Origin of the sequence: Prauserella rugosa, from assembly GCF_000719975.1 — a bacterium.
Lineage (GTDB): Bacteria > Actinomycetota > Actinomycetes > Mycobacteriales > Pseudonocardiaceae > Prauserella > Prauserella rugosa.
The window spans coordinates 114647-199789 of the sequence record NZ_JOIJ01000008.1 but is presented as its reverse complement, the minus strand read 5'-3'; the positions used below and the strand labels follow the sequence as shown (position 1 = coordinate 199789).

At 70.2% G+C, this 85143-nt stretch carries 84 protein-coding genes and 1 tRNA gene (1 of these 85 running past the window's edge); 38 read left to right on the top strand and 47 right to left on the bottom strand.

All coding sequences use genetic code 11. The annotated features are described in order from the left end of the window. Positions 1-183, top strand: a 183-nt coding sequence (locus IF64_RS0114060) for a transposase (RefSeq protein WP_030532553.1), incomplete at its 5' end; no start/stop codon positions are given. A gap of 908 nt (positions 184-1091) precedes the next feature. Here the strand turns inward: IF64_RS0114060 and IF64_RS0114055 are convergent. Next, positions 1092-2291, bottom strand: coding sequence for a L,D-transpeptidase (locus IF64_RS0114055; RefSeq protein WP_030532552.1), 1200 nt, complete (start codon positions 2289-2291; stop codon positions 1092-1094). Between the two features lie 360 nt (positions 2292-2651). Here IF64_RS0114055 and IF64_RS0114050 point away from each other — a divergent pair. Further along, positions 2652-2724 (top strand) — tRNA-Lys (locus IF64_RS0114050). 35 nt (positions 2725-2759) lie between these two features. Here IF64_RS0114050 and IF64_RS25460 read toward each other — a convergent pair. From IF64_RS25460 to IF64_RS26605, 9 genes are all read right to left on the bottom strand, one after another. Further along, positions 2760-3953, bottom strand: coding sequence for a site-specific integrase (locus IF64_RS25460; protein ID WP_051757843.1), 1194 nt, complete (start codon positions 3951-3953; stop codon positions 2760-2762). An 11-nt stretch (positions 3954-3964) separates the two neighbouring features. Further along, positions 3965-4150 carry a helix-turn-helix transcriptional regulator gene (locus IF64_RS0114040; protein WP_030532550.1) on the bottom strand — a complete coding sequence of 62 codons (186 nt, stop codon included), beginning with the start codon at positions 4148-4150 and terminating at the stop codon, positions 3965-3967. 11 nt (positions 4151-4161) lie between these two features. After that, positions 4162-5733 carry a replication initiator gene (locus tag IF64_RS0114035; protein ID WP_030532549.1) on the bottom strand — a complete coding sequence of 524 codons (1572 nt, stop codon included), beginning with the start codon at positions 5731-5733 and terminating at the stop codon, positions 4162-4164. Beyond that, complete coding sequence (locus tag IF64_RS0114030; RefSeq protein ID WP_030532548.1) at positions 5730-6218, bottom strand: RRQRL motif-containing zinc-binding protein; 489 nt, start codon at positions 6216-6218, stop codon at positions 5730-5732. The genes IF64_RS0114035 and IF64_RS0114030 overlap by 4 nt, the downstream gene beginning before the upstream one ends. After that, complete coding sequence (locus tag IF64_RS0114025; protein WP_030532547.1) at positions 6218-6487, bottom strand: hypothetical protein; 270 nt, start codon at positions 6485-6487, stop codon at positions 6218-6220. The genes IF64_RS0114030 and IF64_RS0114025 overlap by 1 nt, the downstream gene beginning before the upstream one ends. Before the next feature lie 32 nt (positions 6488-6519). Then, positions 6520-6696: a hypothetical protein gene (locus IF64_RS27155; protein ID WP_157575514.1), complete on the bottom strand. Its 177-nt coding sequence runs from the start codon at positions 6694-6696 to the stop codon at positions 6520-6522. Positions 6697-6743: 47 nt separating this feature from the next. Continuing rightward, the gene (locus IF64_RS0114015; protein ID WP_030532546.1) at positions 6744-7571 is read right to left on the bottom strand and encodes an FtsK/SpoIIIE domain-containing protein; all 828 of its coding nucleotides are present in this window, start codon (positions 7569-7571) and stop codon (positions 6744-6746) included. A gap of 77 nt (positions 7572-7648) precedes the next feature. Beyond that, positions 7649-8410, bottom strand: coding sequence for a hypothetical protein (locus IF64_RS0114010; RefSeq protein WP_084705856.1), 762 nt, complete (start codon positions 8408-8410; stop codon positions 7649-7651). A gap of 249 nt (positions 8411-8659) precedes the next feature. Then, positions 8660-8995: a hypothetical protein gene (locus tag IF64_RS26605; RefSeq protein ID WP_084705855.1), complete on the bottom strand. Its 336-nt coding sequence runs from the start codon at positions 8993-8995 to the stop codon at positions 8660-8662. Positions 8996-9156: 161 nt separating this feature from the next. Here IF64_RS26605 and IF64_RS0114005 point away from each other — a divergent pair, with 161 nt between their 5' ends. Further along, positions 9157-9906, top strand: a complete 750-nt coding sequence (locus tag IF64_RS0114005; protein WP_030532544.1) for a helix-turn-helix domain-containing protein — start codon at positions 9157-9159, stop codon at positions 9904-9906. Positions 9907-9910: 4 nt separating this feature from the next. Further along, positions 9911-10381 (top strand): NUDIX domain-containing protein, encoded by a 471-nt coding sequence (locus IF64_RS0114000; RefSeq protein WP_030532543.1) that lies wholly within the window; start codon positions 9911-9913, stop codon positions 10379-10381. On the opposite strand, the gene IF64_RS26600 is transcribed toward IF64_RS0114000, so the two are convergent. Together IF64_RS26600 and IF64_RS26595 are read right to left on the bottom strand one after the other, a co-directional pair. Next, complete coding sequence (locus IF64_RS26600) at positions 10359-10928, bottom strand: HD domain-containing protein (protein ID WP_084705854.1); 570 nt, start codon at positions 10926-10928, stop codon at positions 10359-10361. The two genes, IF64_RS0114000 and IF64_RS26600, sit on opposite strands and share 23 nt — an antisense overlap. A gap of 81 nt (positions 10929-11009) precedes the next feature. Next, complete coding sequence (locus tag IF64_RS26595) at positions 11010-11240, bottom strand: DUF2283 domain-containing protein (protein WP_169741948.1); 231 nt, start codon at positions 11238-11240, stop codon at positions 11010-11012. Positions 11241-12127: 887 nt separating this feature from the next. On the opposite strand from IF64_RS26595, the gene IF64_RS0113990 reads away from it, so the two are divergent. Beyond that, positions 12128-13435: a wax ester/triacylglycerol synthase domain-containing protein gene (locus tag IF64_RS0113990; RefSeq protein WP_145600284.1), complete on the top strand. Its 1308-nt coding sequence runs from the start codon at positions 12128-12130 to the stop codon at positions 13433-13435. A gap of 221 nt (positions 13436-13656) precedes the next feature. Here IF64_RS0113990 and IF64_RS0113985 read toward each other — a convergent pair whose 3' ends face one another. After that, positions 13657-14997 carry a dicarboxylate/amino acid:cation symporter gene (locus tag IF64_RS0113985; RefSeq protein WP_030532540.1) on the bottom strand — a complete coding sequence of 447 codons (1341 nt, stop codon included), beginning with the start codon at positions 14995-14997 and terminating at the stop codon, positions 13657-13659. A gap of 109 nt (positions 14998-15106) precedes the next feature. Then, on the bottom strand, positions 15107-16783 hold the full coding sequence (locus tag IF64_RS0113980; RefSeq protein WP_036876590.1) for a PucR family transcriptional regulator: 1677 nt from the start codon (positions 16781-16783) through the stop codon (positions 15107-15109). Between the two features lie 163 nt (positions 16784-16946). Between IF64_RS0113980 and pruA the strand changes: the two genes are divergently transcribed. The 3 genes from pruA (at position 16947) to IF64_RS0113965 (ending at position 20665) form a co-directional block, all read left to right on the top strand. Next, entirely contained in the window at positions 16947-18584 is a 1638-nt protein-coding gene (gene pruA / locus IF64_RS0113975; RefSeq protein ID WP_030532538.1) for an L-glutamate gamma-semialdehyde dehydrogenase, read from the top strand. Continuing rightward, positions 18584-19543: a proline dehydrogenase family protein gene (locus IF64_RS0113970; protein ID WP_030532537.1), complete on the top strand. Its 960-nt coding sequence runs from the start codon at positions 18584-18586 to the stop codon at positions 19541-19543. The genes pruA and IF64_RS0113970 overlap by 1 nt, the downstream gene beginning before the upstream one ends. A 150-nt stretch (positions 19544-19693) precedes the next feature. Beyond that, positions 19694-20665 (top strand): NADPH:quinone oxidoreductase family protein, encoded by a 972-nt coding sequence (locus tag IF64_RS0113965; RefSeq protein WP_030532536.1) that lies wholly within the window; start codon positions 19694-19696, stop codon positions 20663-20665. Here IF64_RS0113965 and IF64_RS0113960 read toward each other — a convergent pair. From IF64_RS0113960 to IF64_RS0113920, 9 genes are all read right to left on the bottom strand, one after another. After that, positions 20578-21750: an MSMEG_0565 family glycosyltransferase gene (locus IF64_RS0113960; protein WP_048807761.1), complete on the bottom strand. Its 1173-nt coding sequence runs from the start codon at positions 21748-21750 to the stop codon at positions 20578-20580. The two genes, IF64_RS0113965 and IF64_RS0113960, sit on opposite strands and share 88 nt — an antisense overlap. Further along, entirely contained in the window at positions 21747-22586 is an 840-nt protein-coding gene (locus tag IF64_RS0113955) for a carbon-nitrogen hydrolase family protein (RefSeq protein WP_030532534.1), read from the bottom strand. The genes IF64_RS0113960 and IF64_RS0113955 overlap by 4 nt, the downstream gene beginning before the upstream one ends. Before the next feature lie 7 nt (positions 22587-22593). Next, a complete protein-coding gene (locus tag IF64_RS0113950; protein WP_048807760.1) occupies positions 22594-23487 on the bottom strand; it encodes a carbon-nitrogen hydrolase family protein in 894 nt (297 codons plus the stop codon). Continuing rightward, on the bottom strand, positions 23484-24869 hold the full coding sequence (locus tag IF64_RS0113945) for an MSMEG_0567/sll0787 family protein (protein WP_030532532.1): 1386 nt from the start codon (positions 24867-24869) through the stop codon (positions 23484-23486). The genes IF64_RS0113950 and IF64_RS0113945 overlap by 4 nt, the downstream gene beginning before the upstream one ends. A gap of 1 nt (position 24870) precedes the next feature. Continuing rightward, on the bottom strand, positions 24871-25956 hold the full coding sequence (locus tag IF64_RS0113940; protein ID WP_030532531.1) for an MSMEG_0568 family radical SAM protein: 1086 nt from the start codon (positions 25954-25956) through the stop codon (positions 24871-24873). A gap of 44 nt (positions 25957-26000) precedes the next feature. Beyond that, positions 26001-26513, bottom strand: coding sequence for an MSMEG_0572/Sll0783 family nitrogen starvation response protein (locus tag IF64_RS0113935; protein ID WP_030532530.1), 513 nt, complete (start codon positions 26511-26513; stop codon positions 26001-26003). An 89-nt stretch (positions 26514-26602) separates the two neighbouring features. Beyond that, a complete protein-coding gene (locus IF64_RS0113930) occupies positions 26603-27430 on the bottom strand; it encodes an amidohydrolase family protein (RefSeq protein WP_030532529.1) in 828 nt (275 codons plus the stop codon). A gap of 57 nt (positions 27431-27487) precedes the next feature. Beyond that, a complete protein-coding gene (locus IF64_RS0113925) occupies positions 27488-28846 on the bottom strand; it encodes an MSMEG_0569 family flavin-dependent oxidoreductase (RefSeq protein ID WP_036876588.1) in 1359 nt (452 codons plus the stop codon). Beyond that, complete coding sequence (locus IF64_RS0113920) at positions 28843-29124, bottom strand: MSMEG_0570 family nitrogen starvation response protein (protein ID WP_030532527.1); 282 nt, start codon at positions 29122-29124, stop codon at positions 28843-28845. Before IF64_RS0113920 ends, IF64_RS0113925 begins: the two co-directional genes overlap by 4 nt. A gap of 240 nt (positions 29125-29364) precedes the next feature. On the opposite strand from IF64_RS0113920, the gene IF64_RS26110 reads away from it, so the two are divergent. From IF64_RS26110 to IF64_RS0113900, 4 genes are all read left to right on the top strand, one after another. After that, the gene (locus IF64_RS26110) at positions 29365-30882 is read left to right on the top strand and encodes a methyltransferase domain-containing protein (RefSeq protein ID WP_051757842.1); all 1518 of its coding nucleotides are present in this window, start codon (positions 29365-29367) and stop codon (positions 30880-30882) included. 254 nt (positions 30883-31136) lie between these two features. Continuing rightward, positions 31137-32378 carry a sensor histidine kinase gene (locus IF64_RS26105; protein ID WP_051757841.1) on the top strand — a complete coding sequence of 414 codons (1242 nt, stop codon included), beginning with the start codon at positions 31137-31139 and terminating at the stop codon, positions 32376-32378. Then, complete coding sequence (locus tag IF64_RS26100; protein WP_051757840.1) at positions 32371-33579, top strand: hypothetical protein; 1209 nt, start codon at positions 32371-32373, stop codon at positions 33577-33579. The genes IF64_RS26105 and IF64_RS26100 overlap by 8 nt, the downstream gene beginning before the upstream one ends. Beyond that, complete coding sequence (locus tag IF64_RS0113900; protein ID WP_030532524.1) at positions 33558-34211, top strand: DNA-binding response regulator; 654 nt, start codon at positions 33558-33560, stop codon at positions 34209-34211. Before IF64_RS26100 ends, IF64_RS0113900 begins: the two co-directional genes overlap by 22 nt. Before the next feature lie 53 nt (positions 34212-34264). Here IF64_RS0113900 and IF64_RS0113895 read toward each other — a convergent pair whose 3' ends face one another. From IF64_RS0113895 to IF64_RS0113870, 6 genes are all read right to left on the bottom strand, one after another. After that, positions 34265-36112 (bottom strand): AfsR/SARP family transcriptional regulator, encoded by a 1848-nt coding sequence (locus tag IF64_RS0113895; protein ID WP_145600282.1) that lies wholly within the window; start codon positions 36110-36112, stop codon positions 34265-34267. Between the two features lie 113 nt (positions 36113-36225). Continuing rightward, complete coding sequence (locus tag IF64_RS0113890) at positions 36226-36858, bottom strand: YbaB/EbfC family nucleoid-associated protein (protein ID WP_084705852.1); 633 nt, start codon at positions 36856-36858, stop codon at positions 36226-36228. A gap of 75 nt (positions 36859-36933) precedes the next feature. Further along, the gene (locus IF64_RS0113885) at positions 36934-37641 is read right to left on the bottom strand and encodes a hypothetical protein (RefSeq protein WP_145600280.1); all 708 of its coding nucleotides are present in this window, start codon (positions 37639-37641) and stop codon (positions 36934-36936) included. Between the two features lie 5 nt (positions 37642-37646). Then, positions 37647-38894, bottom strand: a complete 1248-nt coding sequence (locus IF64_RS26095) for a putative T7SS-secreted protein (protein ID WP_051757838.1) — start codon at positions 38892-38894, stop codon at positions 37647-37649. Next, positions 38891-39286 (bottom strand): hypothetical protein, encoded by a 396-nt coding sequence (locus tag IF64_RS0113875; protein WP_030532519.1) that lies wholly within the window; start codon positions 39284-39286, stop codon positions 38891-38893. The genes IF64_RS26095 and IF64_RS0113875 overlap by 4 nt, the downstream gene beginning before the upstream one ends. Positions 39287-39420: 134 nt before the next feature. Then, the gene (locus IF64_RS0113870) at positions 39421-40434 is read right to left on the bottom strand and encodes a LacI family DNA-binding transcriptional regulator (RefSeq protein WP_030532518.1); all 1014 of its coding nucleotides are present in this window, start codon (positions 40432-40434) and stop codon (positions 39421-39423) included. Positions 40435-40628: 194 nt separating this feature from the next. On the opposite strand from IF64_RS0113870, the gene IF64_RS0113865 reads away from it, so the two are divergent. From IF64_RS0113865 to IF64_RS0113830, 8 genes are read left to right on the top strand one after another with little or no spacing between them, the layout of a single operon-like run. Next, a complete protein-coding gene (locus tag IF64_RS0113865) occupies positions 40629-41483 on the top strand; it encodes a BtpA/SgcQ family protein (protein ID WP_030532517.1) in 855 nt (284 codons plus the stop codon). Next, positions 41480-42388 (top strand): carbohydrate kinase family protein, encoded by a 909-nt coding sequence (locus IF64_RS0113860; protein WP_030532516.1) that lies wholly within the window; start codon positions 41480-41482, stop codon positions 42386-42388. The genes IF64_RS0113865 and IF64_RS0113860 overlap by 4 nt, the downstream gene beginning before the upstream one ends. Next, positions 42385-43395, top strand: a complete 1011-nt coding sequence (locus IF64_RS0113855) for a substrate-binding domain-containing protein (RefSeq protein ID WP_030532515.1) — start codon at positions 42385-42387, stop codon at positions 43393-43395. The genes IF64_RS0113860 and IF64_RS0113855 overlap by 4 nt, the downstream gene beginning before the upstream one ends. Further along, positions 43395-44240, top strand: a complete 846-nt coding sequence (locus IF64_RS0113850; RefSeq protein ID WP_084705851.1) for an ATP-binding cassette domain-containing protein — start codon at positions 43395-43397, stop codon at positions 44238-44240. Before IF64_RS0113855 ends, IF64_RS0113850 begins: the two co-directional genes overlap by 1 nt. Continuing rightward, positions 44237-45265 (top strand): ABC transporter permease, encoded by a 1029-nt coding sequence (locus IF64_RS0113845; RefSeq protein WP_030532513.1) that lies wholly within the window; start codon positions 44237-44239, stop codon positions 45263-45265. The genes IF64_RS0113850 and IF64_RS0113845 overlap by 4 nt, the downstream gene beginning before the upstream one ends. Further along, positions 45262-46341, top strand: coding sequence for a phosphotriesterase family protein (locus IF64_RS0113840; RefSeq protein WP_030532512.1), 1080 nt, complete (start codon positions 45262-45264; stop codon positions 46339-46341). The genes IF64_RS0113845 and IF64_RS0113840 overlap by 4 nt, the downstream gene beginning before the upstream one ends. Continuing rightward, a complete protein-coding gene (locus tag IF64_RS0113835) occupies positions 46326-47150 on the top strand; it encodes a glutamine amidotransferase (protein WP_030532511.1) in 825 nt (274 codons plus the stop codon). The genes IF64_RS0113840 and IF64_RS0113835 overlap by 16 nt, the downstream gene beginning before the upstream one ends. Continuing rightward, complete coding sequence (locus IF64_RS0113830) at positions 47147-47779, top strand: TenA family protein (protein WP_030532510.1); 633 nt, start codon at positions 47147-47149, stop codon at positions 47777-47779. Before IF64_RS0113835 ends, IF64_RS0113830 begins: the two co-directional genes overlap by 4 nt. Before the next feature lie 101 nt (positions 47780-47880). Here IF64_RS0113830 and IF64_RS0113825 read toward each other — a convergent pair whose 3' ends face one another. Further along, positions 47881-48345: a PPOX class F420-dependent oxidoreductase gene (locus IF64_RS0113825; RefSeq protein WP_030532509.1), complete on the bottom strand. Its 465-nt coding sequence runs from the start codon at positions 48343-48345 to the stop codon at positions 47881-47883. A 660-nt stretch (positions 48346-49005) separates the two neighbouring features. On the opposite strand from IF64_RS0113825, the gene IF64_RS27675 reads away from it, so the two are divergent. Further along, complete coding sequence (locus IF64_RS27675; protein ID WP_030532508.1) at positions 49006-49884, top strand: transglycosylase SLT domain-containing protein; 879 nt, start codon at positions 49006-49008, stop codon at positions 49882-49884. A gap of 181 nt (positions 49885-50065) precedes the next feature. Here the strand turns inward: IF64_RS27675 and IF64_RS0113815 are convergent, their stop codons facing one another. Together IF64_RS0113815 and IF64_RS0113810 are read right to left on the bottom strand one after the other, a co-directional pair. Further along, positions 50066-50914: an SAM-dependent methyltransferase gene (locus IF64_RS0113815; RefSeq protein ID WP_030532507.1), complete on the bottom strand. Its 849-nt coding sequence runs from the start codon at positions 50912-50914 to the stop codon at positions 50066-50068. A gap of 107 nt (positions 50915-51021) precedes the next feature. Beyond that, positions 51022-52701: a CHAD domain-containing protein gene (locus tag IF64_RS0113810; protein WP_030532506.1), complete on the bottom strand. Its 1680-nt coding sequence runs from the start codon at positions 52699-52701 to the stop codon at positions 51022-51024. Between the two features lie 234 nt (positions 52702-52935). On the opposite strand from IF64_RS0113810, the gene IF64_RS0113805 reads away from it, so the two are divergent. Then, the gene (locus tag IF64_RS0113805; protein ID WP_051757851.1) at positions 52936-53727 is read left to right on the top strand and encodes an aldo/keto reductase; all 792 of its coding nucleotides are present in this window, start codon (positions 52936-52938) and stop codon (positions 53725-53727) included. Here the strand turns inward: IF64_RS0113805 and IF64_RS0113800 are convergent. Genes IF64_RS0113800 through IF64_RS0113780 form a run of 5 tightly spaced genes read right to left on the bottom strand, consistent with a single transcriptional unit; the run spans position 53714 to position 59554 of the window. Then, a complete protein-coding gene (locus tag IF64_RS0113800) occupies positions 53714-54877 on the bottom strand; it encodes an acyl-CoA dehydrogenase family protein (protein ID WP_051757837.1) in 1164 nt (387 codons plus the stop codon). The two genes, IF64_RS0113805 and IF64_RS0113800, sit on opposite strands and share 14 nt — an antisense overlap. After that, the gene (locus IF64_RS0113795) at positions 54867-55916 is read right to left on the bottom strand and encodes an acyl-CoA dehydrogenase family protein (RefSeq protein WP_030532503.1); all 1050 of its coding nucleotides are present in this window, start codon (positions 55914-55916) and stop codon (positions 54867-54869) included. The genes IF64_RS0113800 and IF64_RS0113795 overlap by 11 nt, the downstream gene beginning before the upstream one ends. Next, complete coding sequence (locus tag IF64_RS0113790) at positions 55913-57049, bottom strand: acyl-CoA dehydrogenase family protein (RefSeq protein WP_030532502.1); 1137 nt, start codon at positions 57047-57049, stop codon at positions 55913-55915. The genes IF64_RS0113795 and IF64_RS0113790 overlap by 4 nt, the downstream gene beginning before the upstream one ends. 1 nt (position 57050) lies before the next feature. Next, on the bottom strand, positions 57051-57974 hold the full coding sequence (locus IF64_RS0113785; protein WP_084705848.1) for an enoyl-CoA hydratase: 924 nt from the start codon (positions 57972-57974) through the stop codon (positions 57051-57053). Then, positions 57971-59554: a FadD3 family acyl-CoA ligase gene (locus IF64_RS0113780; RefSeq protein ID WP_030532500.1), complete on the bottom strand. Its 1584-nt coding sequence runs from the start codon at positions 59552-59554 to the stop codon at positions 57971-57973. The genes IF64_RS0113785 and IF64_RS0113780 overlap by 4 nt, the downstream gene beginning before the upstream one ends. A gap of 72 nt (positions 59555-59626) precedes the next feature. On the opposite strand from IF64_RS0113780, the gene IF64_RS0113775 reads away from it, so the two are divergent. The 5 genes from IF64_RS0113775 (at position 59627) to IF64_RS0113755 (ending at position 65013) form a co-directional block, all read left to right on the top strand. Continuing rightward, positions 59627-60778, top strand: a complete 1152-nt coding sequence (locus IF64_RS0113775) for an acyl-CoA dehydrogenase family protein (RefSeq protein WP_030532499.1) — start codon at positions 59627-59629, stop codon at positions 60776-60778. Further along, the gene (locus IF64_RS0113770) at positions 60775-61548 is read left to right on the top strand and encodes an SDR family oxidoreductase (protein WP_030532498.1); all 774 of its coding nucleotides are present in this window, start codon (positions 60775-60777) and stop codon (positions 61546-61548) included. The genes IF64_RS0113775 and IF64_RS0113770 overlap by 4 nt, the downstream gene beginning before the upstream one ends. Positions 61549-61556: 8 nt before the next feature. Continuing rightward, positions 61557-62714, top strand: a complete 1158-nt coding sequence (locus tag IF64_RS0113765; RefSeq protein WP_030532497.1) for an acetyl-CoA C-acetyltransferase — start codon at positions 61557-61559, stop codon at positions 62712-62714. A gap of 212 nt (positions 62715-62926) precedes the next feature. Next, complete coding sequence (locus tag IF64_RS0113760) at positions 62927-63901, top strand: 2-hydroxyacid dehydrogenase (protein WP_030532496.1); 975 nt, start codon at positions 62927-62929, stop codon at positions 63899-63901. Continuing rightward, positions 63898-65013 carry a glycerate kinase gene (locus tag IF64_RS0113755; RefSeq protein WP_036876584.1) on the top strand — a complete coding sequence of 372 codons (1116 nt, stop codon included), beginning with the start codon at positions 63898-63900 and terminating at the stop codon, positions 65011-65013. Before IF64_RS0113760 ends, IF64_RS0113755 begins: the two co-directional genes overlap by 4 nt. Before the next feature lie 50 nt (positions 65014-65063). Here IF64_RS0113755 and IF64_RS26085 read toward each other — a convergent pair whose 3' ends face one another. The 3 genes from IF64_RS26085 to IF64_RS0113740 all read right to left on the bottom strand — a co-directional run bounded on the left by IF64_RS26085 (position 65064) and on the right by IF64_RS0113740 (position 70574). After that, the gene (locus tag IF64_RS26085; RefSeq protein ID WP_051757836.1) at positions 65064-68678 is read right to left on the bottom strand and encodes an NHL domain-containing protein; all 3615 of its coding nucleotides are present in this window, start codon (positions 68676-68678) and stop codon (positions 65064-65066) included. Positions 68679-68950: 272 nt separating this feature from the next. Continuing rightward, positions 68951-70135: a zinc-dependent alcohol dehydrogenase gene (locus tag IF64_RS0113745; protein WP_030532493.1), complete on the bottom strand. Its 1185-nt coding sequence runs from the start codon at positions 70133-70135 to the stop codon at positions 68951-68953. Between the two features lie 139 nt (positions 70136-70274). After that, positions 70275-70574, bottom strand: coding sequence for an iron-sulfur cluster biosynthesis protein (locus tag IF64_RS0113740; RefSeq protein ID WP_030532492.1), 300 nt, complete (start codon positions 70572-70574; stop codon positions 70275-70277). A gap of 585 nt (positions 70575-71159) precedes the next feature. Here IF64_RS0113740 and IF64_RS0113735 point away from each other — a divergent pair. From IF64_RS0113735 to IF64_RS0113720, 4 genes are all read left to right on the top strand, one after another. Then, complete coding sequence (locus tag IF64_RS0113735; RefSeq protein ID WP_246134675.1) at positions 71160-71573, top strand: anti-sigma factor antagonist; 414 nt, start codon at positions 71160-71162, stop codon at positions 71571-71573. 73 nt (positions 71574-71646) lie between these two features. Further along, a complete protein-coding gene (locus IF64_RS0113730) occupies positions 71647-72126 on the top strand; it encodes a GtrA family protein (RefSeq protein ID WP_048807747.1) in 480 nt (159 codons plus the stop codon). Further along, positions 72123-72509 (top strand): YidH family protein, encoded by a 387-nt coding sequence (locus IF64_RS0113725; RefSeq protein WP_048807746.1) that lies wholly within the window; start codon positions 72123-72125, stop codon positions 72507-72509. Before IF64_RS0113730 ends, IF64_RS0113725 begins: the two co-directional genes overlap by 4 nt. Then, entirely contained in the window at positions 72506-72796 is a 291-nt protein-coding gene (locus IF64_RS0113720) for a YidH family protein (protein ID WP_030532488.1), read from the top strand. The genes IF64_RS0113725 and IF64_RS0113720 overlap by 4 nt, the downstream gene beginning before the upstream one ends. 39 nt (positions 72797-72835) lie before the next feature. On the opposite strand, the gene IF64_RS0113715 is transcribed toward IF64_RS0113720, so the two are convergent. From IF64_RS0113715 to IF64_RS0113705, 3 genes are all read right to left on the bottom strand, one after another. After that, positions 72836-73816, bottom strand: a complete 981-nt coding sequence (locus IF64_RS0113715; RefSeq protein ID WP_030532487.1) for a TIGR03557 family F420-dependent LLM class oxidoreductase — start codon at positions 73814-73816, stop codon at positions 72836-72838. 83 nt (positions 73817-73899) lie between these two features. After that, the gene (locus IF64_RS0113710) at positions 73900-74214 is read right to left on the bottom strand and encodes a WhiB family transcriptional regulator (protein ID WP_030532486.1); all 315 of its coding nucleotides are present in this window, start codon (positions 74212-74214) and stop codon (positions 73900-73902) included. A 71-nt stretch (positions 74215-74285) separates the two neighbouring features. After that, positions 74286-74486, bottom strand: a complete 201-nt coding sequence (locus IF64_RS0113705; protein WP_030532485.1) for a hypothetical protein — start codon at positions 74484-74486, stop codon at positions 74286-74288. Between the two features lie 127 nt (positions 74487-74613). On the opposite strand from IF64_RS0113705, the gene IF64_RS0113700 reads away from it, so the two are divergent. Continuing rightward, a complete protein-coding gene (locus tag IF64_RS0113700) occupies positions 74614-75795 on the top strand; it encodes a saccharopine dehydrogenase family protein (protein ID WP_030532484.1) in 1182 nt (393 codons plus the stop codon). 7 nt (positions 75796-75802) lie between these two features. On the opposite strand, the gene hemW is transcribed toward IF64_RS0113700, so the two are convergent. After that, entirely contained in the window at positions 75803-76996 is a 1194-nt protein-coding gene (gene hemW, locus IF64_RS0113695; RefSeq protein ID WP_030532483.1) for a radical SAM family heme chaperone HemW, read from the bottom strand. A 129-nt stretch (positions 76997-77125) separates the two neighbouring features. Between hemW and IF64_RS0113690 the strand changes: the two genes are divergently transcribed. Next, positions 77126-78091: an arsenic resistance protein gene (locus IF64_RS0113690; protein ID WP_030532482.1), complete on the top strand. Its 966-nt coding sequence runs from the start codon at positions 77126-77128 to the stop codon at positions 78089-78091. Between the two features lie 50 nt (positions 78092-78141). Here the strand turns inward: IF64_RS0113690 and IF64_RS0113685 are convergent, their stop codons facing one another. From IF64_RS0113685 to IF64_RS0113675, 3 genes are read right to left on the bottom strand one after another with little or no spacing between them, the layout of a single operon-like run. After that, entirely contained in the window at positions 78142-79062 is a 921-nt protein-coding gene (locus IF64_RS0113685; protein ID WP_030532481.1) for an ArsA family ATPase, read from the bottom strand. After that, positions 79053-79331, bottom strand: coding sequence for a cory-CC-star protein (locus tag IF64_RS0113680; RefSeq protein ID WP_030532480.1), 279 nt, complete (start codon positions 79329-79331; stop codon positions 79053-79055). Before IF64_RS0113680 ends, IF64_RS0113685 begins: the two co-directional genes overlap by 10 nt. Further along, positions 79328-81046 carry a carbon starvation CstA family protein gene (locus IF64_RS0113675; protein ID WP_030532479.1) on the bottom strand — a complete coding sequence of 573 codons (1719 nt, stop codon included), beginning with the start codon at positions 81044-81046 and terminating at the stop codon, positions 79328-79330. The genes IF64_RS0113680 and IF64_RS0113675 overlap by 4 nt, the downstream gene beginning before the upstream one ends. A 126-nt stretch (positions 81047-81172) precedes the next feature. On the opposite strand from IF64_RS0113675, the gene IF64_RS0113670 reads away from it, so the two are divergent. From IF64_RS0113670 to cysD, 5 genes are all read left to right on the top strand, one after another. Beyond that, positions 81173-82000, top strand: a complete 828-nt coding sequence (locus IF64_RS0113670; protein ID WP_030532478.1) for a hypothetical protein — start codon at positions 81173-81175, stop codon at positions 81998-82000. A 562-nt stretch (positions 82001-82562) separates the two neighbouring features. Beyond that, positions 82563-84245 carry a nitrite/sulfite reductase gene (locus IF64_RS0113665; RefSeq protein WP_030532477.1) on the top strand — a complete coding sequence of 561 codons (1683 nt, stop codon included), beginning with the start codon at positions 82563-82565 and terminating at the stop codon, positions 84243-84245. Between the two features lie 29 nt (positions 84246-84274). Next, entirely contained in the window at positions 84275-84403 is a 129-nt protein-coding gene (locus IF64_RS27935) for an Insertion element protein (RefSeq protein ID WP_084705860.1), read from the top strand. Next, complete coding sequence (locus tag IF64_RS0113660; protein ID WP_030532476.1) at positions 84400-85104, top strand: phosphoadenylyl-sulfate reductase; 705 nt, start codon at positions 84400-84402, stop codon at positions 85102-85104. The genes IF64_RS27935 and IF64_RS0113660 overlap by 4 nt, the downstream gene beginning before the upstream one ends. Before the next feature lie 11 nt (positions 85105-85115). Next, on the top strand, positions 85116-85143 hold the 5' end (the start) of the coding sequence (gene cysD / locus IF64_RS0113655; RefSeq protein ID WP_030532475.1) for a sulfate adenylyltransferase subunit CysD. It continues 893 nt past the right edge of the window; only the first 28 of its 921 coding nucleotides appear in the window; its start codon is at positions 85116-85118; its stop codon lies off the right edge, out of view.

The following is an 85143-nucleotide window of genomic DNA, read 5'->3' as shown; positions in this document are numbered from 1 at the left end:
AAGGATATCGAGTCCAAGGAGCGCCTCGGCCGCCACCGGTGGGTCATCGAACGCTCCATGGCCTGGTTCACCGGCTACCGCCGCCTGACGCTGCGCTACCAACGCCGCGCCGACACCTTCACAGCCTTCCTCGCGCTGGCCGCCGCCCTCGTCTGCTTCAAACGACTCCAACAAACCAACTGAGACAAGCTCTTAGCGACGGTCCTGGTGCTGCCCTCCGGCGACCCGGAAAGCAACTGGATCGCCGCCCCGCCGCCTCCGGATGGTGAGGTCACAGCGCCACCACCGGAACGCACACGCTCCGACGTGCCCGAACCGCCGCCGTCACCCGCGGAGCCGAGCGCAGCGCCAGCCGCTTCGACGACCACCCCAACCGCTGGTCCCCAGGACGAAGTCCAGCAGCGCGTGTCTCCGGTCGCCGACACCGACCCAACCGCAACACGCGACGCTCCGAACGACACATCGGAACGCCACCGGCCTCCATCCGAGCCGCCTCGAGACGACGCCCCAGCCCCACCGACCACATCCCCACGGCCCAAGCCCTCGCCAACCCCCGACCCTCCCACCGAAGACCGGCCCGACGACCCTGCGCCGCGCGAGGACCGGTGCTTCGTGGAGATCCGACTCGGCCAGTTGCTGCACATCTGCATCGGCTAGAGACCGTGCCCCCTCAGGGGGCACGGTGCGCCCACTAGCCCCAATCTCAGCCAACGCCCACCCACGACAAACGCCGCTGACCAGCGTGAACAGACGCGCAACCCCTACTCCATTCGGGTATAAAACGGGTTCGAGCCCCGTCACTCACCCCACTACGGCGAGGTTCAGGTTCGCCCCGAGAGTTCACTCGGGTCAGGCCTGAGCCTCGCTTTTTATTTGAGCGGTTCAGGCCGAACCTCGCACGCCCCCTGCCCTCCTTACTGCTGCCGGCCGGGCAGGACGAGCTCGGCCGGCGCGCGGTAACGGCCGAGCGCATCGAACGCCAAGCCGCCCCGCGCGTGGAGTCCGCCGCCACGACACACGACGAGACGCGAGCCGGCGCGTGAGCCCGGTAGCGACGCCGGGGACGGCCCGCCGACCTCTGCCCCGTCGATCTACGCCTCCTCGGAGGTCCACTCGTCCCAAGACATCTGCCAGACGCTCCAGCCGTCGGTCGGCTCCAACGTCTGCTCACCGGCGTTGCGAACCTTGATCACGTCGCCCGGTTTCGACTTCTCCATCAGCCACGCCGCGTCCTCGGTCGAAAGGTTGATGCACCCGTGGCTGGTGTTGGTGTTGCCCTGATAGCCCACCGACCACGGCGCCGAGTGGTAGAAGATGCCGCTGTAGGACAACCTCGTCGCGTACTCGACCCACAGCCGATAGCCGTCGCCACTGTCGTTCGGGACGCCGTACGTGCTCGAGTCCATCGTGTAGCCGTTGTGCTCGCTCATCACGGTGTAGGTGCCGTTCGGCGTGGGCGTCGACGGCTTGCCCATGGAGATCGGCATCCGCCGGACCCGCTTGTCGCCGACGAACACCGACATGTGGTGCGATTCGCCGTCGGCGACGGCGGTGACCTTGCGCCCCACGGAGAACGAGGCGTGCTGATCCTGCGCTCCGTACATGCCGTCGCCGAGATGCTTGCCGTAGATCAGCGCGTCGACGTCGACCTTCGTACCCGGCTTCCAGTACTCACGGGGTCGCCAGGTCACCTCGGAGTCGCTGAGCCAGCGGAATGCGCCCTCCGCTTCGGGCTGTGTGCGCACGCGGAGCGCCTTCTCCGCAGCCTCGCGGTCGGGCACGGCGGCGCTGAAGGTGAACACGATCGGCATTCCGACGCCGACCTTCTGCCCGTCCTGCACGTTCATGTGCACCGTGGTCTGGCTCTGTGGGGCCGCTGTGGTGAAGGTCACCTTCTTGGTGACCGCCTCGCCGTCCTCACCTTCGGCCGTCGCCTCGAGCGTGTAGGTCTTGCCGAAACCGAGCGGTTCGGACGCCCGCCACGCGGTCTCCCGCATCGTCGTTCCGCCCTCGACGACCGTGCCGTCCTGTCCGGTCAGCGACGCGGCGGTGATGGTGCCGTGCTGCACCGTCGCCGTGATGCCCCCGCCCGGTTCGACACCGTCGGCGCCCTTGTCCACCGACAGTTCCAGTTCGGCCTGCCGCGCGGGCTCCGTCGCCCCTGCTTCACTGTCCCCCGAAGCCGTATCACTCGCCGAGGAGGTACACCCCGCGACGAGCATGCCCCCGACGACCAAGATCGTTGCCGTCCGCACCCACCTGCCCGGTGCGGACATCCCCCGACGCCCCATCGGCAACCTTCCGTTCGACCCGTTTGACATCGACCCGTTTGACGTTGTCTCGTTCCGGGCCTGTCCGTGCCCCAGTCGGCGCTCGCGCCGGCGGGCACCCGTCGAGCGCCCGCGAATCCTCGCCAGTCTGCCGGAGCACCGGATGTGGCGAGTGAGCCGTGACACGAGTGAGACGTGCGAGAGCACCACATCGTTGCCTCCTCGGCCCCGCACGCCACCCGACACCCGCCTCGACGTGCGGGAACGTCGCGAGCAGGATCGAAAGGAGGGGGGTCGTCGGAGGCCGCTACGGACCGTGCTAATCTTTTTCTCGTCGCAAGGGAGACCGGAACGCGACAAGCGAAGAGGTCTCAGCGTGACGCGCCGTTAGCTCAATTGGCAGAGCAGCTGACTCTTAATCAGCGGGTTCGGGGTTCGAGTCCCTGACGGCGCACTCCCACCCCAGGTCACAGGCTTGGGGTCTTTGTTTTATTGATCATCCTGCCGCTTTTCTGCCGTCTTTCCCAGTGCATTGAGAACCGCCGCAGCATGCCGTGACACCAGGTTCCGCCCGACATAGGTGTCGGTGGTCTGCGACACGCGCGAGTGGCCCAGGATGTCAGCTGCCTCGCGTGCGGGCAGCTCATCGGTCAGCACCGTTGCAACCGTGCGACGGAAGGTCCGTGGTGTGAACCAGTCGCCGATCTTGTGACGGTCCCGGAAGGCGCGCCAATCCCGGCGCATGTTGCTGTTCTCGCGAAGAGTGCCCGTCGTGCTCGGGAAGACCCAGCCGCACATCTCCTCGGGCTCAACACCGACCATCGCAGCGACCCGGGCGCGACGGTCCAGCAGCATCTCGACGAGCCAGTCAGCCATCGGGATACCGCGTTCGGCGTTGTTGGTCTTGCCGTCGTTGACGGTCCGACCAGTGAGTTTGCTTCGAATCGCGTTGCTCTCGACCCACGCGATCTTCTCGTCGAAGTCGATAGTCTCCCACCGGATCGCCAGGGTCTCGCCCGTACGAGTACCCGTGCCGGCGAAGTAGCGCATGATGTCCGGCAGGTCGTGGCGCCGTGCGACCTCATCGCCGTCGGCCGTCTCGAAGATCTTGATTGCCTCCTCGACAGTCAACGCGCGAGGCCGCTTCTTGCGCTTGCCGTTCTCAACGGGCCGAGCCTCTCGTACTGGGTTGACCGACAGCGCACCATGCCGCACGGCAAGGCCGCAGATACCCGACACCACCGCACGGCACGTCCGAGCAGTGCTGGCGGAGTATTCGCCGTCGATATCCTGGATGATCTTGTCCACTCGGCCGGTGGTGAGTTCCATGACCGACAGCCCGACTACACGCGGCTTGACCAGCGTGCGCCAGCGATGCTCATAGGTGTCGTAGCTGGTACCGCTGCGCTTACCTGCGTCCACCATGTCCCGGAACTCGCTCAACCACCGTTCGGCGACATCGACGACCTTCGACTCGGCCGACAGCTCCCCCATGCTGATCTTCCGGTCACGGAGACGTTCACGGAGCTTGTTGGCCGCCTTGCTCGGACTCTGCGCCCAGGCACGAACTTTGCGCACCTTGCCGTCAAGATCTCGGAACTGGCAGGACGCCATCCCACGAGAGCCGTCCCACTTCGTCTTGATCTCGCCGTAGGTACCGACCGGCAGCGGCGGACGTCCCACTTCTTCCTCCGTTAAGCAGCGTTGTCGTCGAGCGATTCGAACCAGTCGATGACGTCATGTGGTCTGTATCTGACGTACTTCCCCACACGCTTTCCTGGCGGGCCGTAGTCCTTAGTGCGCCAGTCGTAGATGGTGCTGACCGGCACGCCGAGGTACTCGGCAACGTCTTCGACTGTCCACAAGCGATCCGTAGTCATTCGTCTTTTCCTTATCTGGCTATGGTTTCCTCCACTTCTTCCTTGGCGACCTGTCGCCGCTCGCGGGCTTTCGCTGCTGCTGTGTTGGCCAGGGCGGCGTCACCGATGGTGAGCCAGCCGACGCCATCGAAGATCCAGTTCAGGGTCACGACGGCGTCCTCGGCGACGGGGTCGGTGTCGGCCGGAGGCTGGTCTGGGTCAGGTGGTGTTTCGCCGCGCTGGTATGCCCGTCGGACGGCACGCAGGGCGCCGAGGGTGGTCGAGTAGCGGCGGCTCTTGGTGGAGAAATGGCCGCCGAAGCCGAGCATGTGGGCCCACTTCTGGAGCTTGCCCCAGCCGGGCAGGTTGCTTCCGGGGCTGTCGTCCCACGCGTCGATGTCGTCGTCGGTGGTGCAGTTCAACGGCCGCTTGCCCAAGCGCCAGCAGGCCAGCAGTTGGCGGGTCTGGTGACTGTCGAGCTGGGCATACGCAGCAGCGTCGGCGGCCGTGAGGCGGCGGGAGACGACTCCGGTGACTTCAGTGGCCTTGGTGGCGTATTTGGCCAGGTATGCCGCGACCGCTTGCGTGGTCAGGGTACCGCGGTCGTCGCAGTCAGCGGGAGTCAGACGCACCTGCCGCACGTCGATCTGATCACCCCATTTGATGGCCCAGCCGATGGGGTTGTGCGGATGCGGTGCCGTGGTGAGGCCGGTGATCCGGGCGGCCTGCTCGATGTGGGATGCGACGAGCTCCGAGGTCAACGACTGGTCCGGCGGCAGCACGGCATCCGGGTCGTCGGGTTCGTAGCCGTCGAGACGGATAAGCGCGTGGTAGTGGACCACACCGCGCCGCTGGTATTCGGCGACCTTGGCGTAGGAGAGACGTATCTTGACCCCGCGCTGCTTGGCAACCTTGCCCAAGCGCCGGTTCAGGGTCATGGTGGTACGTCGCCACAGCTCCGAGGCGTGCAGATTCCACACAGCTTGATGGTCGTAGTCGTAGCAGTCCAGGCAGATCGCTTCACCTAGACACGGGTCGTCCTCGGAGTGTCGCTGGTAGCAGATGACTTGACGTCCGTGCTCACACACGGTGCCCGAGCGGCGGACCCGACAGGGCTTGACCTTGCCGTTGGTTCCGACCACGCGGGAGTGGACCGGGCCGAAGGCCGGCGCGGTGAGGGTGACGAAGAAGCACGGGTGACCAGCGACGGAATCCGGCACGCCCTTGCCGCCGAGGAGGCCGGCCTTGACCAGCTGGTAGGTGTCCTGTCGGTAGGTCTCAGCACACGCGGGGCACACGGAGGCGCGACGGTTCTTGCAGGCCACGTAGACGAGCCCGTCCGGCATGTCGTCGGTGACGCGTTCGACCTCACTGCCGCCGTTGCCGTTATGCCATGTGGCGTTCAGACGCAGCCGCACGGGGTTGGAGCAGGCAGCGGCGGACATGACATGGGTGAGCCACCACTGATAGCCAGGATCAGAGGCGCGAGCGAGGACGTCCGCATGGAGCTGACGACGCACACTCGGGTAGTGCTCGGCAACGGCACCCGCCCCCAGCACGGACGTGATGCTGGGGGTGAGTGTCGCGGTCGAGAACGTGCTCACGCAGCGGCCCCCAGTTCGCGGGGGTCGAGGGTGGGCGTGCCCTGCACGTAGTCGTGCAGGTAATCCCAGGGCTCGAGGAGGCCGAGGTGGAACCGGCACGGTTCGCAGACTCGGTTTTCCCTGGGCAGTTCGACAGCGCAGAGTTCGCCGCACTGACGGCAGGTGTGCCGGGCGGCCATGGCCTTGGCCAACGCGCGATGCTTGGCGAGGGTCATGGGCCGGACCGGCTTGGCCCGCTCGATCAGGAACAGCTCAGCGAACACGAGCTTCCCGGCAGCACGGCAGCGGAAGTACATCAGCGCTACCGGTTCTTGTCCGCCAGGACGAAGCCCCATGGTGCGCAACTGACGACGTGTGGCCAGCTTGTCGCGCGGGGCAATGCCGTAGGACAGCAGAGGCAGTCCGTCGTAGGTGCCACGGGTGAACTCCGGGACGTCCGACCACGGCACGGGACGCAGGTCCCAGGGGAATTTGCGGGACCCCATCAGCACTCACCACCAGGGGTGAACAGGGACGCGTGTGCATCGATGTCGGCGGTAGTGGCCCACCGGTACTCACCGAGCGGTTCGCCGGTCTCACGCAGCACGGGCAGCGCGGCCGAGGTGTTGAACACCTCCGTGGCCAATGCGAGGAACTCCGTGCAGTCCGGGCAGAACGCCAGCCGTCCAGCATCGACGCCGGACGTTTCGTCGGAGAGCAGGAACATCCACACCTCGTCGGGCGAGACCGCAACGGGTTCGGAGGAATAGAACATGATTGGCTCCCTTAAAGGCGCGATCGAATGAATCAGCCGAAGACACTTGTCACGAAACTTCCGACGCCCGCAGCGGCATCGTTGAGCCATTGCCAGACGTTGCCGACGGCGTTTCCGGTATTCGCCGGGTTCTTGATGACGGCCAGGGCAATGACCAGGACGAACAGAGCAAAGACGAACTTTCCGAAGGTGCGTTTTGTGCCGTTCATGAGACAGTCCTCTCCCCATGTAGGAATGGAGTACGATGAGAAAGTGGTTATGCGGCGCGGCCGGTGCTCATTTGCCGGGCGTAATCCACCAGCGAGTAGATGTCAGCGTCGGCGAGATAGGCCGACTTCATGCGACGTGGCACGCCACCTTCGGCCAGCAGCAGACCGACCCCACGTTCGGCGGGGGTGATGGTGGCGGCGTTGTAACCCTGCTGTGCCCAGCCGCGGCCGAGCACGATGTCCGAGGAGCTGTCGGTGGTGCAGCGGAAGGCCAGCCGGTAGCTGAACAGGTCCCGCAGCGACGTCGGGATGATGTCGGCGGAGGGACGCTGCGTGGCAGCCACGACGATGATTCCCGCAGCACGGCCACGAGCAACCAGGTCACGCAGGACACGGACGAACTGTTCCTGCTCCTCCTTGCTACCCATGGTCGCCGAGAACAGGGCCAACTCATCGATGACGAGCATGATCGCGTTCAGCGGATCATCCCGATTGATCTTGCGACGCCGCACCCGCGTGAGCTCCTCGTAGCGGCGGTTCATCTCGTTCTGCAGCGCATCCAGCGCCGCTAGAGCTTTGCCGATGGACGGGCCGACGAACACGTCCGACACTTCCCGCCACAGGCCCAGTTCGACCTCTTTACCGTCGAACAGCCACAGATCCACATCCGGCGCCAGCGCGCCGTGAGCCACGATGTTGTTCAGGCACACCGACTTACCCGCGCCAGGCTCACCACCCAGCAGGATGTTGCGGTAGATCAGCTCCAGGGCGGCCAGGTGGCCGTCATCGAAGATGCCAAGGTGCACCGGGTCGTAGATCGACAGTCCCGCGACCGGGAACGTGTCGTGCGAGATCTTCTTGCGCTTGCTCAACATGACAACGAGTCCTTCCACGGAATGTGGGCACGCGGTGGGCCACCAACGGCGGCCTCACCGTGGCCACAACAGATTGATCAGATGTAGTCCGAGAGGTCTTCGCCACCCACCACAGCTGTCGGCGTGGTCGTCGCCGCAGCGTTCGACGTGGTCTTGGCCTTGCTCGTGGCCTTGGCCGGCTTGTCAGCGGATGCCTGCCCCTCAGTGGCCGGCTTGTCCGTCACCGGAAGCGGGGTCACCGTGGCCCCCGTGATCGGTTCGGTGCCTTCACCAGGCTGCTTGGTACCGGGCAGCAACGCAGTGACCTTGGCCAGCGGCGATGTCACCGCAGCGGTCTTGTCCAGCGGATCACGCCGGATGATCTCCACGACGACGAGCGTGGACAGCGAACGCCGGGTGTGTAGACGCGCCTCACGAGCGAAACAGGCAGGCGCGAGCTTTTCCAGCACGTTCTCCAGGTCCTCAGCCGAGGAACCGGCACGAGTCCACATCCAGATGCGCTCACCCGTGCGCGAGGGACGAGCCCACACCATGAACGGATACGACCCATCCAGAGTCATCGTCCGATACTTCGCATTCCGCAGGCACGTACGAATACGGTGCCGATCCAGCACACACCAGAACCGTGAGACCACGAAACGACGCGTCCACGGCACCAACGCACCCAGCAGCACCACTCCGGCCAGGGTGAACCAGGCTCCCCACGTTCCGAGCCGGGAAGACAGCCACACCATGCCAATCACCAGCACAGCAACCAGCAGCAGCTCCACACGCCACCGCATCACGATTCCAACGATCTGAGCAGGCAGCGACTGCTTCGGTGCCTGCCACATCTCCATGACATCGCCACGTACCCCACGACGGGCACGACGAGTAGACTTAGCCATGACTCTTCGCCCTCCAAGGCAGAGTTGAAACAAGAAGTACGAGAGGCACGGAGCCGGAAACGGAACCGCCAAGAACCAGACCGGCCCCGTGCTCTCTCAGCAACTTTCAGCAACACTAAAAAGCGTCAAATGCATTAACGCTGTACATGTGCAATATGTATTGCGTCGTCACAGATCAGCAGTGTCGCTACAACCACGCGGTCACGAAGATGCCGAAGCGCTCGACTTCGAAGTAGAAACCAACTTTACGTCCGTAGCACGGTAAGCAACGCCATTCCGTCCGTTCTGCGCCCAAGGAATCGCCTGCAACTCAACCGGGACAACCGGCTGACCAACCGAGACCTTCGGCGGCTGCGGAGCCGCCACAGTCACGTTGATCACCTCAGCCCCGCCGTCATCCATGGCAACCAGCTGCACAGACCACATCGGAGCGGCGGTGTTCCGATCCACACGCTGAACACCGTTCTGATCCTTCTTCGGCTCCGGCTCACGACCAACCGTGAACGACACACCAGAGACGTCAATCAACAGACGCATAACCACTGCCCTCCAAGGCAATCTCTTCGGTTCAACGCCCCGCTTATCGGTGCGTACAGCTAGATTGCCGTCGCAACGGGGGACGAGATCACTACACGAAGGGACTTCTTGGGACGTCCTTCCGTGCTAAAGTCGTCCCTAGCCGTACCGCTGGAGGGGACATGCCGAACGAGCGCCTACGCGACGCACTGCACTCCCGGGGTAAGACGCCGGCCGAGCTGGCGGACCACCTTGGCGTCGATCCCAAGACGGTCGAGCGCTGGATCACGAAGAACCGGACGCCCTACGCGAAGAACCGGCATCAGATCGCCACGTTCCTCAGCGAACGCGAAGCCTACCTGTGGCCCCATGCCGTCGACGAGACGAAGACGGCCGAGGTCAGCGGCTCGGAGATCGTCAAGGTCTACCCGCACCGCAACTCGGTGCCGAACGATCTCTGGGACCGTCTGCTCGACGACGCGACAACGTACGTCGACATGCTTGTCTACGTCGGCATGTTCATGACCGAGAAGCCCGGCCTGCTGGACCTGCTACGGACGAAGGCCGAACAGGGCGCGCGAATCAGGCTGTTGTTCGGCGACCGGGACGCCCCGGCCGTCATCCAGCGCAGCACCGACGAAGGCATCGGCGAGAACACCATCTCGGCCAAGATCGACCACGCGCTGGCCTACTTCCGCCCGCTGGCGGAGGTACCAGGCATCGAGATTCGCACACATGGAACGGTGCTCTACAGCAGCATCTTCCGGTTCGACGACGAGATGATCGTCAACCCGCACGTCTACGGCAAGATCGCGGCACACGCTCCCGCGATGCACCTCCGTCGGCTCTCGGCCGGAGATCTCTTCACCACCTATGCAGACAGCTTCTCCGCCGTCTGGGATGGCGCAAAGCGCGGCGAGTGGGAAGGCTGACGACATGCCAAAGACCGACTACTACGACGACCCGAACGCGCCGGTAGCGAACAGCATCGTGCCAGCAGTGACAGCCATCGTGCGCAACGACGCTGGCGACGTGTTGTTGATCGAGCGCACCGACAACGGCTTGTGGGCTCTCCCTGGGGGTGCGCAGGATCTCGGTGAGTCAGCACCTGACGCCGTTCGTCGTGAGGTCCTCGAGGAAACCGGAATCACCGTCGAGGTGACCGGCATCAGCGGTATCTACTCCGACCCGAAACACGTGATCGCCTACGACGACGGTGAGGTCCGGCAGGAGTTCTCGCTGTGCTTCCACGCCCGTCCCACAGGCGGAACGTTGCGACCCAGCTCCGAATCACGCCGAGTCCACTGGGTAGCCCCCGACAGCATCGAGGGGCTCACGATGGACCGCGCGATGCGTCTTCGTGTCGAGCACGGCGTCAAGGAGCCTACGAAGGTCCACCTTGGATAGGTGAGCTCAACGCCTCAGCCCGGCGCCGAGTGCGCTCCACAGCAGCCAACAGCTCCGGAGCTGCACCGGTGATGAACGTCGTCACGAGGTGATCAGGACCGTAACGGGCCTTGATCTCGGCGATGCGATCTTCGGCAGCGACAGCCGCACCGTCGGGCGAGGTGGTGATGTCGCAGTACCAGAGCGCATCGCGGATGGAGCCCCGCTCGTCCTCAAAGCCCTCCAGCTCATCCTGAAGCCCTCGCAGCTCAGCCTCATACGTTGCGAACGAGTGGTGCGCCACGAGATGCACAAGTCGCTCAGGAGCGCCGATGCGCGCAAGGTACGTCGCACCGTCGATCGGATGGAAGCCGGTATCGACCAGATCTGGCGCATAACCGACGTCGTGCAGGATCGCAGCCGCTTCCAGCAGCTCAGCATCCGAACCCGCTACGGCACTCAGCGACCGTGCTTGCCGAGCGACACCCTGCACGTGTTGCCAGCGACGAGGCAAAGTGTCGGCCAACTTCGCCGCTGAAGTCTCGAACGCCCACGTTGCCAAGGACATTCGCCCACAGTATCGGCAGGCACCGACAGCCGTACACACCCGAGCTAGCGAACTGTCTAGCCCGTTGCCAGCATGTGGCGTCTACTGTCGGCCACCGGGTGGCGTGGCCTGCGCTATCAGGTCCGGATGCAGAGAAGCGGAGGCGCCGAGGACTTCGAAACCGGCGATCTTGCCGCCCTTCCAGTCCATGACGACCGTTGCAGGGCAGTCGGGTGGTGTTTCCAGCTCGATTGATTGCCGACCAGGCGGGAGTTGAGCGCCCGTGAGATAGACATAGGCAACGTCGGTCTCCGGGTCGTATTCGATGCGCACCTGCTCATGGTGACCCATCGGATGGAGCCGGTGAGAACTTTCTGTACGGTTTCAAGCCGCCCTGCCGGGCGGTCGCGCGGGCCGGACAGGCGCGCGGCTCATCCCGCCGCTGACGCTCTGGTCTGGCCGCGCCAACGCCGCCGGCCACGCGCGGAACACGGCAGGACGGCACAACCATGCACAAAGCACCCACAGCACGCCGCTTCCGGTGAAGCCTCCATCCCCGCGATGGCCGGATCGTCAAAGCCGGGCCGAGCACTGTCAACCCCGCTTCGCGCCGATCCCGGTCAGTACTCACCCTGCATACACGGCGTCGCGTCACGTGAGTGGTCACCGGTCCGGGATCGGTTCCAGGGTTGACAGCGCCCAACCCGGCTGTGGGCGGCTGAGGATCGCGGGGATGGAGGCGCGTGGTCGGCGTCCCGGCGCCGGCGGGCAGGGGCTGCCCTTTTACTGCCGTCAATCGCTCGGAACTGGCCACAAACGATCACCAACGAACGTCATTTGCATCCGCACAAAACCGAGGTGGGCGTGGACGTTCGGTACCAACCGGAGATACCCACAGAAGTTGATCTCTCATCAGCGGGTTCGGGGTTCGAGTCCCTGACGGCGCACTCCCACTCCTCGAGGAAAGCCCCAGACGATGCTCTGGGGCTTTTTCCGCGTCGGGGACCTGCCGCCCACTCGGCCGCTCGGCAAGGCCCCTCGTGGCGGTGGCCCGCTGCACCCCCGGTACTCGGCGGCACAGCGCGCTCGCCCCGGTCTCCCCTTGAGGTCCAGACCTTTACCCCGCGCCGCGGCCTTCCACATCGGACTTGTCGGCGGGGAACTCCGTTTGCCCGCCACGGATCGGGGCTGTTACAACCTGCGCGAGAGGGGTGAGCACGGTGCGCGCAGTGTTCCGGCCGACGATGAACCCGGCCGAGATGTCCTACCTCGCGGTCGATCGCCGGCACGAGGTCAACGTGTCCATGGTCTTCCTGCTGCACCTCGACCACACACCCTCCACCGACGACGTGCGCGCGGCGCTGGCGCGGCTCGCCGAAACCGTGCCACGGTTCCGCCAGCGCATCGTCCACGCCTCGCCGTGGCGCATCAACTGGTCGGCGGCCACCCCCACCCCGGTCGAACGGCACCTCACCGAACTCCCCGGAGACTCCGCCGATCTGCACACCGTCCTCGGCCGCCTCACCACGCTGCTGCAACGGCCGTTCGACCCGGCACGTCCCCCATGGCAGGCCTACCACGTCCGGCACACGGCGGGCGGGCGCAGTCTGCTCGTGCTGCGACTTCACCACAGTATGGGCGACGGCGAGACCTACGTCGCCGCACTCCAGCAGGCCTTCGCCGACACCGGACCAGGCCTCGTCGCCGTCGAACACCCGCGCTCCCCGAGCGATCTCCTTTCCAGGGTGCGCGGCACCCTCGGCGCGGCCGGACGCACCCTCGCCGCGTTGTGCACCGCCACCGGACGCTCGGCACTGCGGGCCGAGGTCGACATCTGGACCACGCCGCCTCCGCCGGGCAGGGTGGGCCGCTCCCGCCGCGGCCAGCGCATCGCCGTCTGGACGGCACCCCTGCAAGACTGGCGAGACGCCGCGCACGCCCTGGGCGGGCGACACAACAGCCTCTTCCTCCTGATCGCCGCACACGCCGAGGCCGACTACCACGGCTGGCCGGACACGGACTCCGTCACGATCATGCCCGTCAGCACCCGCAGCAGCGATCCGCACGCGGTGCAGGACGGTGCGATCAGCCTGGCCACCGGCGTCCTCGTGCTCGACCGCGACGCCGTCCGATCCGGCCACCTCGCCCCCGTCGAGCACGCAGCGCAGGAAGCCCGGCGACGCGCGACCACCGGCGGCACCCACCCGCCCGTTGCCGATGATCTGATGCGCCTGCTGCCCGAAAGTCTGCGCGCGGCACTGCACGTCCGCCTGTTCGCCCGGTCCGATGTGGTCGCCAGCAACGTGGGGCGCGGTCAACGGATGCGGGTGGGCGGAGCCGAGGTGACGACCTGCGCGGTGGTCTCCCCCGCCGTGGCGTGTCCGGTCGCCTTCACCACGTTCACCTACGACGACGAGGTGAGCCTCGTCGCCTCGATCGACCCCGGCATGGTGGCCCGGCCGGACGATGTCGAGGCCGCGATCACCGCGGCACTGCGTCGATTCGTCCCCGGCACCGCACGCCGGTGAGCCGGCGGGACAAGCGACACCGGGACAGCAGTCAGCCGAACAACAGACACCGGGACAGCAGACACAGGAACAACAGTCACCGGCCCAGCAGTCACCGGCCCAGCGCGCTCCCGCGACACCCGCGACCGGTACCGAGAAGAACGGCGCCGGGACGGGCGGCGAACCCGTCCCGGCGCCGAAGGGCCGGAGGAAGGCCGGACGTCCACGTCCGGCCACACCGGTCAGGCGGCGGCACCCGCCTTGGCGCCGGTGTCGGTCAGCAGCGGCGGCGCACTCGGCGTGTTCAGCACCTCGTCGTCGAGCAGGCCCTCGGTGCGCGCGACGACCGTCGGCACCGCGATCTGGCCCGCGACGTTCGTGGCCGTCCGCATCATGTCCATGATCGGGTTGACCGAGTAGATCAACGCGATACCCGTCGCGACCTGGGCCGGGTCGAGGCCGATCACCGTGCTGGTCAGCGTGAGCGCCGTGAGCCAGCCCGTGGTGCCCGCCGTGGCCAGCGCCCCGAACACCGCCACGACGACGATGCCGACGTACTGCCCGAAGCTCAGCGACACCCCGGAGATGTTGGCGATGAAGATGGCGCCGATCGCGGGGAACACCGCGGCGCAACCGTCCATTTTGGTCGCGCTCGCCAGCGGTGTCGCGAACGCCGCGTAGCCGGGGTCCACACCGAGGTTGACCGTCGTCTGCCGGGTGAGCGGCAGCGTCGCACCGGAGCTCTGCGACACGAACGCGAACTGGATCGCCGTCCACGCCTTACCGAAGAACCGTCCCGGCGAGACCCGGGCGACCACCTGCAACAGCACCGGGTAGACCACCAGCAACACCAGCAGCGAACCGACGTACACCGCCACCGTGATCGACAGCAACGGGCGGAACAGGGAATCGCCGTAGTTGGCGACGGCCCCGCCGATCAGGCCGAGGATGCCGATGGGCGCGAGCCGCACGATCCAGCCCAGGTAACGCTGGATGATCTCGAACACGCTCGAGACGACGTCGACGAAGGGCTTGGCGCGGTCGCCGAGGCTGTAGGCGGCGGCACCGATCACGAGCGCGAGGAACAGCACCTGGAGCGTCTGGCCCTCGGCGAACGCCGCGACGAAGTTGTCGGGCACGATGCCCTCGATGAACGCGGTCCACGAACCCCATTCGCCGACGCTGCCCGCGGCCTTCTCCGTGTTCTCCGCGGTGGCCCGTGCGCCTTCGAGTCCCCCGCTTCCGGGGTTGAACAGCAGGCCGATGCCGATACCGATGAGCACGGCGATCAGCGACGTGGTGGCGAACCAGCCGACCGTCTTGCCGCCGAGCCGGGCAGCGGTACGTCCCCCGCCGAGACCGCGCAGGCTGTTGATGCCCACGATGATCGCGGTGAACACCAGCGGCACCACCGCGATCTGCAGCAGCGTGGTGAACACCGATCCGATCTGGTCCAGCAGCTCGGTCAGCCACGTCGTCTCGGTGACTCTGGCGACGGCGCCGAGCAGGGCGCCCACCAGCAGTGAGCCGATCACGGCGGAGGCGAACACCGCTGGTTTGGTGTAGGTGCGCATGAAGGACACGAGGCCGCTCCGAGGACGGGGGTTTTTCCGACAGATCCACGATTCCTAACGCATGCGAACGCACCATACTTCCGTTTCCCGGATCGTGGGACGCGTACGTCACAGTCCGTCAGCGGCGGGACGAGCGTGGGGACGTCTCCTCCAGCCGCTCCCTGATGGCGAGCTGGATCTCCAGCAGCAGCCGGTCGGCGGAATCGCTCAGATCGAGCCCGGTGACGGACTCGGCACGGCGCAGTCGGTACCGCAGCGTGTTGGGGTGCACCCGCAGTCGTCCCGCCGCCGCGCGGACGTCGCCGTGAGCGGCCAGGTAGGCCGCGGTGCTGCGGCGCAGCTCACCGCCGTGCCCGCGGTCGTACTCGGCGAGCGCGTCGACCCGCGGGTCCTGCAGTTCGGGGCGCGCCGCGATCAGATCGAGGATCTCACCCAGCAGCACCGCGGTGCGGGACTCGGCCAGGGTCGTCACGCGACCCTCGGGACCGGTCGCGGCGGTGCCGTCCAGCACGCGGTCGACCTCGGCGCGGGCCGCGGCCACGTCGCCGAGTTCGGCCACGCCGGTGGCGATGGCCGCACGCAGCACGACACCGCGCGTCTCCTCGAGCGCGCCGACCAGCTGGCGGGTCCACGCCGCGACCGCCTGCTCGGAGGCGTAGCCGGGCAGCAGCACGTAGGCGCGCTCGCCCGGCATCGTCGTCACCGAGTCGCGGCGGAAGGCGCTCGCGTGCAGGCGCAGGACACTGCCGACACGGCCGGTCACGTCGGATCCGGACGGCCCCGAGGTCGCGAAGCCGAGCACGGCGACGGGCCCGGACTGCGGCAGGTTGAGCGCACCGGCCAGGGACGGCACGTCGACCCCCTCCCCGCGGAGGCCGAACAGCCGCTGGATGAGCAGCTCCTCGGTCGACGGGGCGTTGCGACTGCGGACGATGATCCGGGCGGCGATCGCCGCCGCACCGCGCAGCACGTCCGCCGCGTCGGGGGCGAAGGGCCCTTCGCCCTGCTGCAGCCAGATCGACCCGAGCATTCGGGGCGCGTCCTCGACCGGTTCGTGGATGCCGACGACCAGGCGCCGTTTGGTGGCCAGTTCGGCGTGCGCGGGCACGTCGACGACCTCGTCGCTCGTGCGCAGCCGGTCGTAGACACCCCAGCGGTGCAGCACCCGCAGGTAGTCGCGCGGTCCTTCGCGTCCAAGGATCGACAGGGTGCGCAGTTCGTCCGCGGTTTCGTCGGACGGCGAATGCGCCAGCACCCGCGACGCCTCGTCCTCGATCGAGACCATCCCGCCGGCGTTGCGCGCCACCGTCCTGGCGAGGTCGAACAGGTCGGTGTCGGCGGCCAGCAGGTCGGGCGCGTCCGGGGCCCCCGCGCGGCGACTGCGGTCGAGCAGCCGCTGCACCTGGGGGAACACGTGGTCCCACCGCGCCCGCGGATGGACCTCGACGAGCGCGATGCCTGCCTCGGACGCGGCGGAGCGGACCGACGGCGCGGACGTCTTCGACAGCACCACGCGAGGCCGGCGCGTCCGGTCGCGGCCGGCGAGCGCGACCAGCCAGGCCCGCGCCTCGTCGTCGCGCACGCCGACGTGCAGCACGACGTCCGGCACATGGCCGCCGCTCGCCCCGGTCCGGTCGGGCGAGTCCGTGGCGTCGGCGGCGAGCTCGGCGCCGTCGACGAGCGCGACCGACGCCACCACGGTGTCCGCGTACTGTTCGTCGGCCGGGCGGGCGATCGCGGTGTCCAGCGCGTCGGTGAGCTCGCGCACCGTGATCGCCCGTCCCGACTCGGCCATCCCGTCGCTCCTCCCACCCCGTGCAGCACGTCCAACTCGTCCTTGTCCGATCGGACAATGATCAGCCGATTTCTTCGTCCGATTCTCTCACGGCCGACAGGCCCCGGCGCTGCTTCACTGCCCTCGCGGCGAAGTGCGCACGCATCATGACGAAGGAGGGTCCATGGACGGCATCACGAACGTTCCGCAGCCGGCGAACGAGCCGGTCAACTCGTACGCGCCCGGCACGCCCGAACGCGCCCGACTGCAGGCGAAGCTGGCCGAACTGGAGGCCCACCCCACCGAGATCCATCACGTGATCGGCGGGGAGCACCGGCGCAGCGCCACGACCGTCACCGACGTCGTCCAGCCGCACAAGCACGCCTCCGTACTGGGCACGTTCACCCACGCCACCCCGCAGGACGTGCGGGACGCGGTCGAGGCCGCGAACGAGGCCGCACCGGCCTGGCGGGCGATGTCGTTCGACGAGCGCGCCGCCGTCTTCCTGCGCGCGGCCGATCTGCTTTCGGGACCGTGGCGCGAGACCATCGCGGCGGCCACGATGCTCGGCCAGTCCAAGACCGCCTACCAGGCCGAGATCGACGCACCGTGCGAGTTGATCGACTTCTGGCGGTTCAACGTGCACTTCGCGCGGCAGCTGATGACCGACCAGCCACTGTCCGTTCCCGGAGTGTGGAACCGCGTCGAGTACCGGCCCCTGGAGGGCTTCGTCTACGCGGTCACGCCGTTCAACTTCACGGCCATCGCGGGCAACCTGCCGACCGCGCCCGCGCTGATGGGCAACACGGTCGTGTGGAAGCCGTCGGACACTCAGGCCGTGGCCGCCTACCTGACGATGCAGCTGCTCGAGGCCGCCGGCCTGCCCCCGGGCGTGATCAACCTGGTCACCGGCCCCGGCCCCGAGATCTCCGACGTCGTGCTCCCCGACCCCCGCCTGGCCGGTATCCACTTCACCGGCTCCACCGAGACGTTCCAGACCCTGTGGCGCGAAGTGGGCACCAACATCGCGAACTATCACTCCTACCCGCGGCTCGTCGGCGAGACCGGCGGCAAGGACTTCGTGGTGGCGCACAGCTCGGCCGACCCCGAGGTGCTGACGACGGCGCTGATCCGCGGTGCGTTCGACTACCAGGGGCAGAAGTGCTCGGCCGCCTCGCGCGCGTTCATCCCCTCGTCGGTGTGGGCGAAGATGGGCGAGGACCTCATCGCGAAGACCAACGCGTTGTCCTACGGCGACGTCTCCGACCTGTCGCACTACGGCGGCGCCGTCATCGACAAGCGCTCGTTCGACCGCAACAAGGCGGCGCTGGACCGCGCCAAGTCGACGCCCAGCCTGACCGTGGTGGCGGGCGGCGGCGCCGACGACAGCGTCGGGTACTTCGTCGAGCCGACGATCCTGCTGGGTGACGATCCGACCGACGAGGCCTTCACCAAGGAGTACTTCGGGCCCATCCTGGCTGTGCACGTCTACGACGACTCGCAGCCGGGCGCCTTCGATGAGATTCTGCGGGTGGTGGACTCCGGCTCGGCCTACGCCCTCACCGGCGCGGTGATCGCCGACGACCGCGAGGCCGTCGCGACGGCCACCGAGGCACTGCGGTTCGCCGCAGGCAACTTCTACATCAACGACAAGCCGACCGGTTCGATCGTCGGTCAGCAGCCGTTCGGCGGCGCCCGCGCCTCCGGCACGAACGACAAGGCCGGGTCGCCGCAGAACCTGCTCCGGTGGGCCTCGGCACGCTCGATCAAGGAGACGTTCGTGGCGCCGACGGACCACCACTACCCGCACCAGGGAGTGTGATGGCGATGCAGTCTCCGCTGCGTTCGGCACTGCTGGCCGCGGCCCGTTCGCCACGGCTCGAGAAGGCGGCCTCCGGCACGCGGCTCACCCGCGGCGTGGTCGACCGGTTCGTCGCCGGGGAGACCGAGGAGCAGGCCGTCGCCACCGCACGGGACATCCTCGGCTCCGGGCGCTACGTCACGATCGACCACCTCGGCGAGGACACCACCGACGCGGCGCAGGCGAACGCGACCGTCTCGGCGTACCTGTCGCTGTTGTCGGCGTTGGCCCCGCTGGCCGGCGAGTCGGCGGCCGGCGGTCCGCGGCCGGTGGAGGTGTCGTTGAAGCTGTCGGCGCTCGGGCAGCTGCTCGGCCCGGACGGTGATCGCATCGCGCTGGGCAACGCCCACAAGATCTGCGCCGCAGCCGAGGAGGCGGGCGTGTGGGTCACGGTGGACGCCGAGGACCACACGACGACCGATTCGACGCTGTCGATCGTGCGCGAGCTGCGCAGCGACTTCCCGAGCCTCGGCACGGTGCTGCAGGCGTATCTCAAACGCACCGAGGCCGACTGTGCCGACCTCGCCGGCCCGAGTTCGCGGACTCGCCTGTGCAAGGGCGCCTACGCCGAGCCGGCCACGGTGGCCCACCAGGGCAAGGCCGTCGACGACGCCTACGTCCGGTGTCTGGAGGTGCTGATGCGCGGCGAGGGCTACCCGATGGTGGCCACCCACGACCCGGCGATGATCGAGGCTGCTCTGCGACTCGCGGGCGAGGCGGGCCGCGGCCAGGACGAGTACGAGCTGCAGATGCTCTACGGCGTCCGCGACACCGAACAGCTCAGGCTGACCGGCGCCGGCAGACATCTGCGCGTGTACCTGCCGTACGGCACCCAGTGGTACGGCTACTTCATGCGCCGTCTCGCGGAGAAGCCGGCGAACCTGGCGCTGATGCTTCGTGCTCTGACGTCGAAGAAGTAGTCGTCGCCCTGCGGCCGGCCGGGACCACGGACCCGGCCGGCCGTTACCGGCGTCACAGCGCGGGCACCGGGTCGACGTGTGTCCCGGAGGTCGCGAGCGGCCATAGACTCGCCGCTGAGCGATGATCAACGGCGAAAGGCGCGCACGACGATGTACGCAGCGACGGTCACCCGCACCGACGGTCCGGCGGCTCTCGAGGTTCTCGAGCAGCCGGCCCCCACGCCCGGCGAGGGCCAGGTCCTCATCGACGTCAAGGCGGCCGGGGTGAACTTCCCCGACCTGCTCCTGACGAAGAACATGTACCAGTACAAGCCCGAACCGCCGTTCGTCCTGGGCGGTGAGCTGGCCGGCGTCGTGCGCGAGGCCCCCGCCGGCTCCGGCCTGTCCCCCGGCGACCGCGTCGCCGCGAGCACCACGACCGGGGCGTTCGCCGAACAGGCCGTCGCCGATGCCCCGACGGTGTTCCCCCTTCCCGACTCCATCGGGTTCGCCGAGGGCGCCTGCCTGCCGATGAACTACCTGACGATGACCTTCGCGCTGCTCAAGCGCGGCCAGTTGCAGAAGGGCGAGACCGTGCTCGTGCACGGCGCGGCGGGCGGGATCGGCACGGCGACGATCCAGCTCGCCGCCTCCATGGGTGCGCGCGTGATCTCCGTCGTGTCCACTGAGGACAAAGCACGGTTCGTCTCGTCCGTGGGTTCGCACGAGGTGGTCCTCGCCGACGGGTTCAAGGACTCGGTCGCCGAGCTCACCGAAGGCAAGGGTGTGGACATGGTGGTCGACCCGGTGGGCGGTGACCGGTTCACCGACTCGCTGCGGAGCCTGGCGCCGCTGGGCAGGCTGCTCGTCATCGGCTTCACCGCGGGCGACATCCCGACGGTGAAGGTGAATCGCCTGCTGCTCAACAACATCGACGTGCGCGGTGTCGCGTGGGGCGCCTACGTGATGGCGGACCGGAGCAGGCTGCGCACCGAATGGGACGTGCTGACCCCGTACCTCGACTCCGGTGTCGTGGACCCGCCGATCGCGGCCACCTACCCGCTGTCGCGCGCGGGCGAGGCGGTCGCACAGCTGGAGGACCGCGCGGTGCTCGGCAAGGTCGTCGTCGACCCGACGGCCTGACCGCCAACGCCCGCCAGCCGGCGGTACAGCTCGAGGTGACCGCGCGCCGCGTTCGCCCAGCTGTACCGCCGCGCCAGGGCAAGCCCCGCCTGACGGCGCGCGCCGGGGTTGCGCACGGCGTCGGCGAGCGCGTCGGCGAATCCCCACGGCTCGCTGGCAAGCCGCACCGCCCGACCGAAGACCTCGCGCAGCACTGGAAGATCCCGTGTCACGACGGGAACTCCGGCAGCAAGGGCCTCCATCGCCGCGAGACCGAAACCCTCCTTTGTGGACGGGAAGCCGAACGCACTCGCCGCGGCGACGATCAGCGGCAGATCGTCGTTCTCCACGGCGCCGAGCACGATCGGATCCACACCGAGTTCCTCGGCCCGCGCGTCGAAGCGCGCCCGGTAGTCCCGGTAGTCGAACAGTGTCTCGCCGCCGACGATCACCAGGTTCAGCTCCGGATCACGGCTGCGCAGCAGCGCGTACGCCTCCAGCAGATCCAGCGTCCCCTTGCGGGGCTCGATCCCCCCGACCGAGACGACGTACCGTCCGAGCTTCTCCCTCCATCGCCGCTTACCGTCCGCATCGGACGAAGCATGGACGAAGCGCTCCGACTCGACACCGTTGGGGATGACCTCCGCCTCGATGCCCCACCCCTCGGCCAGTTCCCCCGCGATCGCGTCCGACACGCACACGTGCGCGTACGGCCGCGTGATCGCACGTTCGTGGCACGCGGCGAGCTCCGGCGTCGAGAAGTGGTCGATGTGGTGCACGGTGCGCAGGCACTCGTCGACGGCGTTGGCGCTGATGCAGTCCTGTGCGTGCACGATGTCGTAGTCACCTGGCCGGAACGCCGCGCGCATCGTGTCGATCGAGCGCAGGATCCGCGGACCGACGCCCTCGGCGTCCCGGCCCTCGAACGGCACGACCCGCACCGCGACGCGGTCGTCGACCGGCCGGAAGAACCCACTGTCGCCGCCCCGGCCTAGTGTCCACACCGTGACGTCGGCGCCCTCGGCGGCCATCGCCTCCGCAAGTGCCAGCGTGTGGACGACCCCGCCACGCGGCTTCGTCGAATAGCTCAGCAGTGCGATCCTCACGCCGTCCCTCCCATCCGATAGGCCTCCGGTTTCCGCTCGCCGAGGTGATGCAGTACCCGCCGCGCGGTGGCAAGTTCCGCGCCGACGTCGACCTCCGCCACTGCGATACCCGCCTTGCTCCACGTGCGCGCGAGGATATCCCCGCCGGGGCCGACAACCTTGGCCTGCCCGAGGAAGCGCATCCCGCCCATCGCGCCGGTCTGGTTGGACGACGCGAGCACCACCTGGTTCTCGGCGGCGCGCGCCTGGTCGTAGAGGTCGAACAGCCGCGCCTGGCGGTCCTGCGACATCCGCGGCGCCCGGTTGGTGATGCTCGTCGGCCACGCCGACAGACACGCGATCACCTCGGCGCCGTCGAGCGCGAGACTGCGCGCGGACTCCGGGAACGTCTTGTCGTAGTCGATCAGCATGCCGATGCGCCCCAACGGCGTGTCGAACGCCGCGAAGGTCTCGCCCGCGGCGTACACGGAACGTTCGCCCGGCGGCTGGTGCACCTTGCGGTGCCGGCCGAGCACTCCGTCGCCGGTCACCGCGACCGCCGCGTTGTAGCGTGTGTCGCCGTCGGCCTCGCAGAAACCCACGCACACCACCATGTCTCCCGCCAGCTCGGCGACCTTGGTCAGCCGTGCGTCGTCGGAGGGCAGAGCCGGCGGCAGGCTGTCCGGGTCCGGGTCGCGCAGGTCCGCGAGGTACCCGCCGAGCGCGGCGTCCGGCAGTACGAGCAGCTGCGCGCCGGACGACCGCGCATGCTCGATGAGCGTGGCGATGCGGTCGAGGTCGAAGTCGAGGTCGCGACCGAAGTGCGCCGCGACCGCGGCGATACGCGTCAGGGCCATGCGAGAATCATTCCGTAGCGCTCCGCGCCAGCTCACCGACGTCCGACGCCGTGTCCAGTGCCGCGTCGATGCCTGAGCCTATCGCGGTGTACGTCGCGGGCCTGCGGTCGCGCAGGTGCCCCATCGACCGGCGCGCGGTCGTCAGAGCCTCGGTGACGTCGATGTCGGCAACAGCCAGCCCCTCGGCGACGCCGGTGCACGCCACGACGTCGCCGCCCGGGTCGACGATCTTCGCGCTCGCCACGAACCGCAGGTCGCCGAACTCGCCCGACTGGTTGGCCGAGAGCCACACGATCTGGTTCTCGAGCGCCCGGGCGCGGTCGAACAGGTCGAACCGGCGTTTCCAGCGGTCCCGTGCGAGTTCCGCCGTCGCGCCCGTCCTGCTGCCCGGCCACGCGGACATGCACACGACGACCTCCGCGCCGTCCAGCGCGAGCTCGCGCGCGGACTCCGGGAACGCCTTGTCGTAGCAGATCATCATGCCGAGCCGCCCGACCGGAGTGTCGAACGCCGTGAACCGCTCGCCCGCGCGGTACGTCGCGTCCTCGGACAACGGCTGGTGCACCTTCCGGTGCAGGCCCAGCACGCCGTCGCCGGTCACGCACACGGCGCTGTTGTAGAGCGCGCCGTCGGCGCGCTCGCAGAACCCGGCCGTCACGACCAGGTCGCCCGCGAGCGCGGCAAGCCTCTTGATCTCCGGTCCGTCGGCCTCCAGCGGCGGCGGGCCGTCGGCGTCGCCGTCGAGGTTGGCCAGGTACCCACCGAGACACGCCTCCGGCAACGCGAGCAGCTGCACGCCGTCCGCACGCGCACGGTCGATCAACGCCGCGATACGCGCGAAGTCCTGCTCCAGGTCGCGGTCGAACGGCGCCGACACCGCCGCCATCCTTACTGCTGTCATGCCGCTTCTCCCAGCCCCGTCACGGCGGCGTCGACCACCGGGATCTCCTCTCCGTCCGGCCAGCGCAGCCGTATCCCGCCACCGCTCGTCAACGTGCCGCACTCGGCCGAGACCGCCGGCCCTGCGGGCGGCTGCTGCGGTCCGGCGGTGAGCATCGCGAAGCCGGGGAAACACGTCAGCCAGTCGCCGACCGTCGCACCCGCGGGCCGGGGCACCGCGCCGACGTCCAGTACCGCACCGCAGCCGCTCGCCTCGGCGAGCATCCCGAGCGTTCCGGCGATGCCCGCCATCGAGACGTCCTTGGCCGCATCCGGCCGCGCCGCGGCGATCGACGTCTGCATCACGCGCAGGTCCTCCGCCGAGCGCTGTGACGTCGAATCCCATTGCGCGCCCGTGTATCCCGGCCGCCACGAGCCTTCGACGTCGGCGGTGAGCCGCACCGGCATGCCCGCCCTGCCACCCCCGCCGGGCACCGGGTCCGGCGTCGTGCCCAACGCCGTCACGGACAACGACGCGGGCACGCCGAACTGCGTGTGCCCGCCGAGCACCGGCACGCCCCACGCCTCGCTCGCCCTGCGCAGGCCCGAGAGCACGCGCGCGGCGAACGACGCGTCCCGCGCGCCGAGCGCGTCGAGCAGGCCCGCCGGCCGCGCGCCCATCGCCGTGAGGTCGTTGACGTTCACCAACACCGAGCACCAGCCCGCCCATTCGGGGTCGCGTTCGACCATGGACGGCAGGATCGCGTCGCAGGCCGCGACGACGTCCCCGCCGGGCACCGGAACGCCGTCGTCACCGACGAACCCCGGCACGCCGGTCATTCCGCTCAACAGCGGGCCGAGTGCGTTCTTCGTCGCCGCGGCCTGCGCGGCGATGCGGCGCATCGGCCTGCGCATCAGGACGTGCGGCGCGCCTCCTACGTCCGTCCGCCGCACGATCTGCCAGCCGAGTCGCGTGAACATCCGCTCGTTGGCCGCCTGCACGGTGGCCTCGAAGCGCAGCACGCCCGCGTTCTCGGCGTACGCCTGGGCCGCCCGCACGAGCGCCGCACCGACACCCGCCGCCGACCGCCGGTACTCCGGGGCGACGGCGAGCCGGCCGCCGTACCACCAGCCGAGGTCGTCGGCGGTGGCCGGGAACAGCCGCACCCCGCCGATCACCGTGCCGTCGCGTCCGCGGGCGACGAGCACGACCGTCCGCGGGTCCTCGTCGTGGGCGTCGAGGTCGCGGCCGGTGAACAGGCCCTGCTCGTCGACGAACACCGCCCGCCGCACGACGTGGTAACCGGCGAGCGTTGCGGTGTCGCCTGCAGGCTCGATGCGGAACTCGGGCTGCCGCGCGAGGCTCACACGGTCGCCGAGCAACGCCAGGACGTCGGGGTACATGTCAGCCTCCCGCCGCGCTGAGCGCACCGCACGCCCCGCACGCCGCGCAACCGGCCTGCTGGTCGACGCCGGTCATGCCCGCCGCGCGCAGCAGCGCGGCCACGCGCTCGGTCACGTCACGCACGAGGGACGCGGGCGGCGCCTGCGCCCCGTCGGCGCGGGCCAGGGTTCCCGCCATCGGCCGCATCGGCACGACGAACGGGTAGACACCGTGGTCGATCACCTCGCCCGCACCGGCGACGAGCTCGTCCGGGTTCTCGCCCAGGCCGACGAGGAGGTATGTCGACACGCGGTTCCTGCCGAACACCCGCACCGACTCGTCCCACGCCGCCCAGTACTCCGACAGCGGGACGGTCGACTTGCCCGGCATCCAGCGTGCGCGCACGGCGTCGTCGAGGGATTCGACATGGATGCCGATCGACGTCGCACCGGCGTCCCGCAGCTCACGCAGGATCCCCAGGTCGCCGGGCGGTTCGATCTGCACCTGGATCGGCAGGCCCGGCACGGCCTCCAGCACCGCGCGCACACAGCGCACGAGATGCCGCGCGCCGCGGTCGGGTCCGGCCGTGGTGCCGGTGGTGAGCACCATCTGGCGGACACCGTCGAGCCGCACCGCGGCCTCGGCGACCTCGGCCAACTGCGCAGGAGTCTTCGCCGCGACCGTCGACCCCGCCCGCAACGACTCCTCGATGGAACAGAACCGGCAGCGCTGGTCCTCGACGTAGCGGATGCACGTCTGCACGACGGTGGACGCCAGGACATCCTTTCCGTGCAACAGCGCGATCTTCTCGTACGGAACACCGTCCGCCGTGGACAGTTCGTAGAACCTCGGCCTGGCGACGGGTTCCACCGACAGGCCGAGGTCCAACGTTCCTTCGAAGACGCGGCCGTCGCGCAGCGTGTACGGACTGTCGGGGTTCAGCGGCAGCGTCGCGTTGGCACCGTCTACGACGAGATGCCCGTCGTCGCTCGGCCCCGCACCCTTGCTGCGCCGGACCGGAGTCTCCGCCCTGATTCCCTGGACCGCGAGATCGATCCGCGTGGCGACGTTGTTCGCCACTACCGCTTCCTCAGCACCAGTTGTCATCGCGTACCTCCGAACGCCCGATATCCGTGCACGAATTCACACCCTCAGACCATGTACGTCGAATTGATGATCGCGCCCTTACGCGCGTAGTGGATCAGCGCATCCTGGACGTCCAGCGGGTGCGTCGGAATGACGCCCTCGATCAGGTCCTCCTCCCGCAGTCCGTGCAGCGAGAGACCGAAGCGGCAGCAGTACACCTTGCCACCCTCGGCAATGAACGTCTTGAGCTGTTCGTTGATGTTGTGCTCACCGGGGAACGCGGAGTTACCGGTCGTCGGGAATCCGCGCGTGGCCATGCAGTTCATCGAACCAGGGCCGTAGAAATAGATCGCGGCCTCGAATCCCTTTCGCAGCGCGCGCGTGGCCTGCAGGATCGCGACGAAGCTCACCGACGACTCGTGGGCGATGCCGTGCACCAGCGTGAAGTACGACTGGCCGGGCTCCGCCTGGTAGTCGGGGAACACCTTGGTGCCGCCGTAGATGTTCGACCCCTCGGGAAGCGAGGGGTGCGGGATCTCGTTCAGGCTCTGCTGCTCGGTCTCGGTCAATTCGGGCACGGGTATCTCCTTCGTGGATTTCGGCGCTGACGGCCTGACCTGCGGCCGGAAATCGTTTCCGGCCACCTGACAACTACGGGATCTGCCTACTACCCGTAGAGCTTTTCGAAATTCTCACGGAACGCGAGTCTGGCGAGTTCGCCGTCACCGGCAGCACCGCGCAGGGCTGCCATTTCCGTGTCATGATCTCCCCACGGCTCGTCGCTCGCGAACAACACACGGTCGGCTCCAATCCCGCGGCGTGAGATCTCCTCGGCGAGCCACCGGGGCGCGAATCCGATCGCCCACGACAGGTCGGTGTACACCTGCTTCCCGTTCTCGATCCAGTCGAAGAAACGGGATCCGATCAGTTTGATGTGCCCGCTCATTCCTCCACCGAAATGGACGAGATGGATCTTCACGCGGTGGCCGTAGTCGTCGACGAGCGTGCCGACCTGGTCGATGTCGGATGCCGCACCCGGCGAGGTGTGCACGTGGATGACGAGGTCACGCTTCGCTGCCTCGGCAACGATGTCCTCCAGCATCGGGCGGCACTCAGGGTCTGTCGGACTGCCGCCGAGCAGGAAACTCAGCTTCAGCGCGCGGACCCCGGGTTCGCCGGCCAGCGCCAACGCCGCCCGCGTGCGCTCGGCGTCCCGCGGCAGCGGCGACACCCACAGTGCGGCGCGCACACGGTCGTCCAGCTGGGCTGCCTCGACGCACATCTCGTTGAAGGAGAAGGACAACGACGAGTCGGGCACGCCGTAGTTCGGGATCACCAGCGCACGTTCCGTGCCCTTTGCGTCGAGGTCGGCGATCAGCTCGGCGATCGTCGCGCGGGCCTTCGTGTCCGGGTTGACCGGCGGCCCGCCGTAGAACGGGAACGCCGGGAGCACGCCGAGATGCCGGTGTGCATCACAGGTGTCGAATCGGGTCATGTCTCGCTCCTCTGGCGGCTGGGATTCTCCGGCGGCTGGGCTTCAAGCAGCTGGGCTTCAAGCGACAGTCCGCGGGGGTACCCAGTCGACGTCGACGGGACAGGTGTCGCCGGCGATTCCCGCGATCCACGGAACGTCCAATGACGACAGCTGACGCGGGACCGACTGCAACTGACCGGGGCCCTGCGTCTCGGCGATCCGCTCCGCCAGGTACTCGGCGTCCCGCGCCACGCCGCCGAAGCGGCCCGAACCCCATGTGTACTGCCAGGGCAACCCGAGGAAGTACAGGCCTTCGCAGCTGGTCACGCCACGCTCGTGCGTCGGGTAGCCGCGGCCGTCGAACACCGGTACCTCGATCCACCGGTGATCCATCCCGAACCCGGTGCTCCACACGACCGACGTGATCCCGGAGCCTTCGATGTCCAATTCGGCCGGATCAGAGGCCGGCTCCCACACCGGGACGTAGCGCTCCTCCATGGGCGCGTCGATACCGGCGGAGCTGAGGTAGGCGTCGATGGAGTCCTTGATGCCCTCGGACACGGCGTCGGCTGCGTCGAGGTTCTTCGTGAGATCCGGACGGAACCGCAGAACACCGGAGTCCACATCGGACAACCGGCCGTACAGGCGCATGCCGTCCCGCGCGAACGCACGCAGGTCGATGTCGCGGCCACCGCCGCGGCCCGTGACGTAGTGGTTGGCGCGGAACCGCACGGCGTCGGCGTCGGAGAACTCGTCGATCCCTCGGTCGTAGTACCCCATGTCGTGGAGCCAGTCGACGACATCCCGGCCCCGGTAACGGCGGGCGACACGGGGTGCACTGCCGACCGACAGGTGCACCGTCCGACCGGCCAGGTGCAGGTCCTCGGCTATCTGGCACCCGGACTGTCCCGACCCGACGACCAGCACCTCACCCGGCGGAAGTTGCCGCGCGTTGCGGTAGCCGGAGGAATGCAGCTGCGTGATTGACGCTGGCAGCCGCTCGGCGAGCCGCGGGATCAACGGGACCTGGTATGGCCCGGTGGCGACCACAACCTGATCCGCCGTCACGGTTCCGTCCGATGTGGCCAGTGTGAACCCGGTGGCGTTCCTGCGCAGGCGCGTCACCTCGACGCCTTCGACGAGCGGGCAGTCGAACGATCGGGCATAGTCCTCGACGTAGGCGACGACCTCGTCGCGCAGCATGAAGCCCTCGGGGTCGTCGCCGGAGTACGGGAAACCGGGCAGCGCGCACTGCCAGTTCGGCGTGACGAGGCAGAACGAGTCCCAACGCCGACTTCGCCATTCGAATCCCGGGCTCTCCCGCTCCAGCACGACATGCTCTACTCCGTCCCGGGTCAGACAGTAGCTCATCGACAGCCCGGCTTGCCCTCCTCCGACGATCGCGACAGTCCGGTGCATTCCGTCCACGGGGGTCATCGATCGAACCTTTCGACGAGCACGGCGGCGTCTGCGGGCACTCCTGCTGCGAGATTGTCGAGCGCCGCAACCGTGGCTGCCGCCCTGGCGCACGGAAATCCGTACACCGCCGCGACCCGTTCCGACGCAACGGCCAGCGCCACCCTGCTCCGTTCCAGAAAATCGCTGAGCCGGTACTCGTTACCGGTCCGCAGGTACTCCTCGATCACGGTCGACGGGGAGTAGAACCGACGCGACACACCATCCGGCCATCGCACGTGGAAGTACACTTCGGGCACGAACACTCCTCTCACCGGGTGGTCCTCCAGCAGACGGGATAGGATCGGTCCACAGTCGCGCTGTGCGAGCGACATTGCTGCCATCACTCCGGGCACCTGCGTGGTCAGAGCGCCCGCGGTGCCGAATGTGACGAGAACCAGTAGAGCCGTCGTCGATTGCCGACCAATGTCACCCGGACTACGCGTGCGTTGCCGAGAACGCGCTTTGTTACGCGAGAACGTCCGATAGCCTCGCGGGTGATGAGCACGAGCGGCGCGAACACCCCCGACCCGGATCCGACGACGGCCGTGCGGCAGGCCTACCGGCTGATCCTCGGCAGAACCGCCGACGCCGAGGGCGAGGCCCACTACGTCGACAAACTCCGCACGGGCGAACTGACGACGCAGGACGTGTGCGCGGCGCTGGCCGGTTCCGACGAGTTCGCCGGCAGACTGGCCGCCCGCACCGGACGGGACGGCACAGGCGCGGCCGCCCGCAGCGCCAAGCCCGCCGATCCCGATGCCGATGCGGAGACCGATCCCGACGCCGATGCCGCTGCGGACACCGATGCCGAGCTCATCGACCCCGCACAGCTCATCGAGCGCACCTCCGTCGAGGAGCTCGCCGCCACGGCCGAGGCGTACTTCGCCTCCCTCGACGAGCCCGAGCTGCTGTTGACCAAGCCGTTCAAGGACGCGGGCGAGGCCGCCGAGCTGCTCGTCACGTTCGGACAGGCCCTGCGTGGACTGCAGCCGGCCGTCGGCATGACGGTGCTCGACTTCGGTGCGGGTACCTGCTGGACGAGCCGGTGGCTCACCCAGCTCGGCTGCCGCGTGATCGCCACCGACGTCTCCCCGTCCGCACTGGAGCTGGGCCGCGAGCTCTACGCACGGGCCCCCGTGCTCGGCAGTCGGCCCGAACCCGAGTTCCTCGTGTTCGACGGTCACCACATCGACCTGCCCGACGCCAGCGTCGATCGCGTCCTGTCCTACGACGCGCTGCACCACGTGCCCAATCCCGACGAGGTGATCGCCGAGTTCGCCCGCGTGCTGCGGCCGGGTGGCATCGCCGCCTTCTCCGAACCCGGCGAGACGCACTCGCGGCAACCGCAGTCGCAGTACGAGATGCGCCACTTCGGGGTGCTCGAGAACGACATCGTCATCGAGGAGGTGTGGCGCACCGCCCAGCGGTGCGGATTCGCCGAGCTACGGCTGTGCCTGCTCGATTCGGCACCGCAGTGGGTGGATCTGCCGACGTTCCGCGACGTGCTGGACGGCGTCGACGATCCTGCCGGCCCGACCGGATTCCCCGAACGGACCCGCGCGGCGATCGGCGACCGCCGCATGTTCACGCTCCGCCGCGCCGGATCGGAGCCCCCGGACAGCCGGATGGCCGACGGGCTCACCGCGGATCTGACGTTCGAGGAGCTGCGGATCGACCACCACGCGACGGGCACGACGATCCGCGGCACCTGCCGGGCGGCCAACACGGGCACCCGGACCTGGCTGCCCTCCGACGCCGAGTACGGACCGGTGCACCTCGGCGCGCGGATTCGCACCTCGGACGGCGCGGTCAGCGACCGGCTGGCCCACAGCGGCGGACGGATTCCCCTTCCCGGGCGGGGTGTCGCACCGGGCGAGGAAGTGACGATCCCCGTGCGGCTCGAGGTGCCGACGCAGGTCGACGACGTCGCGGCGATCGAGTTCGATCTCGTCAGCGAGCTGGTGTGCTGGTTCTCCGTCAACGGCTCCCACCCGGTGACCGTGCCGCTGACGTGAGCCTCGACCGTCACGAGTGGTCGCGAGCGAACGCCTGCACATCGAGCACCGGCTTCCGCACGGCGACAACGAATGTCGCCGGATACCACTCCGGTTTTCGCCCGTACCGACGAGTATTCGCCCGATACCGATCCGCTTATCCGAATAGGCGGTTTCTCGTCCGCATACACGTGCAACGGGCCGAACCACCCGGAGTAGTCTCCGCTCGCACGTTCAGGTGAGACTTCGACGCACAGACGAACAGGATCGGTCAGGTGGTCACAACCGACCCGGGCCTGCCAGGGCCCACGGAAACCAACCTGAACGCGGCCCTGCGGCGATACGCCGTCGGAGTGCGGGTGCTCGTGGTGCTGGCCGGTGTCGTGCTGGCCCTCCTCGGAGCCCCGCCCGACCCGCTGCCGACGGTGCTGGTCACGGTGGTCGCGTCGGGCTGGTGCGCGCTGTCGGCGTGGTGGATGTGGGGTGCGCGCACGTGTCCCCACCCCGCGCTGGTCACCGGCGCGGCGGTCGTGGTGCTGCTCGTCGTCGAACTCACGCAGCCGTGGACCGCCGTCGGCCCGTACAACGGCTGGGCGTTCTCCGTCGCCAGCATCACCTGCATCGGCATGCAGCTCGAACAGGCGACCAAGCCCCGGTTGGGCGTGCTCGTCGCCGTCGTGGCGGCCGTGTCGTACACCGTGGGCGCGGCCATGACCAGGCAGGCGTGGGACGCAGGCGTGTTCGGCGCGCGCCTGCTGCTCGAGACGTCGCTGGCGCGCGGCGGTTACGTGCTCCTGCGATCGCGGGCCCGCGCGGCCGACGAGACCAGGGCCCGCGCGTCCGCGCAGCGCCGAGCCACCGAGGTCGCCGCCGCACGCCGGGCTGCCGAACGCGAGTACCTCGCCACACTCCACGACACCGCGAGCTCGACGCTTCTGATGGTCTCGCTCGGCGCCGCCTCGGGCGGGCACCGTGCGTGGCTGCCCGACCGCGCGCGCCGCGACCTCGACGCCATCACCACGAGCCCGGCCCTTCCCGAGACCCTGCCCGGCACCGGTGGTTCCGGCTCCGGTGGTTCCGGCACGGGGACGGCCGCCGGTGCCGAACCGGCGACCGACACGGGAGCGGGCCTGGTCAACCTCGCCACGCTCCTCGACCAGGCCGCCGAACACCCGCTGGTCACGGTGAAACGAAACCTTCCGCAGGCGCTGCCGGTGCCCGCGCGGCCGGCGCTGGCGATCTCCCACGGTGTCCGCGAAGCGGTCGAGAACGTCGCCCGCCACGCCGGCGTCACCGAGGCCACGTTGACCGGCCACGTCGACGACACGCACCCCGCGCCGCGCATCGAGGTCACGCTCGCCGACGACGGCGCGGGATTCGACCCGGCCGCGGCGCGCGAGCACCGGCGCGGCGTCGCCGACTCGATCGTGGGCAGGATGGCCGCCGTCGGCGGGCACGCGGAGATCGACTCCGCACCCGGTGCGGGCACGACCGTGCGGTGGAGCTGGCATGGCTGAGCCCGCTACCGCGATCGCCACCACGCACGCCGCAGGCGGTGCGCCCACGCCCGCGCTGCCGGACGAACCGGACGCGGCCGCCACGGCCACCGCCGAGCACGTGCGCGACCGGCTGCTGCGCGGGGCCCAGTTGGCGGCGCTCATCGTCGCGGTGACGATCCAGCTCACGAACTGCCTGCCCCAGCTGATCACGAACCGGGACAGGTTCGGCCACTGGTGGATGGAGGTCGCCGGATTCCTCGCACTGGCCTCGGTCGCGGCGGTCATGGCGACGTCCCTGCTGCGCCACCGGGCGTGGTCGAACCGGCTCGCGCTCGTACTCGCGGGCGTGTGCATCGCCGCCTCGGTCGTGGCGTCGGTGCCGGTGCCGGCCCGGTTGCTGCTCGTGGCCGACGACTGGTCGTTCGGGATCGCGGGCTGGTACATCCTCGCGCTGCTGTTCCGCAATCGCTTGCCCGTCATCGGCGGCGTGCTCGCCCTGCACGCGGCGGCCACGGTCGCCGAGATCGCCGTGAAGGGCATGCCCGAGCGCTACATCGCCGCGCAGATGGGCATGGCGGCCGTCTCGGTGTTCGGATTCCAGATCGCCGTGGCCCTGTTGGCCGAACTGTTGCGGCGCACCGCGGGCGCCGCGGGCGAGGCCGCCGAACGGGAGGAACGATCCCGCACGGACGAGGAGATCGCCCAGCTCACCCACCGCGACCATCAGGAACGCTACGCGCGTCTGCTCGACACGACCGTGCCGCTGCTGACCGGTCTGGCCTACGGCACCCTCGACCCCGCCGACGACGCGGTGCGCCGGCGCAGCGCGATCGAGGCCGCGCGGATGCGGCAGCTGTTCGCCGAGACCGACGACGTGTCCGACCGGCTGCTGCACGAACTGCGCGCGGGCATCGACGTCGCCGAACGGCAGGGGGTGTCGGTGCAGCTCGCGGTCCGCGGCGAGGTACGCGACGTGCCCCATCCCGCGCGGCGCGAACTCGTCGATCTCGCCGCCACGGTGCTCGCGTCGGCCCGCACCACGGCACGTGCCACAGTGGTGCGCACCCGCGCCGCGGTCCGGGTGAGCGTCGTCGCCGACGCGCCACCCGAGGTCGCCGCGGCGATCGAACGCACGCACAGGACCTACACCGAGATCACCACGACCACGAAAAATCGGAAACTCTGGGCAGAGGCGGTATGGCTGACGAGATCACCGTGACGGTCGTGGACGACCATCCCGCAATCCTGGTCGGGATCGAACAGTGGTACGCCGAGGCGCCCGAGCCGGTGCGCGTCGTGGCGTGCGGCGCCACCCCGAAGACGGCGTGGCTGCCGCCCGGCGACTCGGCCGACGTCGTCGTGTTCGACCTCCAACTGGGCGGGCAGACCGCGCCGGCGTTCGGCGAACTGCGGCGGCTCGTCGACGCGGGCAGGAACGTCATCGTCTACACCATGCGCGACGACGAACAGACCGCGCTGACCTGCCTGGACCTGGGTGCGGTGACGTTCCTGACCAAGACCGAGGGCGCCGACCACCTGGTGTCGGCGACGATCGCGGCGGCCGAGCACCGCCCGTACACCCCGCCCGCGCTGGCCGGTGCCCTGTCGGCGAACACGAGTTCCGACCGGCCGAAGCTGTCGATCCGGGAGGAGGAGGTGCTCGTCGAGTGGTTCCAGTCCGAGTCTCGGGACCTCGTGGCCGAACGTCTGGGCATCTCCCCCAAGACCGTCACGACCTACCTGGATCGGGTGCGGCTCAAGTACGCCAACGTGGGACGTCCCGCCCGCAGCAAGGCCGCACTGGTCGCGCGTGCCATCCAGGACGGCTTGGTCAGCGTCGACGACCTGTAGGCCGTCCGGTGATCGTGCCACCCCCAGAAACACGATCACCGGACGAACCCGCTTCACCGACCGGCCGCGGCGAGCCGCTGCAGGTCGCCGAGCCGGTAGTGGTCCGGCGCGCACTCCGCGACGAGGTTGACCGACACGAGGCCGCGCATCGCCGCCCGCGCCCCTCCCCGATCACGGCCGGTGAGGCGAACGACGTCGTCGACGTCGAACTCCAGCTTCCCCCCGACGGCGAGGACCCGCAGCAGTTCGGCCTCCGCCGGGGTGAGGTGGGCGTGGGCCCGGGTCAGGACCGCCCGCATACCCGTGGCCTCGTCGCCGGTGTCGAGGTGTTCCAGTCGGGTGCGCTCGGCGCCGAGCATCCCGACGAGCCTGGCCACCCCGGCTCCGGGAACCCGGCACAGCTCCTCGGCCGCGATCCGCAACGCCAGCGGAAGTCCGTCGCACAGGTCAACGAGCTCGTACAACGCGGCGAGCTCGCCGGTGTCGACGGCCGCACCGGCCTCGCCCACGAGTGAGCGGAGCACCTCGGCGCCCTCGCGCGCGTTCAGCGGCGGAACCGTCATCCGCGCCGCGCCGTCCCCCACGACGAGTCCACGCAGCTGGTTCTGGCTCGTGACCACGGCGACGCCCGCCGCTCCCGGCAGCAGTGGGCGGACCTGAGCGGCGTCGCGGGCGTTGTCGAGGACGACGAGCGTCCGGTGGGCTGCCGTCCTTGCCCGCAGCAGCGCGCCGAGGGCGGCGCGGTCGCCGGTGGGCAGGTCGGCCGGCTCCGCTCCGGTCTGCACGAGCAGATCGGTCAGTGCCTCGGCCGCCGACAACGGCGGTTCGACGTGGAATCCGCGGAGGTCGACCCGCAGCAGTCCGCCGGGGAACTCCGTGCGCGCCTGCGCGGCCCAGTGGTCGACGAGTGCGGTCTTGCCCACCCCGGCGGGGCCGTCGACGACCACGAGCCGCCCGCGACCACTGCCGACGAGACCGTCGAGCACGTCCGTGTGCCGCTCACGACCAGGCAGTGCGCGAGCGGCGGAGCGCTCGCGCGGGCGGTCGGGTGCCGGCGTCCGGTCCAGGCCCGGTCCGGTTGGGCCTGCCGGCGCCGTGGCCTGCGACGCGGTGTGTCCGGGGTCGATTCGTGGTTCGGTCCGGGCACCCGCGCAGGCCCCGGCGCGGAGGTCCTCCTGCAGCAGCCGCTCGTGGACCGCGCGCAGGTTCGCCGACGGTTCGACCCCGAGCCGGTCGGCCAGCATCCTGCGCACCTGGTCGTACTTGAGCAGCGCGTCGGCGGTCCGGCCCGCCTCGTGCAGTGCGGTCAGCAGCCGCGCCCACAGGCACTCCCGGTACGGATGGGTCCGGACCAGCGGCCGGAGCCGCACGACGGCGCGCTCGGCGTCGCCGAGTTCGAGCAGCAGGTCGGCGATCCGCTCTGCGGTCTGGAGGTACTCCTCGTCGAGTACCTCGGCCTCCTGTTCCACCCAGGGCATCCGGTCGAGACCGTCGAGCGGACGGCCCCGCCACAACTCCAGCGCCCCCTGCAGCGCGCAGAGTTCGGCGGCGCCCTCCTTGTCGGCGGCATCGCGCCGGCGCTCGCGGAACCGGCCGAGATCCGTGCCGTCCTCGCCGACCACCAACCGGTAGCCCCCGGATGCCGCCTCGATCACCGGCTCCCCCGCGCAGGCCAGCGCCGAGCGCAGCCGCTTGATGTAGCCGCGCAGCGTGGTCCGTGCCGTGTCGGGCGGGTCCTCACCCCACACGCTGTCGATCAGGCCCTCCGTCGAGACGAACCGGCCCGCCCGCAGGGCGAGCGCCGCCAGGAGGAGCTGTTGCTTTCCGCGCGGAATGAGCACCGGGGTACCGGCTACGCGCACATCCAGTTCCCCGAGCATGTCGATCTCGATCGACGTCATCGTGTCCCCCACCTGAACGTGATGGCGACCCGCCGGCCGCCCGGTGCGTCTCGACGCTAGTCACACCGTCAGGAGGGGCTTGTCGGTAGAACAGCCCACAAATGTGGGTCAACTCAGCGACCGTGTCGCAGATATGACAACTGTGAGTAGTCCTCCGGTTCCGGTTCGAGTTGATGCCGGCCGCGGTGTCGCCCCGATGGCCCACGCTCGAACGGGCCGCGCTCCGGCCGTCCGTGGGGTTCGGGCGCCCTCCGCGCTCCCCTACCGGCCGGCTGCCCCCATGACCGGTCAGCCGGCTCGTCCCACGGCTGCCCGGACGGCGCACCGGGCGGCGGCCCCTGCGGCATCGGCGGCGGACCGGGGTCGGCGGGCCTGCGATCGCCGAACACGTGCGCATCGGCCTCGAGCACGCGGTCGAGCAACTCGCTGTCGCCGAAGCCCCGCCGGACGATCTCGGCCTGCGCACGCGCCGCGGCGTACCGGGCCTGGGCGATGGTGTGGGTGACCGATGCGGACAGGTCGCCGGGCGCAATGCGCTGCACCCCGTCGCCGAACGTGACCCGTTCGACCGAGCCGTCGGCACGCGCGACCACCGTGACGACCCCGTCCGGGGACGTCGCGGTGCCGGTGGCCTCGGCGAGTTCCTCGGTCACCCGCTGATACGCCTCGGCCGCCCTGGCGTTGTCGGCGGCCGCGGTGTCGATCGCCTCGATCCGCCGCATCAGCTGTTCACCGGGGTCGGTCATGCCACTCCAGTCCTCGTCCCAGTCCTCGTCCCAGTTCCCGCGGTCGTCCCAGTTTTCGCCGTGGTGCTTCGGGCTTCACTCACCTCGTCGATGCCTGCCCACGTAGCCGTGGTCGGGCCGCCACGCCCCTGGCGCTGCACCGTGCACCGGTGGCGGTCCTGGCCGGTGGTCCTGCCGGGGTGCCGGACGCGGCTGCGCCGTGTGCCCCGGCTGCGCTGTGTGCCCCGGTGGAGCGCTGGGACGCGGTGGAACTGCGTGCCCCGGTGGAGTCGGTGGGTTCGGAGACGGCGCCGGGTGCGGCGACGCGGGCGGCTCGGGCCGGATGCTGGCCAGAAAGGCCTGGAAATCGGCCAACAGATCCACGAGCTGGCTCGGCGTCGCGGTCAGCACGGCGGTGAGCACGGCCCGGCGCCGGCTGCCCGCGAGATCGGCCATGGCCAGGAAGCTCTGCACCTGAGCCAGGTCGGTGACCGTCGCGCCCGTCCGCACGCGAACCCCCAGCGCCTGGGTGAGGCTGCCCGCCGCCGCCACGCCGGTGCGCTCGCGCCTGCCGACCTTCACCGCGACGGCCTGCTCCGCGAGCCTGCTGGCCGACTCGTCGGCGAGCACGTCGAGATCGGCCCCGTCCTCCCGGGTGTCACCGGTCAACGAGATGTTGGCGGTGAACCCGTCACGGGAGCCGGGGTGCAGCGCGACGAACGCCGTGTCCGGGCTCCCGACCTCGGCGGGCGGCACCGAACGCCAGCCGTCGGGCAGCTCGAAGGCGATGGGCACGGGAAGCACGGACGTCACCACCCGCTGAAGTCACGCAGCATCGAGCCGACCGAACCCGCCGCGCCGGAGACCGAGTCGGCGACCTGCCCCGGATCGACGGCGACCTCGCCGCCCACCTTGCCGCCGAGGCCGACGGCCGCGCCGATCGACCCACCGACGTGGAACTTGCCGTCCTCGCCCATGCCGAACTGCAGCCCACCTTCGGCCCCTGCTCCGGCCCAGCCTTCGGCGTTCACGCCTGCCGAGATGCCGGCGATCTCGATCCCGGCGTTCGCGTCGGCCCGAGCACCGGCGAACGCGTCGCCGCTGACGTCGAGGCCGGTCCAGCCGAGGTTGGCACTGGCGTTCGCGGCCGCCTCGACCGCGGCGTTGGCCTGGCCGGTGGCGCTGCCGACCGGTCCGATGTCGAGCGAGCCCTCCGCACTGCCGCGGGCCAGGTGCGCCTCAGCACCCGCGCTCGCGGACGCTCCCATCGGGTCGATCGAGGCGTCGGCATTCGCGCTCGCGCCGAGTACCGAGCCCTGCACCGAACCCTGGCCCGCCACCAGCCCGTTGTCGAAGGACCCGCCGAGTTCGCCCTCGGCGACGCTGACCCCGGCCTCGCCCTGCCAACTCGCGCTCGGCAGTTCGATGCCGAGTGTCTCGATGAGTCCCGCGACGGGGTTCTCCTTCAGGGCCTGATCGCCGCCGAAGCTCTTGTCGAACCGGCGTTCGTTGATCGCCTCGCGTTCGAATCCCCGGTTGTAGCCGCCTTGGCCGTCCGGCTGCAGGCCGAGTTTGGCCGCAAGCTGCCCGCCGACGGACTCCACCCTGGCCCGCGCGTTGTCGAGCACGGCCTGCGCCTCGGCCAGCAGCCCACCACCGGGGTCGTTCGGCGCGGCGGGAGCTCCGGGCGCCTGCGCCTGGGCCAGCGCGGCCGCGGCGCGTTGTGCGGCCTGGGCCTGGGTGTGCATCTCGATGGCACGCTGCGCCTCCCCCTGCGCCCAGGTGAGCACGTCGGCGTAGTCGGCGAGGGTCTGTCCCCCACGAGCCACCGTGTCGACGAGCCCGAGCCACTTCGGCGGCTCGGCGCCGAACGCGTCCCGGAAGACGTTGCTCGCCTCGCCGATCCAGTTCGCCGGATCGATCCTGCCGAGCATCCCGCCGACCTCACCGACGGCCGAGAGGTTGCCCACGACCCCGCGCAGGTCCTCGGCGATCTGCTGCGGCTGCCCCGGAATCAGCTGTGCCGGATCGGTCGTTTCCCCCAACTGCGCCGTCATCGGGCACCCCCGTCCAGCACACTCGCGATCCCGCCGCCGATTCCGCCGCCGGAGAACGGCGCCCCGGGCGCGGAGGGTGCCGCGGGCGCGGCCGGTCCCTGTTCCACCACACCCTGCAGGCCGGAGAAGACGTCGAGACCTTCCTGCTCCTGCTCGAGGTAGCGGCGCGCCGCGTCGATCAGTCCGCCGCCGTGTTCGTCGGCCTTCTCCTGTAGCCCGCGCAGCTGAGCACCGACGTCCTCCATGAACCGGCCCCACGCCTGCGCCACACCCTCGTGGCCGTAGTCGCCGCCCGGCCCGCGCCACATCACGCCCGCGACCTGCTCGACCGTCTCGGCGATCTGGCCTGCCGTCGCGCGGAGTTCGTCGGGCACCGACCCGAAACCCGTCATCGCCTGAGCCCACCCCTGGTATCGACCTTCGGGCGCCGATGCGCCCCGCCTGCGTTGCGCGCGATGCTGCCGCACGGCGGTGGTCTTCCGGTGGTACGCGCGTGGCGCCCGCACTCGGCCCGTGGCCGCGGTGCTCAGTTGCCGCGCGTGCTGGAGCGCACCACGAGCTTGGGCACGAGCGCGACGTGTGCCGCGTCGCGGGGCGTGTCCGTCCCGTTCGCGGCATCGCCGAGGAGCCGCACCGCCTCGGCGGCGATCCGATCGGTCGGCTGCGCGACGGTCGTCAACGGCGGTTCGGCGAGCCGGGTGAACTCGATGTTGTCGAATCCCGTGATCTGGGTCCGCTCCGGCACGGGGACCCCGTGCATGCGACACGCCCTCGTGGCGCCCAGTGCGATGAGGTCGTCGGCGCAGACGAGCGCGTCCGGCAACTCCCCCTGCTCGAGCAACGTCGCGACGGCCCGCTCTCCCCAGTCCACACTGTACTCGCCCAGCTGTATCCACTGTGGATCGACGGTGAGTCCGAGTTCCTCGGCGCGCCGGTGGAATCCGGTGTGCCGCAGTTCGCTCGACGAGTTGGTCAGCCGCGCGCCGAGATAGGCGGCAGACCGTGCCCCGCCCGCGTGCACGTGGTCGAGCACCGCCCGCATCGCGGCCAGGTCGTCGACCCCCACCCAGTCGGTGCTGGTGCCGCCGACGAACCGGTCGAGTTGCACGAGCGGGAGACGGTCGGCGGTGCGTTGCACGGCGGGGGCACTGTCGGTGCCGTGGCACGGGCTGACGATGATCCCGTCGACGTTCCTGGTCACCAGCGCCTCCAGCCTGCTCGCCTCCACCCGCGGATCCGACTGGGCGTCACAGAGCAGCAGCTCCTTGCCCTCGGCCCCCAGTGCATGTTCGACGCTTTCGACGAGTGCGGTGAAGAACGGGTTGCGGATACTCGGCACGACCATTCCGACGGTGTCGGTCCTGCTCACCCGCAGCGCCCTGGCGATGGGATTCACCGCGTACCCCAGTTCGCGCGCCACGCGGTGCACCCGCTCGGACACCTCGTCGGAGACCTTGCGGCCGCCGGACAGCGCGCGGGAGACGGTCGCCGTCGAGACGCCGGCCCTGCGCGCGACGTCCGCGATGGTGACTCGCTGCAATCGTTTACCTCCTCTTAGCGGGCGAAACCCGAACTTAATCGGTTCCACCGATATCGACTCAGCCTAAACCATTGACCCGCCCCGAAACCCTGCCTAACGTTCTCCGGCATTCGAGGGCAATCGATTGCACACCTTGCCCGCTCGATTGCCGTAGCCCCGTCCGCGCGCCACCGAGAGAACCGGAGCCTTCACCGATGACCGCCCTCGGCGTATTCCCTCCCAAGCCGAACGCCCTGCGCGAGCTGTTCAGCACCGACAAGGTCGTGATCGGTGTCGTCCACCTGCCCGCCCTGCCCGGCAGTCCGCACTACACGGGTACGCCCCTGTCCGAGATCCGTACCTTCGCCGTCGAGGAGGCACACGCGTACCTGGACGGCGGCTGCCACGGCGTGATCGTCGAGAACCACTGGGACATCCCGTTCCCCAAGCCCGGTGAGCACGGCTACGAGACCGCCGCCGCGATGGGCGTGGTGACCGCCGCGGTACGCGACGCGACCGACGGCGGCGTCGGGGTGAGCGTGCTGTCCAACGCCGCCGAGTGCTCCCTCGCCTCGGCGTGGGCCGGAGGAGCCGGCTTCGTGCGGGTCAACCAGTGGGCCAACGCCTACGTGGCCAACGAGGGCATCATCGAGGGTCAGGCCGCCAACGCCACGCGCTACCGCAGCCGGATCGGCGCGGGCCCGGTCAAGGTGTTCGCCGACGTGCACGTCAAGCACGGAGCGCACGCCATCGTCGCCGACCGCACCCTCGCCGAGCAGACCGAGGACGCGGAGTTCTTCGACGCCGACGTGCTGATCGCCACCGGATCGCGCACGGGCGACGCCGCCGCGGTCGACGAGGTCACCGGCATCAAGGAGCACACGAGCCTGCCCGTGGTGATCGGGTCGGGCATCAACGCCGGCAACATCGGCGAGCTGCTGCCCGCGTGCGACGGCGTCATCGTGGCCTCCTCGGTCAAGGACAACGGACGCTGGTGGGGCCGCGTGGACGGCGCCAAGGTGCGCCAACTCACCGCGGCCGCCGAGAAGGCCGGTGCGGTCCTGCCATGATCGTGTTCTGCGGATACGCCAACAGTGACGTCACCGTGCGCGTGCCCTCGTTGCCCACCCCGGGTGGCCGCGTGCAGGCCACGGCGCTCGAGCGCGGCGACGGCGGCATGGCGGCCAATGCGGCGGTCGCCGCCGCGCGGCTCGGCGCCGACGTCCGGTTCGGCGGCGTCGTCGGCACCGACGCGCTGTCGGCCGCGTTCCTCGAAGCGCTCGAGGCCGACGGGATCGACGTGCGGCCCACCCGCACGGACGGGCGGCTGACCACGGCGATCGTGTTGCTGACCCCGGACGGGGAACGGGCGATCATCAGTCAGGACGACGACCTGGGCGTGGCCGACATCGCCGAGCACGCGGCGCTCGCCGGCACCGGATGGCTGTGCCTCGACGGGTACCGCTTCCCCAACGCCGCGAACGTGCTGCCGGCCTCGGCACACGTGGTCGTCGACCTCGACGGCTGCGAGACCAGGCGCGCCGCGCTGTCCGCCCTCGCGGTCGCCGAACACGTCGTGCTCGGCGCCGCCCAGGCACGCACCCTGCTCGGCGACGACGCGGCGTGCGCGGTACTCGCGGCCGACCACGGCACCCATCTCGTACTCACCGACGGCGGACGCGGCGCGACCGTGTTCGCCCCCGGCGAGCCGCCGCAACGGATCCCCGCCATCGAAGTGCCGGTCGTGGACAGCACGGGGGCAGGTGACTGCTTCGTCGGCGCATACGTGTCCGAACTGGCCGGTGGCCGCACGCCGATCGCCGCCGCCCGGTTCGCAGCCATCGCGGCCGGACTGTCGTGCACCCACGCCGGGGCGCGCGCCGGACTTCCGCACCGCGCGGCGGTGCAGTCCTTTCTCGACACCGGTTCGGCCGGACCCGGGTCCGGTCTCGGCGCGAAGGAGCCAACACCATGAGACGCACGCTGATCGCACTCGCGGCCGCCACGCTCGTGCTCGCGACCACCGCCTGTGACGTCGAGGCCCGCCGGGAGATGGCCGCCGAGGCCAAGGCGCAGCAGCAGGGCCCTCCGCCGCCCTCCGAGGTGACCGACTCGTGTGAGATCGACGGGGGCAAGCCGAAGATCGGCATCGTCCCGATCAACCTGCAGGCGCTGTTCTTCAACCAGATCAACAGTGGCGCGCAGCGCATCGCCTCCGAAGCCGGCGCCGAGGTGCAGATCGTCAACGGCGACGACGACTCGCAGAAGCAGGCCAACGCGATCGACGATCTCGTGGCGAGCGGATTCGACGCGATCATCGTCGACGCGGTCGACACCGACGGCATCCGGCCCGCGATCCGCAGGGCCGATGCCGCGGGGGTCCCGGTCGTGGCCGTCGACGCCGTGGTGGACGACCCGGCGGTGTCGGCCCAGGTCGGTACCGCCAACGTCGAAGGTGGCGCCCAACTCGCCGACACCCTGCTCGAACTGACGGGCGGCGAGGGCGACGTCGGCGTGGTCAGCGCGCTCAACAGCACGGTGCAGCTGGAGCGGCAGAAGGGCTTCACCGACCGCGTCACCGAGGGCGGGATGCGCATCCGCAACGTCGTCGACGGACGCAACATCCAGGAGAGCGCGCAGACCGTGGCCGAGAACCTGCTGACCGGCAACCCCGATCTGCCCTACGCCTACGCCACCGGAGAACCGGCGCTGATCGGCCTCGCCGCCGCGGTGACCAGTCAGCAGCGCACGGACGACATCGACGTGGTCGGGTGGGACCTGTCCGCGCAGGCGGTCGACGGCCTGCGCGCGGGGTGGATCAAGGCGGTCGTTCAGCAGAACACGTTCGAGTTCGGCCACGAGTCGATGAACGCGGCGATCGATCTGGCCTGCGGACGGCAGGTCGACGCGGACATTCCGGTACCCACGCAGATCGTCACGCCCGACAACGTGTCCGACTACCTCTACTACCTGGAGCAGTGATGGACGGCGACACGGCAACATCCCAGGACACGGCACCGGCATCCGAACAGCCCGAGTCCGAACATGACAAGTCCGGGCAGAACACGTCCGGGCCGGAGCTGGTCAGGCTCGAGGGCATCACCAAGTCGTTCGGTGCGGTGAAGTCGCTGCGCGGGGTGGACCTGCGGCTCGGCGAAGGTGAGGTGCTCGGTCTCGTCGGGGACAACGGGGCGGGCAAGTCGACCCTGATGAAGGTGCTGGCGGGCGCGATCCGGCACGACACGGGACGGATCACCGTGGCCGGCAAGGACGTGCGGTTCCACAGTCCCGCCGATGCGCGCGCCGAACACATCGGCATCGTCTACCAGGATCTCGCGCTGTGCGACACGCTCGACGTCGCCAGCAACCTGTTCCTCGGCCGCGAACCCAAGCGGGGCCCGTTCGTCGACCGCAGGGAGATGCACCGCCAGGCGGCGGAGATGCTGTCCACATTGCACGTACGGGTGCGCTCGACGTACCAGGAGATCGGCGAACTGTCGGGCGGACAGCGGCAGGCGGTGGCGATCGCGCGCGCCGTGTCGTTCAAGCCGAAGGTGCTGATCCTCGACGAACCGACGGCCGCGCTCGCGGTGGCCGAGGTCCGGCAGGTGTTGCGCATGATCCGGGAGGTCGCCGCACAGGGTGTCGGCGTCATCCTCATCACCCACCGACTGCAGGACCTGTTCGAGGTGTGCGACCGGATCACCGTGATGTACGAGGGCCGCAGCGTCGACGACGCCGACATCGCCGAGCTCGACATCGAGAAGCTCGTCGGGCTCATCACGCGGGCCGACTCGTCCGACGCCGATTCCGAGGAGGCCGCATGACGACGCAGGTGGCGGGAACATCGACAGCCGCCGACCGGGATCTGGCCGCGCAGCCGTCGTGGTGGCAACGGGTGAACAAGGCGACCGTCGCGATGCTGGGTGTGACGGTCCTGTTGTTCCTCGGGTTCAGCCTGGGCTCGTCGAACTTCCTGACGTTCGGCAACATGTCGAACCTGGCGACGCAGGTGGCGATCACGCTCATCGTGGCGATCGCGATGACGTTCGTGATCACCACCGGGCAGATCGACCTGTCGGTGGGATCGACGGTCGCGTTCGTGGCGGCGTTGACGGCGGAGTTGCTGCAGGCGGGACTGGACTCGTCGGTGGTGATCCTGCTCGGCCTCGTGGCGGGTCTGTTCTGGGGTTCGGTCAACGGATGGCTGTCGGCGTACCAGAACATTCCGCCGTTCATCGTGACGCTGGCCGCGATGTCGATCATCCGCGGCATCGCGCTGCTGTGGACGGAGGGCTTCTCGGTCCCGATCGACCGGAGGTTGTTCGTCGCCGAGATCGGCGAGGCGGAGTTCCTCGGATTCTCCGCGCTGGCCTGGATCGCGCTGGCGACGGCGATCGTGGGCGGAATCCTGTTGTCGCGGATGCGGTTCGGCAGGTACGTCAACGGGATCGGCGCGCAGGAGGAGTCGGTCCGCAGGGCGGGGGTGAACACCCGCAGGATCAAGATGATCACGCTGATGCTCACGGGCCTGGCAGCCGGCGCCGCGGGCATTCTGACCGCCGCCCGGCTTGGCTCCGGCTCGGCCAACTCCGCGGAGGGTTTCGAGCTCACGGTGATCGCGGCGGTCGTGCTCGGCGGCACGAACCTGTTCGGCGGCCGCGGCACGATCGTGGGCACCGTCATCGGCGCACTGATCACCGGTGTGATCGCCAACGGCTTGACGCTGATGGGAGTGAGTCCGTTCCTGACACCGATCGTCACCGGACTCGTGCTGATCGCGGCCATCTGGATCAACCTCAGGGGCCGGTCGATCGCGGACCTCGTCGCGCACCTGACGAGGCGGACATGACCGGGGTACGCACGGTCACCGGCACGGTGCCGTCCTCGGAGCTCGGCCTGACCCTGACCCACGAACATCTGCACAACGACGTGCGGCGGGCGGTCACCCCACCGTCCGATCCGGACCTGGCGTGGCTACGCGATGCCGACACGAGCGCCGACATCGCCTGGCTGTTGCGCGAGCATCCGTACTCTTGCCTCGACCACTGCACGCTCGACGATCCCCGGCCGGTGGCCGACGACCTCGCGGCGTTCGCCGCGGCCGGCGGCGGCACCGTCGTCGACGTCACCCCGCCCGGGCTCGGGCGCGATCCGCGGGTGCTGCGGCGGCTGTCGGAACAGACCGGGGTGCGGATCGTCATGGGCTCGGGCTGGTACCTGGAGCGGTTCCACCCGTCCGATCTGTCCACACGGGACACCGAGGAGCTCGCGGCTTCGCTCGTCGAGGAGTTCCGCAGCGGGGTCGACGACACGGGCGTGGCGCCGGGCGTGATCGGCGAGATCGGCGTCTCCCCAGCCTTCACCCCTGCGGAGCGGCACGCGCTGCGTGCGGCCGCCCTGGCCCAGCTCGAGCTCGGGGTTCCGCTGTACGTGCATCTGCCGGGGTGGCAACGCCGGGCGCACGAGGTCCTCGACGTCGTGCTCGACGAGATCGGGGTACCTCCGGCCGCCGTCGTGCTGTGTCACATGGATCCCTCCGGCGGCGACGTCGCCTACCAGCGGGCAGTCGCCGACCGCGACGTCTGGCTCGAGTTCGACATGATCGGCATGCCGTTCCGCTACCCCGGCGAGGGCCAGTCGCCCGCGCCCGCGGACACGGCGCGCGCGGTGGCCGGACTGATCGCCGGCGGCTTTGCCGACCGCGTACTGCTCAGCCACGACGTGTTCCTCAAGAGCATGCTCACCGTCCACGGCGGCAACGGCTTCCGCTACGTGCCGACGCTGTTCACCGACCGGCTCCACGAGCTCGGCGTGCCCGCCCACACCACCGACGACCTGGTGCGTGCCAACCCGGCACGCCTGTTCGAGACCGCATCATCCACCGACCCGCAACGAAGGGAGCCGCACACGTGGCACGGGTACTGATCGCAGGCGAAAGCTGGATCACGCAGTCCACGCACATCAAGGGGGTGGACTCGTTCACGACCAACTCGTACGTCGAAGGGGTCGGGCCGCTGCGCACGGCGCTGACCGCGCGCGGACACGAGGTCACGCACCTGCCCGCGCACCTGGTGCCGTCCCAGTTCCCCGGTGATGTTGCGGCGCTGGAGGCCTACGACGTCGTCGTCCTCTCCGACATCGGCGCCAACTCCGTGCAGCTGGCCCCGTCGGTGTTCGAGGGCGCACGCCCGGGTACCGACCGGCTCGCCGCGGTGCGCGACTGGGTCGCCGCGGGTGGCGGCCTGCTGATGGTGGGCGGCTACCTGTCGTTCACCGGATTCGAGGCCAAGGCCGCCTACCGCAACACGGTGCTGCACGAGGTGCTGCCGGTGGAGCTGCTCGCCGAGGACGACCGGGTGGAACTGCCCGCGGGCGCTCGCGCGCGGGTGACCCACGCCCACCCCGCGCTCGGCGAGCCCGGTGCCGCAGGCGCTGGGGGTAACGGAGACGCCGGGGGTAATGGAGACGCTGGGGGTAACGGAGACGCTGTGGGTGCCGTCGGCGCCGAGTGGCCTCCGCTGCTCGGCTACAACCGGGTACGCCCCCGCGAGTCCGCCGAGGTGCTGGTGACGATCGGCGACGACCCCCTCGTCGCGGTCGGCGGCTACGGATCCGGCCGCAGCGCCGTGTTCACCTCGGACTGTTCACCGCACTGGGCCCCGGCCGAGTTCTGCGAGCAGTGGGCCGGATACGGCACGGTCTTCGGCGGCCTCGTCGACTGGCTCGCGGGGTGAGTCGCTCCGAACGGCTGCTGGCGACCTGCGAACCGGCGCTCGACCGTGCGCTGGCGATGCGGTTCGTGCGGGAGGTACACGACGGCACGATCGGCGACCAGGCCTACGCGCGCTACCTCGAGATCGAGGCGGACTTCGTCGCGACCGCGGCGCGGCTGCACGGACTCGCGGTCTGGCACGCGCCCCACTGGCAGGCCGTCACCCGCAACGTCGAAGCGTTGCACGGGCTGACCACGGAACAGACCGCGTACTTCGCCGACGCACGACGGCGGTGGCCGGTGGCCTCCACCCTCGGTGACGAGGGCAGGCGTGCGGCCGCGGTGCTGTCCGACTACGCGCTGGCGGCCGCCGAGGACGGTGGCTACGCGGCGGTGACGACGGTGATGTTCGCCGCGGAGACGCTGTACCGCGCGTGGTGCACCCGCGCGCACCAGACGGGCACGCCGCCATCGGGTCCGGTGGCCGACTGGGTGGCGTTGCACGCGCGCGACCCGTTCGTCTCCGGTGTCGACGCACTCGCCGCGGCGGTCGACGAGATCCCCGTCGACGTGCCCGACGAGCGCCTCGCCGCCTGGTTCGCCGGCATGCTGGACGCCGAGATCACCTTCCACGACGCGGTGTACCGGTAGTAGGCGGGCGCGCGGATGCGGCGGCCCCGACGAGCGATCGCACACACGAGGGCCGGGCGGTGTCCCAGCACCGCCCGGCCCTCACGCATGCTCGGCTGCCGTCAGTCGTCGGCCAGTTCGGGAGGGAACCCTCCCGTGGCGATCGGACCCCAGTCGTCGATCGTGATGCGCAGTAGCGACTTGCCCTGACGCCGCATGGCCTCGCGGTACTCGTCCCAGTCGGGGTGTTCCCCGGAAATACAGCGGAAGTACTCGACGAGGCCGTCGAGCGCGTCGGGCATGTCGAGCACCTCGGCGGTGCCGTCGAGCTGCACCCACGCGTCGTTCCACTCGTCCGACAGGACGCAGAGCGACACCCGCGGCTCGCGCCGTGCGTTCCGTGTCTTGGCCCTGTTCGGGTAGGTGGAGACGACGATGCGGCCGCTCTCGTCCACCCCGCAGGTCACCGGAGACAGCTGGGGCCGGCCGTCGGCGCGTGTCGTCATGAGCACGGTGCGGTGTCGGGGACGGAGGAACTCCAGCAGCGCGTCGCGGTCGACGCGTTCGGCGGTGGCGATACGTGGCACGAACTGCCTCCCAGGGCGGGTCGTCTTCGGTGGAACCGTCCGCACTCTAGCCCGGCGTAAGGCCACCCGCCCGGGCGATACGGTGGGGAACACGACGCCGCGAACGGCCCGTTCACCGAGATCGAGAACAGCACAACGCTGCGGGACGGTAACCTCGTAAACCCACACCGGTGAACACATGAACCCCAACGGTGATTCTTTTTCTCGCCCGTGAAATGTCTTGACCAATTCGATTTCGCGAATCATGAACGGCGTCGTTCACGTTGCGTATCCGGTGATCACGCAGCGAAGTGGGGGCGACACGCCGAGGCATCACCCGTATTGACGATATGCGACGAGTTGCCCACTTCATGTGTTGATACTGATATCGATAACAGGATAACGGCAGGTCAGAGCCCGCTTGACGACAAAATCACGGCTTTCTGATAGCGTCGCCGAGTTGCCTGGCATATGTCCAGGAAAGGCGATCTGCGCCTCCTTAAACCTTCTTTTGCGAAATGATCTGTGTTCCACGACACCGGTTCGTGACATCTCCGTTGCCGTTTCGTAATCTCTGAGGAGGCGCCGCGACAACCCCGCGTGTACCCCAGCACGGTCGCGACGCTGCCGACTCGGAACCCCGACCGGTCGGCACGCCAAACCAATAAGGAGAACCACCCCGTGGAGTGGAACGACATCCCCCGAAACGCGAAGAAGATCTTCGCGCGGAAGACCCTGACCCCGAGCTCCCCGAAACTCAACTCCTCCTCCCTGAAGGAAGGCGCCCGCGGCTACGCGGCCGTCGGCCTGCTGGCGACCGCGCTCGCCGGTGTCGTCGGCCAGGCGGCTTTCGCCGACACGGACGTCGACCCGGCCGCCTCGACCGAGCGCAGCAGCCACGACACGGCCGCCGAGAACGCTGCCGTCGTCCGCGCACACAGCCACTTCGGTGTGGCCCAGCTCGGCGAGAAGGCGCAGGAGTCCGACTCCGGCCAGCAGGCCCGATCCGGCGGTGAGAGCGGCAACAACCGCACCGGCGGCCAGGGCGACCAGGGCAACCAGGGCGCACAGCAGGCCCAGCCCGCCCAGGACAACGGCGGCAACAACCGCACCGAGGGCCAGGGCGCCCAGCAGGCCCAGCCGGCGCAGCAGAACCAGCCGGCCCCGCAGCCGAAGCCCGCACCGCAGCCGCAGCCGCAGTTCGACCAGGTCGACCGCTGGATCAACAACGCGATCGACATCCTGCGCAACAACAACGTCCCGGTGGGCTACGACCTGCGCGACGAGATCCGCACGATCATCGAGAAGGAGTCCAGCGGTGACCCGCGGGCCATCAACCTGTGGGACAGCAACGCCGCGAAGGGCATCCCGTCCAAGGGTCTGATGCAGACCATCGACCCGACGTTCGACGCCCACAAGCTCGCCGGGCACGACGACATCTACAACCCGGTCGACAACATCATCGCCGGTGTCCGCTACACGCTGGACCGCTACGGCAGCTTCGACGAGCACCCCGGCCTGTCCTCGATGGCAGGCGGCGGTGACTACCAGGGGTACTGAGCACGCGGCTCAGCCCATCGGATCCGCAAGCTGCATCCGACTCGGTCTCATCGGGCCGTCCGGAGATTCGCCTCGAGTCTCCGGACGGCCCGCTCGTGTGTGCAGCATCCCGGAACGCAGGCAGGATCCACGGAACGCAAGCACGGGCCCGGAGCGCAGGCGGTGTCGCCGAACGTGAAGGTCAGGGCTTGCGGCCGAGCCCGACGACACCGCTCGCGGCGGCCGGGTTGGCCCGGAACTCCTCCGACGCGGGCGACTCGCGCAGTTCGGGGCGCCACTCCGGGGTCCACGTGATTCCCGGTTCGACGAGCTCGAGACCGTCGAAGAACTGCGCGAACTCCTCGCGGGAACGCAGGAACAGCGGCGAGCTGGACCGGGCGTACTGCTCCTTGATCGCCTCCCGCTTGTCCTGCCCCTCGTCCGGCACCCCGTCGTAGGTCAGGTGCGAGGTCAACAGGTACGAACCAGGCTGCAGGCGGTCCATGTAGTCCCGGATGACGCCGTGCGGATCGTCGTCGGGCCCGAAGAAGTACAGCACGTTGACGACGATGAGCCCGATCGGTTTCGTCGGGTCGAGCACGCCGGTGTCGAGCGCCTCCTGCCACACCTTGTCGACGTCGAGCAGATCGGCCTGGATCACGGCGTGCCGCGTGGGGTCTCCCTCACGTTCAAGCAGCACCCGCGAATGGGCCACGGCCACGGACTCGTTGTCGACGTACACGCAGCGGCTGTCCGGGTTCACCGAGTCGGCGATCTCGTGGACGTTGCCGACCGTCGGCACGCCCGAACCCAGGTCGAGGAACTGGGTGATGCCCTGGTCGGCGAGGTACTGCACACCACGGCCGAGGAACTCGCGGCCCACCCGCGCCATCGTGCGCACGATGGGGAACGTCTCGACGGCCTTCGCGCCGAACTCACGGTCGATGGCCCAGTTGTGGGTACCTCCGAGGAACCAGTCGTAGATCCGCGCGGGATTCGGCCGTTCCAGGTCCACGCCCTCGGGCACGGAGTTCGGGTCGTTCGGCGCCATGGCTCCTCCTGGATTCCCCGTACTGAACGCGCGCGTGCGCACGCGAGCCGCTGACGCTCACCCTACCGAGCGACACACACGTACCCCCACCCACTGCCGTGCCGCGATCACGCGACGAGAGCGCCGATGCGTTTGCGCATGTCCTCGCCGAGGAACCGGCACAGCGCCGCCGTCAGCTCGTGGCGCGCCCGTTGTTGATCGACGGCGAAGGTGCCGGCGAGTTCACCCATGGCCAGCAACGTCTCCACGGGAGCCCGGCCGGATTCCGACAGCCGGGCGGCCTGCTCCTTCAGGTCGAGGCTCTGCACCTCACCGTCCTGGAACGCACCGAGGATGTCCTGCAGTCGTTTCAGGCGTTTCACCACCGCGGAGTGCTCGGCGCGCGGACACAACGGTTCGGCGAACTCGAGCAGGTAGCGCAGTTCCTTGCATCGTTTGCGCAGATCGTGCACGTCGTCCGCGGGCGATTCGGGGGTGATCGCGGCCGCGCGCTTGGTCACCTTCTTGGCCGTCGCAACCAGACGTCGCCGCACGAACGCCGCGACGTCCGGGCCCGGATCCGCAGGACCGTCCGCAGCGGCATCGTCCGCACCGGCCCTGCCACCGGACACATCGCCGTCGGACACATCACCGTCGGGCGCACCTGTTCCGGGGGTGTCGTCGCCGGGCACGCGGCTCAGCTCGGCGAGCTCGGCGGTCCAGTCCTGCATCAGCCGGGCGAATCGTTTGGTGCGCAGCGAGCGAACGAGCGCCCGCCGCGCGGTCTCCCGCCGTCGCCGCAGGTCGGCTGCGAACGGTTCGAGATCGGCCGGGTCGGCGGCGACGAGCCTGCGCGTCAGGTCCTCGAAGCCGAGCAGGTAGACATCCAGGTCGCGCACCGGGCTCGTGACCTCGCCGAGCCAGGCGAACTCCCGCGCGTAACGGGTGGTGAGCCGCGTGGGCAGCACGTCGTCGGCGAGTTTGAGCAACGACCGGGTCCGGCGCACCGCCACCCGCAGGTCGTGGAGGTACTCGGTGTCGGTGTCGGCGATCGTGCCGTCGACGGTCGCCTCCAGGGCCGCGGCCTGGGCCCGCAGCGCACGCGCCACCGCGACGCCTGCGGGCAGGTCGGGGGTGATCGCGGGCGGTTCCGGCCGGTCGGGCAGGCCTGCCGCGGCGAGGACGTCGGGGTACGGGTCGGCGGAGGTGGTACGGAAGCGGCCGGAGTCGTGTCTGCGCAACACCTTCCGCACCCGCTTGGCCGCCTTCACCGAGCCCTCCTCGCCGGCAAGGGCGACGTCCACGCGCACGAACGGTTCGATGCGCACGGGCTCGGAGACCGCGGTCTCCCGCCATGCGAGCACGGCCACGGCCGTGCCCCCGGTGTCGTGGACCCGCACGTACCGCGTGACGACGCGGCCGTGGACCACCGGCTGGACCGCCCGGATCCACAATGGACTGTCGACCAGGGTGCGAACCTCGTCGGGGAGCTCGTGGGCCATGGCGGGCCACGACGGCTGCTCGGCGAGTGCCGCGGTCGCCACACCCTTCCCGGAACGCACCGTCAGCGTCCCGGCCCCGGAGCCTCGTTCGTGGGCCAGAACCACACCCTTGCGGTGCAGACGCCAGTCCGCGCTGTCCAGATACGTGATACTGCGCACCCGACGCGGCCCCGGCTCGAGCGAGTAACGCCCGCCGAGTGCCTGGTCGAGCACCGCGACGACCTCGTCGGCATCGCCCCGTACGGCCTCGGCGTCGCAGGTCAGCGCGCCGACGAACGAGGCGTCCCGTGCGATTTCCCTGTCCATAACGCCTCCTTCACCCGACGGAGTTGGCCGACAGGGCCGAACATTGTACGACACCGGCCCGAGGAGCACAGTGTGAACGAGGAGGGGCACGAGACGACAGCCCTCACCATCGCGGCGCCCACGGCGTGCTGCCGCAGCCCCTCTCCCCCCAGACTCACAGGGGCAATCCAGCGAAAGGACAAGGCAGTGACCGAGATCGACATTCCGTCGGTGGAACTCAACAACGGGCAGTCCATGCCGAAGGTCGGCTACGGCGTGTTCCAGGTGCCGCCGCCGGAGACCGCCGTCGCGGTGAAGGCCGCGATCGAGGCCGGGTACCGGAGCATCGACACCGCCACGCTGTACGGCAACGAGTCGGGCGTCGGACAGGCGATCGCCGAATCCGACGTTCCGCGCGAGGAGCTGTTCCTCACCACCAAGCTGTGGAACGACGCCCACGGCTACGACGCCACGCTGAAGGCGTTCGACCAGAGCCTGGCCGAGCTGGGCACCGACTACGTCGACCTGTACCTGATCCACTGGCCCATGCCGAAGGTCGACCTGTACGTCGAGACGTGGAAGGCGTTCGAGCGCATCCACTCCGAGGGCCGCGCCAAGGCCATCGGCGTGTCGAACTTCCAGCCGGCGCACCTCGACCGGCTGGCCGAGGAATCCGGCATCGTGCCCGCGGTCAACCAGATCGAGGCGCATCCCTACCTGCAGCAGCGGGAGGCCCGCGAGTACGACGCCGCCCACGGCATCGTCACCGAGGCCTGGAGCCCGCTGGCGAAGGGCGGCACGCTGCTCGCCGACCCCGCCGTGACCCGGCTCGCCGAGAAGCACGGCCGCACCGCCGCGCAGATCGTGCTGCGGTGGCACCTGCAGCTGGACAACGTGATCATCCCGAAGTCGGTGACCCCGTCGCGGATGGCCGAGAACCTCCAGCTGTTCGACTTCAGCCTCGACGACGCCGACATGGCCGCCCTGGCCGAGCTCGACCGTGGTGAGCGCACCGGCCCCGACCCGGACACGTTCAACCGCCGCTGACGCACCACTCGTCGACGCCGTCACCGAGTCGGTACGCCGTGAGGGCGTCGATGTAGCGCTGCGGTGGGCCGAACAGCGCGGCGCTGCCGTGTGCCCGCTTGAAGTACAGGTGTGCGTCGTGCTCCCACGTGATCGCGATGCCGCCGTGGAGCTGGATCATCTCGGCCGCGATGTGGGTCGAGCTCTCCGAGCAGACGACCTTCGCGACGGCGGCGTCGATGCACGCGGCCTCGTCGTCGGGGCCGGATGCGGATTCGAGCGCGGCGTGACAGGCGGACCGGGCGGTTTCCAGGCGAACGTAGGCATCGGCCAACCGGTGTCCGACCGCCTGGAAACCCCCGATCGGCCTGCCGAACTGGTGGCGCTGGAGCGCGTACTCCACGGTGCGTTCGAGTGCACGTTCGGCGGCGCCGGTCTGTTCTGCGGCGAGCACGGCCAGCGCGTCGGCCCGCAACCGCCGTAGCGCCTGCGGGGTCAGTGTGCCGAGTCGCCGCCCCGGCACACCGCGCATCCGGACGGTCGCCAGTCTGCGGGTCGGGTCGAGGGCACGGGCGTCGGCTCGCTCGACACCGTCGTGACGAGCGTCCACTTCGTACACTCCGACTCGGGCATCGCCTCCGCCGCTGTCGTCGTCGCTGTCGCCGTTGTCGTCGTCGGTGGCGAGGACGACGAGCACGTCCGCAGTGTCTCCGTCGAGGACGTACGAGGCGGCACCGTCCAGTGTTCCGCCGCGATCCCGCATCGGAGGAGCGCACGACCAGTCGCCGTCCACTCCGGACCACACCAGCGCAGCCACCCTCGCTCCCGCCGCAATGTCCGGCAGCAACCGCGCGCACGCGTCCTCCCCGGCCGCGCGGATGATCGCGCCCACGGCCAGCACGGCCGAACCGAGCAGCGGAGTCGGAGTGAGCGCGCGGCCCAGTTCGTGGGCCACTGCACCGACCTCGGCGACGCGTGCCCCGGCGCCGCCGTACCGTTCGGGGACGGCGAGCCCGGCGACGCCGACCTGCCGGCACAGCAACGACCAGACCTCCTCCTCGTAGCCGCGGGGTGCCGCCATCGCGGCCCGCACGTCGGCGTGCTTGGCGAGCAGGCCGCGTACCGCCTCGGCGAGCTCCGCGCGGATCGCCGCACGTTCGTCAGGCGACATCGGTCCCCCTCAACGCCGACAGCAGTCGCCGCCGGTGGTGGTCCGTACCACCCCACGCGCCGGCCAGCGCACGCGTCTTGGTGAGCCACAGCCCGAGATCGTGCTCCGCGGTGTAGCCGACCGCGCCGTGCACCTGCAGTGCGGTGCGTGCCGCCAGCAGCGCCGCCCGGGTGGCGGCGACCTTGGCCGCGGAGGTGTCGCGCACGAGATCGGTGGACACGGCACAACCAGCGGGTCCCGTGCGACCAGCAGGGTCTGTGTGATCGGCAGCGTCGGTGTGGTCTGCGAGAGCCGCCGCGACGGCGGCGCCGTACACCACCGGCCGGGCCATCTCGAGGCGCATCGCCACATCGGCGAGCAGGTGTTTCACCGCCTGGTACGACCCGATCATCCGGCCGTACTGCCGGCGTTGCGCGGCGTACTCGGTGGCCATGTCCAGCATGCGCGCGGCCATGCCGATCAACTGCGCCGACACCCCGAGGACCCCGAACTCGAACGCGTGCGGCCGCGGATCGGCGACCCGCTCGCCGCCGCCCGGGACGGCGAACACCCTGCGCACGGCATCGATCGACGCAACAGGGGTGCCCGCACTCCGCACGGACGGCGTGGTGACCGCCTCGCCGTCGCAGTACGCGACCACGTCGGCGACGTCGGCGTCCAGCGCGCGGGGAACCTCGGGCGGCAAGGCCGCGGTGGCGATCACGTCGCCGGCCGCGATCCGCGTCAGGGTGCCCGGTTCCCCCGCCAACAGCCGCGGCGCGACACCGAGCGTTTCCACCACCGGCCCCGGCACGGCGTGGTAGCCGCACGTCTCCCAGGCCACGACGGCGTCGGCGGGCTCGGCTCCGAGCCCGCCCTGCTCGGCGGGTATCAGCAACGCCCACACGCCGAGGTCGGCGAGCTCCCGCCAGAGCTTGCGGCCCGGATCCGGCCTGCCGGCCGCCCATTCCCTGGCGATGTGCGGCGTGTCGGCCGCGGCCAGCAGATCGCGCAGGCTCGCGGCGAACGCCTCCTGTTCGGGGGTGAGGACGAACGTCATGGGCGCGGCTCCCGGGGCAGTCCGAGTACGCGTTCAGCAATGGTGTTGCGTTGGATCTGGTCGGTACCGCCGTAGATCGGCCCAGCCAGCGAGAACAGGTACCCCGCCACCCACGACCGGTCGACCTCGGCGTCGGGGCCCAGCAGATCGAGGGCCGTCTCGTGCAGTTCGACATCCAATGTGGACCAAGCGAGCTTGTTGACCGACGATTCGGGGCCCAGCTGCCTTCCTTCGGCCAGCCGGGCGGCGGTGCCGAACGTGTAGAGCTGGTAGGCCCGCGCGTCGATCCACGCGTCCGCGACCCGCGGTGCCGCCTCCTCGGGGGCTCCCCGTTCCCGCCACAGCTGCACGAGGCGCTCGGCCGAGGCCAGGAACCGGCCCGGACTGCGCAGGGACAGACCTCGCTCGTTGTTGGCCGTGGTCATCGCCACCCGCCAGCCGTCGCCCGGCTCCCCGATCACGTCGTCGTCGGGCACGAAGACCTCGTCGAAGAAGATCTCGGCGAATCCGGACTCTCCGTCCAGTTGCGGGATCGGCCGCACCGTCACGCCGTCGGCACGCAGGTCGATCATGAGGTAGGTCAGCCCGCGATGCCGCTGCGAGTGCGGATCGCTGCGGAACAGGCCGAACGCCCGGTCCGCGAACGCGGCCCGGGAACTCCACGTCTTCTGCCCGGAGACGAGCCAGCCGCCGTCGGTCCGCTCCGCCCTGCTGCGGAGCGCGGCGATGTCGCTGCCCGCCTCCGGTTCGGACCACGCCTGGGCCCACACCTGCTCGCCGCGGGCCATGGCGGGAAGGATCCGGTCCCGCTGGGCCCCGGTGCCGTGCGCGAACAAGGTCGGCGCGAGCATGAAGATGCCGTTCTGTCCGACCCGGCCCGGCGCGCCCGCGGCGTAGTACTCCTCCTCGAACAGCAGCCACTGCAGCAGGGAGGCGTCGCGGCCGGTGTACTCGGCGGGCCAGGTGACCACCGACAGGCGCGCATCGGCCAGCTTCGCCTCCCATTCCCGGTGGGCGGCGAAGCCCTCCGCCGTGTCCATCGACGGCAGGGCGGACCGAGGCACGTGCTCGGCCAACCAGTCGCGGACCTCCTCCCGGAACACCGCCGAGGCCGGATCGATGTCGAGGTCCATGTCAGCTCCCCGCGTCCCGCATCGACGCCGCGGTCTGGCCCGCGAGGGGATCTGCCTGGGTCTCGGCGTTGTGGGCGTGGGCGAAGTGATGCAAGCCGAACACCGAGTCCATTCCGGACCGCATGCCCATCAGGTCCTGTGCCTGGTTCACCGCCTTCTTCGTCAGTGCCAGGCCGAACGAGGGCATCTCGGCGATCCTCTCCGCCAGCTGCGTCACCGTCGAGGTCAGCTCCGCGGGAGGTACCACACGCGAGACCATTCCCCATTCCTTGGCCTGCCGGGCGCTGAACCGCTGCCCGGTGAACAGCACCTCCTTGGCGGCCGCGACCCCGAGCACCCACGGATGCGCGAAGTACTCCACGCCCGGAATTCCCATGCGTACCACGGGATCGGCGAAGAACGCGTCGTCGGAGGCCACGATCAGGTCGCACGACCACGCCAGCATCAGCCCGCCCGCGATGCATGCGCCCTGCACCGAGGCGATCATCGGCTTCGGGATCTCCCGCCAGCGCCTGCACATTCCCAGGTACACTTCGGACTCACGCGCGAACCGCCGATCGCCGCCCTCCCGGTCGACGTGGTCCCACCACAGCACGGCCCTACGGTCGTAGGAGACGTCCACGTCGCGGCCCGGTGAGCTGATGTCGTGGCCGGCCGAGAAGTGCGGTCCCTCCCCCGCCAGCACGATGACCTTGACCTCGGGGTCGTCCACGGCCCTGGTGAACGCCGCGTCCAGCGCGTAGGTCATCACCGAGTTCTGCGCGTTCCGGTACTGCGGCCGGTTCATCGTCACGACCGCCACCGGTCCGCGCCGTTCGTACCGCACGACCGGTTCCGATCCCGATCCCGCGGCGGATCCGGGGTCGTTGCCGGAGCGGTTGCCGGAGCGGTTGCCGGATCCGTTGCCGCTGTGCTCGTCGGTCATGCCGTTCTCTCCTTGACCAGCAGGCGTTTGAGGACCTTCCCCGAGGCGTTGCGCGGCAGTGCCGGGACGAACTCGACCGATCGGGGACGCTTGTAGTTGGCGAGATGGGCGGCGCAGTGGCCGAGTACGTCGTCGCCGGACAGTCCGTCGGCCACGACGAACGCCTTGCCCACCTCGCCGAGGCGCTCGTCGGGAACCCCGATCACCGCGACCTCGCGCACACCGTCCAGACGGGACAGTTCCTGTTCGATCTCGGCCGGGTAGACGTTGAACCCGCCGCAGATGTACATGTCCTTGAGCCGGCCGGTGATCGTGAGATTGCCCGCCTCGTCCAGCCGTCCGACGTCGCCGGTGTGCAGCCAGCCGTCGGGGTCGACGGCCTTCGCGGTCGCCTCCGGGTCGTCGAGGTAGCCGAGCATCACGTTCGGGCCCCGCAGCAGCACCTCACCGCGGGCATCGACGCGCACCTCGAAGCCCGCAGCGGCACGTCCGCTGGTGTGCGCGACGGTCCGTGGATCGTCACCGGGCCGGCACATCGTGGCGACGACGGCCTCGGTCAGCCCGTAGGCCGTGAGCACGGTGTCGAAACCGAGTTCGCCGCCCATCCGCTCGACCAGCCGCACCGGCACCGTCGCGGCACCGGTCACCGCGAGCCGCAGCGACGTGAGGTCATGGGAGTCACGGTCGGGGTGGTCGAGCAACGTCTGGAACACCGTGGGCGCGGCGGGCAGAACCGAGATCCGCTCACGGTCGACCACCTCCAGGACCGCGGCCGCGTCGAACGTCGCCTGCGGCACGAGCGCCGCGCCGCTGAGCAGCGCCACGAGGATGCCCGCCTTGTAGCCGAAGCTGTGGAAGAACGGGTTGACCACGAGGTACCGGTCCTCGGGCCCGAGCCGCCCGCAGTCGGCCCACGCCGATGCGACGTCGAGTGCCTGCCGGTGCGCCGACAGCACGCCCTTGCTGCGCCCGGTGGTGCCCGAGGTGAACAGGATGTCGCTGATGTCGTCGGCTTTGACCTCGTCGGCCCTGGCCTCGACGTCGGCAGGGGTGACGGAATCGGCGGCGCGGGCGGTCTCGAGGAGCTCCGGCCAGTCGACGGTGCCGGTATCGGGGTCGGCACCGGTGTCGGGCGGGAGCGGTCCGGGCAGTGGGACCCGCACGACGAGGTCGATGGATGCGAGGTCGCCGGGCTCGGCCGCCGCACGGATACCGGCCAGGCGGTCCACGCCGAGGAAGTCGCCCGCGACGACGAGCACCCTCGCGGAGGTGCGCCGGAGGAGGTCGACGGTCTCGGTTCCGGTGAACCGGGTGTTGACGGGCACGAGGGTGGCGCCCGCGTAGTGCGCGGCGAGCGCGGCCACGACCCAGTGGTGCGTGTTCGGCGAGTTCACCGCGATCCGGTCACCGCGCCGCACCCCGCCTGCGAGGTAGACCCGCGCCACCATGCGAACGTGTTCCAGAAGTTCCCGGTAGGTCAAACACACGGCGCCGTCGATGATCGCGGTCCGGTCCCCGAACCGTTCTGCAGCAGATCGAAGCACCGCAGGGATCGTCTGCACCGAGGCCACCGCGACCATGCCACTCCCTCCCTGGACGCAAAATCTAGAACGTGTTCTTATTATGCTAGCGCACGGTAGCAGGAGGTGTGAGTGGAAGACCACGAGCGATTCCGGCGGGAGGTGGCCTCCTGGCTGGCCGAGAACCTGACCGGTGAGTTCGCCGACGTCCGCGGCCTCGGCGGACCCGGACGCGAGCACGAGGCGTTCGACCGGCGGCTCGCATGGGAACGCCACCTCGCCGCGGCCGGATGGACCTGCCTCGGCTGGCCGGAGGAGTTCGGCGGCCGCGGACTGAGCGTGGCCGAACAGGTCGTCTTTCACGAGGAGTACGCCGCGGCCGCGGCGCCGGCACGCGTGAGCCACCTGGGCGAACAGCTCCTCGGCCCCACGCTGATCGCCTACGGCACCGACGAACAGCGGAGTCGGTTCCTGCCGCGCATCCGCGCGGTCGAGCAGCTGTGGTGCCAGGGGTACTCCGAACCGGGCGCCGGGTCGGACCTGGCCGCGGTGTCGACGTCGGCACGGCTCGACGAACGCGGCACGTCGTGGGTGCTGAACGGACAGAAGATCTGGACGTCGCTGGCGCACGTCGCGGACTGGTGTTTCGTCCTGGCGCGCACCGAACCCGGTTCGTTCCGGCACCGCGGACTGTCCTATCTGCTCGTTCCCATGGACCAGCCCGGCGTGACGGTACGGCCGATCACCCAGCTCACCGGAACCTCGGAGTTCAACGAGGTGTTCTTCGACGACGCGCGCACCGACGCCGACCTCGTGGTCGGCGAACCCGGCGACGGATGGCGGATCGCGATGGGCACGCTCGGGTTCGAACGCGGCGTGTCGACGCTCGGCCAGCAGATCGGATTCCGGCGCGAACTCGACGGGATCGTGGCCGAGGCGAGACGCACCGGGACGATCGACGACCCGATCCTGCGCGCCGACCTGACCCGCGCCTGGATCGACCTGCGGGTGTTGCGTGCGCACGCGCTGCGCACCCTCGAGCGTGAGCCGGGACCCGACGTGGCGGTGGGGAAACTCCTGTGGTCGGGCTGGCACCGGCGACTCGGCGAGCTCGCGATGCGGGCCCGCGGCGCCCGCGGGCTGACCACCGGCGGCGAACTGGACGCATGGCAGCGGCTGTTCCTGTTCAGCCGCGCCGACACCATCTACGGCGGTTCGGACGAGATCCAGCGCAACATCCTCGCCGAGCGGGTGCTCGGTCTACCGAGACAGGAGCGGCCATGAGCGTCCCCCCGTATCCGCGTGCCAGGGACCTGCTGGCGGACAAGGTGGTCGTGGTGACCGCCGCGGCGGGAACCGGCATCGGTTCGGCCACGGCGCGGCGCTGTGTGGAGGAGGGCGCGCGGGTCGTGGTCAGCGACTGGCACGAACGGCGGCTGAAGGCCACGGCCGACGAACTCGCCGAACTCGGCCGGATCCACGCGGTGCCCTGTGACGTCACCAGCGACGACCAGGTGCGCGCGCTGTTCGACGAGACCGTCGCGCGCTTCGGCCGGGTCGACGTGGCGGTCAACAATGCGGGCCTCGGCGGCACACAGTCCATTCTGGACATGACCGACGCCGAGTGGTCCCGGGTCCTGGACGTGACGCTGAACGGCACGTTCCGGTGCACCAGAGCGGCCGCGCAGCGCATGGTCGAACAGGACCACGGCGGCGTGATCGTCAACAACGCCTCGGTGGTGGGCTGGCGCGCACAGCAGGGGCAGGCGCACTACGCGGCGGCCAAGGCGGGTGTGATGGCACTGACCCGCTGCGCGGCGATGGACGTCGCCTCCCACGGCATCCGCATCAACGCCGTCGCCCCGAGCCTGGCCGCACATCCGTTCCTGGCCAAGGTGACGAGCGAGGAGCTGTTGGCCGACCTCGCGGGCAGGGAAGCCTTCGGACGCGCGGCCGAACCGTGGGAGGTCGCGAACGTCATGGTGTGGCTCGCCTCGGACTACGCCACGTACCTCACGGGCGAGACCGTGTCCGTGTCCAGCCAGCACCCGTAGGAGGAACCATGGCCGAGGCCTACCTCGTCGACGCCGTCCGCACGCCCGTGGGACGACGCGGCGGCGCGCTGTCCACTGTGCACTCCGCCGACCTCGCGGCACATGTGCTGAGCGCGCTCGTCACGCGCGCCGACATCGACCCGGCGACCGTGGACGACGTGATCCTCGGCTGCACCGACACGCTCGGTCCGCAGTCCGGAAACATCGCCCGCACCGCGTGGCTCGCCGCAGGCATGCCCGACCACGTCCCCGGGGTGACCGTCGACCGGCAGTGCGGGTCGAGCCAGCAGGCGGTGCACTTCGCCGCGCAGGCGGTGCTGTCCGGCACGGCCGACGCCGTCGTGGCAGGCGGGGTGCAGAACATGAGCGCGATCCCCATCAGCGCGGCGATGCTCGCCGGGCGGGAGCACGGATTTCCCGACCCGTTCTCGGGATCGACGGGCTGGCGCACACGCTACGGCGACGTCGAGGTGTCCCAGTTCCGCAGCGCCGACATGATCGCCCGCCACTGGGACCTCACCCGCGAACAGCTGGAGGAATTCGCGCTGCGCAGCCACCGGCGCGCGCTGGAGGCAGCCGACACCGGACGGTTCGCCGGGGAGATCGCACCGTTCGATGATCTGACCGCCGACGAGGGCCCCCGGCGCGGCACGTCGGCGGAGAAAATGGCCGCCCTGCCCCCGCTCACCGACGACTCCCGCATCACCGCCGCCACGGCGAGTCAGATCTCCGACGGCGCCAGCGCGGCGCTCGTGGTGTCCGAGGCCTACGTCCGCGACCACGGGCTGAGGCCACGCGCGCGCATCCACCACCTGTCGGTGTCGGCCGCCGACCCGGTGTGGATGCTCACCGGCCCGATCCCCGCGACGCACCGGGCACTGCGCCGCACCGGCCTGACCGTCGAGGACATCGACCTGTTCGAGGTCAACGAGGCGTTCGCGAGCGTCGTGCTGGCCTGGCTCGACGAGACCGGCGCCGATCCCGACCGCGTCAACGTCAACGGCGGCGCGATCGCCCTCGGCCACCCCATTGGCGCAACCGGCACGAAACTCATGGCCACGCTGCTGCACGAACTCGAACGGCGCGGCGGCCGCTACGGCCTGCAGACGATGTGCGAGGGCGGCGGCACGGCCAACGTCACCATCATCGAACGCCTCGCGACGTGAGGCCGCCGGCCGCAGTCACCATGTCGACAACACGACCCTGTCGGTCAGCCCTGTCGAAGCCGGCCCTGTCGACGGCAACTCTGTAGACGCCGGCCCTGTCGACACGGCCCGCGCTGGGACTGACGTCACCGACCTGGTCACAGCGGTCTCGACAGGTCTGCCCCGCTCCTCGATAGGGTGCCTTCGGGCGCGTGCGACGAAGGAGCGATGCGATGACCGGCACCCGACCGCGGATCGTGGTCACCAGGTGGATCCCCGATGACGCCATGGCGTTGTTGCACGAGACCGGCGAGGTGTGGTCACCCGATCCCGACCGGCAGCTGCCCGCCGACGAACTGCACCGCGTGGTCGCCGGCGCCGACGCGGCCGTCGTCACCCTGCGGGACCGCATCGACGGGGACTTCGCCGACGCCGCAGGTCCGCAGCTCAAGGTGATCGCCAACGTCGCGGTCGGCTACGACAACATCGACGTGCCCGCCCTCACCGAGCGCGGCATCACGGTCGCCAACACCCCGGGGGTGCTGACCGACGCCACCGCCGACATCGCGTTCGGCCTGCTGCTGTCGGCCACCCGCAGACTCGGCGAGGGCGAACGGCTGCTCCGTTCCCGCACGCCGTGGTCGTTCCACCTCGGATTCATGCTCGGCTCGGGCATCCAGGACAAGACGCTCGGCATCATCGGGCTGGGCCAGATCGGCCAGGCGATGGCCACGCGGGCGCGCGCGTTCGGCATGCGGATCGCCTACAGCGGACGGCGGCGGGCGCCGTCGGAGGTCGAGGACCGCCTCGAGGCCACGTACCTGCCCCAGGACGAGCTGCTGCGCACCGCCGACGTCGTGTCCCTGCACTGTCCGCTCACCCCGGACACCCGGCACCTCATCGACGAGGCGGCACTCCGGTCGATGAAGCCCACGGCGTTCCTGATCAACACCACCCGCGGGCCGGTCGTCGACGAGGCCGCACTGGCGGCGGCGCTGCGCGACGGCGTGATCGCAGGCGCCGGTCTGGACGTCTTCGAGAACGAACCGGAGGTCCACCCGGAGCTGCTCGAGCTGGACAACGTGGCGCTCGCTCCCCATCTGGGTTCGGCGACCGTGGAGACGCGCACCGCGATGGCCACGTTGGCGGCCCGCAATGTGATCGCCGTCCTGTCCGGCGAGCCCGCGATCACGGAGGTGACCCCGTGAGCGAGCACACCCCGCGGCGCGTGGTGATCGCACCCGACAAGTTCAAGGGAAGCCTGACGGCCGTCGAGGCCGCCGAGGCGATCGGCGCGGGCGTCCGCGACGCGCTCCCGGACGCGGACGTGTCCCTGTGCCCGGTCGCCGACGGCGGCGAAGGCACGCTCGACGTACTGCTGGCCGCCGGCGGAACGCGCGTCGACCTGCGGGTACGCGGGCCATTGGACGAGCCGGTCGACGCCTGGTACGTCACGCTCGACGGGACCGCGTACATCGAGTCGGCGCGGGCGTGCGGAATCGAACACGTGACCCCGTCCAGCGACGTCGCCCTCGCGGCCCACACCTACGGCGTCGGCGAGCTCATCGCCGACGCCCTCGGCCGCGGTGCCACACAGATCGTGCTCACCGTCGGCGGAACAGCCAGCACCGACGGGGGCAGCGGCATGCTGCAGGCGCTCGGTGCCCGCATCACCGATGCCGACGGCGCCCCGGTGGGGCTCGGCGGCGGCGCACTGGCCGACGTCGCGGCCGTCGACCTGACCCGGCCGCGCGCACTGCTCGGCGACGCCCGCGTCCGCGTGGCCACGGACGTGACCAACCCGCTACACGGTCCGGACGGTGCCGCGGCGATCTTCGGCCCGCAGAAGGGCGCGCGGCCGCAGGAGATCGAGCTGCTCGGTGCCGCGCTGCGCACGTGGGCCGACGCGCTCGGCTTCGCCGACCGGCCCAGCGCAGGCGCGGGCGGCGGCATCTCCGGAGGTGCCATGGCCGCGCTCGACGCCACGGCCGAATCCGGCTTCGACCTCGTCGTCGAACTGACCGGGGTCGCCGAGGCGGTGCGCGGAGCCGACCTGGTGATCACCGGCGAGGGTTCGCTGGACGCACAGAGCCTCGCGGGCAAGGCACCCGCCGGGATCGCCGCCATCGCACGGCGTCACGGTGCACGGGTCGCGGCCATCGCGGGACGTGTCGCGCTCGGCGCGGACGAGCTGGCCGAGGCCGGGATCACCGCGTCGGTCGCACTCGCCGATCACGCGCCGTCGGTCGAGGTCGCGGTTCGCGACGCCGCCGCGCTGCTGCGCAAACACGCCGCGGACCTCGTCCGCACCGTGTCCTGACGGCTCAGACGGCGTTTCCGTCGGCAGGCGTTCCGGTCAGCGCTTCCCGGTCAGTGCTCGCCGGGCTGGTCCGGACGGGCCGGACCGTCGAACCAGCCCCGGGCAGCCTCGTCCCCGGAGTCCACATCGGACCCGAGCGTCGCGGTTCCGGCGACGGAGAGTTCGGCCTCGTGGCGCGCCGAGGCGTCCTGCCTGCCCGTGACCCGCCGCCACAGCTGGGGTCCGAATCGGACGACGCCGAACAGCACGATCACGCCGACGGCCACGATTCCGCCGATGTGTTCCCAGTGGAACGGGTCCTCGATGAGCGCGGGCTGCACCACCACGCTCACCTGGGCGGCGTCGAGGTCGGCGAAGTACAGGTCGCCGTGGCGGTCCAGGGCGAGCGCGCCCACGGCGCCGGTGTGTTCGGGACCCGCCACGGTCAGCACCGTGCCGCCCGCGTCGACCCGCACCACCCCGCGACCGGTGCCGATGTAGACGATGTCGCCGTCCACCGCGACGTCCCGCGGCCGGTCGAGCGCGACCTCCGAGGCGTTCAGCCCGTCGACGCCCTCCCAGTAGCTGTCACCGTCCGATCCGACACCGGCGAACTCGTCGCTGCGTCCCTCGGGGTCGATGCGCCACACCTGACCGCCGTCCGGGATCGCGGCGAACACCTCGCCTGCCTCCCCCAGCGCGATCCCGCCCACCGCGGGGCCGCTCGCGCCGGCGTCGCGCAGCCACCGCCGCACCGTGCCGTCGGCGTCGACGCGGTACACGTTCTCCTCGGTCGCGACGTAGACGGCATTCTCGGCCGCCGCAAGGTCGACGACGCGCCCGAAGCTCGACAGGGTCGCCCGCCCGGCAGGGTCGAGATGATCACCGGAGGGACCGTCCGGCCGCGGCCCGCCACCCGCCACCGGAACGGCCACGGCACCGTCTCCAGCGTCTGCGCCGCCGGCAGCGTCTGCACCATCTGCACCGTCGGCACCGGTCCCGTCCGAGCCGCGGTCCATGCGGTACACAACGTCGCCTGCCGCGACGTACCGTGTCCCGTCGGGTGCCACCGTCACGGCCGACACCCGCGAGGCCGCCGGCGAGTCCACAGCCGGCGAACCCACAGCGGAGTCCACAGCGGACGCCGTGTCCAGCATGCCGTGCCGATCCACCGCCAGGAGCGGATTCGTTCCGTCGGCGAGCAACAGAGCTCCGTCGTGGTCGACCGCGAGCGCGTCGATCCCCTGCTCGCCGAACGTCACCTGCGTGGCCGGTCGCTGCACCGCCGTCGGGCCCGCGGGGCGCCGCGGTTCGGCCTCCTCCAGTGACGCGACCGTGCCGAGCACGCCGTCGGCGACCGACCGAACGGCCGCACCGGACGCGGTGATCAGCCGCAGGGAGCCGTCGGAGGCCACGTCCAGGGTGCGCGGCTCGTCGAGTGGCGCCGTACGCGCGCGCTGCCCGTCATCACCGTCGACGCGCTCGCCCGTACCCGCCACCGTGCGGATCCGGCCAGCCGGATCGACCGCCCGCACGCGCGCGTTGTGGCTGTCGGCCAGATAGAGCGTGCCGTCGCCGCGCACGGCGAGGTCGTGCGGGTTGTTCAACTCCGCCTCCACCGCACGGCCACCGTCCCCGGAGAATCCGCTGCCGGAGCGTGCGGCATCGGCGTCACCCGCGATCGTGAACAGGACCCCGGCGGGATCGACCATCCGCACCACCGGGCGCGCCACATCACCACGCCGGTCGAGGAAGAACACCCGCCCCTCCGGCGACACGGTGATCGCGTGCGGTCGCCCGAGCGCGGCAGCCGTGGCGACGTAGCCGTCCCCGTCGGAGCCCCTGCGGCTGCCGAGCCCCGCCCACGTACTGATGGTGCCGTCCTGGTCGACACGGCTCAGCCTGCGATGCGCTCCTTCGGCCACGTACAGCACGCCGTCGTCGCCGACGGCCACGTCGGTGGGGCTCACCGGCGTGTCGGTGGCCGGCTCGCCGTCGGCCGCCAGGAGCCGGTCGCGGTCCTCGGTACCGACGCGCGTGCCGTCGCCGGCGGCCGTGGTGATCACCCCGCGAGCGTCCACTTTGCGCACACGGTCATTGCCCGTATCGGCGATGTAGAGGCTGCCGTCGGGGCCGACGTCGATCCCTTGTGGAGCGTCCAGCCGCGCCGCGGCCGCACGTCCGCCGTCGCCGGCGAATCCCGCCTCACCGGTGCCCGCGGCGACGGTCACTCCGCCGTCGCGCCCCACCTTCAGTACCCGGTGGCCGTCGGTGTCGGCGTAGTACAGGACCCCGCCGGACCCGGTCGCCAACCGCAGACGCCGTTCGTCCGGCACGCTCGGAGTCGGCGCAGCCACCGGCACGGGCTCGTCGGCACCGGAGGCCGTCGCCGCGGCGGAGGGGTCCGCACCGGCGACCGGATACACCGTTCCCGGCTCGTCGGCGCTGTAGTCGGACGGATAGTAGGGCCGGTCGCGTACCGCACCCACGGCGTGGCTCGGGTCGGCGGGGTTCTGCGACGCCAGGCGATGAATGCGGTGCCCCTGGCGCACGTACACCGCACCGTCGTCTCCGACGGCGAGCGCGACGGGCGCGTCGCCGTCCTCGCTCTCGGCCAACGGTGGCGTCAGCGAGGTGACCACGCCGTCCCGGTCGATCACGCGCACGACCCGGTTGCCGACGTCGAACACGACGACCTCGCCGCGTGGCCCGACCGCCGGGCCGCCCAGTTCGCCCCCGAACGTCGCCCTGCCCACCGGCCCGCCGTCGCCCGCGAACCCCGGCTCGTCCCGGGGTGTGACGAGCGTGCGCATCGTGCCGTCCGGATCGACGCGATACAGCTCGTCGCCATCCGCACCCGCACGGAGGTACAGCGCGCCGTCGTCCCCCGCGGCGATCCGGAGCTCACCCGCCAGCCGGGCGTCCGTCGCGGGCCTGCCGTCGGCCTCCTGCGCGGCGACCGTTCCCCCGCCGGCGACCACGGTGGATTCCCCCGCATTCCCCTTCGGGATACGCACGACGGTGCCGGATCCGCTCACGTAGACGGCTCCGGCACCGTCCACGGCGATGTCGTCGGCCCGCGGCACCACAGGGAGGGCGTCACCGGGTCGGAGGTCGCTCGCGGTCCGGCCCGCTTCGTCTTCCGCGTTCGCGGCCCGCTCGTCGGCGTCCGCCGCGGCGTCCTCCGCGGAATCGGCGGAATCGGCGGAGTCCCCTGCAGGATCCTCTCCAGGATTCTCGTGGCCCTGGCCGGTGACGTCGGCGAGCACGGACACGGCTCCGCCGGCGGCACGGCGGATCACCGCCTCGTCCCCGGCCACGAACAGCGCACCGCCCGCGGCGGCGACCGCACGTGGCGCGCCAGCTCTGCTCTCGTCGGTGCGGGTGCCGGGGACCGTGTCGATCCGCCCGTCCCCGCCCACCGCACGCACCCGTCCGGCCTCGCGGTCGGTCAGGTAGACGGTGCCGCCCTTGCCGACGGCGACATCGCCCGTGGTGCCGATCCTGGCGTCCGCCGCGGGGTGCCCGTCACCCGAGTAGCCCGCCTCCGGGCCACCGGCGACCGGCTCGATCGTCCGGGGCTTCGGCGGGTCGGCCGGCTGGCGGGCCGCACCGCTCGTGCCGTTGGCCTGTGCGGTGGGCCCGGCCGGGAGCACGGTGAGCGCGGCCACGCAGAGGACGGTCACCCATCGTCTCCACGCCCGGCCGCCCCGCGTCACCATGCCCACTCCCGTCGTCAGGACTCATCGGACCGACGGGTGCGCACCGGCTCCGGTTCCCCGCGCACCGGCGGAGTTCACCGGCGCGCGGGCCGCCGTCGACGTCGGCCTACGACGGACCGATCATCCGATACCGACAGACCGCACATCTCACCGGGTCGAGTGACAGTCGAGTGACAACGGACGCGGCTCGAGGACGTGCGCCTGACGACAAGGGCTCGAGGGCTAGGGGTCGACGACTAGGGCTTGAGCACGACCTTGATGGCGCCGTCACGTTTGGCCTGGAACATGGCGTACGCGTCGGAGGCCTCGTCGAGCGGCACGCGATGGGTGGTGAGGTCGTCGACGCCGAGCGGATCGCCGTCGCCGGTCAGCAACGGCAGGATGTCGTCGGTCCAGGCCCGCACGTTGGCCTGCCCCATGCGCAGCTGGATCTGCTTGTCGAACAGGGTCATCATCGGCATGGGGTCGGCCATGCCGCCGTAGACACCCGACAGCGACACGGTTCCGCCCCTGCGCACCGCGTCGATCGCGGTGTACAGCGCACTCATCCGGTCGAGCCCCGCCGTGGTGAACGCCTTCTCGGCGATCCGGTTGGGCAACAACGTCGCGAACTGCTGCACCAGCGTGCTCACGGGCGCACCGTGGGCCTCCATGCCCACCGCGTCGATCACCGCGTCGGCGCCCCTGCCGTCGGTGCGCTCGCGCACCGCGTCGCCGACGTCCTTGACGGTGCGCAGGTCGAGCGTGTCGACACCGTGTCGCTGAGCCATCTCGAGCCGCTCGTCGACCAGGTCGACCCCGAGCACCGTTCCCGCGCCGCGGTGCCGCGCAATGCGCGCCGCCATCTGGCCGATCGGCCCGAGTCCGAGGACGACACAACTGCCGCCGTCGGGCACGTCGGCGTACTCCACGGCCTGCCACGCCGTGGGCAGCACGTCGGACAGGAACAGGAACCGCTCGTCGGGCGCGGAATCGGGGATCTTCACGGGCCCGAAGTGGGCCTGCGGCACACGCAGCAGCTCGGCCTGACCGCCTGGCACCTGTCCGTACAGCTTCGTGTAGCCGAACAGGGCGGCGCCCTTGCCCTGTTCGCGCACCTGCGTGCGCTCGCACTGGGTGTAGAGCCGTTGCGCGCAGTAATAGCACTGCCCGCAGGCGATGTTGAACGGGATGACGACCCGGTCCCCCGGCTCGAGGTTGGGCACGGCGTTGCCCGTCTCCCGCACGACACCCATCGGTTCGTGGCCCAGCACGTCGCCCGGCGTCATGAACGGCCCGAGCACCTCGTACAGGTGCAGGTCGGAACCGCAGATCGCCGTCGAGGTGACCTCCACGATCGCATCGGTCGGCTCCTCGATGCGCGGATCGGGAACCTCCTGCACACGGACGTCACGCTTGCCCTGCCAGGTCGCAGCCTTCATCGCGGATGTCCTTTCGCCTCGGACTCTCGACTTCTCGTCTCGTCGGCTGCGACTACCCGCGATCACCCGGTCCGAACACACCGGTGCCGGCGCCTCCGAGAGGAGACGCCGGCACCGGCACAACTCGATGACGGGTGCGTCAGCCTTCCGGCTGCTGCATCACCGCGAAGTTCAGCTGTCCCTGATCGTCCTGCTGGACGTCGAGGACCTTGTCGTCGAGGAACGTCGACGCCTTGGCCTCCAGGAAGACCCGGGCACCGCTCTCGGTTCCCAGCACCTGGTCGCCGTCCTCCGGCCCCGGGGCGACCGAAAGCGCGAGCTGCGCTCCCTCTTCCGTCTCCTCCCGGACCGCGAACCGCAGACCGGCGGCGCCGTCCTGACCGTCCTGGGCGGTCAGCGCACTGATCGCCTCCACGGCAGCGTCAGTCATCGCAAGCATGGTCGCTATTTCCCTTCGGTTGCTTGAGGCTGCCATTCCCACCGTAAAGGTCCGGCGACGGCATCGCTCTACCGGCACGCCCATTTTCGACGCCTCCACCGGCGCTTCAGGAAAATCCACGAAATGCTGCCGACACGCCTCGCCTGCCACCACTTCCCACATCGCTCGCCCACCGCGGGCAGTGGTCGGACCGCACCGAACGCGCGGCGTTCCGGAGTGACGCCGTGCCCACCGAATATTCCCGAGCCAGCACGGACAACGGCGCGCCGAACGGCCACATCGGACACCCGATCACCGGAGCGACCGGAGCGACAACCCCGTCCGCGACAGCACTTTCCGAAAGTGCGACACAGGAAGTCTTCCCGCCGAGCCGTCGCTCATACCCATCGTGGACGGCCGATAAACCGCGGTCCACGCGTGCGAAGCTCACACCGGACGGCCACGACCGAGGTTGAAAGGTGTCGCCGAGGTTTCTACGGTGGAGTTGGCGGATCAGGCATATATTTTCCGCCGGGAGCGATCCGGCGAAGCCGGATATGCGTCCGAAGAAGCACTTCCTGGCCCAGCGATGAAGGGAGCCCAGCAGTGCAGAGCATCGACACCCCCGAACCCACCCCGGAGATCCCCGGGACGACGTCTTCGACCCAGGAGACCGGAACCATGCGCATCGAGGCCGAGCGCCGCGACGACGGAGTGGTCCTGGCCCGGGTCCGCGGGGAGGTCGACCTGCTGTCGGCGCCGGACCTGCGCACGTGGCTCCAGGAGGAACTCGCCGCACCCGCCCGCCTCGTCCTCGATCTCGACGGTGTGGACTTCCTCGGCTCCGCCGGACTGTCCGTACTCGCCGAGCTCGTGGAGAAGTCGGGCGGTGGCCGGCTGAACTGGGCGATCGTCGCGGAGAACCGGGTGGTGCTGCGGCCCCTCGAGGCCACGGGACTCGCCGAGCAGATGCCCCTGCACGCCGACGTCGACAGCGCGGTGAAGGCCGTCCGCCCCTGAGCCGGTCCGGCCGCACGGGACGCAACCGGCCGCCGTTCCAGCCGGTCACGCGGGTGGACGTATCGTCTAGGACATGAACCATGCGCGGTCCCGGGTCTGCGTGCGGCCCCGCCTGCAGCCCGCGAACGCCGTGCGGGAACACCCCACGCTCGCACGGCACGTTCCGCTGTACGTACTGGGCGGGGCGATCAGCACCGGACTGCAGGGACTGTTGTTCCTCCTGCTGCGCGAACCGTTGACCGCACCGGCCGCCAACCCCGTCGCCATCGCCATCACCACCGTGCTGAACACCGAGTTCCATCGGCGCATCACCTTCGGTGACGTGACGGGACCCCGCGCGCGCCAGCACCTGCAGACGGTCGGCACGTTCCTGTTCTACGCCTGCGCCGGCACCGCCGCGCTGGGACTGCTGCACCTGGTCGCCGACTCGCCCACGCCCACCACGGAAGCCACGGTGCTGGTCGCGACGAGCCTCGTGGGCGGCATCGTGCGGTTCCTGGTGCTGCGCTCGTGGGTGTTCGTGTGGCGCAGGGACGCCGGGGGCGCGTCGTGACCGACCACGACACCACCGACCGGACCGGCGGCACCGCACCCGGGGACGGGGCCGCCGACCGCGAACCCGACTACCGCTTCACGCTCGCCAACGAGCGCACCTTTCTCGCGTGGCTGCGCACCGCGCTCGGCCTGGTCGCCGGTGGGGTGGCGGTCCAGCAGCTCGTTCCGGGACTCGCCGGTGAGGGACCGCGAACGCTGCTGGCCGCGCTGTGCATTGCACTCGCGCTGGTGATCGCGGCCGCGTCGTATCCGCGCTGGCGTGGGGTGCAGCGGGCGATGCGCCGCGGCTCGCCCCTTCCGCCCAACGTGCTCCTCGGCGTGCTCGGGGCGGGCATCCTGGCGATCACCGCCGTGGCGCTGGTGCTGGTCCTCGTGGCATGAGCGAAGGCCAACCCGAACGGACCGGACTCGCATGGCAGCGCACCGCGCTCGCCTCGGCCGCCTGCACGGGACTGCTCGTCCATTCCGCGGTCTCCCACGGCACGGCGGTGCTGGTGACCGCGGCACCGATCGCCGTGGTCACGACGGTCGTGCTGTCGGTCGCGAGCCTGCTCCGCTCGCGGACGTTGCGCAGTGGCACCCCACCGCTGAGCCCCGCCGTGGCCGCGACGTCCGCAGCGCTGGTGGTGCTGACCGTGCTCGCCAGCCTCGTGGCGATGCTCGCGTGATCCCGGGTGCGGCCGGCTGACCGGCCGCACCCGCGCAGGTCAGCCCAGCTGCTCGCGCAGCGCGGGAAGGATCTCGTCCTCCGCGGCCTTGAGGAACTCGTCCTGTTGATCGCCACCGACAGCGACCAACGCCAGATCGGTGAAGCCGGCGTCCCGGAACGAGCGCGCCGCGTCGACGACGGCCTGCGGGGACGCTCCACACGGGATCGCCGAGGCCACGTCGTCCTCGCGGACGTACTGGGTCGCGGCGGCGAACGCCTGCGTGCCGGGCAGCTCGGCGTTGACCTTCCAGCCACCCGCGAACCACCGGAACTGCTCGCGAGCACGGCGCGCGGCCGCCTCGGTATCGCGGTCCCACGACACGGGCAGCTGGCCCACCTTGCGGGACTTGCCCACGCCCAGCTGCGCCCTGGTGTCGTCCCACCGCTGGCACAGGTCGCCCTTCGGCTCGACGGCGATCATCGCGTCGGCGGCGGCCGCGAACTTGTCGACCGACTGCGCGCCCGAGACCGCCACACCGATCGGCACCCGCGTCGAGGGCAGGTCCCACAGCTTCGCCGAGTCCACCCGGAAATGTTCCCCGGCGAGGTTCGTGTAGCCGCCGTCGAACAGGTCGTTGATGATCTGCAGGGCCTCGGAGAGCATCTCGTGGCGCACGTTCGCCGCGGGCCAACCACGGCCCACGACGTGTTCGTTGAGGTTCTCGCCCGCTCCGAGTCCCAACAGGAACCGCCCGTCGGACAGTTCCTGCACGGTCGCGGCCTTCTGCGCCACGACGGCAGGGTGGTACCGCATGGTCGGGCACGTCACGAACGACATCAGCTCGACATCGCCGGTCACCTGGGCGACCGCCCCGAGCACCGACCAGGCGTACGGGGCGTGACCCTGTTCGTCGAGCCACGGCGAGTAGTGATCACTCATGACCTCGAACGAGAAGCGGGCCTGTTCGGCCTTCGCGGCATCGTTGACGAGTTGCTTCGGTCCGGCCTGTTCGGTCAGCAAGGTATAGCCGAAACGCACACTTTCCCCTGTCTCGCGTCGCCTGTCGCATCGCGAGATCGTCGGATCCGCTGTCCTCTTCGGTCTGGTCGCTCGTGGACCGCTCAGTGCAGAGCGGGCTCGCGCTCGGTGGTCTCGAACCGCTTGCGGCGGGCGATGGCCTCACGGCGCTCGGTCTCGTCCAGGCCGCCCCACACCCCGAACGGCTCCTGAACGGTCAGGGCGTGGCGTCGACATTGGACGATCACGGGGCAGGTGCGGCACACCTCCTTGGCCCTCGCGACCCGGTCGGCGCGCGCGAATCCGCGCTCGCCGTCAGGATGGAAGAACACCGAGCTGTCGAGATTGCGGCAGTTGCCGTGCCGTTGCCATTCCCATACCTCTGCCACCGGGGTCGGCAAACGAGACGTGTCGGCCATGGTGATCACCTCCGTGAAGATGTGCGATGCGCGGTGTACCCGGCTGGTGCGGAACTCACACCTGCCTGTTGTCAGCGGTATTCGTCGTCGTCGAACGGGACGGGTTCGGCCTGCTCCGCGGCGTCGGCGGGGTCGGCGTCGAACGGAACCGACGCGGGGGCCGGTTCGGACCCACTGCCCGCAGCACCCTCGAGGCCCTCGCCGCTCTCCACGAGGGAGCGGCGCTGCTCGTCGACGTCCGCGTCCGGGGCGAGATCGTGGTTCTCCGTCATGATCGACGTGGTACCCCGGCCGCGGGCCGTTCAATCACGACGTCGGCGATCACGGTTGCCGCCACCGGTTCCGTACCTCCGGTACGCTCCCGGCCACGCCGTAGAGCAGCGAAGCCGGAGGACGCACATGACGCAGCGGGAGTACGACATCGTGGTGTTCGGGGCCACCGGATTCACGGGAGGCCTGACCGCCGAGTACCTCGCGGCACACGTGCCCGAAGGGTGCCGCTGGGCGCTCGCGGGCCGCAACACGACCAAGCTCGAAGCGGTCCGGGAACGCCTGGCCGCGATCGAACCGTCCTGCGCCGACCTGCCGCTGGTGCAGGCCGACGTCACCGACCCCGCGTCGCTGGCCAGGGTCGCCGAGTCGGCGCGGGTCGTCGTCACCACGGTCGGGCCGTACCTGGAGTACGGCGAGCCCCTCGTCGCGGCGTGCGCCGAGGCGGGCACCGACTACGTCGACCTGACCGGCGAGCCCGAATTCGTCGACCGCATGTACCTGGCCCACCACGAGACCGCACGCCGCACGGGTGCGCGGATCGTGCACGCCTGCGGGTTCGACTCGATCCCCTACGACCTGGGCGTGTTCTTCACGGTGACGCAGCTCGGCGAGGCGGCGAAGGACGCGGACGTCACGGTGCGCGCCCAGATCCGCGCGAACGCCGAGTTCTCCGGCGGCACCTACGCCTCGGCGTTGACGGCGTTCTCCCGAGCCCGGCAGATGGCGGCGGTGGCGAAGCGTCGCAGGGCCGCCGAGCCGTGGCCTGCCGACCGTGCGATCCACACCCCGCTCGGCCCGCCCACCCACGACGCCGAGACGGGGCGGTGGCTCGTGCCGATGCCGACCCTCGACCCGCAGGTCGTCGGACGTTCGGCGGCTGCCATGCCGCGCTACGGCCGCCGGTTCACCTACCACCAGGCCGCGGCCATGAAGCGGCTCACGACGCTCGTGGCCACCGGCGCCGGGCTCGGCGTGGTGGCCGTGGCGGCGCAGATCCCGCCCCTGCGCACGGCCCTCGGCAAGCTCCGCAAGCCCGGTGACGGCCCGAGCGCGCAGCGGCGTGCCCGCTCGTGGTTCCAGGTCCGCTTCACCGGTGAGGCGGGCGGCGAACGCGTCGTCACCGAGTTCGCCGGCGGCGACCCCGGCTACGACGAGACGGCCAAGATGCTCTCGGAGTCGGCGCTGTGCCTGGCGTTCGACGACGTGCCGCAGACCTCGGGACAGGTGACCACGGCCGTGGCTATGGGCGAACCGCTCGTCGAACGCCTCCAGAACGCCGGCATGCGGATCCGCGTCCTCGACGAGTGACCGTCGGTCAGCTCACGAGACGGCGGACGACGGCGTCGGCGAGGAGTCGTCCCCGGTCGGTGAGCACTGCGCGCCCGGCCGCGAGGTCCGATGCGGACAGCAGGCCGTCCTCGGCGGCCCTGCGGGCCTCGCCTGCCCCGTCGGCGTCGAGCGCCTCCACCGGCAGTCCCTCGGCGAGGCGCAGCTCGAGCATCACCCGTTCGAGATGCCGGTCCTCGGGGGTCAACAGCTCGTGTCCGCCGACGGGCAGCTCCCCACCCGCCAGCGTCGCCGCGTACCGCGCGGGGTGTTTGACGTTCCACCACCGCACACCGCCCACATGGGAGTGCGCACCGGGACCTGCGCCCCACCAGTCGCCGCCGAGCCAGTAGCCGAGATTGTGGCGGCAGCGCGCGGCGTCCGTGGCGGCCCAGTTGGACACCTCGTACCAACGCAGGCCCGCCTTCTCGAGCATGGCGTCGACGAGTTCGTAGTCGGCGGCGAGCACGTCGTCGTCGGGTGCCGGGATCTCACCTTTCCGGACTCTTCGGGCCAACGCGGTTCCGTCCTCGACGATCAGCGCGTAGGCCGACACGTGGTCCACACCGGATTCGAGTACGGCGTCCAATGAGGACTGCAGATCCTCGGGCCGCTCCCCCGGCGTTCCGTAGATGAGGTCGAGATTGACGTGCTCGAACCCGGCCGCGCGGGCCTCCTTCGCCGCTTCGACCGGCCGGCCGGGGGTGTGCACCCGGTCGAGGACACGCAGGACGTGCGGGGCCGCCGACTGCATCCCGAGCGACACCCGCGTGTAGCCGGCCTCGCGCAGTCCCTCGAAGAACCGGGGCGAGGTCGACTCCGGGTTGGACTCGGTCGTCACCTCCGCGTCGGCGGCGAGCCCGAACGCCTGCCGCACGGCATCCAGCACCGCCGCCAGCCCGTCGGCACCCAGCAGCGACGGAGTACCGCCGCCGACGAACACCGTGTCGACGGCCGGCGCGCCGGGCATCTGCCGTGCGGCCAGGTCCAGCTCCCTGCGCAGGCCGTCGAGCCAGTCCTCCGGAGCGGCACCCGATCCGAGTTCGCCGGCCGTGTAGGTGTTGAAGTCGCAGTAACCGCACCGCGTGGCACAGAACGGTACGTGCACGTAGACCCCGAACGGCCTCGTGCCCAGACCCTCCAGTGCGGAGGCGGGCAGCTGGAATGCGTCGGGAGTGCTCACGTCTCCAGTGTCCCACCCCGCCCCGCGCCGGCCCGGCCCCATTCCCCCGAGCCCCGCCCCGGCTCCTTCTCGAGCCCGCTGCCGGTCCCGCACCGCCCTGGTCGGACCGACCGGCTAGCGTGAGCAGCCGTGCGGACGGGTGTGGCGTGGATGGAACGGCACCAGGTTCCGCTGTACCTCGCCGGACTGGCGCTGGGCGCCATGGTCGGACTGCTGTCGTCGGACACCGTCGCACGCGCGGCCGAGGCGGCGATCCACCCCGTGCTGGCGTTGCTGCTCTACGTCACCTTCCTCGGCGTCCCCTTCGGCCGGATCGGCCGGGCATCGCGGGACGGGCGGTTCCTGCTCACGGTCCTGGCCCTCAACTTCGCCGTGGTGCCTGCCGTGGTGTGGGTGCTCTCCCGCCTCGTGGCGCACGATCGTGCACTGCTGGTGGGCGTGCTGTTCGTCCTGCTGGCGCCCTGTATCGACTACGTGATCGTGTTCGCCGGAATCGCCGGCGGGGACGCCGAGCGTCTCCTCGTGGCGGCCCCGGTGCTGATGCTGGCGCAGATGCTCGCTCTGCCGCTGCTGCTCTGGCTGTTCGTGGGCGGCGACCTCGTCGACGCCGTGGAGCCGGCGCCCTTCGTGGAGGCGTTCGTGTTCATCGTCGCCGCTCCGCTCGTGGCCGCCGCGCTCACGCAGGCGCTCGCCGCGCGGACGCGCGTGGGCCGGGTGTGGGAGCACGCGGCGAGCGCGACGATGGTGCCGCTCATGGTCGCCACGCTGGCGGTCGTCGTCGCCTCGCAGATCGCCGGGGTCGGCTCGCGACTTGGCGCGGTGCTGCTGGCCGTACCGGTCTACGTCCTGTTCGCCGTCGTCATGACCGTGCTCGGCACCATCGCGGGCCACCTGGGACGGCTGGACGCCACCGGACGCAGGGCCGTGGTGTTCAGCGGCGCGACCCGCAACTCCCTCGTCGTGCTTCCCCTCGTGCTCGCCCTGCCCGCCGCGATGGATCTCGCCCCACTCGTGGTCGTGACCCAGACGCTCGTCGAACTCGTCGTCATGGTCGTGTTCGTCCGGCTGGTGCCGCGCCTGATCCCGGCTCCCTGATCCCCGCCCCTGACGCCGGGGCGGACGACGACGCGGGCTCCCGGCCGCCACTACAAATCGGCCAGCCACTCGGCGGGCTCGGCGAGCTCCTCGACCCCCGCCAGGGCACCCGGCAACAGCGGCACCGTCACCACGTCGGCGAACCGCTCGCGCACCCGCGCGAGCACGGCACGTTCCTGCCCCCTGCGCCGGGCGAGCACCCCCGACTCGGCGTCGGCCGCCACGCGGTTCACCAGGACCGCACCGAGGGGCAGGCCGGCCTCGGCCAGCCGGTCGGCCGCACGCTCGGTCTCGGCCAGCGGCAGCCGCTCGGGCACGAGCACCAGATGCACCCGCGCGTCCGTGCGCAGCCGGTGACGCAGGTTGTCGAGCCGTCTGCGCCGGGCGTGCAGCCGTTCGAGCAGCGGATCGCGCTCCTCGCGCGCACCCCGCTCGCCGAGCAGACCGTCGGCGTAGGCGTCGATGTCCCGCGCCCTGCGGCGGTTGCGGGTCAGTCCCTCGATCCACGGGGTGAGCAGCTCGGGCAGGCTCACCAGGCGCAGCATGTGCCCGGTCGGTGCACTGTCGACCACGAGCAGGTCCCAGTCCCTGCCGGTGCGCTCGACGAGTCCGGTCAGCCGGTCGAGCAACGCCGACTCGACCGTGCCCGGACTGTCGACCGCACGGCGCAGATGCCGCTCCACGGCGGGCAGCACCTCCCGCGGCACGGCGTGCCGGGCGTCCTCCAACACCTCGGCGACCCTGCGCTCGGCCTGGTTCTCCCCGCTGATCTCGGCCGCCAGCAGATCATCCGCGACGGCGCGCGGTTCCTCCGACAGCGATGTGTCCAGCACGTCGCCGAGCGAGTGGGCCGGATCGGTCGACACCACGAGCGTGCGCACGCCGCGGCGCGCCTGCGCGGTCGCGAACGCCGCCGCGAGCGTCGTCTTGCCGACCCCGCCCTTGCCGCCGAAGAACCGGATCAACAGCACACCCCGGCGTCGCCGAACTCGTCACGGCCCATGCGCCGGTGCCACGCGTGGAAATCGGCGACGAGGTACGGCACGACGTCCAACGTCTCGTACGCGACCGGGTTGTCCACCCCGAGCGATTCGAGCAGCAGCAACGCACGCAGCGTGTCGTCCTCCCGGCGTGCCTCCTTCCGGAGGCCCTGCCGCCACCGGGCGACCAGCAGCAGGTCGTGACCACGTTCCAGACGCCGCCACCAGCCGAGGAGCCGCGTGCGCAGCCGCCCGCTCACGACTCGGGAACCTCGACGGGTTCGGACGTGCCGGAACCGCTGCGCGCCTGTCGCAGGGCCAGTGCCGCCTCCACGATGAGCCAGACGGCCAGGACGAAGATGATCGCGTCGAGCGGGGCGAGCACCCACTCGCCCTCTGCGACGAACGTCAGCAGGTTGTCGATCAGCGCCCAGGTCGTCATGACCACGAGGAACACAAGCGGTACGAGTACGGCGATCGGGTTCCTGCGGCTCTTCGTCACCCACACCGCGACGACCGCGAGCGCGAGACCGGCCGTGAGCTGGTTCGTGGTACCGAACAGCTGCCACAGCACGCCGAACGTGTAGCCGTCCTCGCCCCCACCGGGCAGCAGTGCGAGCACCAACGGGATGAGCACGGCGATGATGCCCGACAACGTCAGGCTGCGGGCCACCGGACGGATCCGGGCGATCTCGGCGATCTCCTGCACGATGTACCGCTGCAACCGCACGCCCGTGTCCATCGTCGTCGCGGCGAAGCTGATGACGACGACCGCGGCGAACACGACCGCCGTGGCCTCCGGGACGCCGAGGTTGCCCGCGAAGTGCGCGACGCCGTTGACGAAGTTCGACGTCGCATCACCCGAGGCCGTGCCGAAGTCGGAGTACGCGGCGTGCCAGTCGGCGGTCGTGGCGACGATGCCCGCGGTACAGGCCAGGATCGAGCCGAGCGCGAGCGCGCCCTCCCCGATCGCCCCGAAGTAGCCGACGTATCGGGCGTCGCTCTCCTTGTCCAACTGCTTCGACGTCGTGCCGGACGAGACGAGACTGTGGAAACCCGAGATCGCACCGCAGGCGATCGTGACGAACAGCAGCGGGAACCAGCTCGGCGAGTTGTCCGGGGTCTGGTCGTTGATCATCGGTGCGACGATCCTGTCCCAGCCGACCACGACGCCGAGACCGATCACCCCGAGTGCGATGAACAGCTGGTGGGAGTTGATGTAGTCGCGGGGCTGCAGCAGCACCCAGACCGGGATCCGCGCGGCGATGAACGTGTAGACGAACAGCAGGATGACCCAGATGTTGCGCTCGGTGAACAGGCCGTCCTCCGCGGCGATGCCGGCCAAGGAGATCGGCAGCTCCTGTCCCAGCAGGATCGAGGCGTACAGCAGGACGACACCGATGAGCGACGGGATCAGCGCCGCACTGCGGGTGCGGTAGATGTACTGGCCGATCGCGATGGCGAACGGGATCTCCAGCAGCATCGGCAGGACCGCTTCGGGGTTGGCCACGAACAGATTGCTGATGACCACCGAGAACACGGCGTTCACGAGCGTCAGCAGGAAGAAGATGATCAGCAGGAACAACACGCGCGCCCTGGTGTTGATCACCTCGCGCGTGAGCGTGCCGATGCTCTGTGCCTTGTGCCGTACCGACACCACGAGCGCCCCGAAGTCGTGGACACCCGCCGCGAAGATCGTGCCGACGACGACCCACACCAGCGCCGGACCCCAGCCCCAGAACACCGCGATGGCCGGACCGACGATCGGCGCCGCGCCGGCGACGGACGTGAAGTGGTGTCCGAAGAGGACATGCTTGTTCGTGGGGATGAAGTCGACCCCGTCGCGCATCGTGTGCGCGGGCGTGGGCCTGCTGTCGTCGAGTGCGTAGACCCGCCGGGCGAGGTATCCCGAGTAGTAGCGGTAGCCGAGGTAGAACAGCACCCCGACGATCAGGACCATCACGATGGCCGGCATGGACGTTCCCTTCCCGTGAGCAGCGTTGACACGGTGGTCAGGCGACGTGGGACGGTAACAGCACTGCGCGCCCGAGGTAAGAGCGACATGAGTTCCGGGCCGGACGAGGCGGAGGCGAGACGAGGCGTGACACGGCTGCGGAAGGCCTGGCGGACGGCCGTCACGGCGGAACTGTGCTGGACAGGCGCCGACGGCAGCCCCTCCGCGATCGCGGTGACCCCGCTGGTGCACGAGGGGTCGGTGTGCGTGGCGTTGCCGTACTCACGTGCCGCACAGGTCGAGAGCCTGCGCGCCGGCCGCACCGCGACGTTCTGCGTCACCGACTCCCGTTCGACCGGCGGCGAACCCGGCCTGGCCGCCTCGGGCCCGGTGACCGTCGTCGACGACGTCGAGGGCGAGGTGCTGGCCGACGGCCTCCTCGAACAGGAGCTGGCCAAGTACCCGCCGTCGCGGACGCTGGCCGACAGCGTGCTGCTGCGCAGGGAACACTGGTGGTGGCTGCCGCGGATCGTCATCCGTCTGGACGGGCCCGGCGCGGTGACGCCCCTGCCCGCACGCACGAACCCCGCACGGCACGCACTGGCTCTCACCAGCGACGGGACACCGCGCTGCGTCGACCTCGGCGACCTCGACGGCCTCGACGGCGTCGGTGACCGGTCCGGGCCTGCGGTGCGCGACCTGTCCGGTGCGCCGTTGCCGGACGGGCCCACCCTGATGCTCGGCTACGACTACACGATGCCGGACCTGGAACGGTGGGAGACGTGGGCGGTCTCGGGCACCGTGGCCGGCGGCGCACTGAAGGTGTCGGCGCGAAACGGAGAACCCGGCGCCGACCTGCCACCGCTCGGCCTGCTCGCCCGCACCCGCCGCCACCGGCAGCTCGGCAAGGACTGCCGCAGCGGCCTGCGCGCCGCCGAACGCCGCGTGGCGCCCACGTCCGAACCCACATCCTGAGAGCAGACCGGCCACGCCCGCGAACCCCGGCCTCCCCCGCACCCGCCGAGCCGGCGACACCGCAGGTGAGCGGCAGGTGACGTTCCTCCCACGATGCGGACGCCACTGGACCGGTTTTTGAACACCGTGACACGATGAGTTCGTGACTGTGACAACCGCCGGAGTAGCGCTCGTGGTCCGACGCCACGTCGACTACCTGCGCGTATCCAGCAGTCTCTGCCGGTTCTGACCACTCGCGCTCCCTCGCCGCGGTCGAGCGCGTTCCGGGCCGTGACCTCCGCACGCCGACGCCGGCACCACCCCATGACGCCGCCCGCGCTGCGCCCGGTCACCACGATCCCCCGGATCGAACCGTCCACGGTGCGCACGTGCGAGCACGCCAGCCCGACAGTTTTTGTCCCAGTCCGTTTGTCCCAGTCCGCACGCAAGCCCGACTCCACCACCACAGCACCACCACAGCAGCAGCACAGCACCAACACGACGACCCGACGAGCAGCACCCGAGCAGCGCCGCCCGGATCCTCGCCGCACCGCCCGAACAGATCGCCCTGGAGGACACCGCCATGGCCGCCGAGACAGGCCGACCCACCCGCCCCAAGCAGCGACGCGGCGAGGGCCAGTGGGCCCTGGGCTACCGCGAGCCGCTCAACCCCAACGAGCGCTCCAAGAAGGACGATGCGCCACTGAACGTGCGGGCGCGGATCGAGAACATCTACGCCCACACCGGCTTCGCCGGCATCGACCCGGGTGACCTGCGCGGCCGGTTCCGCTGGTTCGGCCTCTACACCCAGCGCAAGCCCGGCATCGACGGCGGCCGCACGGCCACGCTCGAACCGGAGGAGCTCGACGACGAGTACTTCATGCTGCGGGTGCGTCTCGACGGCGGTGCGTTGACCACCCAGCAGCTGGCCGTGCTCGGCGAGATCTCCCAGACCTACGCCCGCGACACCGCGGACATCACCGACCGGCAGAACATCCAGTACCACTGGATCCGCGTCGAGGACATGCCGACGATCTGGCAGAAGCTCGAGGACGCGGGCATGACCACCATGGAGGCATGCGGAGACAGCCCCCGCGTGATCCTCGGCTCACCGGTGGCGGGCATCTCCGCCGACGAGATCATCGACGGCACCCCCGCCATCGAGGAGATCAAACGCCGGTTCGTCGGCGACCCGGCCTTCGCCAACCTGCCGCGGAAGTTCAAGACGGCCGTCTCCGGCCAGCAGGATGTCGCGCACGAGATCCACGACGTGGCGTTCGTCGGCGTCGAGCACCCCGAACACGGCCCCGGTTTCGACGTGTGGGTCGGCGGCGGCCTGTCGACCAACCCCATGATCGCCAAGCGCCTCGGCGTGTGGGTGCCGCGCGACGAGGTGCCGGACGTGTGGGAAGGCGTCATCAGCATCTTCCGCGACTACGGCTACCGCAGGCTGCGTTCGCGGGCCCGCATCAAGTTCCTCGTCAAGGACTGGGGCGCCGAGAAGTTCAGGGAGGTCCTCGAGAACGAGTACCTCGGGCGCCGCCTCGTCGACGGCCCCGCCCCCGAGGTGCCCGAGCGGCCCATCGACCACGTCGGCGTCCACGAGCAGGTCGACGGCCTGCGTTACGTCGGCGGCGCTCCGGTCGCCGGACGCGCGTCGGGCTCACTGCTGCTGTCGGTGGCCAAGGCGGCCGAGCGGGCCGGATCGGGCCGTGTCCGCCTGACGCCGCAGCAGAAGCTCGTCGTGCTCGACGTGCCGGAGTCCGAGGTCGAGACGCTGCAGACCGAGTTGGCTGCCGCCGGACTCGACACCTCCCCCAGCCCGTGGCGGCGCAGCGTGATGGCCTGCACCGGCATCGAGTTCTGCAAGCTCGCGATCGTCGAGACGAAGAAGCGCGCGGCCGACCTGGTCGCCGAGCTCGAACAGCGCCTGGCCGACCTGCAAGACGGCCTGGACAACCCGGTGTCGGTGCACCTGAACGGCTGCCCGAACTCGTGCGCCCGCATCCAGGTGGCCGACATCGGCCTCAAGGGCCAGATCGTCACCGACGCCGACGGAAACCAGGTCGAGGGCTTCCAGGTGCATCTCGGTGGAGGCCTCGGACTCGACGCGGGCTTCGGCCGTAAACTGCGTGGTCACAAGGTCACGAGCGACGAGCTCACCGACTACGTGGAGCGGGTCGTGAGGAACTACCTGAACCAGAGGACCGAGGGCGAACGGTTCGCACAGTGGGTCACCCGCGCGGAGGAAACCGATCTCAAGTGAGTGAGCCCACTCCCTCGAGGGCCGCGCCCATGCACTGCCCGTACTGTGCCGACGAGGATCTCCGACCGGAAGACGACGGCGCATGGCTGTGCACGTCCTGTCGGCGGGTATTCAAGGTGTCCTTCATCGGACTGCGGATTCCGGAGGTAAAGCGATGACCGCGACCAGGACGAACGACGACCTCAAGGCCTTGGCCGAGAGGGCCTCCGAGGAGCTGGCGGACGCGTCCGCCGACGAGGCGATCCGGTGGGCCGTCGAGCAATTCGGTGATGATCTCATCGTCGCGTCGAATATGCAGGACGCTGTTCTGATCGACGTCGTCGCCAAGGTCAAATCAGACATCGACGTTCTTTTTCTCGAAACGGGCTACCATTTCGCGGAAACACTCGGGGTGCGCGACGCCGTCGCGACGATCTACCCGGATGTCCGAATCGTGAATGCCCAGGCCGAGCAGAGCGTCGCCGAACAGGACGCCGAGTACGGCCCCAAACTGCACGACCGCGACCCCAACCAGTGCTGCTACCTGCGGAAAGTCGTTCCGCTGAGGAACACTCTCTCGAATTACTCGTGCTGGATCACGGGGGTGCGTCGCGTGGATGCACCCACCAGGGCGAACACTCCGATCGTGACATGGGACGATCGGAATGGCCTGGTGAAAGTGAACCCGATCGCGGCATGGTCCGACGACGAGTTCAACGGCTACATCGACGAGCACGGGATTCTGCAGAACCCGCTGGTCGACGAGGGCTACCTCTCGATCGGCTGCGCCCCGTGCACCGCGAAGGTGGCGCCGGGCGCCGACCCACGCAGTGGTCGCTGGGCCGGCAAGTCCAAGACTGAGTGCGGGCTGCACGCCTGAGGAAGGATGTCATGACCACACTTGAGGCCGCGGCCGACG

Coding starts and splice junctions, on each gene's coding strand:
- IF64_RS0113780 (WP_030532500.1), bottom strand. CDS start 59,554: ATGGTCGCGGTGGCCTCGGTGCAGACGATCCCTGCGGTGCTTCGATCT.
- IF64_RS0113850 (WP_084705851.1), top strand. CDS start 43,395: ATGGACGGCGACACGGCAACATCCCAGGACACGGCACCGGCATCCGAA.
- IF64_RS0113865 (WP_030532517.1), top strand. CDS start 40,629: ATGACCGCCCTCGGCGTATTCCCTCCCAAGCCGAACGCCCTGCGCGAG.
- IF64_RS0113925 (WP_036876588.1), bottom strand. CDS start 28,846: ATGACCCCCGTGGACGGAATGCACCGGACTGTCGCGATCGTCGGAGGA.
- IF64_RS26600 (WP_084705854.1), bottom strand. CDS start 10,928: ATGTCCTTGGCAACGTGGGCGTTCGAGACTTCAGCGGCGAAGTTGGCC.
- IF64_RS27935 (WP_084705860.1), top strand. CDS start 84,275: ATGCACTGCCCGTACTGTGCCGACGAGGATCTCCGACCGGAAGACGAC.
- IF64_RS0113710 (WP_030532486.1), bottom strand. CDS start 74,214: ATGGCCGACACGTCTCGTTTGCCGACCCCGGTGGCAGAGGTATGGGAA.
- IF64_RS0113785 (WP_084705848.1), bottom strand. CDS start 57,974: ATGACCGACGAGCACAGCGGCAACGGATCCGGCAACCGCTCCGGCAAC.
- IF64_RS0114005 (WP_030532544.1), top strand. CDS start 9,157: ATGCCGAACGAGCGCCTACGCGACGCACTGCACTCCCGGGGTAAGACG.
- IF64_RS0113855 (WP_030532515.1), top strand. CDS start 42,385: ATGAGACGCACGCTGATCGCACTCGCGGCCGCCACGCTCGTGCTCGCG.
- IF64_RS0113700 (WP_030532484.1), top strand. CDS start 74,614: ATGACGCAGCGGGAGTACGACATCGTGGTGTTCGGGGCCACCGGATTC.
- IF64_RS0113980 (WP_036876590.1), bottom strand. CDS start 16,783: ATGGCCGAGTCGGGACGGGCGATCACGGTGCGCGAGCTCACCGACGCG.
- IF64_RS0114010 (WP_084705856.1), bottom strand. CDS start 8,410: ATGGAGATGTGGCAGGCACCGAAGCAGTCGCTGCCTGCTCAGATCGTT.
- IF64_RS0113720 (WP_030532488.1), top strand. CDS start 72,506: ATGAGCGAAGGCCAACCCGAACGGACCGGACTCGCATGGCAGCGCACC.
- IF64_RS0113940 (WP_030532531.1), bottom strand. CDS start 25,956: ATGACAACTGGTGCTGAGGAAGCGGTAGTGGCGAACAACGTCGCCACG.
- IF64_RS0113740 (WP_030532492.1), bottom strand. CDS start 70,574: ATGCTTGCGATGACTGACGCTGCCGTGGAGGCGATCAGTGCGCTGACC.
- IF64_RS0113950 (WP_048807760.1), bottom strand. CDS start 23,487: ATGACAGCAGTAAGGATGGCGGCGGTGTCGGCGCCGTTCGACCGCGAC.
- IF64_RS0113815 (WP_030532507.1), bottom strand. CDS start 50,914: ATGGCGCCGAACGACCCGAACTCCGTGCCCGAGGGCGTGGACCTGGAA.
- IF64_RS0113705 (WP_030532485.1), bottom strand. CDS start 74,486: ATGACGGAGAACCACGATCTCGCCCCGGACGCGGACGTCGACGAGCAG.
- IF64_RS0114055 (WP_030532552.1), bottom strand. CDS start 2,291: ATGGGGCGTCGGGGGATGTCCGCACCGGGCAGGTGGGTGCGGACGGCA.
- IF64_RS0113970 (WP_030532537.1), top strand. CDS start 18,584: ATGGCGATGCAGTCTCCGCTGCGTTCGGCACTGCTGGCCGCGGCCCGT.
- IF64_RS0114015 (WP_030532546.1), bottom strand. CDS start 7,571: ATGTTGAGCAAGCGCAAGAAGATCTCGCACGACACGTTCCCGGTCGCG.
- IF64_RS0113890 (WP_084705852.1), bottom strand. CDS start 36,858: ATGACCGACCCCGGTGAACAGCTGATGCGGCGGATCGAGGCGATCGAC.
- IF64_RS0113900 (WP_030532524.1), top strand. CDS start 33,558: ATGGCTGACGAGATCACCGTGACGGTCGTGGACGACCATCCCGCAATC.
- IF64_RS0113895 (WP_145600282.1), bottom strand. CDS start 36,112: ATGACGTCGATCGAGATCGACATGCTCGGGGAACTGGATGTGCGCGTA.
- IF64_RS0113770 (WP_030532498.1), top strand. CDS start 60,775: ATGAGCGTCCCCCCGTATCCGCGTGCCAGGGACCTGCTGGCGGACAAG.
- IF64_RS26605 (WP_084705855.1), bottom strand. CDS start 8,995: ATGCGTCTGTTGATTGACGTCTCTGGTGTGTCGTTCACGGTTGGTCGT.
- IF64_RS0114040 (WP_030532550.1), bottom strand. CDS start 4,150: ATGACTACGGATCGCTTGTGGACAGTCGAAGACGTTGCCGAGTACCTC.
- IF64_RS26110 (WP_051757842.1), top strand. CDS start 29,365: ATGAGCACGAGCGGCGCGAACACCCCCGACCCGGATCCGACGACGGCC.
- IF64_RS0113955 (WP_030532534.1), bottom strand. CDS start 22,586: ATGGCCCTGACGCGTATCGCCGCGGTCGCGGCGCACTTCGGTCGCGAC.
- IF64_RS0113665 (WP_030532477.1), top strand. CDS start 82,563: ATGGCCGCCGAGACAGGCCGACCCACCCGCCCCAAGCAGCGACGCGGC.
- IF64_RS0113675 (WP_030532479.1), bottom strand. CDS start 81,046: ATGCCGGCCATCGTGATGGTCCTGATCGTCGGGGTGCTGTTCTACCTC.
- IF64_RS0114000 (WP_030532543.1), top strand. CDS start 9,911: ATGCCAAAGACCGACTACTACGACGACCCGAACGCGCCGGTAGCGAAC.
- IF64_RS0113875 (WP_030532519.1), bottom strand. CDS start 39,286: ATGACGGGTTTCGGGTCGGTGCCCGACGAACTCCGCGCGACGGCAGGC.
- IF64_RS26100 (WP_051757840.1), top strand. CDS start 32,371: ATGGCTGAGCCCGCTACCGCGATCGCCACCACGCACGCCGCAGGCGGT.
- IF64_RS0113810 (WP_030532506.1), bottom strand. CDS start 52,701: ATGGACAGGGAAATCGCACGGGACGCCTCGTTCGTCGGCGCGCTGACC.
- IF64_RS0113730 (WP_048807747.1), top strand. CDS start 71,647: ATGAACCATGCGCGGTCCCGGGTCTGCGTGCGGCCCCGCCTGCAGCCC.
- IF64_RS0113800 (WP_051757837.1), bottom strand. CDS start 54,877: ATGTCGCCTGACGAACGTGCGGCGATCCGCGCGGAGCTCGCCGAGGCG.
- IF64_RS0113765 (WP_030532497.1), top strand. CDS start 61,557: ATGGCCGAGGCCTACCTCGTCGACGCCGTCCGCACGCCCGTGGGACGA.
- IF64_RS0113805 (WP_051757851.1), top strand. CDS start 52,936: ATGCCGAAGGTCGGCTACGGCGTGTTCCAGGTGCCGCCGCCGGAGACC.
- IF64_RS0113845 (WP_030532513.1), top strand. CDS start 44,237: ATGACGACGCAGGTGGCGGGAACATCGACAGCCGCCGACCGGGATCTG.
- IF64_RS0114030 (WP_030532548.1), bottom strand. CDS start 6,218: ATGGGGTCCCGCAAATTCCCCTGGGACCTGCGTCCCGTGCCGTGGTCG.
- IF64_RS0113790 (WP_030532502.1), bottom strand. CDS start 57,049: ATGGACCTCGACATCGATCCGGCCTCGGCGGTGTTCCGGGAGGAGGTC.
- IF64_RS26095 (WP_051757838.1), bottom strand. CDS start 38,894: ATGACGGCGCAGTTGGGGGAAACGACCGATCCGGCACAGCTGATTCCG.
- pruA (WP_030532538.1), top strand. CDS start 16,947: ATGGACGGCATCACGAACGTTCCGCAGCCGGCGAACGAGCCGGTCAAC.
- IF64_RS0113860 (WP_030532516.1), top strand. CDS start 41,480: ATGATCGTGTTCTGCGGATACGCCAACAGTGACGTCACCGTGCGCGTG.
- IF64_RS0113660 (WP_030532476.1), top strand. CDS start 84,400: ATGACCGCGACCAGGACGAACGACGACCTCAAGGCCTTGGCCGAGAGG.
- IF64_RS0113945 (WP_030532532.1), bottom strand. CDS start 24,869: ATGTACCCCGACGTCCTGGCGTTGCTCGGCGACCGTGTGAGCCTCGCG.
- IF64_RS0114025 (WP_030532547.1), bottom strand. CDS start 6,487: ATGTTCTATTCCTCCGAACCCGTTGCGGTCTCGCCCGACGAGGTGTGG.
- IF64_RS0113965 (WP_030532536.1), top strand. CDS start 19,694: ATGTACGCAGCGACGGTCACCCGCACCGACGGTCCGGCGGCTCTCGAG.
- IF64_RS0113760 (WP_030532496.1), top strand. CDS start 62,927: ATGACCGGCACCCGACCGCGGATCGTGGTCACCAGGTGGATCCCCGAT.
- IF64_RS27155 (WP_157575514.1), bottom strand. CDS start 6,696: ATGAACGGCACAAAACGCACCTTCGGAAAGTTCGTCTTTGCTCTGTTC.
- IF64_RS0113795 (WP_030532503.1), bottom strand. CDS start 55,916: ATGACGTTCGTCCTCACCCCCGAACAGGAGGCGTTCGCCGCGAGCCTG.
- IF64_RS0113745 (WP_030532493.1), bottom strand. CDS start 70,135: ATGAAGGCTGCGACCTGGCAGGGCAAGCGTGACGTCCGTGTGCAGGAG.
- IF64_RS0113930 (WP_030532529.1), bottom strand. CDS start 27,430: ATGACCCGATTCGACACCTGTGATGCACACCGGCATCTCGGCGTGCTC.
- IF64_RS0113840 (WP_030532512.1), top strand. CDS start 45,262: ATGACCGGGGTACGCACGGTCACCGGCACGGTGCCGTCCTCGGAGCTC.